Source organism: Actinomadura decatromicini, from assembly GCF_008121305.1.
GTDB lineage: Bacteria > Actinomycetota > Actinomycetes > Streptosporangiales > Streptosporangiaceae > Spirillospora > Spirillospora syzygii.
The window spans coordinates 56,829-172,171 of record NZ_VSRQ01000011.1; the positions used below are offsets into that span (position 1 = coordinate 56,829).

The window sequence follows — 115,343 nt, forward strand, 5'->3', positions numbered from 1 at the left end:
GTGGCGCTGCTCGACGAGCCCGCCGCCGGCCAGTCCGCCGCCGAGTCGATCGCGCTCGGCGCGCGGCTGCGGGCCGTGCCCGCGACGTTCGGGGTGTCGATCCTGCTCGTCGAGCACGACATGGAGCTCGTCCAGGCGACGTGCGAGGAGGTCACCGTCCTGGACTTCGGCCATGTCATCGCGTCCGGGCCCACCGGCGAGGTCCTGGAGGACCCCGCCGTCCGGGCCGCCTACCTCGGCGCCGCGGACGTCCCGGCGTCGTGACCGCAGCGAAGCGAGGATCACGGCGCCGCCCCTTCGGGGGTCTGGGGGGCGCCCCCCAGAAAGGCAGGGCGTCGTGACCCGTCCCGGCGGTCCCGGTGTCGCCGTAACAAATGTCGTAAGAAAACACGTGGTACCACGCCCCGTCGTAACAAGTCCTGTTCCATACCCCCAACCCCATCTCTTCGTGAAGCAAGGGCCTCTGCGATGAAACGCACACACGCGCGCTCATACTCACTGGCGGCCGCGGCCGCGCTCGTCATCTCCTTCACCGGCGCCGGCTGTCAGTCGTCCGGCGGCTCGGACGGGCCGATCAAGGTCGGCGCGATCAACGGCATCACCGGGCTGTTCCAGACCCCCGAGGTCCCGAAGGCCGTCAAGGCGGTCTTCGAGGAGGTCAACGCGGCGGGCGGGATCAACGGCCGCAAGCTGGAGCTGATCAGCAAGGACGACGCGATGGACCCGGCCCGCGCCAGCCAGGCCGCCCGCGAGCTGATCAAGTCCGAGAACGTGGTCGCGTTCGCGGGCTCCTCCAGCGCGGTGGACTGCGGGCTGAACCGCGCCACCTACACCAAGGAGAAGATCGTCTCCGTCCCGGCGGTCGGCGTCGACCCGACCTGCTTCACGAGCCCGAACATCGCGCCCGTGAACCCGGGTCCGTTCACGCTCACGACGGCGATGCTCTACTACGCCTCGGAGACGCTCAAGCGCAGCAAGGTCTGTATCGACTACACCATCCTGCCCGGCAGCGGCGGCGGCATCGAGAAGGCCATCAAGGACTGGACGGACCTGACCGGCAAGACCCTGGCGCACAAGAACCTCGCCGTCGGCCAGGGCGACCCGACCCGCTACCTCGTCGCCGACAAGAACGCGGGCTGCGAGGCCGTCCTCTACAACGCGACCGTCGGGCCGTGGTTCCAGCAGGCCAAGACGCAGGGCATGCAGAAGGTCGACTTCATCGTCGCGGCGAACAGCTACACCGACGCCAACGCCAAGGTGATCCCGGCGGACATGAACGCCTACGCCGCCACCGAGTGGCAGCCCTACACCGACCCGACCCTGCCGGGCAACGACCGGTGGGCGAAGCTCGTCGAGAAGAACGGCATCCAGAAGACGGCGTTCAGCCAGGGCGCGGTCATGTCGGCGGACATCTTCGTGCAGGTCCTCAAGACCATCAAGGGCGACATCACCCGCGAGTCGGTCACCAAGGCCTTCAAGGAGATGAAGCCGATCAGCTACCCGATGGCGGGCACCCCGTACGTGTTCGGGCCCGGCAACGACCACAACCCGATCAAGGGCAGCCAGTTCGTGAAGGCCGACAAGGGCGGCTGGAAGGTGCTGCCCGGCGGCTTCACCGTCCCGGCCCCCACGAAGTAGCGGCCTGTCGCCGGGTGCGCGGGACCCGTCCCGCGCACCCGGCCCCACCCGGAGGTACCCGATGGTGAACTCTGTGATCGCCGGGCTGTCCAGCGGCGGCGCGTACGCGCTGCTCGGCCTGTGCGTGGTGCTGACCTACCGGCTCGTCGCCGTGGTCAACTTCGCGATGACGGCGGTCGGCGCGATGGGCGCGTTCGTGATGGTGTCGCTCACCGACAGGGGAGTGAACGTCTGGCTCGCGCTGCTGATCGGCGCCGCTGCGGCCGCGCTGCTGTCCGGCCTGTTCGGCGCGGCGCTCGTCCGCTGGTTCGCCGGGCACCGGGAACGGACGAAGGCGGCCGTGACCGTCGCGCTGTACGTGGCGCTGACCGCGATCGGGTTGCGGCTGTTCGGCGGCAACTCGACCGGCGCGCACCGCTTCCCGAACCCGTTCGGCGACCCCGTCTTCACGGTGGGCAGCGTCGTCGTCCCGCAGTCGGTGCCGGTGGCGATCGGGTTCGCGCTGCTCATCACCGTCGCCGTCGGGCTGCTGCTGACCCGCACCCGGCTCGGGCTGAAGCTGCAGGCGCTGTCGGAGCGGCCGGGCACCGCCGAGGTCGTCGGCATCCCCGCGCCGCGGCTCGCGGTCGGCGTCTGGGCCGGCGTCGGCGCCATCACGATGCTGGTGATCGTGCTGGTCGCGCCGCGCCTCGGCGGCGACTTCGGGACGCTGTCCGGCCTGATCAGCACCGCGCTGGCGGTCGCGATGGTCGGCGCGTTCCGCAGCCTGCCGCTGACGCTGCTCGGCGGGCTGATCCTGGGCTGCCTGGAGGGCGTGTCGTCCTCCATGGACTCGATCCAGAAGTACCAGGGCGTCGTGCCCTTCCTGGTGATCCTCGTCCTGCTGTGGTGGCGGAGCCGCCGCGAGGTCTGGGACACCGCGCACAGCCGGTAGGCGTGCGGAGAAGAGAGAGAAACGAGGCAAGATGGGTCACCCGACCGCTACCAGGGCCGCGGTGCTCCGCGAGCACGGCGCCGAGCTCAGCCTGGAGGAGCTTCCGCTGCCTCCCGAGTGCGAGCCGGGCGCGGCGCTCGTCAGGGTCGACTGCGCGACGCTCTGCGCGACGGACGTCCACCTCTGGTCCGGCGCGATGTCGTTCCCGGAGATGCTGCCGATCGTCCTCGGGCACGAGACGATGGGCACCGTCCAGGCCGTCGGCCCGGGGACGCGCGACGCGCTCGGCCGCGAGGTCAAGGTGGGCGACCGCATCGGCTGGTCGGAGTCGGTGTGCGGGCACTGCTACGGGTGCACCGTGCTGCGCAACCCGGTCGCGTGCGCCGAGCGGGGCTACGGCTTCCTGCTGCGCGCCGACCGGTTCCCCTACGCCACGGGCGGGCTCGCCGAGTACAACTACGTGACGCCGGGCGCGCTGAAGCTCGTCCTGCCGGACGACGTGAAGGACACCTGGGCGGCGTCCGCCGGGTGCGCGGTCAAGACCGTCCTGCACGCCTTCGACCGGGCCGGGGGAGTCCGGCCGGGGTCGGCGGTCGCGGTGCAGGGCGCGGGTGCGCTCGGGCTCGTCGCGACGGCCGTGGCGAGCGTCTCGGGCGCCGGCACGGTGATCACCATCGGCGCCCCGGACGACAGGCTTGAGCTGGCCCGCCGGTACGGCGCGGACGTGACCATCGGGCTGGACGGCGACGCCGACTCCCGGGTCGCCGCCGTCATGGACGCTACGCAGGGACGCGGGGCCGACCTCGTCCTCGACGTCGCGGGCGCGCCGGGCGTCGGCGGCGAGGCGATCGGCATGGCCGCGTTCGGCGCGTCGTTCGTCATCGTGGGCAGCACCGGGCCGCAGCCGGAGCAGCTCGCGCTCGGCGCGATCATGGGCAAGGAGCTGAACGTGCGCGGCTCCCTCAACGGCGACGTCGGCGACCTCCACCGCGCCGTCGAGTTCCTGCGGACGTTCCAGGACCGCTTCGCCTGGGACGACCTGTTCGGCGCCCCGGACGGCCTCGGCGCGGCGTCCGGGGCGCTCGGCTCCATGTCGCGGCTTGAGCAGGTCAAGGCCGTCATCCACCCCAACCGGTAAGGAACAGCTCGCACCGTGTCTGCAGATCGGAAGATCCCCCACCGCCGTCTCGGCTCCGCCGGGCCCGAGGCGTCCGTCCTGTCGCTCGGCTCCTGGCACACCTACGACCGGATGGACTTCGGCGACGCCGTGAAGATGATCCGGCACGCCGTCGACTCCGGGCTCAACATGTTCGACGTCGCCGTCTACGGGATCCCCGGCGTCCACCCGCCGGTGTTCACCGACGTGCTGTTCTCCGCGATCGTCCGGGCCGCCGGGATCGCGCGGGACGACTACCTCCTGTCCACCAAGCTGTGGCTGGAGGGGTACCCCGAGCACTCGCTGCGCGACCAGCTCGCGAACGCCCTGTTCCGGGTGGGCGCCGACCACGCCGACGTGGCCGTCCTCGGCGACATCCGCAGCGACGACCTCGACCTGAAGGCGCTCGCCGAGGACCTCGCCGCGCTGGAGAGGGAGGGCCTGCTCGGCTGCTGGGGCGTGAACAACTGGTCGGCCACCGCCGTCCGGACGATCCGCGAGCACGCCCTCGCCGCCGGGTCGCCGGGCCCGCAGCTCGCCCAGCTGAAGTACAGCCCGTGCCGCCGCTCCATCCCGGACGGCGAGCCGTTCGCGGCCGTCTTCGCCGAGGGCGTGTCGCTGCAGGCGTCGGACGTCCTCGAAGGCGGCATCCTCGCCGGCAAGTCGGGGGAGTCCCGGCAGGTCGGCCGCGACCCCGGCGACATCCGGCCGAAGATCCACGAGGCGGCGCGCGGGATCGCCGAGCTCGCGGCGAACCTCGACGCGACGGCCGCGCAGCTCTGCATCGCGTTCACGCTGACGCACCCGTCCACGAGCACGGTGCTGTTCGGCTCGACGAGCATGCAGCAGCTGACGGACAACATCGCGGCGCTGGACGTCCTGGAGCGCGTCGGCGCGTCCGAGCTCAGGACGCTGATGGACCCGTTCTGGGTCGACCGCGACATCGTCGACCCGGAAGGCCCGTGACGGCCGTCCGCTGAACCCTCGCCTGAACGCTCGCCGATCGAAGGGGAGGCGCCGCGGTCAGGACCCCGTCAGGGCCGCGAGCGCCTCCTCCTGCGTCGGGTGCGAGATGAGGTGGCGGTCCAGGCCGCTGCGCTCGATGATCGTCCGGAGCCGCTGCCGCGGCCGGGCGAGGACCAGCTCCCCGCCCGCCCTGCGCGCCGCCTTCCACAGGACGATCATGGCGTTCAGCCCCGAGGAGTCGCAGAACCCCACGTCGCCGATGTCGAGGACGACCCGCGGGGGGCCGTCCAGCTCCCGCATGTCCGCGAGGACGTGCTCGCGGAGCCGGTCGGCCGTGAGGATCGTCAGCTCGCCCTCCGCCTCGACGAGCAGGCAGGGGCCGCGGGTCATGGTGCGGACCCGCAGCTGGTCGACGGGCCGCGGCCCGTCCGCGCCGAGAGACATGCCGGTCACCTTCCGTCGTCGCGGGCATCTCGGTACCCGCGAACGGCCAGGTCATGCGGCCGTCTCCCGGCACGGGGCGGGTCAGGCGACGTCGCGGCGGCGCAGGGCGAGCAGCCCGGCCGCCGTCACGGCCGCCGCGACCGCCGTCAGGACGATCAGCGGCGTCGCGGAGAAGCCGCCGCCGGGCAGCTTCGGCGTGTGGGTGAACGGCGAGACGTCGAGGACGGCCCGGGGCAGGTCCAGCAGCGGACCCACCTGCCCGAGGAACAGGCAGGCCGCCAGCACGCCCCACCCGGCGGACGTCGCCCGGGGCAGCGCGGCGAACAGCAGGAACGCCACGGCGGCGATCACCCACACGGACGGGAGCTGGGCCAGCGCTGCGCCGAGCTGGCGGACGAGCCGCCCGTCCACGTCGCCGGTCCGCGCGCCGTGGACGAGCCCGGCGGTGGACCCCGTCAGCAGGAGCAGCACGGCCGTCCCCGCCGCGGTGACCGCGAGGTTCGCGAGCGCCCACCGGGCCCGGCCGACGGCGGTGGCGAGGAGCGGTTCGAGGCGTCCGGCGCTCTCCTCCGCCCGCATCCGCATGACGGCCTGCACCGCGTACGCGGCGGTGAAGAGGGCCATGAGGCTCATCGCGGTGGCGAGGAACGCGTCCGCGAGGTCCCCGCTCCCGCCGAGCTTGCGGATGTCGTCCAGCACGGCCTCGCTGCCGTTGACCAGGTCGCCGACGCCGTCCGCGACGCCGCCGATGGCGAACCCGTAGATGCCGAACGCGGCCGCCCAGCCGACCAGCGCGCCGCGCTGCAGCCGCCACGCCAGCGCGAGCGGGCTCCGCAGCGACGGCGCGGCCGTCGCCGGGCCGAGCGACGGGGCGAGGACGCCCGCGCCGAGGTCGCGCCGCTCCGTCAGCGCGTAGGCGACGGCGACGAGCGCGGCGGCCGCGGCGAGCGGCAGCAGCAGGACGGCCCACTGCTCGCCCGCGCAGGGACGCACCCGCTGCGCCCACCCGATCGGCGACAGCCACGAGACCCAGTGCGCGGACCCGGCGTCCGCGACGCCCCTGACCAGGTACGCCGTGCCGAGCGCGCCGAACGCCAGCCCGTTCGCCAGCCGGGACGTCTCGGCGAGCTGCGCGGTGACGGCCGCGACCCCGGCGAACACGGCGCCCGCGCCGAACCACGACAGGCCGAGCGCGACCGAGCCCGCCACGGGCATCCCGAACAGGATCATGACGGCGGCGACGACCGCCGCGAGGACGGCGGCGGCCGTCCCGGCGGTGAGCAGCGCGGCGGTCAGCGGGGCGCGGCGCCCGACGGCGGCGGCGCCGACCAGCTCAAGCCGCCCGGACTCCTCCTCCGCCCGGGTGTGCCGGACGACGAGCAGCACGCACATCACGGCCGTGAACGCCGCGCCGACCGCGCCGACCCGCCAGGCGCTCAGCCCGCCGACCGTCCCGGAGTCCAGCACGGGCCCGTACATCGCCCGCGTCGACGGGTTCCCGTTGATCCCGCGCGCGAAGTTCGCGAGCGCCTCCGGCGTGTCGTACTCGTTCTTGAAGCTGTAGACGGTGCTCGCCACGAGCGCGGTCAGCCCGTAGATCCAGCACGGCACCATGACGCGGTCGCGGCGCAGCCACAGCTTGAGCAGCCGTCCGGTCCCGGTGAGCCCGCCCTCCCGCCGGGCGGCCCGCAGGGCCGCCGTGGTCATGACGCCCTGCCTTTCTGGGGGGCGACCCCCAGGCCCCCGGAGGGTCGGCGCCATGATCCTCGCTCCGCTGCGGTCATGACGTTCTGCCTTTCTGGGGGGCAACCCCCCAGGCCCCCGCAGTGGAGGCGCCATGATCCTCGCTCCGCTGCGGTCATGACGCCTCCTGAACCAAGTCGTCCTCGTAGTGGCGGAGGAACAGTTCCTCCAGGGTGGGCGGGCGGCTGGTCAGGCTTCGCACGCCCGCCGTCGTGAGCTGCTTCAGGGCGGCGTCCAGCTCGGACGTCTCGACCTCGAACCGGATCGTGTTGCCCTCGATCCGGACGTCGTGCGCGCCGGGGAGGGGCAGGCCGTCCGGCGGGGCGGCCAGCTCCGCCTTGATGGACGTGCGGGTCAGGTGCCGCAGCTCGTCCAGCGTGCCGGTCTCGACCGTCCGGCCCTTGCGGATGATGGTGACGCGGTCGCAGAGCGCCTCGACCTCGGACAGGATGTGGCTGGACAGCAGAACCGTCCGGCCGCGCCGCCGCTCCTCGCGGACGCACTCCTGGAAGACCTCCTCCATGAGCGGGTCGAGCCCGGACGTCGGCTCGTCCAGGACGAGCAGCTCCGCGTCCGACGCGAACGCCGCGACGAGCGCGACCTTCTGCCGGTTGCCCTTGGAGTAGGCGCGGCCCTTCTTGCGCGGGTCGAGCTCGAACCGGTCGAGCAGCTCCGCGCGGCGGGCCTGGTCGAGGCCGCCGCGCAGCCGCCCGAGCAGGTCGATCACCTCCCCGCCGGACAGGTTCGGCCACAGCGTGACGTCGCCGGGCACGTAGGCGAGCCTGCGGTGCAGCGCGGTCGCGTCCCGCCACGGGTCGCCGCCGAGGAGCCGGGCGGTCCCGGAGCCGGCGCGCATCAGGCCGAGCAGGATCCTGATCGTGGTCGACTTCCCGGCGCCGTTCGGGCCGAGGAACCCGTGCACCTCGCCGGGGGCGACCCGCAGGTCGAGCCCGTCGAGGGCGCGCGTGCGCCCGAACGTCTTGACCAGGCCCTCCGCTCGGACCGGGTCAGCTCGGACCGGGTCAGCCTGGACCGGGTCGGTCATCGTCGTCTCCCTTGATGTCTCTCGGCTCGGTGGCGTTCGCCTCGAAGTCGTCCATCGCGGCGCGGACGCGCTCGACGAGCTCCCGGCTGAGCAGCCGGTCGTCGAACACCTCGAAGACGGCGCGCCGCAGCCGCAGCGAGCCCTCCGGAGTGAACGTGTCGGCGCCGAGCACCCGCGTCAGGTGCTCGTGCAGCACCTCGACGCCGATGGTCATCGCGACCGTCGCCGCCGCGTAGGCCAGCGGGTCGCGGGTGGTGGGCCGGTTGATCCCGGGCGGGGGGGCGTCGAAGTAGCGCTCCGTCGTCTCGACCAGGTCGTCGAACAGCCGGGCCGCCGCGTCCGAGCCGTCGACCAGCGCGCGCGCGAGGTAGCGGCGTACCGGCAGGTCGGCGCGCATCGTCGCGGCGAGGAAGCCGGGGTCGGAGATGCCCCCGGCGGCCGACGCGGCGCTGAGCTGCCGGACCGTGTCGAGCGCGTAGGCGTCGCACGCCGCGCGCAGCTCCTCCTTGGAGCCGAAGTGGTGCTGGACGAGCCCGACCGACACCCCGGCCGCCTCCGCGATGCCGCGGAACGTCGCGCCCTTCACGCCGTGCTCGGCGAGCTGGAGCAGCGCCGCCTCGCGGATGCGGGCGCGGGCGGTCAGGTCCTCCGGTGGCGGTCGCTCGTCCCGGTCGGCCGTCGCCATGTCCCGTCCCCCAATGCAAGCGCTCAATTTCCAATATGCATGTATACCATACGCTCATATTGTCGCTGGGTGCGAGCGGGGAGCGAGTGTGGATTGAGGGGATCTGGCACGGATCGCCCTTCACTGGGCGAGTTAGCTTAGGCTAGCCTTAGCGCGTGCTTCCCCTCGCGAGCCGACGTCCGAAGCCCCCCGCCGGGGCGGACGGCGCGCGCGGCGCCGGGGCCCTCAGGTCCGGGCGGCGGGCGCGGCTCGGCTGGATCGCGCTCCTCACCGTCCTGCTCCTGCTCACCGTGGTCGCGAGCCTCGCGATCGGCGCGGAGCACGTCGCATTCGGACGGGTCCTGCCCGGCGTGCTCTCCCCGGACCCCGGCTCCCGGGACGAGCTGATCGTCCACGAGCTGCGGCTGCCGCGCACGCTGCTCGGCGTCGCCGTCGGGGCGGCGCTCGGCCTCGCGGGCGGGGTCATGCAGGCGCTCACCCGCAACCCGCTCGCCGAGCCCGGCCTGCTCGGCGTGAACGGCGGCGCGGCGCTCGCCGTGGTCGTCGTCATCGGGACGGTCCGCGCCGACGACGCGCTCGTCTACGTCTGGGCCGCGTTCCTCGGCGCGGCGGGCGCGGCCGCGCTCGTCTACGCGATCGGCGCGCGCGGACGCGGCGGCGCCTCGCCCGCCCGGCTGGTCCTCGCCGGAGCCGCGGTCAACGCCGTGTTCAGCGCGCTGACCGCCGGGCTGATGCTGCTCAGCCCGCGCAGCTTCAACGGCTTCCGGTTCTGGCAGGTGGGCAGCCTCGGCGGGCGCGAGATGTCGATCCTCCCGCGCGTCCTGCCGTTCGTCCTCGCCGGGACGGTCCTCGCGCTGCTGCTCGCCCGCCCGCTGAACGCCCTCGCGATGGGGGACGAGGCGGGCCGCGCGCTCGGCTCGCGCCCCGGCCGGACGCGGGCGCTCGGCGCGGTCGCGGTCGTCGTGCTGTGCGGGTCCGCGACGGCGGCGGCCGGGCCGATCGCGTTCCTCGGGCTGGCGGTGCCGTTCATCGTCCGGACGCTCGCCGGGCCCGACCAGCGCCTCGTCCTGCCGTACTCGCTGCTGCTCGCGCCCGTCCTGCTGCTCGGCGCGGACATCGTCGGCCGCGTCGTCGCCCCCGGCGAGCTGGAGACCGGGATCGTCACCGCGTTCCTCGGGGCGCCGCTGTTCGCCGTGATGGTGCGGCGGGGAAGGACGCGCGACCTATGAGGGTGCTGCGCGCGGGCGCGGTGTCGCTGCGCTGGGAGCCGCGGACGGCGGCGGTCTGCGGGACGCTGGCGCTGGTCGCGGCGGGCGCGGCCGTCCTCGTCGTCGGCTCCGGGGAGTTCCCGATCCCGCCGCCGGACGTCGTCCGCGCCGTCGTCGGGCAGGGCGACCGGGCCACCGAGTTCATCGTCACGACGCTGCGGCTGCCGCGCGCCCTGACCGGCCTGCTCGCCGGGCTCGCGCTCGGGCTGAGCGGCGCGATCTTCCAGAGCGTCTCCCGGAACCCGCTCGGCAGCCCGGACCTCATCGGCTTCACCACCGGCTCGGCGACCGGGGCGCTGCTGCAGATCCTCGTGTTCGGCGGCGGCGCGGTCGCGATCACGGTCAGCTCGGTCGCGGGCGCGGTGCTCACCGCCCTCGCCGTCTACGCCGTCGCCTACCGGCGAGGGAGCGGCGTGCAGGGCGTCCGGCTGGTGCTGATCGGCGTCGCGGCGGCGGCGATGCTGGAGGCGCTGAACTCCTACCTGATCACGCGGGCCGAGCTGCGCGAGGCGTACGAGGCGGCGTTCTGGCTGACCGGCAGCCTCAACGGGCGGGACTGGAGCCAGGCCGTCCCGCTCGCGATCGCGCTCGCGGTGCTCGTCCCGGCCGCGCTCGCGCTCGCCCGGCCGCTCGGCATGGGCGAGCTCGGCGACGACGCGGCGCGGGCGCTCGGCGTGCCCGTCCAGCGGACCCGCGCGCTGCTCACCGTCGCCGGGGTCGGGCTCGTCGCGGCGGCGACGGCGGCGGCCGGGCCCGTCCCGTTCGTCGCGCTCGCCGCGCCGCAGCTCGCCCGGCGGCTGACCCGGCGTCCCGGCGCGCAGCTCCTGCCCGCCGCGCTGACCGGCGCGGCGCTGCTCGTGCCGGCAGATCTCATTTCGCTGCACCTGCCGGTCGCGATGCCGGTGGGCGTCGTCACCGGCGTCCTCGGCGGCGCCTACCTGGCGTGGCTGCTGTCGACCACCGGACGGAAGGGGACGGCATGACACAGCTCCACGCCGACGACCTCACGCTCGCCTACGAGCGGCGCGTCGTCGCCGAGGACCTGTCCGTGGAGATCCCGGACGAGTCGTTCACCGTCATCGTCGGCCCGAACGCGTGCGGGAAGTCGACGCTGCTGCGCGCCCTCGCCCGGCTGCTCCGCCCGCGCGCCGGGACCGTGTACCTCGACGGCGCGCCGATCTCCGCGCTGCCGCCGAAGCGGCTCGCGCGGCGGCTCGGGCTGCTGCCGCAGTCGCCGCTCACCCCGGAGGGCATCACGGTCGCCGACCTCGTCGCGCGCGGCCGCTACCCGCACCAGGGCCTGCTGCGCCAGTGGTCGCGCGAGGACGAGACCGCCGTCGCGGACGCGCTCGCCGCCGTCGGCGTCGCCGACCTCGCCGACCGGGTCGTGGACGAGCTGTCCGGCGGCCAGCGGCAGCGGGTGTGGCTGGCGCTCGTCCTCGCCCAGGAGACGGGCGTCCTGCTGCTGGACGAGCCGACCACCTACCTCGACATCGCGCACCAGATCGAGGTGCTCGACCTGTGCGCGCGGCTCCACGAGGAGGGGCGGACGCTCGTCGCCGTCCTGCACGACCTCAACCACGCCTGCCGGTACGCGACGCATCTGATCGCGATGCGCGGCGGCGAGGTGCTGGCCGCCGGGCCGCCCACGGAGATCGTCACCGCCGACCTGGTGGAGCGCGTCTTCGGGCTGCCGTGCCGGGTCGTCCCGTGCCCGGAGACGGCGACGCCGATGGTCGTCCCGGCCGACCGGCGGCGGGCGCGGACGTTGACGGCCGACACCCTCTAAATTAGGTTAGCCTTACCTAACTTGAGGGGAGTGCCGGTGTCGACCGTGCTGACCTGGGACGAGCTGCACGACGCCCTGGCCGAGGTGCTGGGCGAGCCCGCGAAGCCCGACGACAACCTCATCGGCCTGGGGATGGACTCGATCCGGCTGATGCAGCTCACCGGACGGCTGCGCCGCCGCGGCGTCGAGGTCCGGTTCGCCGAGCTGGCCGAGCGCCCGACGCTCGCCGAATGGTGGGCGCTGCTCGCGGAGAAGGGCCAGGCCGGGGGCCCCGCCCCGGCGGACGCCGGGTCGCAGGACGAGGTCGCCGTCCCGCGCGAGGAGATCGAGCCCGCCGACCCGTTCCCGCTCGCGCTCATGCAGCACGCGTACTGGATCGGCCGCGACTCCGGCCAGTCGCTCGGCTCCGTCGCCGCGCACCTTTACGTCGAGCTGGACGGCCGCGCGATCGACCCCGTCCAGTTCGAGGGGGCCGTGCGCGCCCTGGCGGAGCGGCACCCGATGCTGCGCGCCGCCGTGTCCGACGACGGGACGCAGCGGATCCTGCCGGAGCGTCCCGGGCCCGCGGTGACCGTCCACGACCTGCGCGGGTCCGCCGACGCGGACGGCGAGCTGGCGGCGATCCGGGCGGAGATGTCCGAGCAGCGGCTTCCCATCGAGGACGGCCGCGTCTTCGACGCCCGCCTCAGCCTCCTGCCGTCCGGCGAGTCCCGCCTGCATCTGGACGTCGACATGGTCGCCGCCGACGCGATGAGCTACCGCGTCATGCTCGCCGACCTCGCCGCGCTGTACGAGGGCGGGACGCTCGCGCCGATCCGCTACGGCTACGCCCGCTACCTCGCCGACGACCCGCGCGCCGAGGCCCGCGCGCGGGACCGCGAGTGGTGGGCCGGACGCCTCGCCGACCTGCCCGGACCGCCCGAACTGCCGGTCGTCCCCGAGCCCGGCGACCGGGTCGAGCGCATGCACCACTGGCTCGCGCCCGACGAGCGGCGGCGTCTCGTCGCCCGCGCCCACGCCGAGGGGGTCACCCCCGCCATGGCGCTCGCGGCGGTGTTCGCCGAGGTGATCGGCGCGTGGTCGGCCGCGCCCCGGTTCCTGCTCAACCTGCCGCTGTTCCACCGCGAGCCCGTCCACCCGGACGTGGACAAGGTCGTCGGCGACTTCACCGGCTCCGTCCTGCTGGAGATCGACCTCACCGCGGAACTCCCGTTCGTCGAGCGGGCGCGGGCCGTCCAGGCGAACCTGCACACGGCGGGCGCGCACAGCGACTACTCCGGCCTGGAGGTGCTGCGCGACCTGTCCCGGCTGCGCGGCGAGCAGGTCCTCGCGCCGATCGTCTACACGAGCGCGCTCAACCTCGGCGAGCTGTTCGGGGACGCCGTCCGGGAGCGCTTCGGCGACCCCGGCTGGATCATCTCGCAGGGCCCGCAGGTGCTGCTGGACGCGCAGGTCACCGAGGTGTCCGGCGGGCTGCTGCTGAACTGGGACGTGCGCCGTCCCGCGTTCCGGGACGGCGTCGCCGAGGCGATGTTCGCCGCCTACACGGCCGCGATCGCCCGGCTCGGCGCGCCCGGCGCCGACTGGGACGCGCCGCTCGGCGTCGCCGCGCCGCCAGCGCAGCTCCGCGTCCGGCACCGGCTGAACGCGACCCCGGCGCCGCCGCCGCGCACGCTGACCGAGGGGTTCTTCGCGCACGCGCGCCGCCGTCCGGACGCGCCCGCGCTGCACTGGGGCGACACCGGGACGCTCACCTACGGCGAGCTGGCCGAGCGGGCGCTGCGCGTCGCGTCCGGCCTGGTCGCGGACGGCGTGCGCCCCGGCGACCGGGTCTCGGTCGAGCTGCCGAAGGGGCCGGAGCAGGCCGCCGCCGTGCTCGGCGTCCTCGCCGCCGGGGCCGCCTACGTGCCGATCGGGCCGGAGCAGCCGGAGGCCCGCCGCGCCCGGATCCGCGCGTCCGCCCGCGTCGCCGCGTCGCTCACTCCGGACGTCGCCGCGCACGTCGAGCCGCTGCGCGAGCCGGTGGCGGCGCGTCCGGACCAGGTGGCGTACGTGCTGTTCACGTCCGGTTCGACGGGCGAGCCGAAGGGCGTCGAGGTGCCGCACGGCGCGGCGATGAACACGATCGGCGACCTGGTCGAGCGGTTCGCGATCGGCGCGGACGACGTCACCTTCGGCGTCTCCGCGCTCGACTTCGACCTGTCGGTGTTCGACCTGTTCGCGGCCTGGCACGCGGGCGGCGCGGTCGTCCTGCCCGGCGAGGACGAGCGCCGCGACGCCGCGCGCTGGGCCGAGCTGGTCCGCCGCCGGTCGGTGACGGTGCTGAACTGCGTCCCGTCCGTGCTGGAGATGCTGCTGCGCGCCGGGCGCGCGGACACCCTGCGGCTCGTGCTGCTCGGCGGCGACTGGGTCGGCGTCCACCTGCCCGCGCTGCTGGCCGAGCGCGCCCCCGGCTGCCGGTTCGCCGCCCTCGGCGGGACGACGGAGACCGCGATCCACTCCACCGTGCAGGAGGTCGCGGCCCGCGTCCCGGACGACTGGCACGCCGTCCCGTACGGGGCGCCGCTGCGCGGCGTCGCCTGCCGGGTCGTGGACGAGCTTGGCCGCGACCGTCCCGACTGGGCGGCGGGCGAGCTGTGGATCGGCGGCTCCGGCGTCGCCGACGGCTACGCCGGGGACCCGGAGCGCACCGCCGACCGGTTCGTCGTCCACGAGGGCACCCGCTGGTACCGGACGGGCGACCTCGCCCGCTACCGTCCCGACGGCACCCTGGAGTTCCTCGGCCGCCGCGACCACCAGGTGAAGGTGCGCGGCTTCCGGATCGAGCTGGGCGAGGTCGAGGCGGCGCTGCGCGACCACCCCGCCGTGGGGCGCGCCGTCGCGCTCCTCGCGGACGGGCGCCTCGCCGCCGCCGTCGAGTCCCCGGACGGCCTCGACCGGGACGCCGTGCTCGCCCGCGCCCGGGAGCTGCTGCCCCCGCACATGGTGCCCGAGCTGCTCGTCCGGGTCGCCGAGCTGCCGCTCACCGCGAACGGGAAGGTCGACCGCAAGGCGCTCACCGCCCTCGCCGCCGCCGAGGCGGGCGAGGCCCCGGACGCCTACGTCGAGCCGGAGACGCCGCTGGAGAAGGTGCTCGCCCGGATCGTCGCGCAGGTGCTGGACGTGGAGCGCGTCGGCGCGGACGCCGACTTCTTCGCGCTCGGCGGCGACTCCGTCCTCGCGACGACCGTCGTCGCGCGGCTGCGAGAGGCGCTCGACACGACGGCGCTGCCCGTCCGGGTGCTGTTCGCGGAGCGGACCGTGGCGCGCGTCTGCCGCCGCCTCGCCGAGCGGGAGGAGACGCCCGGACGCCTGGCGGCCGTCGCCGCCATCTGGCTGGAGGTCGAGGCCATGACCGAGGACGAGCTGACCGCCCGCCTGAGCTGATCAGCCCGGTTCCGGCTCCGGGCGCAGCGTCGCCGTGCGGAGCCCGGTGAGCGTCAGCGCCAGGGCGAGGGCGAGGACGGCGCTGGCCGTCCCGAAGAGGACGATCACCGCGCCCGGCGCGAGGTAGCGGCCGAGCGCGCCCGCGCCGAGCGACCCGACGGCGCCGCCGCCGGTCTCCTGCGCGGCCCACAGGGCGTTGACGCGGCCGAGATGGGAGTCGGGCGTGTGCGACTGGATCAGCCCGTACCGCAGGATCTCCTCGACCGACTGCGCGAACCCGTAGGCGAACAGGATCGCGACGGCGAGCGCCGCGTGGCGGGCGAGGCCGAGGCAGGCGAGCAGGGCGAAGCCGGTGACGGACGCGGCGAGCAGCGCCAGGCCGGGCGCGCGGAACGTCCCGGCCCAGCCGCTCGTCAGGGACGCGAGCACCGCCCCGCACGCCGGGGCGGCGAACAGCAGCCCGACCGTGGTGGGGCCGCCGTCCAGCGCGCGGGCCGCGAACGCGGGCATCAGCACCGGGATGCCGCCCGCCACCATGAACAGCAGGCCGAGCAGCATGAGCGAGCCGACGACCCGGTGGGACGCGACGAACCGGAACCCGTCCCCGATGGCCCGCAGCGGGTGCGCGGGCTCCTCGCCGGCGGCCTCCGGCCTGAGGACGGGAAGGCGGGTCAGCAGGCCGATGGTGCCGAGCGTCCCGGCGGCCGCGGCCGCGTAGTTCCAGCCGACGCCGAACGCGGACACGACGACGCCGCCGAGCGCGGGCGACGCCATCGACCCGAGCCGGACGGTCAGCGCGTTCAGCGCCCCGGCCGCGACCAGCTTGTCCGGCGCGACGAGGGCGGGCGTCGCGGCCAGCAGCGCGGTGACGCTGACGCCGGTCGCGAGGCCGTCCCACGCCGCGAGCACGTAGACCGCCGCGACCGACGGGGACGGCAGGAACGCGTTCAGCGCCAGCAGGACGAAGCCGATCCCGGCGGCCGTCCGGGCGCGCAGCATCAGCCGCCGCCGGTCGCGCCGGTCGGCGAGGACGCCGCCCCACAGGAACCCGGCGAGGAGCGCGAACCCCTCGGCGGCGGACACCGCGCCGACGTGCGCCGTCGAGCCGGTCAGCGCGTACACCTGGACGGGGACGGCGACCGCGAGCATGCCGATCCCGAACACCGAGACGGTGCGGGCTATGAACACGTCGCGGAAGGGGCCGCTGTCGCGCAGCGGTGTGACGTCCATCGTGAGCCGCCGAAGCAGCCGTCGTGGCAGTCGCTCAGGCAGTTGCTCAGGCAGTTGCTCAGGCGGTCGCTGGGGCATCGCGGGGTTCTCCTCAGCCGGGGGAGTAGCTAAGGTAAGCCTAGCCTTAGTTGGTCTTGAGGAAGAGGACGCACAGGTGCAGCGCTCGCTGATGAACGGAAAGATCCACCGTGCCACCGTCACGCAGGCGGACCTGCACTATGTGGGCTCCCTGACGATCGACGCCGACCTGATGGAGGCCGCCGACATCGTGGAGGGCGAACAGGTCCACGTCGTCGACATCACGAACGGGGCCCGGCTCGTCACCTACGCCATCACCGGGGAGGCGGGCAGCGGCGTCATCGGGATCAACGGCGCGGCGGCCCGGCTTGTCCAGCCGGGCGATCTCGTCATCATCATCACCTACGCCTCGGTGGACGAGGCCGAGCGCGCCCGGCACGAGCCCCGCGTCGTCCACGTGGACGGGGCGAACCGGATCGTCGCGCTCGGCTCCGACCCGGCCGCGCCGGTCCCCGGCGCCCCCGCCCAGCTCGCGGGACGGTGACCGGCATGGACGGCGTCACCCCCTGGCCGGCCGACCTCGCCGCCCGCTACGAGGCGGAGGGGTACTGGAGCGACCGCGTCCTCGGCGGCGTCCTGCGCGGCGCGCCCGGCAAGACCGCCCTGGTCGCGGGCGCCGACCGCCTCACCTACGCCGAGCTGTACCTCCGCGCCGCCCGCACGGCCGCCGGGTTCCTCGACCTCGGCGTCCGCAAGGGCGACCGCGTCGTCGTCCAGCTCCCCAACACCGCGGCGTTCGTGGTGACGTTCCTCGCGCTCGTCCGCATCGGCGCCGCGCCCGTCCTCGCGCTGCCCGCGCACCGCGAGAGCGAGATCCGCTACCTGTGCGAGCTGGCGGAGGCCCGCGCCTACGTCTGCGCGGACCGCGACGGCGACTTCGACTACCGCGCCATGGCCCGCACCCTCCCCGTCGAACACGTGGTCGTGGACGGCGACGCGGAGGAGTTCACCCCCCTTGCCAAGGTCGACGGCGACCCGGTGACCGAGCCGGAGCCGCCCGCGCCGTCCGACGTCGGCGTGTTCCTGCTGTCCGGCGGGACGACGGGCCTGCCGAAGCTCATCCCGCGCACGCACCGCGACTACGTCTACAACCTGGAGGCCAGCGCCGAGGTGTGCGGCTTCACCTCGTCGACCGTCTACCTGGTCGTGCTCCCGGCCGCGCACAACTTCGCGCTCGCCTGCCCCGGCATCCTCGGCGTGTTCGCCACGGGCGGGACGGTCGTCCTCGCCCCGTCCGGCTCGCCCGACGAGGCGTTCCCCCTCATCGAGCGCGAGCGCGCCACGGTCTGCGCGGTCGTCCCGCCGATCGCCCTCCTGTGGCTGGACGCGGTGACCTGGCAGGACGAGGATCTCTCGTCCCTCCGGCTCCTCCAGGTCGGCGGCGCCAAGTTCGCCGCCGAGCGCGCCGCCGAGGTCCCGGACGTCCTCGGCTGCCAGGTCCAGCAGGTCTTCGGCATGGCGGAGGGCCTGCTCAACTACACCCGCCTGGACGACCCCCGCGACCTGGTCGAACGGACGCAGGGCCGCCCCCTCTCACCGGCCGACGAGATCCGGGTCGTGGACGCCGACGGCGCGCAGGTCGCGCCCGGCGAGGTAGGCGAGCTGCTCACGCGCGGCCCGTACACGCTCCGCGGCTACTACCGCGCGCCCGAGCACAACGCCCGCTCGTTCACCCCGGACGGCTTCTACCGGACGGGCGACCTCGTCCGGCGGCTGCCGTCCGGCCACCTGATCGTCGAGGGGCGCGAGAAGGACCAGATCAACCGGGGCGGCGACAAGATCTCGGCGGAGGAGCTCGAAGGCCACCTGCTCGCGCACCCCGCGATCCACGACGCGGCCGTGGTCGGCGTCCCCGACCCGATGATGGGGGAGCGCACCTGCGCGTTCCTCATCCTCCGGGACGGCGAGAAGGCCCCCGATCTCCGCGACATCAAGGACTTCCTGCGAACGCGAGGCGTGGCCGCCTACAAATTCCCCGACCGCCTCGAAACCACGGACACGTTCCCCCGCACCCCCGTGGGCAAAGTCAGCAAAAAGGCCCTGACCGCCCGAATTACGGCATAAGGCTTTTGATCAACCCTGCGAAGATGTCCACTCGTTGTCGCTCCTCTGGAGTGAGCGGGCTAGGACGAAAGTGCGCCACTTGGTTGCGGATGCCCCGCACATCGTCCAGTTTTCCGACGAACCCGCTGTGGGGCAACCCCCAATTGAGCCGTTCCCAGCGGTCCGGCTTCTTGAAGACTTGAACGATCTGCCCGAACATGAGGTCTTCGGGGGAATTAGCCCGGTTGTAACCGGACGCCTGACGGAGGTCCATCGTTGTAGGGCACATTAATTCGACGCACCGGCGTAGTCGCCGCTCGATTTCTCCTAGTTGGAGGAAAGGACCGGTGAGGTTACCGAACTCCAAGCTCAGGTCCGCGGCCGTTACCAGCCCGGTTACCTTCTGGTCGGTGTCACGAACGAACACGCAGCCGTGGCGAGCGATGTCGTGGATCGTGATCAACAGCTCGGCCTTGATACCGACTTCCGGGGCGGGTTCGGTGGCGTCGGTGAGCGTCTCGCACCTGCCGCGCAGGTGGGCCAGGGCGATCGATTGCCAGCTCACCACGCCGTGCAGCATGTATGGCCCGGACATCACAGGCAGTTGCGAGAAGAAGTTCTCCAACATCACGAAGCGAGCGTGCTCCAGGCTGTCACTGGGGGCGAGGCAAACGAGGCCACCTTCGGGCAGTCGCGCGGTCGGCAGATCTCCGACACAGAGCGCGGCGGGGGGTGCCTGCTCTGGAGCGTCGGCAGCCGGCTCCTCCTCGGCGTCGAGGGTACGGACGACCACCGGCGAGTGCAGGTGACCGTTCAGCAGCGCGGGGACGCAGACAAGCTCGGACTCCCGCAACTCGGCCTCGATCCGGCCGACGATCTCCGGGTCCCGGTTCCGTTCGCTAAACAGCCCGAGCAGCTCCCGCACCGTCAGCTCGACGGGGTTGGCCGCCGCATCCTTCAGTTCGGGAGGAAGTGTCATGCCACCAGCTCCGGGTCGGATTCGTAGTCCTCGGCGGACTCGGGCGCCTGCGCGGCGGGGATCGCGGCCTTGCCCATCGCTGCCTCGATCAGCTTCCGCAACTGTGCGGCCCTTCCCTTGTAGAACCGGTCGAATTCCTCGTCTCGCAGAGCGGACGGATCGATCAGGTGCGTAGCGATGATGTCGTCCAGCCAGTTTGCGGGCAGTCCGGTGTCGGTCTCCAGCAAACGCAAGTAGGACTTGGGTGCGCGCTGCCCGACGAGCTGCCCGGTCCGATGCGCCAGGAGCGTCTTGTTGACGATGCTCTCGTACCGCTCTCTGGGGATCTTGGCCTTCGCGCACCAGCTCTTAGGGAAGATTAGGTAGAGGCCGATCTGGTGGTCGAACATGATCTTCTCGTCGATCGGGTCGCGATTGTGCGTCCAGTCCTTGGCGCCTTGCTGCATGAGCAGCGCGTACATGCCCTTGTAGGCGGCGCTGTTCCGGCTGCGCATGGTGTCCAGGCGCGCTTCTCGGAAGATGGCCTCACCGACGGAGGCGGGCTCCTCGCCGCCCCGCACCCAGTCGACGACCTGCTCCAGGTCCCGGGGCAGCCGCGTCTCGGGAGACCCGCCGTACTGCTCGCCGAACACACCGCACCAGAACCAGCGGGTGACCTTCGCGTACGCTTCCTCCGAATCGGTCTCCTCACCGAGAACGGCCCGGATCGCCGCCAGCGCGACGAGCTGCGTCATGTACGGGATGTCGGAGACGTCGAAGACGCACTGCCGCCGCAGGAACTGCGCGGTCCAGTGATAGGCACCGAGCACACGGGGCGACCACTCCTGGTATTCGGACAGCGGCAGCTCAAGGATGTCTTTGCGCTTGCACGCCGCACGCCCCCTCCGCTTGAAGTAGGTAGAGACGAGAGTGATGGTCTGCAGGAAGTCGGTGTTGCCCAGCCCCGCTCGCGGAGCGACCAGCATAGTGTCGCTCTCCAACTCGTTCCAGATCCGGTCCCAATCCTCGTGGAGCTGGAAGTCGTCCACTGCATAGGAGGCAGTCATCAGCTCGAACACGGTCAGCGGAACACCTCCCGTGTTGACTTTCTCGAAGACCGTGCAGACGGCCTCCTTCGGAGTATCCTGGGTAAGCTTGATTACGGGGACCATGTACTGGCGGGCGTTGTTCACCACCTTCGACGTGAACAGGTCCCACACATCCCAGTTGCGGCCGGTGATGTTCACGTATTCACGCATCCATTGCTGGGTACCGGACGAGTCCAGTATCAGCCGCAACGGGAACATACCGGCCATCGCCTCGTTCTCCGATGTGCTGAGGTCGTAGGTGACGCCCCTGCCGAAGTCCTCGCGGAGAATGCGGTCTTCGGGGACGGAGAGGATCGCATCCTCGCGGTCCACGTCGTCGTCGATGGCCTTCGCGATGTCGATGTAGTACCAGCGCTTTAGCTTCTTCTTCCGCGGGTCCATCGTCTCCACCGGCGCATCCGAATGAAGCGCCTGGTAGAGGGACGTGAGGCGCTGCTGCCCATCCATGAGCAGAAGCGTCGGCTCAACATGACCGGCAGGCGCACCGGCCAGCGGGCGCGGCTTGAACCGCGTGCCAGGCCCCCCAGTCTCCAATGCCATCATGACGCCCATCGGATAGTGCCTGGTGATGGTGGCTAGCAGCGCCATGATCCGCTCGTCGTCCCACTTCCAGGGGCGCTGGAAGTCGGGCAGCTGGATCCGCCCGTCATCGACCATCGCGACGAGCTCGCTGAGCAGGTATGGGGGTGTTTCGAAGGGCACGCCGCCACTCCTCCGGGTGCTGTGTCGAGTTATGCGGGGAGAGTAACCCTGTCAACACGGCCCTGACGGGTGAACGGCCAGTAACGGGCCGCATGTGGCAAGGTTTTCCGCTTTGTGATCCTGACCGGGCTGCGGACCGTCGGCGCCTCCTCCTATCCTGTCCACGCAGAACGTGAACGGGGGATAGCAGCTGATGGCGACGGGTGGTAACCGCTGGTGGGGGTCGCGCTCCGAGTTTCCATGGGAGCAGGACGCACTCGACTTCCTTAGGCAGCGCATGCCGTCCACCGAGCCCTACCGTGCCTGGACGACGTTCAGCTTCACCGCCAAGTCCGGCCACGTCCGCGAGGTCGACCTGCTGATGGTCACCCCGTCCGGGCTCTGCCTAGTAGAGATCAAGAGCCATCAGGGCCGCCTGGTGAACTCTGGCGCCACGTGGATGTTCCACCACCACGGCCGCGTCAGCACGATTGAAAACCCGCTCCACCTGGCCAATCGCAAAGCCGTGGAGTTGAAGGAACAGCTTCAGTGGGCACTGCGCAGGAACCCTGCCCGCGGCTTGCGCGTTCCGTACATCAAAGCGGCGGTCTTCCTCTCAGACCCGACGTTGATGTCGGAGTTGGACGAGGCCCAGCTCCCCGGCGTCTATGCACGCGGCCACGACAACGGGCTCCCCGCCATCTGGGAGGACCTTCTCGAGAGCAGCTACTCCGCCGGGTCATCCCGAACCGAGGTGACGTTCTCCCGCAAGATGCCCGAGCTGATGGACGCCATCGGCATCCAGGGCTATCGCAAGCACCGGACGGTCGGCACTTGGCGGCTAGAGCCAAAGGCCATGGACGCGGGCCCCACCTGGGAGGACTATCTCGCCGAGAACACCGCCCTCGAAGGCGACCACAGGCGCGTCCGGCTGTACCTGTCGGAGCTGCGCGCGTCCCGCGAGGCGCAGGAGTCGACGCGCCGCGCCGCCCGCCGCGAGTACCTGGTGCTCCAGGGCATCGACCATCCGGGGATCGTCAAGGCGGAGCAGTTCAGCGACGACCACGACGCGGGCCCCGCGATCGTGTTCCCGCACCGCCCCGAATGGCTGCGGCTCGACCACTACATGGCCCAATACGGCGACGGCCTGGACGTCGAGACCCGCCTCGCCATGATCCGCCAGCTCGCCGAGGCAGTCGCGCACGCGCACCGCCGCCACCTGTACCACCGCGCTCTCGCCGCGCGCAGCGTCTACGTCGCGTTCCGCGGCGCTGGCTACCGCCCGACCCTGAAGATCGTCGACTGGCAGGCCGCAGCTCGCCCCGGCGGCGGCTCTGTCGACGCGCCCCCCGGACGCACCTCCACTCTCGCTGGAGACGTCGCCACCGCCGCCGGGCACATCGAACGATCCGCCGAGGCATACCTGGCACCGGAGTTCGGACGCGCCGAGGCAGAGAGCGTCCCGCTCGACATCTTCGGGCTCGGCGCCCTCGCCTATCTGATCATGACGGGCGCCGCGCCAGCCGACGGACGCGGCGCGCTCGCCCGCCGCCTCACCGAGGAGCACTGCCTCACACCATCCGCGGTCGACGAGTCCATCACCCCGCAGATGGACGACGTCGTCCAGAACGCCACCCAACTCGAAGTCTTCAAGCGGTTCGACTCGGTGAAGGACTTCCTGGAGTACCTCGACCTGATCGAGGAGGACCTCACCGCGCCCGACGTCGAACCCGACCAGGACCCCCTCGACGCTGTCCGCGGCACCGTCGTCAACGGTTGGACGGTCCAGCGCAACCTCGGCCAGGGCTCCACGTCCCGCACCTTCCTCGCTGAACGCGAAACGCCCGAGGGTACGCAGACCGGCGTCCTGAAGGTCGCGCTCACCGAGGCCGCCGCCGACCGCCTCCACGCCGAGGCCGCGCTGCTCGGAGGGCTCCGCAGCCCACGCATCGTCGGGCTGATCGAGGGCCCGTTCGACGTCGCGGACCGGACGGTCGTCGTCCTCGAACAGGCCGGGCAGGCCACCCTCGCCGAGCACATCAAGCGTCAGGGGCGGCTGTCGCCGGACGAGCTGGAGAAGTTCGGCGACGAGCTGTTCGACGCCGTCGACTACCTGGAGGACGAAGGCGTCCGGCACCGCGACATCAAGCCGGACAACCTCGCTATCCGCCGCCTCGCCAACAACACCAGCCGCCTCGTCCTGCTGGACTTCTCCATGGCTGGCACCCCCGACACCGCCGTGCGGGCCGGGACCCCTGACTACCGCGACCCGTTCGTCGGCACTGACCGCCGTCCCCGCTATGACGACCACGCCGAGCGGTACTCCATCGCAGTCACCCTCCATGAGATGGCGGCCGCCGAACGCCCGTCCTGGGGTGACGGCATGGCCGAGGCCGAATTCATCGACAAGGCCGAGTCCACCCCGCAGATCTCCGAAGACCGTTTTGACGCCGGCCTCCGCGACGCCCTCGCCGCGTTCTTCCGCAAGGCGCTGCACCGCGACGCCGACCAGCGGTTCGCGTCGCTGAAGCAGATGCGGGACGCCTGGCGCGGCATGTTCCTCGACCTCGACGAGACCGCCCCGCCCACCACACCCAGCAGCACCGACGACGACACCGAGGACGTCAAACAGGCCCGCAAGGCTCGTGCCGACACCGCCGTCCCTACGACACAGCTCGTCGAGGCGGGGCTGTCACCCCGCGCTCTGTCCGCCGCGATCGACGGTCTCGGCGTCTCCACCGTCGGGGAACTGATGGCGGTTCCGGGCGCCCGCGTCCACCGGCTGCGGCACCTAGGGATCGGCTCCGGTCCCCGCAACGAGCTGCTGAGCCTGGCCAGCGGCTGGCGGACGAAGTTCAACTCCAAGGAGTCGGTCGCCGCCGTCGCCAAGGACCAGCGGAAGGCCGCCGAGGACGTCTCCGTCGCCGGCACCGACGCCAAGGAGAGGCTGAAGCGCCTCAGCCTCGACGAGATCGCCGAACGCCTCGTCCCGAAGTCCGAAGGCCAGGACGCCGAGCTCGTCACCCTCGCCCTGGCCGTCCCCGGCCCGGACGGATCAAAGCCACCGCTCGACCCCTGGGCGTCCCAGCGAGAGATCGCCGACCACAAGGGCGTCAAACCCACAGACGTTTCGCAGGCGCTCGCCGCCGCCCGCCGCCGCTGGACGGCCGACAGTGCCATCAAGCCGCTCCGCGAGGACGTCATCACGATCCTTACGGAGAAGGGACGCATCCTCGAAGGAGACCAGCTCGCGGCGGAACTGCTCGCCCGCCGGGGCAGCGGCCTCACCGACCCCACCGCCCGCCGCGCCGTCGCCGGCGCCACCCTCCGCGTCGCCATCGAGACCGAGGAACGCCTGGACGGGCCGCGCCTCGCCAAACGCCGCACCGGCCCCGGCGGCAAGACCGTGCTGGTCGCCCTGCGCGCCCCCGAAGGCTCGGACCTTCCGGACGCCGCCGACCTCTTCGACTACGCCGAGGAGCTGGGGGAGCGAGCCGACGAACTGGCCGGACTGAACCCGCTGCCCAGCGCCGTCACCGTCCGGGGAAGGCTGCGCGAGGTGGTCTCCGGGACGCAGCTGCTCCCGGACACGGCCCTCGTCGCCCTCGCCGCCGCCGCGTCCACCAACGCGGCCGTCACCGCCCGCCTGGAGCTGTACCCGATCGACTTGGACCCGGTCCGCGCGCTCGAACTCGCCCAGGTCGCCGGATACCTCGGCGGCAAGGGCATCACACCGAACGATCTGCGCCGCCGCGTCCTGGCCCGCTTCCCCCGCATGACCAAGCTCCCCGAGAGCCCGACCGCGCTTTTCAAGGCGCTGCGCAAGGCGGGATACGAGGCCGAGTGGAGCAAGGACGGCAAACACCTCGTCGACAGGCGATTCGACGTGGCCGTCCGCTCCTACAGCGGCGGATACGGCCGCACGTCCACCACCGGCCGCACCTCCACCGACCAGATCACCCAGCGGCTCCTGGCCAGCGTCGACAGCGGTGGTTTCCTCGCCCTCAAGACCCGCATCCGCTACACCGAATTCGCGCTCCCCGTCCTGTCCACATTCGAGGACGTCACCCCGATCAACGTGACCGCCGAGTTCACACGCGCCCTCCGCCAGATCGTCGCGGCCCGTGGCAAGCCCACCTGGACGACCATGCTCGACGCCGACCCGTCGACCGCCCCGCCCGTCTTCCACCAGCTCATCGCCGAAGCATTCGCCGAAGTGGAAAAGACCATCCACACCACCCACGTGGCCCTCCTTTACGACGCAACCCCCTTGGCCCGCTACAAGGACGGCCCCGAACTCCTGGCCCGCCTCGCCGACGCCGCCCGCGACCCGCATGAGGCACCGCACGGCCTGTGGCTGCTGTGCCCGATGGCGGACCCGAAGAAGCTCCCCCTCCTGGACGACACGGTCGTCCCGACGAACACCAGCAATGAACGCCTCGTGCTGCCCCGCCAGTTCGCGGAGCAGGAAGAGCCCGGGAGAGCCTCATGATCGACCGCAAGTCGCTGCTCACCGACCTCAAAAAGCAGGTCGGCGCCCTCGAAAAGGACTTGCGGGAGCACGAGGTCGACGACAAGGAAACCCACGCCCGTCTCTACAGCGAATGGCAGAAGGCCCGCACGGCGAGCCGCATCGCCGCCACCTACGAATCGTGGCTGGACGACCGCGTCACACAGTCCGCTGTCGCCTGGATCCTCGGGACGGTGTTCTTGCGTTTCTGCGAGGACAACGGCCTGATCGAGATGCCCTTCCTCGCCGGCCCCGACGACAGGCTGAACCTCGCCCAAGAACGCCAGGCGGACTACATCCGCCAGAACCCCCACGACACCGACCGCGACTGGATCCTCGCAGGATTCAAGGAAATGTCGCGCTCCCCAGTAGCCGCAGGGCTTTTTGATAAGGCCCATAACCCCATGTGGCAGATCGAAATCCCCCACCACGCGGCCAAGGCCCTCCTCGCCTTCTGGCGCCGCCGGGACGAGAACGGCGAAACCGTCCACGACTTCACCGACCCCGACTGGGACACCCGCTTCCTGGGCGACCTCTACCAGGACCTCTCCGAGCACGCCAAGAAGACGTACGCGCTACTCCAGACCCCAGAGTTCGTCGAAGAATTCATCCTCGACTACACGCTCACACCGGCCATCGACGAATTCGGCCTGGACGGCCTACGCCTGATCGACCCCACCTGCGGCTCCGGACACTTCCTCCTAGGCGCCTTCCACCGCATCCTCAACAAATGGCGAGACGCTGAACCCGCCATAGCGTCCACCAACATCTGGGAACTAATCCGACGCACCCTCCTCTCTGTCCACGGCGTCGACAAGAACCCCTTCGCCACCAACATCGCCCGCTTCCGGCTCCTAGCAGCCACAATGAAGGCTGGCGAAGTCTCCACCCTCGCAAGCGCCCCCGATTTCCCCATCATCGTCGCCACAGGCGACTCCCTCCTCCACGGCCGCGGCGCCCCCGGCATCCAGCAAGACCTACTCTCCGAAGCTGAGCCGCACACGTACGCGACCGAAGACATTTACGAGTTCATCAGCAGCGAAAACGATGTTCGCAAGAATGTCGTCGATCTCCTTGGAGCTGGAAGCTATCACGTTGTAGTCGGAAATCCTCCGTACATTACAGTGAAGGACAAACAAGAGAACGAAAATTATCGAGTTGCTTACGGATCATGCTCTGGGAAATATGCACTCTCTGTGCCATTCGTAGAGCGTTTCTTTCAATTGACCTGTCGCGGTCGGGGTGGTAACTCAAGCTCGGGATTCGTTGGCCAGCTCACAGCAAACTCCTTCATGAAGCGCGAATTTGGTCGAAAGCTCGTCGAGGAGTATCTTCCAACTGTTGAACTCACGTATCTGGTCGATACGTCTGGTGCGTATATACCCGGCCACGGAACTCCGACCGTAATCCTAATTGGTCGACGTCAGTGGGGGCGATCGGCAGCTGTAGTTCGTGCGGTCCTTGGGATTCGCGGTGAACCTTCACAACCGGAAGATCCAAGCAACTCCTTCGTGTGGCGGGCTATAGTTGAACAGGTCGCTATTCCTGGAAGCGAGAGCGAATGGGTGAGTGTTGAGGATCTACCTCGAGAAAAACTGGCACGGCACCCATGGAGTTTGAGTGGCGGGGGCGCCAGTCAGTTGATGGCGAACTTGGAATCTCGGCCGCATAAGCTTAAGAACATGAAGGCTGACATCGGCATGTCGGTGCTGACGCTCGAAGATGACGTCTATGTGCTCTCGGCCAGCGCCGCCTTGAGAAAGAACTTCCTTGAAGAATGCACTCAGATCGTGGTCGGCGATAATGTTCGTGATTATCGCATAGGGGGTCTCGATTGCTCGATCATGCCTTATCGCGAGTCTGGAGAACGAAGGCATGTATCCAAAAAAGTGATGCGCCATTTCTGGCCATGGAGAACAAAGCTTAAGAATCGTATATATTTTGGAAACACTCCCGAGCAGCGTGGTCTGCGTTGGTTCGACCTGGGTATGTACTTCCCTGCAAGGCACAAGTCGGCACTATCGATCGTCTTTGCATTTGTTGCAACACATAATCATTTTGCATTGGATTTTGGCGGGAAAGTCTTTAATCGAACTGCGCCGGTGATCAAACTTCCGTCGGGCTCCACGGAGGATGAGCACGCTGAAGTTATTGGAGTTCTCAATAGCTCAACCGCCTGTTTCTGGTTGAAGCAGGTAGCTCACGATAGAGGGAATGGCGGCTACGGGGGCGGAATCGCGAGTGAGGAGTGGGAGCGATTCTATGAGTTTACTGCCACCAAGCTGTTTGAGTTTCCATTGCCGGAACAACTTCCGCTGCAACGTGGGCGTGAGTTGGCCAAGCTGGCGCGATCTTTGGAAAGTGCGAGTCTATGGCGACGCTTCGATGAACCACCGTCCCGAGAAATCCTGGAGGACTTGGCCAAGCGTTGGCATTCCATTCGCGGGCGCATGATCGCAGAGCAGGAAGAATTGGATTGGCAGGTGTATTCACTTTACGGACTTCTTGAGGAAGAGTTGACTGCACCTCCCGATAGAGTTCCTGAGATACGCTTTGGTGAGCGCGCCTTCGAGATTGCCATAGCCAGAGGATTTCGCGATGGTCGAGCCACTACTCAGTGGTTTAATCGCCATGAGGCTATGTCAGTAGCTGAACTCCCGGATGAATGGCCTGAAGAATACAAGCGGGTCGTCGAGCGTCGTATAGAGATCATCGAAAATCGACGTGATATTGCATTGATCGAGCGGCCAGAGTTCAAGCGGCGATGGGCGGCGGAGCCCTGGGAGAGGCAGAAGAAGTCTGCTCTTCGAAATTGGCTGCTAGATCGGAGCGAGAGGCGTTCTCTTTGGCTTGTGGACGATGACCAAGGTGTCGAACAACCGCGTGTGATGACGGCACATCAGCTTGCTGACCAGCTTCGGCGAGATGAGGACTTCGTTTCGGTCGCTCGTCTGTACGAGGGCGAGGATGTAGAGCTAGCCGAGGTTGTCACGGGATTGATCCAGGATGAGCATGTGCCACACCTAGCCGTGCTGCGCTATAAGGACCCTGCTGGCTTGCGCAAGCGAGCACAGTGGGACAACGTCTGGAAGCAGCAGCGTGAAGAGGACAGAACTGGCAAGAAGCTCGACATTTCACTGCCTCCAAAGTACACGCAGGCTGATTTTCTAAAAGCGTCGTACTGGCGTAATCGTGGGAAGTTGGATGTGCCCAAGGAGCGGTTCATTTCCTACCCGGGGAGTGGGCCGGATGGGGACTCTTCGATACTTCTTGGGTGGGCTGGATGGGACCATCGGGAGCAGGCTCAGGCGCTCATGATGTTGATTGAGGAGCGGGCCACTCAGGACGGGTGGGATGCGGCTCGGTTGACTCCGCTGCTTGCAGGCCTGGCTGAGGTGCTGCCGTGGGTGCGGCAGTGGCATGGTGAGGTTGATCCGGCGTTCGGGCAGAGTCCTGCCGATGCGTACACCGTCTACCTGGAGGACAAACAGCGCGAGTACGGGATCTCGGACGAGGACCTCAAGAATTGGCGTCCCGAGAAGCCCAAGCGCGGCGGCGGGAGAAAAGCGAGCAGCTAGCGGTCGGGAACGTCCTCGCGACTTGCCTGTACAGAGTGGATGAATGATGCCCATTCGGCGCGTGTTAACTCTGGGGTTGGGCCTGTGCCATTGACCTTGGTGCCGCGGACGCCGATCGTCCCGTCTTTAGCCAGCCCCATCTGCACGCACGAACCGTTTGGCTCATTGTGTCGCGAATCGCGCCAGGGCGTGTACCTCGTTGTTATTGGATTGTCTTCCTATTATGTCGGCCGTTCGTCGCCTTGGGTGTTGGGGCAAAAGGTCGGTATGGCGTAACCGCTACAGATTGCCGCAAGGTCTGTAGCGGTGCTACGCCTCCGGGTTGATAGCGGTCGGTCTGAGCGGCTAGGCGTTCAAGGACGTCCTAGGAACTCGACTGGACGGACTTGAGGAGTGCAGTCCATTCCCCATGTGTGAACTCCAGGATCGGGCCAAGACCCAACTCCTTGGAGTCGCGGACGCCTACGGTACGACCATCTGAGGCCAACGCTACTTCGACGCATTCGGCGCCTGCTTCGCTACGCCTTGCTTTGCGCCAGGGGGGTACTTCTATATGCCCTGACAAACGGCCGACCTTGCCTCATGCTCTGCGCTGGCCTGGGTCAGTTCGTCCGGCCCCGAACCTCCGAACCAGGCGTGCCCGCCGTCCGCCGGACCGGGACGCGCGTTTGACCGCCAAGGGGCGCTGGTCCGGTGCGACCGGCGGTGTGTTGTGGTGAGAGGTAGGGGGCGAGGCACCGCGCCGCAATCCGGCGGCGGAACTTCGGCCTTTGCATCGTGATCGGCGTCCCGTTCGGGGCGTGGGCGGCGCTGCCTGGCTCAACCTGATTGCCCTCGTCGCAACCTGACCTGCTTGCTGACGAACTCGGCTTTTGCGGCTGGGGCCGGCAACGAGGTGGGGGAGGGGCGGCCCCGTCCAGGCCCTGGCGGCACCGGTCGTCGGGGGCTGGAACGTGGCCTCTAGCCTGGACCGTCGAGCTCGGGTCCGTCCCCGTGCCGGATTCAGTGTGCCATTGGCGAGATCTTCGCATCGGGGAGCAGGGTGCAGAGAGCAAGCACATCGTGTGCGAAACCGACCTCATTCCTGCTGCTTTTCGAGTGATGAAAGGCGGCGATATCAGCTGGTCGCGCCGACGCGGGTCGCCATTTCGCGGAGGCCGCGGGGCGTTGGTCCGGGGGCCAGGAGCAACGAGCCGACCAGGGCCCGGACGGACGGCCTGCGGAGCTCCTCGGGTGTGCTCCGCTCGGCCACTTTCAACGCCTCGAACGCCCGCGCGGGCTTCCCCTGCCCCTCCCAGGCGCGGGCGGGGTCGATGCAGAAGCGGGCATGCCGTTCGGGAGTGCCCAGTTTATGCTGCTGGACGCGTCCGGCATAGGTCAGCGCCGTCCCGTCCTCGCCGAGCGCGTGATGGACGCCGATCCGGTAGACGGTGACGTTCGCCGCCGAGAATCGCTGCCTCCCGCCATTTTGGAGAACTGCCCCGTTCAGGCGCCGTGCCGCGCTCTCCGCCTCCTCGATCAGGTCGACGGCCTGGTGACGGTCACCATGCTGAGCCGCGGCGTAGGCGGCGGTGCAGAGCAGCGACCCGTAGGACGCGAGCGCCTGGGACGACGCAGTGCCCTTGTCCGCGCCGAGACCCAGCGCGGTATGGACGAGCAGGTCGGTCGCGGCCGTGTAGTGCCCCATGCGGCGCATCGCCATGCCCGCCGACTGGGTCGCCGCGGCGATCGAGGGAGCCATGCCGGTCTCGCGGGCCGCCTGCAGCGCCCGGTCGCCGTACACCCAGGCCAGACCGTCCTGCCCCTGCTTGACGGAAAGCTCGCAGGCCATGGCGTAGACGTCCGCCAGAAACGCCGTGTACTTCACGCGGCCGAGCCCGGCCGACGCGTCGCGTCCGGCGGTGGCCGAACTGATCATGCCCGGCACATGCTCGCTCACGGCCGTGTAGCGCGCTGCGGTGAACGCCTTCCACGCCCCGCTGAGCCGTCTCTGCAATTCGGGCAGCGGAAGCGGCGGCGCGCCGGTGTCCCCGGCCAGCCCCGCCTCCAAACGCGTCCTCACCCCGTCGGGACTGAGGGCGGTTCCCGCGATCGCCAGACCGCTCAGCCCGCCCATGCTCACCAGCATTTCGCGTCTGCGCACGTCGCCGTCACCGTCCTCGTTATCGACATCAATGAGGCGCACCACATTAGTCACACTGGACGCGGACGACCCGTATGACAAGCCAATCGGCGCGGGCGGGGCGAGACCGAACAAGCCCGGCGGTATGTCGAGCGCTCTCGCGAGGGCTCGCAACGTCGACGTATCGGTCAGGCGCCGCCGTCCGGTTTCGAATCGTGAGATGGTCGCCGCGGAATAGCCGCATTTCCGGGCGAGCTCCGCCTGGGTCAGCCGATGAGCCTGCCGCGCGAGGCGCAGCACGGCCGCGTGATCCCCGGACGCGGCGGCACGCCGCAGTCTCGCGAGCACGGATGCATCGTCCATCATGATCCCCTGTGACTGCACGATATCGCACCCACGGTAAATGACGGCCGCGTCGGGTGAAAAGGCGAGAAAGATCGACTTGCGCAGGACGCAAGGCCGCTTACCGGGCGCGCACATTCGCTGTCCCTCCGATCGCTCTCCGCGGCTCACTGGGGAGACCGCGAAAGGAGAACAAGGATGAACCGCTCGTCCCTTGTCGGACCACGGGAACGGATCACCGGCAATGCCGCCGAACGGATACGGATCATGGAGCGCCTCACCGCGTCGCGCGGGCCGGGCGTCCAGGCCGAGTACCCTGACCTGGTCTTCGCCGCGCTCCCCGCGGTCCTCCGGATGCCCTGGGTCGACGCGGACGTCTTCAGGACCGGCCTGGACGTCCTCACCGACCGTTACGGAGACCAGGGATCACCAGGCTCCTGCCGCCCGGCAGGGTGCTGGTCGGCGTCCACGCGGTCACGGGCCCCCGATGGGGCGGCTTCCACCCGCCGAGGCAGGGCTACCGCCACCTCCAGATGATCGCGATCGCCACGGCATACGGCGATCTGACGGGTGCCACCAGCCACCCGCCGCTCTGGTGGCGCTCGACCTGCTGCGCGCCTACGCGCACGACAGCCTGCGTTTCGCCACGTTCCGCCGGTACCGGCTCGCCGGTGCGGACATCGCCCGCGTCCAGTAGGGCATCAACGTCCGCGGCCCCGATGGCGAGCCCCGCTCGGCCCGGGACGAGCCCACCGCCCGGTCGACCCGCAACCTCGGCATCATCATGGAGGGGGCGACGGACCGGGAGGCCACCGCGGTGGCGCGGTCGACCGCCGAGCGTTGCGGCATCACCCGTCCAGACCGCGGCATCGACCGGCTGGCCTTCGGGGACGTCACCGGGAGGCCGGACCCCTGTCCCGCCGGCCCGGCCGCTGGAACCGGCCGTGACGACTACATCGCGGCCCTCCAGGACTTCCACCGCACGATCAGCGTGCGCTACGCGGCCACCCTCAGGGAACTGGGCGGCGACGAGCACGCCGAACTCCACCGGGCCATCGTCTCCGCCAATCACGGGCGACGCCGGGGGCATCGCCGCGCGGCTGGAGAACCGGCGTGCCCGCAGCGGCGTGCCCGGTGCCGTCCGGAATACGCCCGGGGGACGCTGCGGACGAACCCCGCGCGGATAACCAGGACGCCCGGATTTTGCGGGTTGGAGGTGATATCTAGGTCGCTTGGCATCGTCGGATCAGGAACATTCGCCGCATCTTGCCCGCCATTCCCGAGCGTTCCGTTTCTGAACGTTCACGGCGTGGTCGTGCGAATCCCGGCCGGCCGTCTGAATTTCCGCTCACGAGCCGGTACCCGCTGTGACGATGAATGCCGAGACCGACAGCCGATCGACCCTTCTGGTGAGGTACGCGATGTTCCCCGCTATGCCGCTGATGTCGGCGGCCCCCGATGCGCAGCGCTGGCTGCGCGCCTTTCCCGGCGAACCCGTCCAGGCCAGCGCCGCCCGCCGCTTCACCGCGACGCTCCTGGCCGGCTGCCCGCATCTCGACGAGGTGCTCCTCGCCGTCGACGAACTCGTTGTCAACGCGCTCCGGCACACCAAGTCGGGACAGCCCGGTGGCACGTTCACCGTGGAGATCACCCGGTGGGACGGCGCTGTCGCCGTCGCCGTCACCGACGAGGGCGCCCTGTCCGAGCCCGTCGTCACCGAGGTCCCTGACGACGCCGAGTGCGGGCGCGGGCTGCGGACCGTTTCCCTCATGGCCTCGGGCTGGGGCTGGTTCGGCAACGACCGGGCCCGCACTGTGACCGCCCTTTTCGGCACGGCCCTGGGTGCGGCGGCGTGAGCGCCGACCTGCGCTCGTGGACCGTCGCCCGGGTGCGGTCCGCCATGACCGCCGCCATGCGGACCGACCCGTACGCCCTCGACCAGCTCGTCGAGGCAGGCACCGGCGCCCTCGACCCGTCGAGCGCGTCGTTCGTGCGTGCCGCGCGGACGCTGACGCTGGGAACGTCCGCGGCGCTCACCGCCGTCCTGAACGTCCACCGCTACAAGCCGGACGCCCGCGACAACCTCGCCTGCGCGGCCTGCGGCATCGGCGGCTGCCGGACGGTCCGCGGCATCTCCGACGTCCTCGCCGCCTACGGGCTGAGGGACGACCCGGTCGACCGTCCCGAAGCCTGGCGCCGCGCCGACGCCTGGTACACCAGGACGTCCGGCCGCACCGTCCTGCTCGACGTCGAGCCGTTCGACGACGGCTTCATCGCCCGCCCCGCCGCCCGCGCGGGCGTCCCCGACGGTGTCCTCATCATCGACCGCGACACCGGCGCGCTCACCTTGTGGCCCGCCTACGACACCGACACCCTTACCGCCGAGTACCACACCTACAAACGCGCCACCCGCTGAAGGCGCCGGTCGGCCGGACACCGCCTCGGGCCCGGCGGCCGGCCCCGCTCTCGACCGTCGTCGAGCGGGACCGGGCCATGGCGCGGCTAGGGCACGAGCGTGCCGTTCCACAGCTCGGGGAGCCGCGTGACGACGATGGAGATGATCAGGATCAGCACGACGCGCACGCGAACGCGCCGCAGGCGGCCATTGACCGTGTTGAGCGCGTCGATGACGCCGGGCATCCGCCGCAGCACCGACTCGCAGTGGTCGAGCAGCGGATGCGGACCGCCGGGCGAAGCGAGCCGCGGCAGCGGAAGCATCGCCATGATCAGCGCCATGGCGATGGCTACGTGAGGCATGAAGTCTCCAGGTGTCCAGAGGAGTGGTTGCGGGGGATGGCGTGTAAAACGGTAGCGGAGGCTCGATACACGGGCAAGGCATTGCTACTACACGGGAAGGATATTTTTCGGGATGGAGGTCCCCCGGGGCCGTGCGGGCGCCGGAGAGCCGCTAACTTGCGTACGGAGGTCGCCCGGCTGGGGCGGCGGCACGCCCCATGAACCCGCAGGAGACGTCACCGTGAGCATGCTTCCGTCGCTCCTGGCCGAGGCTCGCGGGCTCGTGCGGCTGCTGGAAGACGATCTGCAGGCGGCCCGAGATCGCGCGGACCTTACGGAAGAAAGAAGTGCGTGGGAGCGGGCGCGGGCGATCGGACGTACCGCCATGCCCTACGAGACGTGGCTGGACGCCCGGATCGCAGACACGGCCATGGCCTGGGTCGTGGGATCCGTCTTGCTGCGCTACTGCGAGGACAACGACCTGATCGAGCAGCCGTACATCACAGGCTGGGACGGGCGGGCCGACCAGGCAGAGCGGCGGCAAGCCGATTTCTTCAGTACTCGACCGGAATCGACGCACCGGGACTGGCTGCTGGCCGGATTCAAGGAACTGGAGGAGGCGTCCGGTGGCGTGCTGGCCGTCCGCGACCACCTGCTCCCGTTCGGCCCCTCTCATGACGCGGCGAAGTCGCTCATCGGACACTGGCGCAGGCGAGACCGGGAAGGGGAGCTGGTCTTCGACTTCTCCGGCCCGGACCGCGACCTGACCTTCGTCACGGCCCTTTACCAGGACGTATCGGAGCACGCCAAGAAGACCTACGCGCTCATGCTCACGGCGCCCTACGTCGTGGACCTGATCCTCGACCTGACGCTGAAGCCGGCCCTCGAGACGTTCGGGCTGGACGAGCTGCGAATGATCGACCCTGTCTGCGGGCAGGGGAGCTTCCTCGCGGAGGCGTTCCAGCGGATCTTCGAGGCGCGGCGCCTGAAGGAGCCCGGCGCGCCGGTCGGCGAGAGCGTCCGGGCCGCCCTCGCGTCGGTGCACGGCGTGGACGTCAGCCCCGTGGCCGTGTTGCTCAGCCGGTTCCGGCTGCTGATCGCGGCGATGCGCGCGGGCGGCCTCGACCGGCTGGCCGAGGTGCGTGCGCGGAAGTGGCCTTTCCACATCGTGGTCGGCGACTCCCTACTCGATGGCTCCTTCGGTGGCGGCGTCCTGCCACCGGCCGGGAGCTACCACGTCGTCGTCGGGCAGCCGCCCTACCTGACGGTCAAGGACCGGGCCCTCAGCGACCTCTACCGACGGCGCTACACCTCCTGCACCGGGAGCTATTCGCTCACGGTTCCGTTCTCGGAACGGTTCTTCGAGCTGGCGCGCACACCTAAGGCTAAGGACGGGCCAGGCTACGTCGGATACCTCTCTGCCAATGCCTTCATGAAGCGGGAGTTCGGGCGGCGGCTCATCGAGGATTTCTTCGCGCGACGAGTGACGTTGTCACATGTCATTGATTCGTCGGGCGCCTACATTCCCGGACATGGCGTTCCCACCGTGATCCTGGTGGGCCGCCCTGGACGTGTCTCGGACAGTGCGCCAGTACGGGCCGTCGTGGGGCTGCGGTCCGAGCCCGAAACGCCCGCCGGGTCGGACGCGGGCAGGGTGTGGCGGTCGATCGTCGAGCTGATCGAGCATCCGGGCAAGAGGAACGCCTGGGTCGAGACCATCGACCTGCCGAGAGCACGGCTGACCACCCACCCGTGGCAGCTGTCAGGTGGCCGGACGGCCGAATTGCTGGCGTCCATCGAGGCGGCGGCCACCAGGCTCAAAGACCTGGTCGACCGGATCGGCTATGTGGCGGTGACCGGCGCCGATGACGTCTTCGTCGTTCCTCACTGGGAGTTCACGGCGACAGGGAGGGAACCCGGGGGAGCGACGCCGGTGATCACGGGCTCCGGTGTCCGGGACTGGCGCGCCGAACGGGAGGGCTGGGCACTGCCGCGCGCGGACGCGGCGGACGAGCGCCTGCCCATGGAGACGAGACCACCGGTCTGGCGCCGGCTCTGGCCCTACCGGACGATGCTCGGACGGCGTACCGCCTTTGGCGCGACCTTCTTCCAGCGCGGACGGCCGTGGTTCGAATGGAACCATCGTGCCGATGACAGGGGTGCTCACCCCTGGTCTATCGTCTTTTCATGGGTGGCCACTCACAATCACTTTGCGCTGCTTCGTGAGAATGAGCTGCCCCTGCATTCTGCTCCGGTCGTGAAACTGCCTAAGTCGGCCACGGAGTATGATCATTTCGAGCTGCTCGCATTGCTCAACAGCTCCGCCGTTTGTTTCTGGCTTAAGCAGTATTCTACGAGCAAGGGTGCCACGCGGACCAGCAACAAGGCGGTCGGTGAATCGTGGGCCGATGCCTACGAGTTCACGTCCACCCAGCTACGAGGGCTCCCTGTGCCGGAAATGCTCCACCTGGAGCATTTCGCTGAATTGGCGGATAGTGCCGCATACCTCGAAGAGCTAGAGCCGGATCGCATACTGGCCAGAGGATTTCTGTACGCGGAAACCTTGGCTGACGCACGGGATCAATGGGAGTCCATGCGGCATCGCATGGTCGCGCTGCAGGAAGAACTCGACTGGACCGTCTACGCGCGCTACGGCCTGGTGAGCGAACGGGACGGCCTGACTTCGGTGGACGGAGACATTCCGGAGATCCGGCCGGGGGAGCGCGCCTTCGAGATAGTGCTGGCCAGGAAGATGGACGAGAACCGGGAAGAGACGTCTTGGTTCGGGCAGGACGGAATGGCATCTACCGTTGAGATACCGAGCCATTGGCCGACGACATACCGCCGTGTTGTGGAAAGGCGCATACAGGCGATCGAGGCGCGCGGAGATCTTGCCGTCCTGGAGCGCCCGGAGTACAAACGCCGATGGGTGACGCCCGCATGGGAGGCGCGTCAGCGCAACGCCCTCCGAGAATGGCTCCTCGACCGCTGTGCTCGCCGCGAGCTCTGGACCGGCGTCGACGACCTGGGTATGGAGCAGCCCGTTCCGCAAACGGTTCACCGCCTCGTGGACCGCCTGCGTCAAGACCCGGATGTGCTGGCTGTCGCATCCTTGTACGCACCGGACGCGGACCTCGACGAGGTCGTGAGCGTACTCGTCGCGGACACCAGCGTGCCGTTCCTGGCGCAAATGCGCTTGAAGGGATCCGGGCTGCGAAAGTTCGCCGAGTGGCAGCAGGTATGGGCAATGCAGGACCGCGAGGACATGGCGAGGGCAGCGGGAGACACCGCCCGCGCCGAGAAGCTCCGCGATGAGATCCCGCTGCCGCCCAAATACACGTCGGCTGATTTCGTCCGCCCCGCCTATTGGCGGCAGCGCGGGAAATCCGACATACCGAAGGAGCGCTTCATCTCCTATCCGGCGGTGAGCCCCGAAGGCGATCCATCGCTGCTGCTCGGCTGGGCCGGATGGAGCCACAAGGACAGAGCCCAAGCCCTGGTCCTCCTGATCGAGGAACGCGGTGTGCGGGACGGGTGGGGCGCCGAGCGGCTGGTGCCTCTGCTCGCCGGTTTGGCAGAGTTGCTGCCCTGGGTTCGCCGCTGGTCCGGTGAGGTGGACCCGACTTTCGGTATGAGCCCGGCAGACGCCTACACCGCATACCTTGAGGACGTCCTGACGGTGCATGGCGTGTCCATGGCGGACCTTCAGGACTGGCGGCCGGAGCCGCCAAGAAGAGGGCGGCCGCGGAAGGTGCGTTAGGCGGGATACTTGAGCGGGGTCGAGTTCTGTGGTGGGAAGGGCCGATGACGAAGCTGCTGCGCGATCTGATCGACATCCCGGAGCGGGTGCACGCCGGGCACCTGGTGCTGAAGCTGACCGCCGGGATCGCCGATCACCATACGGTGACGGAGTATGTCGTCACGCCGCAGCTCGCCGACTCGTTCGACCGGGCGCTGGGGATCGTGCAGTCCGCCGTGGAGACGGGGACGTCGCACGCCGCGTACATCGACGGGTCGTTCGGCTCCGGTAAGAGCCACTTCATGGCGATGCTGCACGCGCTGATCAAGCGGGATCCGGACGCGCGCAGCAAAGAGCTGCTGCGGCCGGTCGTCGACAAGCACGACACGTGGCTCGAGGGGCGCAAGATCCTTCTCGTGCCCTACCACCTGAGCGGATCGACGACACTGGCGTCGGCCGTGCTCGGCGACTACGTCAAGCGGGTGGCCGAGCTGCACCCGGACGCGTCGCCCGCGCCGGTGTACCGCGACGACCTGCTGCTGGAGAACGCCCGCCGATTGCGGGACTCGATGGGCGACGAGGCGTTCCTCGCCGGGCTGCCGGCCACCGAGGACGAGAAATGGGGCAGCTCCGCCTGGACGGCGGAAGCGCTGGACGCCGCGCTGAACGCCCCGCACGGCGACCTGAAGCGGCAGAACCTGGTCGCCGACCTGCTGGCCACGCATCTCGCCGCCTACCGGCAGGCCGTGAGCGGCGACGCCGGCGCCTTCGTCCCACTGGACGAAGGACTGGCGATCATCAGCCGGCACGCCAAGGACGTCCTCGGCTACGACGCACTCATCCTGCTGCTGGACGAGCTGGTCCTGTGGCTGAACACCCATCTTGCCAAGCCCGCGTTCGTCGCGGAGCAGGCCAGCATGGTCGCCAAACTCGTCGAGTCCGCCGACTGGCGGCGGCCGGCGCCGATCATCAGTTTCGTGCCGCGCCAGCGTGACCTGCGCGAGCTGGTCGGGCGGGACGTCGTCGGCGCGCAGCAGACCTCGCTGTTCGACACGCTGAAGCACTGGGACGGACGCTTCGACTTCATCCGGCTCGCCGACGCCAACCTGCCCGAGGTCGTCCGGCAGCGGCTGCTGCGGCCGAAGGACGAGCAGGCCAGGGCAGAGATCAACGACGGGTTCGAGCGGATCACCCGGACGCAGGCACAGGTGTGGGAGGCGCTGCTCGACTCCCAGGGCGGCGGCGCCGACCAGGCCGCGTTCCGGTCGGTGTACCCGTTCAGCCCGGCGTTCCTGCACACGATGGTCGACATCTCCAGCGCCCTCCAGCGGGAACGGACGGCGCTGAAGCTGATGCTGCAGTTGCTCGTCGACCACCGCGACACCCTTCCCGCAGGTCAGCTCGTCCCGCTGGGCGCGATCTTCGACGTGCTGCTGACCGGCGGCGTCGACCCGTTCAGCGACAAGCTGCGCTCGGAGTTCGACCAGGCGAAGAACTTCTATCTGGAGCGGCTGCGGCCGTGGCTGCTGGCCCGGCACCGGCTGGACGAGGAGCAGGCCGCCAAGCTGCCGCCGATGCACGCGTTCCGCGGGGACGACCTCGTCGTCAAAACGCTGATGCTGAAGGCGCTGGTCCCGAACGTCCCGGCGCTGAAGACGCTCAACCCAGGACGGCTCGCGGCGCTCAACCACGGCTCGATCCCGTCGATGCTGCCGGGACGGCAGGGCGAGGTCGTGCACAAGACGCTGCGCGACCTGGCCAGCGAGTTCGGCGAGATCCGGCTGCACGGCGAAGGCAACCCCACCGTGGACGTCGCGCTGATCGGCGTCGACACCAAGAGCATTCTGGACAAGGTGCGCAACGTTGACGACGACGCGGCGCGCCGGCGGCTGCTCAAGGAGATCCTCTGGGCGGAGCTGAAGGCGGGCGATCCCGATGCGTTCACCGGCCGCCGGACGGTCACGTGGCGCGGCACGTCCCGCGTCGTCGAGCTGGTGTTCGCCAACGTCGCCGACCCGAAGACGTCCGCCGAGGTATTCGCCCCCGAGGAGCCCGGCGCGCTCCGCGTCATCGTCGACTACCCCTTCGACGACGTGTTCGGACCCGCGGAGGACCGCAACCGCGTCGAGGAGCTGCGCGCCGAGCCGAACCGCGCCAACCTGTCGACGCTGTGCTGGCTGCCGTCGTTCCTGTCCACCGACCGGCTCTCCGACCTTGGGGAACTGGTCGTCATCCGGCACATCCTCGAACGCGACCGGCTGCGCGAGAACACCCCGCTGCTGACCGAGGAGGACCGCTACCACGCCCGCACCCAGCTGGAGAGCCGCCGCAACGCGCTCGACACCCGGCTGCGGGACGTGCTGAAGAAGGCGTACGGGCTCGCCGCCCACGACGACGCCGACATCGGGCAGCAGATCGACCAGCACATCATGGGCATGGACGCCGCCGTCGACATCCGCCCCCCCGCCGCCCTCGGGTTCGACGCGGCGCTGGAGTACGTCTGCGGCAAGCTCCTCGACCACAGCTACCCCAAGCACCCCAACTTCTCCCCGCACGGCAAGCAGGTCCCCTACCGGCTGAGGGACCTCCAGATTGCGCTCGGTGCCGTCGAGCAAGCGGTGGAGAACGACGTCCGGCGGTACGAGCCGCCGCGCGCCGACATCCCGACCATCAGGCGCATCGTCAACCCGTTGGACCTCGGCGTCATGGGGGAGGCCGCGCTCGTCCTGAACGACAACTGGCCGATGGCGCTGGATCGGCGGGCCGCGGCGGCAGGTGCCCTGTCTGGGGACGTCACAGTGACGCAGGTCCGCGAATGGATCCAGGAGGAGCAGCCCGGCCTGCCGACGGACGTGGCCAACGTCGTCGTCTGCGCGTACGCGCTGATGCGGGCGCGGGCGTGGGTACGGGGTGGGCAGATAGTTTCGCAGCCCGACTTGAAGAACATCCCCGGCACCTTTCTGCTGCGTCCTCAGGAGCTGCCCGCACCGGAAGAGTTCGAGGTGGCTGGTCGGCGCGCGAACGAGCTGTTCCGGCTGGCGCGCCAGCCGGTGCGCAGCCCGCGGTCGGTACATGCCCAGGCCGACCAGTTGCGCCGCGTCGTCGGCCTGTATCTTCCGCACACCGAGGCCCTCGTCACCGAGCTGGAACGGCACGCCGACCTCCTCGGCCTCGCCGAGGGTGACCGGCTGCGCCTGGCGCGCACCGCGCACCGCCTTATTGAGGTTCTGGTCGGCCAAGAAGACACGCCGCTGCTGCGCGCTCTCGCCCGGTTCGACATGGGCGACGTCCAGCCCGTGGCGCTGGGAGTCACGCTGCGGGAGGCGCAACCGGTTTCCGAGGCGCTAGCAAGGGCCGACTGGCAACTGCTGAACCGGCTGCCGGACCTGGCTGCCGTGGGCGGTGACCGAGCCGAACGCGCCCAGCTGATCATGGACCGGCTCCGCGTCGTTGCCCGCCGTGACGAGCAGGCCGCTCGCCTCGCCCCCGCGCTCGCCGACGCGAAGCAGGCCACCGTCGCCCTGTTCGTGGACGCCCCAACCCCGCCTCCGCCGCCCCCGCCGGACGACCCGGGCCGCATCGCGGGTGAGGCGCGCATCCTTCCCGAAGGGCTAGACCAGGTCGCGGCCCGCATCAGGGAGGACATGGCGAAGCGCCCCGGTGCCGAGTTCGAGATCATCTGGCGGAGCCTGGCATGACCGAGTCCTCTGTGCCGGGGATCGCCGGGGCGGCGGCCCCCGGGCGGCGCGCCGTGCCGGTCGCCACCTCCGGGATCCTGATCGCCGAGGTCCGACGGGCCCGGCGCCGCTCCCCGGAGGGCGGGACGCTATTCCTGCGCGCCGCTGCGGAATGGCGCGGCGGGGACGTCCTTGACCTCGACGGGGCGACCGTCCAGGTGGCACCGTGCACCACCCTCCTCGGTGTCCTTGACGCCGTGTCCGCCAAACGCACCGACTTTCTCGTCGTGCTCTCTGCGTTTGAACGGCGCGAGCTCGGTGAATCCCTGCTCGCCCACGCAATCGGCCATGACATCGTCGCGGTCAACCGCTGGGACCTGGTGCGGCACGCGTTTGGTGCCAAACGCCTGGACCCGCGCCTCACCGCCGCAGAGAATGCGTGGCTGTCGGACGCGCTGCTGGAGGCACAGCCGGACGGCGGATGGCCCAAAATCAAGGGCGCGATGCTCGACTATGACACCGCGCTCGCCGCGGTGACCTCGGCTCGGCTAGGCGCCGATGAGCGCCCCGGCCACCCCCTGGATGTTGCTGGCCTGCTGGACTGGGCCGAGGACATCGCGGCGGTGTCGCGCTTCACCGGCCTCGCCGAGCGGGAGCAGCAGGGCATCGCCGCCTGGCTCGCCCGCAGCGTCGGCCCTGTGGCGGACGTCCTGTTCCGGCTCGTCCGCGCCGGGCACGCGAGCGACGCCGTCGCGGCCGGCCTCGTGGCCGGCGTCCTGTTCGGCCGCAGGGAGCGGCGGCAGGCGGTGGTCGCCGCGCGGGTCCGTGCCGAGCGGCTGTTCGGTGGCGCGCCGCTTGAGGAACCGCTCCTGACCGCCTACGCCGAGGCGTGCGAGTCGTTGCTCCTGCGCCGTATGGACGGCGACGCGATGCGGGCACGCATCGATCTCCAGCGCGCACAGGACCTCCTCGATGAACTGCAGGTGGGGAACCTGGCCGGCGCGAGCCGCATTCTGGGAGCCGGCTACCAGCTGCGTCTGCGGACCCTGGTCGAGACCGTCTCCTCGGCCGTGCCCGATCCGCTGCGCGCCGAGGTGAGGGAGGTCGACGCGGCGCTCGGCGATCTCATGGACCATCGGTTGCACAGGTCCCGTCCCGAGACCCGGGTCGCGGAGATGGCGGCGCGACTCGTCCGGTGGCTGGCTCGCGACCCTGAGCCCGCCGAATCGCTGCGCGAGCACGTTGACCGGTACGTGCGCGACGGGTCGTGGGTAGACCGTGCCGTGACCGAGGTCCGGGACTCCGGAGAGGAGCGCTACGCCGGGCTGCTCGCCGCTGTCCGGGCACGCCGTGATGTCGCGGACGAGGAGTTCGCCGAGCGGCTCGCCGCCTGGAGCAGCGTCTCCGGCACAGCTAGCGAGCTCGTCCTGGTGGAGAACCTCATGGACGTGATCGCGCGGCCGGTCGCGGCCCGCGCCGCCCCCCTGATCATCGTCGTGGACGGGATGACGACCGCGATCGCGGGTGCCGTCACCACCGAGATCACCGAAGGCGGCCGGTGGACGGAGACCGGTCGGCATGCGCAGGGGCGCGAGGGCGCGCTCGCCACCGTCCCGTCCATCACCGCCTTCTCCCGCACCAGCCTCCTCTGCGGTGAACTGCGGGCCGGGCAGCAGGTCGAGGAGCAGCGCGGATTCCGGGATTTCTGGGGCACCCGTCCGACGGCGCTGTTCCACAAGGCTGATGTCAGGGATGGCCTCAGCGAAGAGGTCACCGCCGCTGTCGCTGACCGGGGAACCGTCGTCGGCGTCGTCCTCAACGCCGTGGACGACAGCCTTGACAAGGGCCGCGCCGACGGCCGCGCCGACTGGCACGCTGGCGGCATCGCGGGGCTCGACCGGCTGCTGGACGCTGCCTGGCGGGCCGGCCGCCCCGTCGTCCTCACCTCTGACCACGGGCATGTCCTCGACCGTGGTGACGCGTCCATCACCGTCAGGGCTGAGGCCGCCCGCCATCGGACCGGCGAACCTCAGGAGGGAGAGGTCGCCGTCACGGGATCCCGCGTGCTCGCGCCCGGTGGTGCCGTCGTCGTTCCGTGGAACGAGCGCGTCCGGTACAACTCCCGCAAGGGGGGCTATCACGGCGGTGTTTCCCTCGCGGAGATGGTCGTGCCGGTCGCGGTGCTCGTCCCATCCGAACGGCTCATCCCCGAAGGGTGGGAAATCTATGGCCCGGCCATGCACGAGCCTGTGTGGTGGACGCGGTTCACCACCACCCCCGACCGGGAGGCCGGTACCGCGGGGGCGGCAGCCAGGGAACGAGCCGAGGAACCGCTGTTTGAGATGCCCTCCTCGGACGGCCTGCCCGGCCGTGGAAAGGCGGAGGGCATCGGAACGCGCGTCGTCGCCTCTGGGCTGTTTCGCGCCCAGCGTGAGCAGTTCGCCCGCGTTCCCGTCGACGACAGAGGCCTCATCGCCTTGATCGACGCCCTGGCCGCGGCAGGCGGGAAACTCCCGCTTCCGGTCGCAGCCCAGCGTGCAGGGCAGCTTCCCGCCCGCATGCACGGATACGTTTCGACGGTGGCCAAGCTCCTCAACGTCGACGGGTACCAGGTCCTCGCTGTCACTGACGGCGGCCGCACTGTGGCTCTGGATGTTCCGCTCCTGCGTGAGCAGTTCCTTGGAGGCGGTCGCTGATGGCCCCGGTCAGCGCCGCCCGCCGCCGCGAGGTGGTGGACGCGCTGCGGCGTGGCACCGTCCCGCAGGCGGGCCTCGACCTGTTCGCCGTGGGCCTCGGCCGCTTCGAGACCGCGATCGACGACGAGTTGGCAACCGTCGTGTCTGGCGGGGCGGTGTTCAAGGCGATCCGGGGCGAGTACGGGTCGGGCAAGACGTTCTTCGCTCGGTGGCTCGCGGAGCGCGCCAAGCGCCGCGGCATGGCAACCACAGAGGTCCAGATCTCCGAGACCGAGACCCCGTTGCACCGGCTGGAGACCGTTTACCGGCGGGCCGTCGAACGGCTGTCCACGGCGTCCTACCGGCCCAGCGCGCTCCGCGATGTCGTAGAGGCGTGGTTCTTCACTCTGGAGGAGGAGATCCTCGCTGGGGTCGGTGTCCCGCTCGGTTCGGATGGCCAGCCCGACCAGACGGCCCTCGCCGCCGGGGTCGACGACCTGATGGAGCGGCGGCTCGCCGATGTCGCCCGCACCACCCCGGCCTTCGCCGCGGCGCTGCGCGGTTATCGGCGGGCGCGTCTCACTGACGACTATGCCACCGCCGAGTCGCTGCTCGCCTGGGTCGGTGGGCAACCAAACGTCGCCGCGACCGCCAAACGCGCCGCTGGCATCCGCGGTGACCTCGACCATTTCGGCGCGCTCGGCTTCCTGCAGGGGCTGCTGACCGTTCTGCGCGACTGCGGCCATCCAGGGCTACTGGTGGTCCTGGACGAGATCGAGACGCTCCAGCGGGTGCGGTCCGATGTCCGGGAGAAGGCGCTCAACGCGCTGCGCCAGCTCATCGACGAGGTTGACGGCGGACGCTTTCCCGGCCTGTTCCTCGTTATCACCGGAACGCCCGCGTTCTTCGACGGACAGCAGGGCGCCCAGCGGTTGCCTCCGCTCACCCAGCGGCTCGTCACCGACTTCTCAAGCGATCCTCGTCTGGACTCGCCGCGCGCGGTGCAGCTCCGCCTCACGGGATTCGACCTGCCGAAACTCGTCGAGCTCGGGGGCACGGTCCGCGACCTGTTCGGTTCGGGTGCCCGCCGCCCCGACCGCGTCGCCGCCCTTGTCGACGACGCCTATCTCGCCGACCTCGCCCAGGCCGTCACCGGCGGACTCGGCGGCCAGGTCGGCGTTGCCCCCCGCGTCTTCCTGCGGAAACTGGTCGCCGATGTCCTCGACCGCGTCGACTATCTGGACGACTTCGACCCGCGCCGCGACTATCGTCTCACGCTGACCCCATCCGAATTGAACGAGACCGAACGCAACGCTGCGGCTTCCGCGGCAGGCACCGGGAGCGCGGACGAGGTGGAGCTCGACCTGTGAGGGACGGCATGCACCCGTCTCTGTGGCACTACGTCATCAACGCGCTCGGCTGGTCTTCGCTTCGGCTCCTGCGAGAATCCGTGATAGGGCCAGTGCTGGACGGAGAGGACGCGTTGCTTCTCGCGCCGACCTCCGGCGGCAAGTCGAGGCAGCGGTGTCCCCTGCTGCCGGTGAAGGCTGCGCAGCACTAGACGGGACTCTTCGTTCTCTGCGTGTGCCCGCTCAAGGATCTCCTGCCCCGGCCGAAACCTATGCCGCCTGGCTTGGGCGGCGCGTGGCGCTCTGGCCTGGCTCCCAACCCGGCGGTGGCGCATCATTGAAGACCCCTCCTGACGTGCTGCTGACCACACCGTGGTCAGTGGAGTCGGTGCTGGTCAGCGGAGTTCGGCGTGTAGGTCGGCCCATCCGGCGTCCGGGAGTCTCCATTCGCGGATTCGGCCGAGTAGTCCTCGGCATCCGTCAGCGTTCCCTCGAATGACGGCATGCCCTTTGCCTACCGTCCGGCGGCATGCGGCGGGATACGGGTGGCCACTTTGGGATCGGCGTCGGCCACATATGGCGTCAGGCGGGCTGGCAGCGGGGGCACCAGACCGTGCGGCGGCCGGAGAGGCGGCGGCTCGTCAGGTGCGTGCCGCAGCGCGGGCAGACCGGGTCGGGGTCGTCGCGGGCGCCGGTGAGCCAGGTGGCGCGCGGCGGGACGCGCTCGGCCTCGACCGACGCGCGCAGCACCCGGCGCATCGCCCGGTGCAGGGCGGCCTGCTCGGGCGGGTCCAGGTCCCCGGCGGTGCGGAGCGGGTTGATCCGGGCGCGCCAGCAGATCTCGTCGGCGAGCAGGTTGCCGAGGCCCGCGATCACCGACTGGTCCGTGAGCGTGGTCTTGAGGCGCCCGCGGCGGCCGGCCAGCAGTCCGGCGAGCCGGTCGCGGGAGACGTCGAGCGCGTCCGGGCCGAGGTCGCCGAGCACGCGCGGCGCGTCGGCGGCGTCGGCGGCGAGGTGGATCCCCTTCAGCTTGCGCATGTCGCCGTAGCGCAGCTCGCCGTCGCGGAGCCGCCACACGACGCGGACGAACCGGTCCCGCGGCTCGTCCGCCGGGTGCCAGGACAGCGAGCCGGTCATGCCGAAGTGGATCAGCACGACCGGCCCCTCGGCCGGGGCGATCAGCCACTTCCCGCGCCGCCGCGCCGCCTCGAACCGGTGCCCGCGCAGCGCCGCGCGGAGCCGCCGGGGGGTGACGCCGCGCAGCACGCCCGCGTCGTACACGGACACGGACTCGATCGGCTCGCCGGTGTGCTCGTCCAGCACCCGGCGGAACCCTTCGACGTCGGGCAGTTCGGGCATGCGCCCCTCTTACCCGCAGGGACGCCGGGCAAGGGTCAGGGGAGCGGGACGACGTGCGGCGCGATGCTGGAGAGCTTCTCGCACGTCTCCTCGTACTCCCGGTCGGGCGTGGACGCGCCGACGATCCCGGCTCCGGCGCGCAGCCACGCGCGGCCGTCCTCGTTGTAGAGGGCGCGCAGGACGAGCGCCGAGTCGAGCGACCCGTCGTGCGAGACGGTGACGACCGCGCCCGAGTAGAGGCCCCGGCGCTCCTCCAGGCGGGTGATCGCCTCGATCGCCTCGGGCTTCGGGATGCCGGACGCGGTGACGCCCGGGAAGAGCGCGTCCAGGGCGTCCCAGGACGTGCGGCCTGGCGCGAGGACGCCGCTGACGCTGGACCCGAGGTGCTGGACGCTGCCCCGCTCCTTCACCGTCATGAACCCGGTGACCTGGACGGACTCCGGCTCGCACACCCGGCCCAGCTCGTCCTGCGAGGTGCGGACCGACACCGCGTGCTCGTAGATCTCCTTCGGGTCGGTCTCCAGGTCGCGCCGGGTGCGGGCGTCGGCGGCGGCGCCCGCGCCGAACGCGCGGGTCCCGGCGAGCGGCTGGGTCATGACGCGGCCGGCGGCGTCGACGCTGACGAGCACCTCGGGGCTGAACCCGGTCGCCTGGAACCCGCCGAGGTCGAGCAGGAACGAGCGCGCCGGGGTGTTCGCGCGGCGGCCCCGGACGAACGTCGACACGACGTCCACCGGATACGGCACGTCGACCCGCCGCGACACGATGACCTTCTGGTAGCGGCCCGCGCCGATCTCGGCGACGGCGTCCGCGACGAGGCCGCGGTAGGCGTCGCCGCCGGTCCGGACGCCGACCGGCGACGCCGCGCCGACGACCGGCGCGGCGGGCTCGCGGAGCAGCTTGGCGACCTGCTCGACCTCGGCGGCGTCGACGCCGGTGACGCGGGCGCGCCCGGCCTCGACCGTGACCTCGGTGCGCGGTACGACCAGGTGCGCGAGCCGCCCGCGCGGCTCCGGCGAGGCGAACTCGAACGCGATCCAGCCGTAGGCGTTCCAGGCGGGCAGCGGGACGTCGGTGAACGTGTCGCGGAGCGCGTCGGCGGGGCGCCCGGTCCAGGCGCGGGCGGCGGGCGCGCGGTCCGGCCACCGGGCGTGGACGCGGTCGGCGTCGAGGACGACCTCGCCGAGCAGGCCGCCCGCGAACGTCCACGAGCCGGGGCGCTCGTAGACGACGTAGTCGTCGAACATTCCCGACGCGGCGAGCCGGGCCGCCAGCGCGAGGGGTTCCGATTCGTGTTCGACGAGCAGGACGGCGGGTTTCGCATCAGTGCTCAGACCGAAGGACAAGGCTTCGACTTCCTTTCGCGGGCCGGGGGGTCCCGAACTTAGGTAAGGCTAACCTTGTGCGATTTTCGTAGGCAAGGCTAACCTAACCCGCATTGGTCCAGCCGGCGACGAAAGAGTTGAGCGTGCAGGAGCAGACGGCGGTAAGTGAGGTCCGGGCACGGCGGCGCGAACTGATGCGCCGGATGATGGCGGAGGCGGGCCTCGGCCCCGACGCCGCCCGGCTCGGTCCACGCGACGGCGACGGGCCGGCCCCGCTGTCGTACGCGCAGCAGAGCATGTGGCTCCATCACCGCGCCTTCCCGGACAGCCCCGCCTACAACGTCTGCCTGCTCGTCCGCATGTCGGGGCCGCTCGACACCGGCGCCCTCCGGGACGCGCTGCGCGCCCTCATCCGGCGGCACGCGATCCTCCGCACGACCTACGCGGAGGACGGCGACGGCCGCGCCGTCCAGACCGTCACGGGCGACGACTCCCTCGACCTCGCCCCGGTCGGCTGCGCCGACGCGGACGCGCGGGCCGCCGAGCTCGCCGCGCGGCCCTTCGACCTGCGGAACGAGCGGCCGATCCGGCTCGAACTGCTGCGGACGGGCGACGACGAGCACGGCCTCGTCCTGGTCGTCCACCACATCGCGTGGGACGGCATGACGTGGGGCTCGCTGTCCCGCGACCTGTCCGCGCTGTACCGGGCCGCCGTGACCGGCGAGCCGGACGGGCTGCCCGCCCTGCCCGTCCAGTACGCCGACTTCGCCGACTGGGAGCAGCGGCGGCCCGTCCCGGAGGCGGACCTCGCGTACTGGCGGGAGCGCCTCGACCCGCCGCCCCCTCCGCTCGACCTGCCCGCCGACCGGCCGCGCGGCGCCGCGCCGTCCGAGCGCGGCGGACGGCGGGCGCGGCGCTTCGGCGACGACGTGACCGGCGGGATGCGGAAGCTCGCCGCCGAGGAGGACGCCACCCCGTACACGGTGATGCTCGCCGCGTACGCCGTCCTGCTGCACCGCTACACCGGCGCGGACGACGTCGCGGTCGGCTCGGCGGTCATGAACCGCGAGCACGCCGAGGTCGAGCGGCTCGTCGGGAACTTCGGGAACACGCTGGTGATGCGGGTCGGGCTGGCGGGCGCGCCGACGTTCCGCGAGGCGGTGCGCCGCGCGGGCCGGACGGTCGCGGAGGGCTTCGCGCACCAGTCCGCGCCCTACGACCGGCTCGTCCGGGAGCTGCGTCCGGCGCGCGGGCGAGGGCGGTCGGCCTTCTTCGACACGATGCTGCTGTTCCTCGCCCAGGAGATCGGCGAACTGGACCTGCCCGGCGTCACGTCGACGTGGACGCACGTCCACAACGGCACCACGCACTTCGACCTGTCGCTGGAGGCGTTCGTCCGGCCGGGCGGGATGACGGTCGAGGCGACCTTCCGCCGCGAGCTGTTCGACGACGAGCGCGTCGACGCGCTGCTCGGCCACCTGGAGACCCTGCTCCGGGACGCGCTGGCCGACCCCGACCGTCCGATCGGCGCGCTCCAGGTCATGGACGACGCCGAGCGCGCCCTCATCGACGCCGCCAACGACACCGGCCGCGACCTCCCCCAGACGGACGTGGTCGCCCTGTTCGAGGAGCAGGCCGCCCGAACCCCGGACGCGACGGCGATCGAGGCCGGGCCCCTGTCCCTCACCTACGCGGAGCTGGACGAACGCTCGTCCGCCCTCGCCGCCGAACTCCGCGCCCGCGGCGCCGCCCCCGAGCGGACCGTGGCGCTCGCGCTGCCGCGCACGCCGGACCTCGTGGTCGCGCTGCTCGGCGTCCTGAAGTCGGGCGCCGCGTACCTGCCGCTCGACCTCGACCATCCCGCCGACCGGCTCGCCTACATGCTGGACGACGCCGCGCCGCTCTGCGCGATCGTCACCCGCGACACCGCGAACCTCCTCCCGGACACGACCGGCCTGCTGGTCATCGACGGCCCCCGGCACGAGGTCCCGGCCGGGCCGTCCCATCGGGCGCGCGCCGACGATCTCGCCTACGTCATCTACACGTCCGGTTCGACAGGGCGTCCCAAGGGCGTCGCCGTTCCGCACGGCGCGCTGGCGAACTTCCTGCTCGCGACGCGGTCGCGGCTCGGGCTCGGGACGGGCGACCGGCTCGTCGCGGTGACGACGATCGCGTTCGACATCGCCGCGCTGGAGCTGTTCGTCCCGCTGACCAGCGGCGCGACGGTCGTGCTGGCCGACCGCGCGACCGTCCGCGACCCTGCCGCGCTCGGCGCGCTGCTGGCGGACGCGACCGTCGTGCAAGGCACGCCGTCCCTGCTCGGCACGCTCGACCAGGACGCGCTCAAGGGCAAGCGGGTCCTGGTCGGCGGCGAGGCACTGCCCGCAGCGCTCGCGGAGACCCTCGCCGGGGCCGCGTCGCTCGCGACCAACCTGTACGGGCCGACCGAGGCGACGATCTGGGCGACGGCGGCGGACCTGCCCTCGTCCGGCATCGGCACGCCGTTCTGGAACACCCGCGCCCACGTGCTCGACGCGGCGCTGCGTCCCGTCCCGCCGGGCGTGCCGGGCGAGCTGTACCTCGCGGGAGCGCAGCTCGCACGCGGGTACGTCGGCCGCCCCGACCTGACTTCGGAGCGGTTCGTGGCCGACCCGTACGGGCCGCCCGGGTCGCGCATGTACCGGACGGGCGACCTGGCCCGCCGCGCCCGCGACGGGTCGCTCGAGTACCTCGGCCGCACCGACGACCAGGTGAAGATCCGCGGGTTCCGGATCGAGCCCGCCGAGGCGGAGGCCGTGCTCGCCGCGCGGCCGGGCGTCGCGCGGGCGGCCGTCGTCGTCCGCGAGGACCGCCCCGGGGAGCCGAGGCTCGTCGGCTACTACGTGCCCGACGGCGCGGCTCCCGACGAGGCCGCGCTGCGGGACGCGCTCGGCCGGGCGCTGCCCGAGTACATGGTGCCGTCCGCGCTGGTCGCGCTGGACGCGCTGCCCCGGACGGTCAACGGCAAGCTCGACCGCGCCGCGCTGCCCGCCCCCGAGGCCGGGGTGTCCGGACGCGCCCCGCGCGACGCCCGCGAGGCCGCGCTCTGCGCGATCTTCGCCGAACTGCTCGGCGTCGAGGGCGTCGGGATCGACGACGACTTCTTCGCGCTCGGCGGGCACTCGCTGCTCGCCACCCGCGTGGCCGCCAAGGCGCGGGCGGTGCTCGGCGGGACGCTGTCCATCGCGGACGTCTTCGAGGCCCCGACCGTCGCCGCCCTCGCGCCCCGGCTGGTCGCGTCGGAGGTGGCTCGCGTCCGCGACGTCGCGCGGCCGGACGTCGTCCCGGCGTCGGCGGCGCAGCGCGGGCTGTGGCTGGAGGAGCGGCTGCGCGGCCCGTCCGCGTCGTACTCGCTGCCGCTCGGCCTGCGGCTGCGCGGCCCGGTCGACGAGGCCGCGCTGGACGCCGCGTTCGCCGACGTCGGCGCCCGCCACGAGGCCCTGCGCACGCTGCTCGTCGAAGGACCGGACGGGCTGCCGGTGCAGCGCGTCCTGGACGCGGACGTCCGTCTCGTGGTCATCGACGCCCGCGGCGAGACGCCGGAGCGGCGGGCGGGCCGGGAGCGTGAGGCCGCCGCGCACGTCTTCGACGTCGGCCGCGACCTGCCCGTCCGCGGCACCCTGATCCGGACCGGCGACGACGAGTGGTCGCTGGTCCTGCTGCTGCACCACGCCGCCGCCGACGAGTGGTCGTTCACGCCGCTGCTCGCCGACCTGGCCCGCGCCTACGCGGCCCGGCGGGACGGCCGCGCGCCCGGCTGGGAGCCGCTGCCCGTCCAGTACGCCGACTACGCGGCCTGGCAGCGGGAGGCCGCCCCCGACACGTCCGAGGGGCTCGGCTTCTGGGCGGACGCGCTCGCCGGGCTGCCGGAGGAGACCGTCCTGCCGTTCGACCGGCCGCGTCCGGCGGAGGCGGGGCACCGGGGCGGCCTCGTCCCGTTCCGGCTCCCGGCCGCCGGGGCGCGGCGGCTCGCCCGCGACACCGGGACCAGCGTGTTCATGGTCCTGCACGCCGCCGTCGCCGCGCTGCTCCAGCGGTTCGGCGCGGGCGACGACGTGGCGCTCGGCTCGCCCATCGCGGGACGCCCCGACGAGGACCTCGCCGGGCTCGTCGGCGTGTTCGTGAACCCGCTCGTGCTGCGGACCGACCTGTCCGGCGACCCGACGTTCGCGGAGCTGCTCGACCGGGTGCGCGCCGCCGACCTCGCCGCGTTCTCGCACGCCGACGTGCCGTTCGAGCGGGTGGTGGACCGGCTCGCGCCGGAGCGGTCGCTCGCCCGGAGCCCGCTGTTCCAGGTGATGATCGTCCACCAGCGGCTGGACGACGTGCGGCTCGCGCTGCCCGGCGTGCGCGCTGAGCCGTTCCTGCCGGAGACCGGCGGCGTCAAGTTCGACCTGGACCTGTACTTCGCCGAAGGCGACGCGGACGTCGAGGGGTTCGCCGCGTTCGACGCCGACCTGTTCGACGCGCCGACCGTCGAGCGGCTGCTCGACGCCCTGGACGACCTTCTCTCCCAGGTCGCGGACGATCCGGGGCGGCGGCTCTCGGCGCTCGGGCCGCGCGTCGAGCATCCCGGCACGTCCCGCGCGTGGCCGGTGCGGACGGTCGCCGCGCTCATCGAGGAGCAGGCCGCCCGCACGCCCACCTCGACCGCCGTCGTGTTCGGCGACACCGTCCTCACCTACGCCGAGCTGGACGCGCGCGCCGAGGCGCTCGCCGACCGGCTCGCCGCCGCGGGCGCCGCGCCGGAGCGGGTCGTCGCGATCGCGCTCCCGCGCTCGGCCGAGTTCGCCGTCGCGCTGCTCGCCGTGCTGAAGACGGGCGCGGCCTACCTGCCGGTCGACCTGTCGTATCCGCCCGCCCGCGTGCGGATGATGCTCGACGCTGTGCGTCCGGTGCTCGTGGTCGGGCGCGACGAGTTGCCGATGGACGCGCCGCGCCGGTCGCGGCCCGACGTGCGGCCCGAGCACGCGTCGTACGTCGTGTTCACGTCCGGGTCGACCGGGACGCCGAAGGCCGTCGTCGGCACGCAGCGCGGTCTGGCCAACAGGCTCGCCTGGGGCGCGGACCTCGCCGCGCCGGGCGTCCGCGTCGCGAAGAGCTCGCCCGCCTTCATCGACGGGACGACCGAGCTGCTCGGCGGCCTCGTCGCCGGGGACGCCGTCGCCATCGCCGACGACGCGACCGCCACCGACGCGGTCGCGCTCGCCGCGTTCGCCGAACGGCACGGGGCCGGGCTGGTCACGCTCGTCCCGAGCCTCCTCGCCGCGCTCGTGGAGAACGGGCTCCCGCCGTCCGTCACGACGTGGATCAGCAGCGGGGAGGCGCTGCCGCCCGCGCTCGCCGCGAAGGTCCCGGCGCGGCTGATCGACCTCTACGGCTGCTCGGAGGCGGCGGGCGACAGCCTGATCAGCCTGGTCGCCGAGGGCGGGGGGCTGCGGCCGATCGCGAACACGCGCGCCCACGTCCTGGACGGCGCGCTCCGCGAGGTCCCCGTCGGGGAGCTGTACCTCGCGGGCGACGGCCTCGCCCGCGGCTACCTCGGCGACCCCGCCCGCACCGCCGAGCGGTTCGTCGCGAACCCGTTCGGGCCGCCGGGCTCGCGCCTCTACCGGACCGGCGACCGGGTCCGCCGCCGCGCGGACGGCGGGCTCGACTTCCTCGGCCGCGCCGACGCGCAGCTCGCGCTCCGCGGCTTCCGGATCGAGCCGGGCGAGGTCGAGGCCGCGCTCGCCGCGCAGCCGGGGGTGCGGCGGGCCGCCGTGACCGCCCACGGGTCCCGGCTCGTCGGCTATGTCGTCGGCGACGCCGACGAACTGCGCGAACGTCTCGCTGCGCTGCTTCCCGGATACCTCGTCCCGGACGACCTGGTCGTGCTGGACGCCTTGCCGCTCACCCCCAACGGGAAGGTCGACCGGCGCGCCCTGCCGGAGCCGGGACGCCCGGCCGCCGGGCGGGCGCCCGCGACCGAGCCGGAACGCGTCCTCGCCGCGCTGGCCGCCGCCGTCCTCGGACGCGACGGCGTCGGCGCCGACGACGACTTCTTCCGCGCGGGCGGCGACAGCATCGGCGCGGCGCTGTTCGTCGCGCGCGCCCGCCGGGCCGGGTTGTCGTTCACCGTCCGGGACGTGTTCCGGCTGCGCACCGTCGAGGCCCTCGCCCGCGCCGCCGCTCCCGCCGTCGCCGCGCCGGTCCGGGAGGCGGAGCAGAGTGGGGAGCTGCCGCTGTCGCCGCTCCAGGAAGGGCTGCTGTTCCACCTGATGATGGCCGGTGAGGGCCGCGACATCTACGTGCAGCAGGCCGTGGTGACGCTGTCCGGGCCGGTCGACCCGGGGCGGATGGCGGACGCGGCCCGCGCCGTCCTGGAGAAGTTCCCCAACCTGCGCGCGGGCTTCCGCACGGACGGCGACCGCGCCGTCCAGTTCGTCCCCGAGGAGTTCGAGACCCCCTGGACGCACGCCGACATCGCCCCCGACGACCTCGACGCCTTCGTCGACGCGCAGCGCGCCGCGCCGTTCGACCCGGCCGCGCCGCCGCTGATCCGGTTCGCCCTCGCGAGCCTCGCGCCGGACGACCACCGCCTGATCCTGACGTCTGAACTGATCCTGCTGGACGGCTGGTCGGGCGGCCTGCTCGTCACCTCGCTGCTCGACTCCTACACCGACGCGGAGGCGGAGGCGGCGCGCCCCGTCCGGCCGTTCCGCGCGTTCCTCGACTGGGTCAACGGCCGCGACCGGGACGCCGCCGTGGACGCCTGGCGCCGCGCCCTCGACGGGTTCGACGAGCCCGCGCTCGTCCGTCCCGGCCTGGTGGACCGGCCCGCCGACCTCGCCGCGGCGGGGGAGCTGCACCGCGCGCTGCCGCCCGGCCTCGCCGCGCGCCTGGACGCCGTCGCCCGCGACCGGGGCGTCACGCCCGGCACGCTGTTCGAGACCGCGTGGGGCATGGTCCTGATGGGCCTCACCGGACGCGACGACGTGGTGTTCGGCGCGTCGGTGTCCGGACGCCACCCGGACGTGGACGGCGTCGAGTCGATGGTCGGCCTGCTGTTCAACACGATCCCTGTCCGCGTGCGGGCCGGGGCGGCGGAGCCGCTCGCGGCCGTGCTCGACCGCGTCCAGGCCGCCCGGTCCGAGCTGTTCGACCACGGGTTCGTCGCGCTCGCGGACGTCCAGCGCGCCACCGGGCTCGGCACGCTCTTCGACACGCTGTTCGTCTTCCAGAACTTCCCGGGCATGCCGACCGACCGGGGCTTCGGCCCGGACGGCGCGCTCCGCGTCCGGGGCCGCGAGGTCCGCGACGCCACCCACTACCCGATCACCATGGTCGTCGAGCCGGGCAGGGCGCTCCGCGTCATGTACCGGGGGGACGCGTTCACGCGGGACGAGGCGGAGCGCGTCACCGACCGGTACGTCCGCGTCCTGGAGACGCTCGCCGACTCGCCGGACGCGCCGTGCCACCGCCTCGACCTGCTCACCGGGGAGGAGCGCGAGGGCCTCCGCCGCGACTGGGACGAGGCGGTCCGCCCCGTCCCCGAGCTGACGGTCGCCGAACTGCTCGCCGACCGCGCCGCCCGCCAGCCCGACGATCTCGCGCTCGTCTCGCTGCCCGACGTCCGGCTCGCCTACGGGGAGCTGAACGCCGAGGTCAACCGGCTCGCCCGGCTGCTGATCGCGCACGGCGCGGGCCCGGAGCGGGTCGTCGCGCTGGCGCTGCCGCGCTCGGCGGAGATGGTCGTCGCGCTGTTCGCGGTGCTCCGCACCGGTGCCGCCTACCTGCCGCTCGAACTCGACTATCCGGCGGACCGGCTCGACTACATGCTCCAGGACGCGGCCCCCGTCTGCCTCGTCTCGCACCGCGACATCGCCGCGCGCCTCGCCACCCCCGGCGCCGTCCTCGCCTTGGACGACCCCGACACGGCACAGGCCCTCGCCGACCTCCCCGGCACCGACCTGGCCCCCGGCGAGACGCCCGGCTTCGCCCCAGGTACCCCCGGCCGTCTCGACCACCCGGCCTACGTCATCTACACATCCGGCTCCACGGGACGTCCCAAGGGCGTGGTCACCCCCTACCGGGGTCTTACGAACATGCAGTACAACCACCGGGCCAACATCTTCGACCCGGTGGTCGCGTCGGCCGGGCGGCGGCTGCGCATCGCGCACACCGTCTCGTTCTCCTTCGACATGTCGTGGGAGGAACTGCTCTGGCTCGTCGAGGGCCACGAGGTGCACGTCTGCGACGAGGACCTGCGCCGCGACGCCGAGGCCCTGACCGCCTACCTGCGCGAACACCGCGTCGACGTCATCAACGTCACGCCCACCTACGCCCAGCAGCTCCTCGACGAGGGCCTCCTCGGCGGGGAGCACCGGCCGCCGCTCGTCCTGCTCGGCGGGGAGGCCGTCCCGACCTCGGTGTGGGACCGTCTCGCCCAGGCCGACGGCGTCCTCGGCTACAACCTGTACGGGCCGACCGAGTACACGATCAACACCCTCGGCGGCGGCACCGAGGACAGCGCCACCCCGACCGTCGGCAAGCCGATCTGGAACACGCGCGGCTACGTGCTGGACGGGTGGCTGCGTCCCGTCCCGCCGGGCGCGCCAGGCGAGCTGTACATCGCGGGCGCCGGGCTCGCCCGCGGCTACCTGGGGCGTCCCGACCTGACCGCCGAGCGGTTCGTCGCCGACCCGTTCGGCCCGCCCGGATCGCGCATGTACCGGACGGGCGACCTCGTCCGCGTCCGCGGCGACGGCAACATCGACTTCCTCGGCCGCACCGACGACCAGGTGAAGATCCGCGGCTACCGGGTCGAGCTGGAGGAGATCGAGACGGCGCTCGCCGCCGAGCCCGGCGTCGGGCAGGCCGCCGTGGTCGCCGCGGACACCGGGGTGCCCGGCGTGAAGCGCCTCGTCGGGTACGTCGTCCCGGACGGGACGCGCGCGGGCGCCGCCGACGAGCAGCTCGCCGAATGGCGGCAGCTCTACGACGCCGAGTACACCGAGGTCGGCACCGTCGTCCACGCCGAGGAGTTCGCGGGCTGGGACAGCAGCTACGACGGCGCCCCCATCCCCCTGGACGACATGCGCGAATGGCGGGCGGCGACCGTCGACCGCGTCCGCGCGCTGCGCCCGCGCCGCGTCCTGGAGATCGGCGTCGGCGCGGGGCTGATCCTCACCCGCCTGGCACCGGAGACCTACGAGTACTGGGGCACCGACTTCTCCGAACCCGTCATCGCGAAACTGGAGCACGACCTCGGCCCGGACTCATCGGTACGGCTGAGCTGCCGGCCCGCGCACGACGTCAGCGGCCTCCCCGAAGGCCACTTCGACACGATCGTCGTCAACTCGGTCGCGCAGTACTTTCCCGGCGCCGCCTACCTCCAGGACGTCATCGCCAAGGCGATGCGGCTGCTCGCGCCCGGCGGGGCGCTGTTCCTCGGGGACGTCCGCGACCTGCGGACCGTCCGCTGCCTGCACGCCGCGATCCAGCTCGGCCGCGGCGGGGGAGACCTGGACGCGGTGGAGCGGGCCGTCCGGATGGAGAAGGAACTCCTGCTCGACCCCGCGTTCTTCACCGCCCTGGACGGCCCCGCCCGCGTGGACGTCCTGACCAAGCGCGGCACGCACCACAACGAGCTGACCCGGCACCGGTACGACGTCGTCCTATGGAAGGACGTCCCGCCCGCCCCGGACACCCCGGTCGTCGACTGGACCGGGCTCGACGACCTGCACGCCAAGCCCGGGGGCCCGCTGCGCGTCCGCCGGATCCCGGACCGGAGGCTGTCCGGCGAGGTCGCCGCCCTGGAGGCCCTCCGCGACGGCGCGCCGCCCGACCGGGCCCGTGAACTGCTCACCGCGCCCCCGGACGGGGTCGAACCCGAGACCCTCCACGCCCTGTACCCGGACGTCGTGCTCACGCCGTCCGACCGGATCGGGCACTACGACGCCGTGTTCGGCGGGGGAGCGGCCGCGCTCCCCGCCGAGCCGGGACGCCCGCCCGCCGCCTACGCGAACGACCCGGTCGCCGCCCGCGACCACGGCGTGCTGGCGGCCTGCGTCCGCCAGAGCCTCAAGGGACGCCTCCCCGGCTACATGGTGCCGAGCGCGATCATGACCCTGGACGCGCTGCCGCTGACCGTCAACGGCAAGCTCGACCGCCGCGCCCTCCCCGACCCGGGGCGGGACGGCCCGCGCCGCCGGGGACGCGCCCCGCGCACGCCCGTCGAACGCGTCCTGTGCACGCTGTTCGCCGAGATCCTGGACGCCCCCGGCGCCGGGATCGACGACGGCTTCTTCGACCTCGGCGGCCACTCGCTGCTCGCCACCCGCCTCGTCGGCCGGGCCCGCGCCGCGCTCGGCGCGGACCTCGCGATCCGCGACCTGTTCGAGGCGCCGACCGTCGCCGAGCTGGCCGGGCGCGTCCACCGTTCCGCGGCCGCCGGGGCGCGGCCCGCGCTGGAGCCGAGGGAGCGGCCCGAGCGGATCCCGCTGTCGTCGGCGCAGCGGCGGCTCTGGATGCTCGACCAGCTCCTCCGCGAGGACGACGGCCCGCGCGGCGCGTACCATCTGCCGCTCGCCGTCCGGCTCCGCGGCGACCTCGACCTCGCCGCCCTCGAAGCCGCGATAGCCGACGTCACCGCCCGGCACGAGAGCCTGCGGACGGTCTTCGTCGAGCACGACGGCGTCCCCTACCAGCGGATCCTGCCGCCGGACGAGGCGCGGCCCGTCCTGGAGGTCGCGACGTGCCCGCCGGAGGACGTCATCGCCCGCCCGTTCGACCTCGCCAAGGACCTCCCGCTGCGCGTCGCCGTGTTCCCGGAGGGCGAGCGGGAGCACCTGCTGCTCGCCGTCTTCCACCACATCGCGTTCGACGAGTGGTCGTTCGGCCCATTCGCGCGGGACGTCGCCGAGGCGTACACGGCCCGCCTCGCCGGGCGCGCCCCGGCCTGGGAGCCGCCGCCCGTCCAGTACGCCGACCACGCGCTGTGGCAGCGGGAACTGCTCGGCGACCCGCTCGACCCGGGCAGCGTCCACGGCCGCCAGCTCGACCACTGGGCTCGGACGCTCGCCGGGCTGCCGGAGGAGATCCCGCTGCCGGTGGACCGGTCGCGCCCCGGCACGGTCGGGCAGCGCGGCGGGACGCTCACCGCCGACCTGCCGCCCGGCCTGGCCCGGCGGCTCCGGCAGATCGCACGCGACGCGAACGCCAGCACGTTCATGGTCTGCCAGGCGGCCGTCGCCGCGCTGCTTCACCGCACGGGCGCGGGCGACGACATCCCGATCGGCAGCCCGGTCGCCGGACGCACCGAGGAGGCGGCCCGCGACCTCGTCGGGTTCTTCGTGAACACGCTGGTGCTGCGCGCCGACGTATCCGGCGACCCGTCTTTCGCGGAGCTGCTCGGACGCGTCCGCGAGGCCGACCTCGCCGGGCTCGCCAACCAGGACCTGCCGTTCGAGGCGGTCGTCGAGGCGCTGCGCCCGCGCCGCGTGCCGGGCCGCAACCCGCTGTTCCAGGTGATGGTCGGCTACGAGAACCAGGGCGTCGGCGACGTCCGGTTCCCCGGCCTGGAGCAGCGGGAGGCGCTGTTCGGGCCGGGCGCGGCGAAGTTCGACCTCGACTTCATCTTCCGCGAGGGCCCGGACGCGGGCGACCTCCGGCTGATCGTCGACTACTCCGCCGACCTGTTCGACCGGGGCACGGTCGCCGCCCTCGCGGACGGCCTGGTCGCGCTCCTGGAGGTCGTCGCCGCCGACCCGTCCGTCCGGGTGGGCGCGCTGCCCGCGGGCCCGGCCGCCCGCGCCGTCACCGCCGCGCCGGGCGCGGACGCGGACCGTCCGGCCGCGCGCCGCGGCGGCGACGACCGGGAGGCGGCCCTGTGCCGGATCTTCGCCGCGGAGCTCGGCGTCGCCGAGGTCGGCCCGGACGACGACTTCTTCGACCTCGGCGGGCACTCGCTGCTCGCCATGAAGCTGGTCCGCCGGATCAGGAGGGAGCCCGGATGCGAGTCCCTGAAGATCGCGACCCTGATGACCGCGCCCACCGTCGCGGGCCTGCTGGCGAGGCTCCGGTGAGCCGCCCCGTACCCCCGCACCCATTGCAAAGTTAGGTGAGCCTAACCTAAGATCACGACCGTCCACCCCCTGGAAGATCTGGAAGGACACCGGTCCCCTATGCGCACCATGATGCGGCGCGCGGCCGCCACCGCCGCGCTCGTCCTCAGCCTCGGCACGGCCGCCGCGTGCGGCGGCGACGAGCCGGCGGACGACGCCTCCGGCGGCTCGGCCGGCGGGGCGTACCCCGTCACCATCGCCCACAAGCTCGGCACCGCGAAGATCGAGTCCGAACCGAAGCGGATCGTCGCGCTCGGCGAGGTCGACCAGGACGCGCTGCTCGCCCTCGGCGTCACCCCGGTCGGGATGGCCGAGCTGAGCGGCGTCCAGCCCGACGGCCTCGCCCCGTGGACCGCGCCGAAGCTGACCGGCGAGAAGCCCAAGCTGCTGAAGGCGGGGGAGGCCGGGTTCAACCTGGAGGAGATCGCGGCGCTGCGCCCCGACCTGATCCTCGCCGCCGGGGACTTCTACATCGACAAGGAGTACGGCAAGCTCTCCAAGCTCGCCCCGACCGTCGCCTACCAGACGGGGCCCGCCGAGGACGCCTGGCAGGCGATCACCCTCCAGGTCGCCAAGGCGGTCGGCAAGTCCGCCGAAGGGGCGAAGGTCGTCGGCGACGTCGACCGCAGGATCGCCGCCGTGAAGACCGAGAACCCCCAGCTGGACGGCAAGACGTTCGCGTTCACCAGCGTCATGCCGAACGGGAACATCGGCGTCATGAAGTCCGAGCAGGACACCAGCGTCAAGATGCTGACCCAGTTCGGCATGAAGCTGCCCGAGCCGCTCAAGAAGCTGCCCGGCGACGGGTTCGCGGCCGAGCTGAGCATGGAGAAGGTGTCCGTCCTGGACGAGGACGTCCTGCTCAGCCACTACAACGACGACCCCGCCACGCAGAAGAAGATCGAGGGGAACAAGCTGTTCGCCGACCTCGGCGCCGTGAAGCGCGGCTCCTACGTGGCGCTCGACCTCAAGTCGTTCTGGCCGCTGCGCACCCCGACGCCGCTCGCCGTGCCCTACGTGATCGACCAGGTCGTCCCGAAGATCGCCAAGGCCGCGGACGCGGCCAAGCCCGCCTGATGCCGGAGGAGCGCATGCAGACCCCCGTCCACGACGTGGTCGGCATCGGGTTCGGCCCGTCCAACCTGGCCCTCGCCGTCGCGCTCGACGAAGCGCGCGGCGGCGGCGACGGAGGCGGCGCGGACGCGGTGTTCTTCGAGAAGCAGCCCGCGTTCGGCTGGCACCGGGGCATGCTCATCGACGGCGCCACCATGCAGGTCCACTTCCTCAAGGACCTCGTGACGATGCGGAACCCGGCCAGCCCGTACTCGTTCCTCGCCTACCTGCACGCCCGCGGACGCCTCGTCGACTTCGTCAACCACAAGACGATGTTCCCGACCCGGCTCGAATTCCACGACTACCTCGAATGGACGGCCGCCGCGTTCGAGGACAGGGTCCGCTACCGCTCCGAGGTGGTCGCGCTGCGCCCGCATGACGACGACCTCCTCGAAGTCGTCGTCCGGCGCGACGACGAGCTGGAGACGCACCTGACCCGCAACGCCGTCATCGGCGCGGGCCTGGAGCCCGTCCTCCCGGAGGGGATCCGGCCGGGCGAGCGGATCTGGCACACCGAGGACCTGCTCACCCGGCTCGGCGAGCGGCCGGGCGAGCGCCCGCGCCGGTTCGTCGTGGTCGGCGCCGGGCAGAGCGCCGCCGAGGCCGTCGAGTACCTGCACCGGACGTTCGCCGACGCCGAGGTGTGCGCCGTCTTCGCTCGCTACGGCTACTCGCCCGCCGACGACAGCCCGTTCGCCAACCGCGTCTTCGACCCGGACGCCGTCGACCACTACTACGACGCCCCCGCCGACGTGAAGCGGATGCTGTTCGACTACTCGCGCAACACCAACTACTCGGTGGTCGACCTCGACCTCATCGACGAGCTGTACCGGCGCTCGTACGCCGAGAGGGTCGCGGGCGCGGAACGGCTCCGCATCCTCAACGCCTCGCGCGTGACGGACGTCCTGGAACGGCCGGACGGCGTCCGCGCCCGGGTCGTGTTCCTGCCGACCGGCGAGGCCGCCGAGCTGGACGCCGACGTCCTCGTGTACGCCACCGGCTACCGCGAGCGCGACCCGTTCGACCTGCTCGGCGAGGCCGGCGCGCACTGCCGCGCGGGCGAGGACGGGCGTCCCGTCGTCGAGCGCGACTACCGCATCGCGACCGAGCCCGGCCCGCGCTGGGGCGTCTACCTGCAGGGCGCCACCGAGCACAGCCACGGCATCGCGTCGTCGCTGCTGTCCATGACCGCCGTGCGCACGGGCGAGATCGTCCGCTCGATCACCCACCGCGCCGCCCGCGTAGCCCAGGAGGCGTGATGACCGCAGCGAAGCGAGGATCTTCGGGGCTCCGCCCCGGGGGCCTGGGGGGCGTCCCCCAGAAAGGCAGGGCCTGATGAGTAATCCGTTCGACGACGCTGACGGGGTCTTCCTCGTGCTGGTCAACGACGAGGGGCAGCACTCGCTGTGGCCGTCGTTCGCGGACGTCCCCGCCGGGTGGACGGTCGCGTTCGGTCCCGCGCCGCGCTCCGAGTGCCTCGACCACGTCACCGCGAACTGGACCGACCTCCGGCCCCGGAGCCTGAGCACCTGAGCGCGGGCGGCGGCGCTGGTCCGGCGGAACCGGCTCCGGGACGTCTCCGCAGGTGGACCACGGGGTCGCGCCGAAGTGTGACATTGCGCGGCGCGCCGACGCTGTCAGGGGTGAGAGCCGGATCGTTGCGACGGCGCACCGGTGGGAGGGGAGCCCGCGCCGCTCGCGACCGCTCCGGCCCCCGCCGGAGGGCGGGACGGGTCACGCAGGCGCCGGGGCGGACGCCGCGGAGCCGTCCCGCTCCCCGGCTCAGTTCTCCGGGCCGCCGGGGACGCGCAGGCCGTTCAGGAACAGGTCGACGTAGTGCTCGCTGATCGCGGCCGTCTTCAGGCCGCCGCCCGGCCGGTACCAGACGCCGATCTGGTGGACGGTCCCGAAGAAGAAGTGGACGGCGATGTCGGCGGGCGTCGCGGTGCGGAACGTCCCCTCGCGCTGGCCCTCCTCGACCAGGGCGCGGAACCGCTCATGGTAGCGCCGCCGCTCGGCGCGGACGGCGGCGCGGCGATCACGGGCCAGCAGGTGCGTCGAGCGGAAGAAGACCGTGAAGTCGTCCAGGTGGAGGAACGAGGTGTTCAGGACGTCGACGGCGGCGGCGCGCAGCCGCTCCTCGGCGGTGCCGGGGCCGTCGGCGATCTGCTCCAGCCGGGCCATCTGCAGGGCGAGCAGCCGGTGGTAGATCTCGTAGAGGAGATCGTCCTTTGAGCCGAAGTAGTGGTACATCGCGCCCTTGGTGACGCCCGCCGCGTCGACGATCTCCTGCACGGAGGTGTTCTCGAAGCCCTTCTCGGCGAACATGCGGGTCGCGACGGCCAGCAGCCGGTCGGGGAGGGGCAGGTTGCCGGGGAGCCGGCTCACGGGCGCCTGCGTCATCGTTCCCACCTCCGTCCGGGGATCCCCCGGGCGTCGCACCGTCCCGGCGCGGCCGCCCGCGGAACGCGGAACAGCCTACCGGGCCGGGGCTCCGGGCATCCGCGCCTCGACCGGAGCCCGGCTCGGCGCGGCCGCTCGGCCCCCTGTATGTCCGTTTCGAGCCTGGGGGAGGGGCGACGTGACGGCAACGCAATAAAGCCGGGGGTGGTCTTGCTATGGATCGCGGGGAGGATGATCCGTGGGCGGCGTGTGGGGGACGAGGCGGGAGGGCGTGGTGATCCGTTCCGAAGCTGTCGCGTCCGGCGCCGACGACGCCGTGGCGGTGACGCGCGCCGCCGTCGTGCTCGGCGCGGGTGGCGGCGGCCGGGGTGGAACGATCTGATGGCCCTGTCGGCGGGGTTCAGCCTGCTCGCCGCGTTCCTGTTCGCGGGGGCCGCCGCCCTGCAGTACCGGGCGGCGCGGCGCGCGGTGCGCGGCGGGTCGGACGCCTCGGCCGCGCACGGGCTGATCCGGCGGCTGGTCCGCGACCCGGTGTGGCTGACTGGCTGGGGCGTGAACCTCGCCGGGTTCTGCGCGCAGGCCGTCGCGCTGCACTTCGGTTCGACGGCGATCGTCCAGCCGCTGCTGGTCACCCAGCTCGTCTTCACGATCGTGCTCGGGACGGTCGGCACCGGCCGCCGCCCCGCCCGGATGGACCTGCTCGGCGGCGTCGCCGTGTCGGCGGGGCTCGCCGTCCTGTTCACGGTGCCGGGCGCGATCCCGCCGGAGGGCGAGCCGTCCCGGCCCCGGCTGTTCCTCGCCGGGCTGATCGCCGCACCGGTGATCATCGTGCTGTCCCGGGCGGCGTGGCTGCGCCGGGGGCCGGTGCGGGCCGCGCTGCTCGGCGTCTGCGCGGGCCTGTTCTTCGCCGCGACCGCCGTGCTGATCAAGCTGACCACCGCCGACCTCGTCGAGCGGGGCGTCGCCGCGACCGCCGCCGACTGGCCCGGCTACGCCCTCGCGGGCAGTACGCTGCTCGGGCTGATCCTGGAGCAGCGGGCGTTCGCCGCCGGCTCGCTGCCCGCCGCGATGACCGCGATGACGATGACGAACCCGATCGCGTCCTACCTGGTGGCGGCGCTCGCGTTCCGGACGCTGCCGCCCCGCACGGCGTCCGCGTTCGTCGCCGTGTCGGTCAGCGCGGCCCTCCTCACCGCCGGTGTGGCGATGCTGTCCAGGTCCGCGGCCGTCGAGCGCGAGGCGGCGGCCTGACCCCCGGAGAAGGGACCCGCGATGATCACGAGACGCGCGCTCCTGCTCGGCGGAATCGGCGCCGCGGGCGCGGCCGTCGCGACCGGCGGCACCGCCTACGCGCTGGTGGAGAAGGACGTGCTGCCCGGCAGGGTCCCGCTCGACCGCGCGCTCGGCCGGTGCGGGAGCCCGCCCGCGCCGCCCGCCGCGTCCGTCGCGGTCGAGCGGATGGCGTGGCGGTCCGCGCACCGCCGCACCGGCGTCACCGCGACCATCGTGCCGCCCGGCGGCCGTTCCCTGCGCGGCCTGCCGGTCGTGGTGGCGCTGCACGGCAGCGGCGACAGCGCGGCGTCGGCCGTCCGGAACCTGGCGCTCGACCGGTACCTGCCGGACGCGGTCACGCGCGGCGGCGTCCCGCCGTTCGCGCTCGTCGCCGTCGACGGCGGGCCCGACTCGTACTGGCACCCACGCGCGGACGGCGACGACCCCATCGGGATGATCACCGACGAGCTGCTCCCGCGCCTGCGCGAGCGCGGGGCCAGGACCGACCGGATCGGCGCCATCGGCTGGTCGATGGGCGGGTTCGGCGCGCTCGTCCTGACCCGGCGGCTCGGCGCGGCGCGGATGGCCGCCGTCGTCGCCACCTCCCCCGCCCTGTTCGCCTCCTACGGCGACGCGCGTTCCGCGAACGCGCGGGCGTTCGACGGCCCGGCCGACTTCCGCCGACACGACGTGTTCACCGCGCTGGACGAGCTCCGGGGCGTCCCGCTCCGCGTCGACTGCGGGACGAGCGACCCGTTCGCGGCGATGGCACGCCGGTTCCGCGACCGGGTCCGCCCGGAGGGCGCGATGGCGGGCGGCTGCCACGACGGGGCGTTCTGGCGGCGCCGCCTGCCCGCGCAGCTCGCCTTCCTCGGCCACCACCTGAACGCCCGGTAGGGCGCGGATCGGCCTCGCTCTAGGCGGGGACGCGCACGCCGTCGTCGGCCGTGCGGCGCCGCGCGGTGAGCCGCCGTCCGAACCGCTGTGCCGGACGCTCGACATACCGGTGCGCCAGCGCCGCCGACGCGAGCACCGTCGTCCACAGCACCACGCCCCACAGCAGCCGGACGGACCCCGGAAGGTGCCCCGTGTGGCGCCCTCCGACGACCCAGATCGCCTGGATGACCAGCGGGTGCAGCAGGTACACCGAGTAGCTGACGAGCCCCGACCACACCAGCACGCGCGGCATCGGACGGCGCCGCAGCGCGAGCCCCGCGAGGAACGTCAGCCAGGCGGCGGCGACGGCGGCGGACCAGTCCAGGCCGAGCGGGTTCGGGTTGGCGTTGACGGCCCACGCGGTCGGCGTGCGCAGGCCCGCGACCACCGAGAACGCGGGGACGACCGCGACCATCGCGGCGGCGGGCCAGGGGCGCAGGCGGCCGTCCTGGATGCCGCGGACGGCGGTCCCGGCGAACATCGTGGCGATGATGCAGAGGCTCTCGATGGCGCCGATGCGGCTGTCCAGGACGAGCAGCCCCAGCGCCAGCGCCACCACGACCGCGACCCCGGCGCGGCGGACCCGGCGCCGTCCGCTGACCATGGCGGCGAGCCCGACCGCGAGGAGCAGCGCGGCGGCGAAAATCGTCGCGCCCGGCCACCGGGACGCGAGCAGCACCGACGGCAGCGCCACCCCGAGGATCGCCGCGCCCACCCCGAACCCGAGCGCCACCCGCGCGCTCGAACGGTGCACCCCGGCGACGAACATCGCGGTCACCAGCAGGTAGAAGACCATCTCGTAGGAGAGCGTCCAGAACACGTTGACGGCGTTCGGCACGCCCAGCAGGTCCTGGAGCATGGTCGCGTGGGCCAGCGCGGAGGCCCACGGCCGGTCGCCGAGCGCGGCGGGCAGCCCGTACGACAGCCCGGCCGAGCCGAGCACGAGCGCGAGCGCCACCGACACGAACCAGGCGGGGTAGAGGCGGAAGAACCGCCCCACCCAGAACTCCCGGACGCTCCCGCGCCGCTCCAGCGAGAACGGCACGACGTACCCGCTGACGAGGAAGAAGACGAACACCCCGTACCGCCCGAAGTCGAACCACGGGCTCGCGCCCTCGCGGACCTCGGGGAGCAGCACGTCCAGGGAATGCTCGAACACCACCACCAGCGCCGCGAGGCCGCGCAGCGCGTCGAGCCAGCCCATCCGGGCGGCCGCCGCCGGACGGGAGCCGATCTGCGTTTCAGGTGGGGTCAGGGTGTTCGTCGGCATTCGGGCCACCATAGGGGCGGTGTCTGGGCGTTCTCCAGCCGGAAGATGAGAATTGCCTTAACGGAACGCTCCGGCGGCTGACGCAGTGTGATCGTCCCGGGCGCGTCAGGACCGGCGGGAACGGCGTTCCGGCGGCCTCGCGCGCGGCGCGCGGCGGGGCCCGCGACTGTGATCAACCCCACAGTGCGGGCGGCGCGCCGGGGACGGTCAGCGCACCCCGACGACCCCGTACATGATCGGCTCGCGGCCGGGCCGGGTCGTCCCGCCGAACGGCGCGCCGCCGAGCGGCACGAGCCCCGGCGGCACCGCCCGGAACGGCCCGAGGATCTCCGCCATCCCGGCGGCGTCGCGCGGGACCAGCGGGACGCCGCTCGCGTCCTCGTACCGCCACGCGGCCTCGGCGAACGCGCCGGGCGCGAAGTCGGCGGTGGCGTGCGAGACGACCAGCCCGCTGCCCGGCGCGGTCGGCGCGGCGAGCGCGGCGACGAGGTCCGCCGCGTCCGGCAGGAAGTGCAGGACGGACGAGAACACCAGCGCCACCGGCTCCGCCGGGTCGATGAGGCGGCGCACCTCCGGGCTGCCGAGGATCGCGCCGGGGTCGCGGACGTCCGCCCGCAGCGCCGCGACGTTGCCGCCGTCGATCAGCAGCGCGCGGGCGTGGGCGATGACGAGCGGGTCGTCGTCCACGTAGACGACGCGGACGCCGGCGGCGTGCCGCGCGGCGATCCGGTGCAGGGACTCCGAGGTCGGCAGCCCGCAGCCGAGGTCGAGGTACTGCCGGACGCCGCGCGCGGCGAGCACCCGGACGGCGCGGGCGAGGAACTCGCGGGCGGCGCGGGCCGCGTCCCCCGCCTGCGGCAGGACGGCGAGGACCTCGTGCGCGAGGTCGCGGTCGGCGGCGTAGTTGTCCTTGCCGCCGAGGAGGTAGTCGTGGACGCGCGCGGTCCCCGGCCTGTCCAGGGCGAGCCGCGTCCCCGGCGCCCGTGTCGCGGGCGCCCGCGCGCCGGCCGTCGTCATTGCGTCACCTGTCGCCTTCGCCAGAGGGAGCGTGCTCGGCTCACCCTCGACGGTAGGCCGCCGAGCCGGGCGCGCGGGCGGCGCGGTCGGCGGACGGCCCGGGAGCCGCGCCTCCGGTGGCCGCATGGGGACAGCCGCGTTTGACGGCGTCCGGCGCCCTCCGGGGGAAAGCGGGACGGGCATCAGGAGCGCGGCGCGCGGACGCGCCGATCCCAGACCGGCGGGCCGCCCGCAGGCGCTATTGGACAAATGGCCATTTCTGGTCATGACTCCGGCTTAACCGCCGGACCGGTACCCCTGTCGGAAGGCTCAGGAACCGCCTCCGGGATCCCGCCACATCAGCCAGACGGACGGCGCGCCCCGCCCCGGCAGCGGCAGCTCTTTCGTCACACGGAACCCGAACCGCTCGTAGTAGGCGATGTTGCGCTCCTTCGAGCTCTCCAGGTAGGCGGGGACGCCCTCGGCGTCGCACCGCTCCAGCCGCGACCGCAGCAGCGCGCTGCCGAGCCCGTTGCCCTGCGCCGGGGGATCGGTGCCGAGCATCGCCAGGTACCAGTGCGGCTCGCGCGGGTGGTGGCGCTCGATCTCGTTCAGCGTCCGCAGCGTGACCGGAACCCGCGCGCCGAAAGCGCGCAGCAGCGGGAGCGTCTGCGTCACCTGCACGCGCAGCGGGACGCGCCACCGCCCGGGCGGGTCCCACAGCGCCGCCGCCTCCGGCCGCTCGCCCCGCCCGGTCGACTCGCTGCCGCCGTGCCGGAGGTGCACCCGGCGCAGCGTGAGCGCGTAGAGGCCGGTCAGGCGGCGGATCCGGGACGCCTCGTCCGGCACCAGCCAGCTCCAGACCGGGTCGTCGTCGAAGGCGCGGGCGAGGAGGGCGGCGAGCTCGTCGACGTCCGGGGCCGTGGCCGCGCGGACGACCGGGGACGGAACGGGGTTCGTGGTCATGGCGCGGCCTCCTCGGGGGACGCGCCGATCGTCACCGCCGCCGCGTCCGCGCGTCAAGGAGCGCGGGCGCGGGCGGCGCACGCGGGATCGCGTGCGAGAGCGCGTCGCGGACGGGAGCCTGTCAGACGGGAGTGTGCCACAGACGGGCCCGCCGTACGCGCGCTGGAGGGCGTTATCGGCGGTCCTCCCCGGCCCGGAGGATCTCCTCCAGGACGAGCGCGGAGCCGATCCCGACGAGCCAGGTGTCCTTGGCGAGCGGGATGCCCTCCGGGGTGGGCCGCACCCCGCCGGGCTCCCGCATGCCGGGCAGCCGCCAGTACAGGCCGGTCAGCCCGCCCGCGAACGCGGTGAGCGCGGCGCCCGCGATCAGCGACGGGACCAGGGGCACGGCCAGCGCGGCGCCGAGCGCGACCTCGGCGGCGCCGAGCCGGCGGGTGAAGGTCCGCGCGTCCTGCGACTCCAGGAACGGGTAGGCGGTCTTCGCCATGCCGTGGTACTGGTCGGCCGTCTCGTCCGTGTGCTTGAGCTTGGAGATGCCCGAGTTCATGACGAACGCCCCCACGAGCAGCCGGACGGGCATCTGGTGAGCGCGAGCGAGGAGCCGCATGGTTCCCCTAACCGTGGGTGGGACAGGGCGCTCGGTTTCATTCCCGCCGACCGGCCGTTACACCTGGCCAGAGGGTCAAGACTCGGCATCCGGGCGGTCCGGCGAGGTAGCGTTCCCCCTCGTGACGACGCCAGCGGACGGCCCGCCGCCGTCGCCCGAGTGGGCGCCGGAACGCGAGGTCACCGCCGCGACGGCCGCCGCGCTGATCGCGGACCGGTTCCCCGAACTGCGCGGCGCGGCGGTGGAGCGGCTCGCGACCGGCTGGGACAACACGGTCTTCCGGGTCGGCGGCGCGTGGGCGTTCCGGTTCCCGCGCCGCCGGATCGCGGTGCCGGGGGTGGAGCGCGAGATCGCGGCGCTGCCCGTCCTCGCGCCGCGGCTGCCGCTGCCGGTGCCCGTGCCGCGCTTCGCCGCCGGGCCGTCCGCCGGCTTCCCCTGGCCGTTCTGGGGCGGCCGGCTGATCGAGGGCCGGGAGTTCGCGGACGTCCGCCCGCCGGACGCGGAGCGCGGCGCGCTCGCCGCCGAGATCGGGGCCTTCCTGCGCGCGCTGCACGACCCGGCGCTCGTCCGCGAGGCGGGGCAGGGGCTGCCGCTCGACCCGATGCGCCGTGCCGACCCGGCCCTGCGCGCGGAGCGGACGTTCCCCTGCCTGGACGCCCTCGCCGCGCTCGGCGCCTGGGACCGCGACCCGGCCGTGGAGGCGTTCCTCGCCGCCGCGCGCGACCGGCGCCCGCCGGACGGCGGGCCGGTGGTCGTCCACGGGGACCTGCACGTCCGGCACCTGCTGCTCGGGCCGGACGGCCGTGCCGCCGGGATCATCGACTGGGGCGACGTGTGCCTGGCCGACCCGGCCGTCGACCTGTCCCTCGCCTACGCCGGGTTCGGCGGCGACGCGCGGGCCGCGTTCCTCGCCGCGTACGGGCCGGTGCCGGCGGACCGGGAGGCCGCCGCGCGGGCGCTGGCGCTCAACCTGAGCGCGACGCTCGCCGAGTACGCGGCGTCGACCGGCCGGGACGTGCTGCTCGCCGAGTCGCTCGCCGGGATCGCCCGCGCCGTCGCGCGTCCCTAGCGGGCGGCCAGGTAGACGCGGACGGTGGTGCAGTCCGGCCCGGTGTGCATCCGGACGAGGTCGGCGAGGTGGTTGACCATCAGGACGCCCCGTCCGCCGTCCGGGCTCATGTTCGCCGGGCGCCGCCCGACCAGCGGGTCGGTGATCGTGCCCGCGTCCCGGACCTCGCAGACGACCTGGCCGTCCTCCGCCCACAGCCGCGCCGTGCCCGCGCCGCCGCCGTGCAGGCACGAGTTCGCGGCCAGCTCGTTCACCGCCAGCTCCAGGTCGCCCGTCGCCACCTCGCCGAGGCCGAGCCGCGGCCCCCACCGGGTGACGAACTCGCGGACGAGCGGCAGCGTGTCGAGGTCGAAGCCCATCGCGACCGCGCCCGGCGGCGGCTCCGGAAACGGCAGGTTGTAGTCGCTGATCACGCGGTCCGGCGCGTAGTCGTCGCTCACCCGTTCGCCGTACCGGTCGATCACGACGGGGTGGGTGGCGCGGGCGTCGGCGATCACAGCGGGGTCGAGGCCGGCCGTGTCGTAGGGGCACAGGATCGACACGCCGCGCCCCGCGAACGCCAGGTTGATCAGCGCCTCGTGCTGCGCGCAGGCCGGGTACTCGGTGGCGGACCGGCCGGGCCAGATCGGCTCCCCGATGATCCGCACCCGGCCCACCGGATGCCGGTCGGCGAAGTCGCGGAGGACGCCGGGGATGATGCGGCCCGGATTGCGCCCAGCCTCGGTCATGTCCAGCCAGGTCACCTCGTCGGCGACGGGGCCGAGCGCGTCCCGCAGCACGTCGAGCCGGGGGCCGGGGACGGCGACCGCGACGGGCTCGTCCGCGTACCGGCCCTCGCGGATGAAGGGCACCGTCCCCGCGAGGTACTCCGCGTCGTCGTCGTAGAAGAGCGCCGGGTGGACGAACGGGTCCTGCGGCGGCGCGCCTCGCCCCGGGGGCCGCGGGCTCGCCGCGCGGTCTCCCTCGTTCGGATATGGCGTCACGTGCACGTGCATCGTAAGTGGAGGGTAGGCGAGGGGCGGCGTGCCCGCGAACCGGTCGCGACCGCGTCCCCCGAGGTCGGCAGGGCGTCTTCGAATGGTAACCGGACTTACGGATACCCCTTACGGACCCCAAAAAAACAAAGGAAGTCGGTAAAAATCCCGCTGGGAGGTCAGCGGTCGGGCAGCAGGAGGGCGTCCACCACGTCGGTCAGCCTGCCGCGCCGCCGGTACGCGGCGCGCTGCCGCTCGGCGCCCGTCCCGCCCGCGAGCAGCCGCCGGACGCCGTCCGCGACCGCGCGGAGGTCGCCGCTCGCCTCCAGCGCGGGGCGCACGTGGGCCATCAGGGCGCCGGTCTGCTCGCGGAATCCGGCGGGGCGGCCGGTCCGCACGTCCACGCCGGTCCCGCCGAGGCCGTCGCGCGCGGCGAGCCAGTACGCGGCGCGCAGCATCTCGGGGGACGGGTCGGGTGGCGGCTCGCCCGCGTCCACGGCCGCCGACGAGACCTCCACCAGCGCGCGGATCAGCGCGGCGAACACGACGGCGTCGGCGGCGGACGGGGCGACGTCCGCGAGCCGGACCTCCACGGTCGGCAGCCGGGCGGACGGCCGCACGTCCCAGAAGATCGTGCCCGCGTCCATCAGCGCGCCGCAGCCGAGCAGCGTGCCGACGAGGTCCTCGTAGTGGGCGGACGACTCGAAGAACGGCGGCGGCCCGGCCACCGGCCAGCGCGCCCACGTCATCACCCGCCAGCAGGCGTGCCCGGTGTCGCGCCCGGCCCAGTACGGCGAGTTCGCGGCGAGCGCCAGCAGCGTCGGCAGCCAGGGCCGCAGATGGTTGCTGACCTGGACGGCGCGCTCCCGGTCGGGCATCTCGACGTGGACGTGGCAGGAGCAGATGCTCTGCTCGTCGTCCAGCGCCCGGTAGGTGGCGCGGCTCTCGGCGTAGCGCGCGCCCGCGCCGATCGGGGCGGGGAACAGGTCGCCGAGGATCGGGGTGCCGGACGCGGCGAGCCGGACGCCCTCGGCCGCCGCCGCTGCCGCCATCGCCGCCCGCATCGACCGGACCTGCTCGCCCAGCTTGTCGAGGTCGTAGCACGGCGCGGTCTTCGCCTCGGCCAGGAACGCGACGAGCTCGGTGGAGGCCCGCTCGCCGAGCGTGGCGGACGCCCGCCGCACCACGGCGGGAGCGCGCGGGACGACCTCCCGGGTACCGGGATCGACGACGAAGTACTCTTCCTCGATACCGAAACGCGGGGCCATCCCACCACCTCGGGGCCGGGAGCGACGGAGGGGGCGACTCCCTTCGACCGTACGTGGCCGCCGCCGCGTTCGCACCTGCCGGACGGCCCGAAACGGGCACCGGGGAGCGCCTTGATCCATCCTTGGCGCGCCGCCTGGTTCGTACCCTGCCGTCCGGTTCGAGGCTTGATCAGGGGTTGGTCAGGGACCCGGATCGAAGAAGTACATCGAGAGCGCGATCAGGTGCGTGACCACGACCACGCCGATGCCGAAGAAGAACAGCATCTTGGCGGGGGCGTGCGGGAACACCTTCCCCGGCTTGAGCGGGCCGCGCTCGCGCTGCCGCGCGGCGATCCGCTCCTCGATCGGGGGCCGCCCGAACATGCCGCCTCCGCCGTCAGTGCCGGGGCTCGTCGACGACGACGTCCGTCATGATGTCGACCGCCAGGGCGATGATCGCGCCGGCCGCGGCGATCGCCGCGCCCACCCCGAACACGACCCAGTCGGGGCCCAGGACGATGCCGAAGCCGCCGACGACGAAACCGACGAAGATGATGGCCACGGCTACCCAGGACTTCGGGCGCCCGGCGTGGCTGCCAGTCGACATGCGTGCGTCTTCCCTTTGCGAGGATCGGGTGGAGGGGGCCCGCCAGGTGCTGGGGGGCTGCCTGCCGAACTCTAGCAACGCCCCACGCCACCGGGCGTTCCGGGGTACCGTGAGCGCCCCGCCGGAGGGTCCCGCCGGACATGCCGGACCGAAGGCCGTTCGGTTCCGCGCCACCCCGGCTTCAGGCCGGTTTCAGGCGGTTGCCTACGATCCAGAGCATGACGGTGCCGCCTGAGGAACTCGAACTGGCCGCCGCCTTCCCCCCGGCCGAGCGCGACCGGTGGCGGGAGATGGTGAAGGGGGTGCTGCGCAGATCCGGCGCGGCGACGGAGGACACCCCGCTCGACGCGGTCGAGGGGCTGCTGACCCGCGAGTCCTACGACGGGGTTCCGATCGCCCCGCTCTACGCGCGCGAGGACGCGCCGCCGGGACGCCCCGGGCTCGCCCCCTACGTCCGCGCGGTGCGGCCGGACGGCGAGGGCCTCGCGGGCTGGGACGTCCGCCAGCGCCACGCCCACCCCGACCCGGCCGCGACCCGCGAGGCGATCCTGGCCGACCTGGAGAACGGCGCCACGTCCGTCTGGCTGCGGCTGGGCGCGGGCGGGCTGCCGGTGGCGGCGCTGCCCGAGGCGCTGCGCGGCGTCCTGCTCGACCTCGCGCCCGTCGCGCTGGACGCGGGGGCCGAGACCGGCGCGGCGGCGGACGCCTTCCTCGCCCTGGTCACCGAGCGCGGGAACGCGGCGGACGCGTCCGGCGCGCTCGGCGCCGACCCGCTCGGCCTGGCCGCCCGCACCGGGACTCCCGGCTCCCTCGACGAGGCGGCGGCGCTGGGCGTCCGCTGCGCCCGCGAGTTCCCGAAGCTGCGCGCGATCGTCGCCGACGGGACCCCGTACCACGACGCGGGCGGCGCCGACGCCGAGGAACTGGGCGCCGTCGCCGCCGCCGGGGTCGCCTACCTGCGGGCCCTGACCGGCGCGGGCCTGACCGTGGACGAGGCGTTCGGCCAGATCGAGTTCCGCGTCGCCGTCAACGCCGACCAGTTCTCGTCGATCGCCAAGCTCCGGGCCCTGCGGCGGCTGTGGGCGCGGGTCGCCGAGGTCAGCGGCGCGACCGAGGGGGCGGACGCGCGGATCCACGCGGTCACGTCGGCCGCGATGATGACGCGCCGCGACCCGTGGGTGAACATGCTCCGCACCACCGTCGCCGCGTTCGCGGCCGGGGTCGGCGGCGCGGACGCGGTGACCGTCCTGCCGTTCGACGCCCGCCTCGGCCTCCCGGACGGCTTCGCCCGCCGCATCGCCCGCAACACCCAGACCCTCCTGCTGGAGGAGTCGAGCCTCGCCCGCGTCGTCGACCCGGCGGGCGGCTCCTGGTACGCCGAGAGCCTCACCGAGGGCGTCGCGCAGGCCGCCTGGACGTGGTTCACCGAGATCGAGAGGGCCGGGGGACTCGCCGCCGCGCTCGACTCGGGCCTGGTCGCGGACCGGATCGCCGCGACGTGGGCGCGCCGCCGCAAGGACATCGCCCGGCGCAAGGCCCCGCTCACCGGCGTCAGCGAGTTCCCGAACCTGGCCGAGACCCTCCCCGAACGGGAACCGGCCCCGGCCGAGTCCGGCGGCGGGCTGCCCGTCGTCGCCTACGCGCAGGACTTCGAGGCCCTGCGCGACCGCGCCGACGCCCACGCCGCCGCGGCCGGCGCGCGGCCGCGGGTGTTCCTCGCGACGCTCGGGCCGGTCGCCGCCCACACGGCGCGGGCGTCCTTCGCCGCCAACCTGTTCCAGGCGGGCGGGATCGAGACCGTCGCCGGGGCGCCGGAGGAGTTCGCCGCGTCCGGGGCGTCCGTCGCCTGCCTCTGCTCCAGCGACGACGTGTACGCCGAGGAGGCCGCCGCCGCGGCCCGGATCCTGCGCGACGCGGGGGCCGTGAAGATCTGGCTCGCGGGTAAGGGAACCTACGAGGGGGTCGACGGGCACGTCCACGCGGGCTGCGACGCGGTCGAGGCGCTGGCGGCCACCCTCCGTGATCTGGGAGTGAGCGAATGATCCCCGACTTCAGCGAGATCGACCTCGGGACGGCGCCGCCCGCCGACGAGGCCGCCAAGCGCTGGCGCGCCGCCGTCGCCGACACCACCGGCGCCGAGCCCGAGGCCCACCTCTGGGAGACCCCGGAGGGCATCGGCGTCAAGCCCCTCTACACCGGCGACGACCTCGCCGGGCTCGACTTCCTCGGCACCTATCCGGGCATCGCGCCGTTCCTGCGCGGCCCCTACCCGGCCATGTACGCGACCCAGCCGTGGACGATCCGGCAGTACGCCGGGTTCTCCACCGCCGAGGAGTCCAACGCGTTCTACCGGCGCAACCTCGCGGCCGGGCAGAAGGGCCTGTCCGTCGCGTTCGACCTCGCGACCCACCGCGGCTACGACTCCGACCACCCGCGCGTGTCCGGGGACGTCGGCATGGCGGGCGTCGCGATCGACTCCATCTACGACATGCGGCAGCTCTTCGACGGCATCCCGCTGGACCGGATGAGCGTGTCGATGACCATGAACGGCGCGGTGCTGCCCGTCCTCGCGCTCTACATCGCGGCGGCCGAGGAGCAGGGGGTGAAGCCGGAGGCCCTCGCGGGGACGATCCAGAACGACATCCTCAAGGAGTTCATGGTCCGCAACACCTACATCTACCCGCCGCAGCCGTCCATGCGGATCATCTCCGACATCTTCGCGTTCACCTCGCGGCGGATGCCGAAGTACAACTCCATCTCGATCTCCGGCTACCACATCCAGGAGGCGGGGGCGACCGCCGACCTGGAGCTGGCCTACACGCTCGCCGACGGCGTCGAGTACATCCGCGCCGGCCGCGACGCGGGCCTGGACGTCGACGCGTTCGCCCCCCGCCTGTCGTTCTTCTGGGCCATCGGCATGAACTTCTTCATGGAGGTCGCGAAGCTCCGCGCGGCCCGCCTGCTCTGGGCGAAGCTCGTGAAGACGTTCGACCCGCAGAACCCGAAGTCGCTGTCGCTGCGGACGCACTCGCAGACGTCCGGCTGGTCCCTCACCGCGCAGGACGTCTACAACAACGTCGCCCGCACCTGCGTCGAGGCCATGGCCGCCACGCAGGGGCACACGCAGTCTCTGCACACCAACGCGCTGGACGAGGCCCTCGCCCTCCCGACCGACTTCTCCGCCCGCATCGCCCGCAACACCCAGCTGCTCCTCCAGCAGGAGTCCGGGACGACCCGCGCCATCGACCCGTGGGGCGGCAGCGCCTACGTCGAGCGGCTCACCTACGACCTCGCCCGCCGCGCCTGGGGCCACATCACCGAGGTGGAGCGCGCGGGCGGGATGGCGAAGGCGATCGACGAGGGGCTGCCGAAGCTCCGCATCGAGGAGGCGGCGGCCCGCACCCAGGCCCGCATCGACTCCGGACGGCAGCCGGTCATCGGCGTCAACAAGTACCGTCCGGACGCCGAGCAGGAGATCGACGTCCTGAAGGTGGACAACGCGTCCGTCCGCGCGCAGCAGATCGACAAGCTGCGCCGCCTGCGGGACGAGCGCGACGAGCCCGCGACACAGGCCGCGCTGGAGGCGCTCACCCGCGCCGCCGAGGCCGCCGAGAACGGCGACCGCGCGCCCGGCCTGGAGAAGAACCTCCTCGCCCTCGCCATCGACGCCGCCCGCGCCATGGCCACCGTCGGCGAGATCTCCGGCGCGCTGGAGAAGGCGTACGGGCGGCACGCCGCGCAGATCCGTACGATCTCCGGTGTGTACCGGGAGGAAGCCGGTCAGGTGACCGACATCGAGAAGGCCCGCGCCGCGACCGCCGCGTTCGAGGAGGCGGAGGGGCGCCGGCCGCGCATCCTCGTCGCGAAGATGGGGCAGGACGGCCACGACCGGGGCCAGAAGGTCATCGCGACCGGGTTCGCCGACCTCGGCTTCGACGTCGACGTGGGCCCGCTGTTCCAGACCCCCGCCGAGGTCGCCCGCCAGGCCGTCGAGGCCGACGTGCACGTCGTCGGGGTCAACTCGCTCGCCGCCGGGCACCTCACGCTGGTGCCCGCGCTGCGGGCGGAACTGGCCGCGCTCGGCCGGGAGGACATCATGATCGTCGTCGGCGGGGTCATCCCGCCCGGGGACTTCGCCGAGCTGCGCGCCGCCGGCGCCGCCGCGATCTTCGGGCCCGGCACCGTCCTCGCGGACGCCGCGCTCGGCCTGCTCGCCGAGCTGGCCGCGCGGCTGGGGCACGCGGAGCGGTGAACCCCGGCCTGGACGAGTACGCGGCCGGGGTCCTGGACGGGTCCCGGGCCTGGATCGCGCGCGCGATCACGCTCGTCGAGTCGACCAGGACCGACCACCGGGAGCTGGCGCAGAAGCTGCTCGTCGAGCTGACCCCGCACGCCGGGGACGCGCGCCGCGTCGGCGTCACCGGAGTCCCCGGCGTCGGCAAGTCGACGTTCATCGACGCGCTCGGCACCCGACTCACCGGGAACGGACACAGGGTCGCGGTGCTCGCCGTCGACCCGTCCTCGACCCGGACGGGCGGCAGCATCCTCGGCGACAAGACCCGGATGCAGCGGCTCGCGGCCGACCCGGACGCGTTCATCCGCCCCTCGCCCACGGCGGGGACGCTCGGCGGCGTCGCGAAGGCCACCCGCGAGGCGATGGTCGTCATGGAGGCGGCCGGGTACGACGTCGTCCTCGTCGAGACGGTCGGCGTCGGCCAGTCCGAGACGGCGGTCGCCGAGATGGTCGACACGTTCCTGTTCCTCACCCTCGCCCGCACCGGCGACCAGCTCCAGGGCATCAAGAAGGGCGTGCTGGAGCTGGCCGACGTCATCGCCGTGAACAAGGCGGACGGCGAGCACAAGCTGGAGGCCAAGCGGGCGGCGCGCGAGCTGTCCGGGGCGCTGCGGCTGCTGCGCGGCGACGCGCGCGGCCGGGAGGTGCCCGTCCTCACGTGCAGCGCCCTGGAGGGCAGCGGGCTGGACGAGGTGTGGCGCCGGATCGCCGCGCACCACGACCGGCTCCGCGGCTCCGGCGAGCTGGACGCCCGGCGCCGCCGCCAGCAGGTCGGCTGGACGTGGGCGATGGTCCGCGAGCGGCTCCTCGCCGACCTGGGCGCCGACCCCAGTGTCCGGGAGCTCGCCCCCGAACTGGAGTCGGCGGTCGCGGACGGGACGCTGACCCCGGCGCTCGCCGCCGAGCGCATCCTGGCGGCGTTCGCGCGGCGCCGCTGAGCCGTGTCCCGCCGGGCGGAACCCCGGTCGAAACGGCGGCCGAAACCGGCCCGGCGGGCCGCCCGCTAAGGGGGGTTGTCCGGGGTCCCGGCGGCGCCGCGCCGGGATCAGGTACAACAGTCGGATGGACGTCATCGCGCTCGATGATCCAACGGACGCGCAGATCCGGGAGTGGCACGGCGTGCTCGCGGCCGTCCACGCCGCCGACCCGGGCGCCCAGCCCGCGCCCGACCCCGACCTCACGACCCGGCTCCTGCTCGGCGCGGAGCCGGGGTCGCGGCAGCGGTTGTGGGGGGTGGCGGACGGGGCCCGGCTGGCCGCGGTGGCCCTGCTGCGGCTGCCCGGCGAGCCCGGCCCGGAACGGCCCGGCGAGATCGACGTCCAGGTCCGTCCCGAGCTCCGCCGCCGCGGGCTCGGCGGGCGGCTGCTCGCCGCCGCCGCCGAGGGGCTGCGCGCCGACGGCCGCACCAGCGTGATCACGCAGGTCCTCGCGGGCACCCCGGCCGTCCCGTTCCTGGAGGCGCACGGCTTCGAGTGCGTCCTCACGCTGCGCGGCATGCTGCTGCGGCTGGACGACCTGCCCGCCGGGCGCGTCGCGCGGCTCCTCGCGGCCGGGCCCGCCGGGTACCGGCTCGTCCGCTGGCACGGCGTCGTCCCGGACGAGCACGCCGCCGCCCTCGCCCGCGCCAAGCACGCCATGGCCGACTTCGCCGAGTACGAGGGCACGCCGTGGGACGCGCACCGCGTCCGCGAGACGGCGGAGATCGTCGCCAAGCGCGGCGACGACCTGTACACGGTCGCCGCGCTCGACGGCCCGGTGATCGCCGGGTTCACCGAGGTCGTCGTCCCGCACGACGCGACGGGGCGGGCCGCGCAGTACGACACCGCCGTCGTCCCCGAGCACCGGGGCCGCCGCATCGGCATCTGGGTGAAGGCCGCGATGCTGGGCTGGCTGGCGGAGGCGCGCCCCGAGGTCCGCGAGATCGAGACCGACAACGTCAGCGACAACGTCCACATGCTCGCCGTCAACGCCGAACTCGGCTTCCGGGTGGAGCGCGAGTCCGTCGAATACCAGGCGGCCGTCGCCGACCTCCTCGCCCTCCGCTGACCCTCCGGCGGCCGCTCCGCCGATTACGTCCGCCTGAAAATGCGGTTGCCCGCCGTACCGCCGCGTCGGCACTCTTATGGAGGCTTCCGGGAAATGCCCGGAAGCCGGATAATTGCCGAAGCATTTCCCTGTAGTTCAACGGTTGAGCGCCGCATCGTTATTGCGGATATCCAGGTTCGAATCCTGGCGGGGGAGCCGCGGGACGGAGGTGAAGCGGTGAACGTGCTCGTCCTGAACGCGTCGTACGAGCCCCTGCAGCGGGTCGACCTGCGGCACGCCATCCGCATGCTGGTCCGCGAGGTCGCGGTCGTGGAGGAGGCGGAGGAGGGCCGCACCTTCGGCCGCTTCCCGGTGCCGCGGGTCCTGCGCCTCGTCCGCTATGTCGCGATGCGCTGGCGGCACGGGCGGCGCCCGCCCTGGAGCAAGCGCGGCGTGTACCTGCGCGACCGGGGCCTCTGCTGCTACTGCGGACGGCGCGGGAACACCATCGACCACGTCCACCCGCAGTCCCGCGGCGGCCTCGACACCTGGGAGAACACCGTCCTGGCGTGCGGGAGGTGCAACAACCGCAAGGGCGACCGGACGATCGCCGAGGCCGGTCTGAGGCTGCTGTCGGAGCCGCGCGTCCCGCGCTGGGACGAACTCGTCCGCTGACGCGGGGGCCTGCGCGACGGGGGCCCGGGGGCCGTGCCGCGACATGCGGCGCGGCCCCCTCGGCGTCCGGTGACCTTCTGGTAACTCTATGTGTTTTTCGAAGCATCTGAGGCGAAATGGGCGATTGTGGTAGCGTGCCGCCAATCTTGAGCTTTGTTATCTAGGAGAGATCTGTGGCGGCGCTCGATCCCCTCGGCAGGCCGACCCGCTCCGGCGGGCGCAGGACGGCGCGGCGGCTCGCGGCGCTCGTCCTCGTGGCGGGCGTCTCGGCGGCGCTGCCGCCGGCGGCCGGCAGCGCCGCGGGCCTCCCGCAGAAACCGAAGGACCTCAAGAAGGAGTACGCCGAACTCCAGAAGCGCGCGGACAGGCTGTCGAAGGAGTACCGGGGCGAGCTGATCACGCTCGACGAGGCGAAGAAGGCGGCCGAGCGCGCCGGCCTCGACGCCGCCCGCGCCGGACGCGACTACGACGCCGCCCGCGCCGACGTGGCCCGGCTCGCGGCCGGCACGTACATGAACGGGCGGCTCGACGTCGTCCCGATGATCTCCGCCGCCGAGCCGGGCGCCGCCGTCCACGACGCCGCCGTCATCGAGCACATCAGCCTCAACAACGGGCGGCGCGTCCAGAACCTGCGGGCCATGCAGACGAAGGCGACGCAGTCCCAGGAGACGGCCCGCAAGAAGATCGACGCGGTGAAGAAGGAGATCGACGACCTGGAGGGCCAGCGCGCCCGGGTCAAGAAGCTCCTCGCCAAGTACAAGCCCGAGGCGACGCAGGGCCCCGCCGGAGGCGGGCGCCCGGACGGCGTCAGCGGCACCAAGTCGCCCATCGTCGGCAACTCGATGACCGCGCGGATGCGGACCGCCCTGCTGGAGATCGACGGCAAGTTCGGGCCGTTCCCGACGATCGGCTGCTCGCGTCCCGGCGACCCGCAGGACCACGGGTCCGGCACGGCCTGCGACTTCATGGAGAGCACCGGCGGCAGGATGCCGAGCGCCTCCGCCCAGGCCCACGGCGACCGCGTCGCCCAGTTCGTGATCGACAACGCGTCCCGGCTCGGCATCAAGTATGTCATCTGGAAGCAGCGCATCTACGACATGCGCGGCAGCGGCGGCTGGCGCGCCATGGAGGACCGCGGCAGCGTCACCCAGAACCACTTCGACCACGTCCACGTCTCCGTCCTCTGAGACCCGGCCGGGGCGTCACGGGGTGTCGAGCGGGACGACGGTGTGTTCTTCGGCGGAGCGGGTGGCGGCGTCGATGATCTCTAGGCCGATGATCGCGTCAGCGAGGGTGACCGGTGGCGGCGCGGACTCGGTGAGGGTGCGGGCCACGGCCGCGTAGAACTCCTGGTAGGCGCCCGGCACGGTGGGCTCGGGGCGCTCGTCGCCGGGCGTTCCGACGACACCGGCGGCGTCCGGGGGTGCGAATCCGTAGCCCGGTTCCTTCGGGGTCAGGCCCGCGCGGAGTTGCTCCTCCTGCACGTCCATGCCGGACACCGAGTACGCCGCGCGGCTTCCGAGCACCCGGAACCTCGGGCCGAGCCGCGCGGCGGTCGCGCTCATCCACAGGTGCGAGCGGACGCCGTCCGGGTGCGTCAGGGCGAGGAAGACGTCGTCGGGGGTCGCCGCGCCCGGGCGCCGCGCGTCGATCTCCGCGTAGACCTCCGCCGGACGTCCGAACAGCGCGACGGCCTGGTCGATCAGGTGGGAGCCGAGGTCGAACAGGATCCCGCCCGCCTCGCGCGGGTCGGTGCTCTCCTTCCAGCCCGGCCGCACCTCCGGCCGCCACCGCTCGAACCGCGACTCGAACCGCCGGACGTCCCCGAGCGCGCCCGCGTCGATCAGCCGCCGCGCCGTCTGGAAGTCGCCGTCGAAGCGCCGGTTGTGGAACGGGAACACCGGCAGCCCGCGGACGGCGCTCAGCGCGGCGAGCGAGCGGGCGTCCGCGGCCGAGGCCGCGACCGGCTTGTCCACGACGACCGGGACGCCGGACGTCAGCGCCGCCCGCGCGAGCGGCACGTGCTGCCGGTTCGGCGCGCTGACCACCACCAGGTCGTAGCCGCCGGGAGCGCTCCACAGCCGGTCGGCGCTCTCCACGACCTCCGCGTCCGGGTACCGCTCCCGCACGGCGCGCCGCCGCTCCGGCGCGCCGGTGACGACCGCCGCGAGCCGCATCCCGGCGACGGACGAGATCAGCGGCGCGTGGAACACCGAGCCGCCGGTGCCGTAGCCGATCAGTGCGACGCGCAGGTCCATGTGACGATCATGTCCGATGGCGGGACGGCGGCCGGGAGGCGGGGTCCCGTCCGCGACCGGCCGGGCCGGAGTGACCGTCACCCGCGCGGCATATTCTTCGGAGGGAGATCGCGGAAAGAGGGGGAGCCGGTGCCGAAGCCAGTGCTGCTGACCGTCGACGACGACCCGGGCGTGTCCCGGGCCGTGGCGCGGGACCTGCGCCGCCGGTACGCCGAGTCGTACCGGGTGGTGCGCGCCGAGTCCGGCCCCCAGGCCCTGGACGCGCTGCGCGAGCTGCGGCTGCGCGGCGAGGACACCGCCGTCATGGTCGCCGACCACCGGATGCCCGAGATGACCGGCGTGGAGTTCCTCGAACGGGCGATGGACCTGTTCCCGTACGCGCGGCGCGTCCTGCTCACCGCCTACGCCGACACCGACGCCGCGATCCGCGCGATCAACGACGTCGACCTCGACCACTACCTGCTGAAGCCGTGGGACCCGCCGGAGGAGAAGTTCTACCCGGTGATCGACGAGCAGCTCGACGCGTGGGCGCGCACCGAGCGGCACGAGCAGGGGGAGGCGCTGCGGGTCGTCGGGCACCGCTGGTCGGCGCGCTGCTACGAGGTCCGCGACTTCCTCGCCCGCCACCAGGTCCCCTACACGTGGCTGATGGACGACGACCCCGAGGGCGCGGAGTTGATCGAGGCGGCGGACCGTCCGGAGCTGCCGCTGATCGTCCGGTCTGACGGGACGACCCTGTCCGCGCCGTCCGACGCCGTGCTGGCGTCCGCGATCGGGCTGCCGAGCACCCCGTCGACCGGGTTCTACGACCTGATCGTCGTGGGCGGCGGGCCGTCCGGGCTGGGCGCGGCCGTGTACGGGGCGTCGGAGGGGCTGCGGACGGTCGTCGTGGAGCGGCGCGCCCTCGGCGGCCAGGCCGGGCAGAGCTCCCGGATCGAGAACTACCTCGGCTTCCCGGACGGCGTGTCCGGCGCGCAGCTCGCCGACCGGGCCCGCCGCCAGGCCGACCGGTTCGGCGCCGAGCTGCTCCAGGCCGGTGAGGTCACGGCGCTGGAGGCGCGCGGCACGGCCCGCGTCGCCCGGCTGTCGGACGGCACGGAGATCGCCGCGCACGCCGTGATCCTCGCGACCGGCGTGTCCTACCGGCGTCTCAACGCCGAGGGCGTGGACGACTTCGTCGGCCGCGGCGTCTTCTACGGCGCGGCGCTCACCGAGGCCCCGTCCTGCGCGGACGAGGAGGTCGCGGTCGTCGGCGGCGCGAACTCGGCGGGGCAGGCCGCCGTCCACCTCGCCAGGTACGCGAAGACGGTGCACCTGATCGTCCGGGCGGACGGCCTGGAGCGCTCGATGTCGCACTACCTGATCGAGCAGATCGCCGCGACGCCGAACATCGAGGTCCACACCGGCAAGACGGTGTGCGCGGCGGAGGGCGCCGACCGGCTGGAGCGGCTCACGTTCGCGTGGGCGGGCGGCAAGAAGACGATCGACGCGCACTGGCTGTTCGTGTTCATCGGCGCGGAGCCGGGCACCGGCTGGCTGGACGGCCTCGTCGAGCGCGACGCGCTCGGCTACGTGGTGACGGGCCCGGACCTCGTCGCCGGGGGCCGCCGCCCGGCGGGCTGGCCGCTCGCCCGCCAGCCGTACCACCTGGAGACGAGCGTCCCAGGGGTGTTCGCGGCGGGCGACGTCCGGGCCCAGTCGATGAAGCGCGTCGCGTCCGCGGTGGGCGACGGCGCGATGGCGGTGGCCCTGGTTCACCGCTACTTGGAGCAGGCATGAGCGAAGCGAACCGGGGGGTGTGGGGGGTCGACCCTCCACAGGAGGCAGGCATGAGGGGGCGGGTATGAGCACGGCGACACCCGAGGAGCTGCGTCGGCTCTTCCTGTTCGAGGATCTCGACGACGAGAAGCTCGGCTGGCTGTCGGCGTACGGGACGGTCGAGACCTTCCCGGCGGACGGCGTGATCTGCGGCCAGGGCGACGCGGCCGAGTTCCTGTACGTGCTGCTGGACGGCGAGATGGCGATGTCGCAGAACGTCCGCGGCCACATCGTCGAGGTGACGCGGACGGCGCGTCCCGGCACCTACGGCGGGGCTGTCCAGGCGTACCTCGGCGACCAGATCGAGCAGCGGTACCAGCACACGCTGCGCGCGGTGCGCGAGTGCCGCATGTTCGTGCTGCCCGCCCGCAAGTTCGGCAAGGCCGTCCGCCAGTGGTTCCCGATGGCGACGCACCTGCTCGCCGGGATCTTCTTCGGCATGACGAACCTGCGCCGCGCCGTCGACCAGCGGGAGCGGCTGACCGCGCTCGGCACGATCACCGCCGGGCTGACGCACGAGCTGAACAACCCGGCGGCGGCCGCGGCGCGGGCGAGCGCCGAGCTGGGGGAGCGCCTCACCGGCGCGCAGCGCAGCCTCGCGGACCTCGCCGCGCAGGGCGTCGACTGCACGCGGCTGGGCGCGCTCGTCTCGATGCGGCCGCGGCCGGCGCCGCCGGGGGCGCGGCGGAGCCCGCTGGAGGTCAGCGACGCCGAGGACGAGCTGGGCGACTGGCTGGAGGAGCACGGCGTCCCGGACGCCTGGGGCGTCGCGCCCGGCCTCGTCGCGGCGGGCATCGGCCCCGAGCAGGCGGAGGAGGTCGCCCGGATCGCCGACGACCACCTGCCCGCCGCGATCCGCTGGCTGGCGGAGGTCATGGAGGTCGCCCAGCTGCAGGCGGAGATCTCCGAGGCGACGGGCCGCATCACCGCCCTGCTCGACTCGGCCCGCCAGTACTCCCAGCTCGACCGCGCCCCGTACGTGCGCGCCGACCTGCGCGAGCTGCTCGACAGCACGCTCACCATGCTGAAGCGCAAGATCGGCGCGGACGTGACGGTGAAGACCGACTACGACCCGGCGCTGCCGGAGGTCCCGGTCTACGCGGCCGAGCTGAACCAGGTCTGGACGAACCTGATCGTCAACGCCCTGTACGCGATGCAGGGCTCCGGGACGCTCACGATCCGCACCGGCCGCGAGAACGACCACGCGGTCGTGGAGATCGGCGACACGGGCGTGGGCATCCCCGAGGACGACCTCGACCGGATCTTCACGCCGTTCTTCACCACGAAACCGGTCGGGCAGGGGACGGGCCTCGGCCTCGACATCTCCTGGCGCATCGTCGCCGACCGGCACGGCGGCGACATCCGCGTCGAGTCGCTGCCGGGCGACACCCGCTTCAAGGTCTTCCTGCCGCTCACCGAGTCCGCCGCCCCCGAACGGGCGGACTCGGCGGACGATCAGTAGGACTGGAGCTCCAGCAGGTTCCCGGCCGGGTCGCGCAGGTGCGCGGTGCGCAGCCCCGGCCCCCACTCGGGGCGGTCCCGCGCCCCGGCGACCAGCGTGGCGCCGAGCCCGCCGAGGGTCTTCGCGGCGGCGTCGACGTCGTCCACGCGGAACACGAGCATGGCCGCGTCCTGTCCGGACGGGCCCGTCGAGCCGATCGCCTCCGCGATGCGCGCGCGGCCCATGACGACGAGGGCGCCCTCGCCGCCGAGGTCCCAGTTCGCGTACTCGGCGGCGGGCAGCAGCTTGACCGGCTCGATCCCGAGCAGTTCGCGCAGCGCCGCCGCGTAGAAGCGGGCGGCGGGCTCGAAGTCGTCCACCAGCAGGCGCGGGTACAGCGCGTCCATGCGTTCCCCAAATCGTGGGTGTCCACCAATGATGGGTGGAACCCTACAATAACCGCATGGACGAGACCGCGGGACCGCTGCCGCCACGGCTGCTCGGCGTCACCACGTTCGCGCTGGCCCAGGTCGCCCGCGCGGGCCGGACGGCGATGGGCCGCATGATGGACGAGCACGGGCTCGGCCTCTGGCACTTCGCCGTCCTCGCCTCGCTGGACGACGCGGCCCCCGCCTCGCAGCGGGAGCTCGGCAGGCGGCTGCGCATCGACCCGAGCGACCTGGTCGAGGTCGTCGGGCGGCTGGCGGACGCGGGGCTCGTCCGGCGCGAGCGCGACCCGTCCGACCGCCGCCGCTACGTCGTGGAGCTCACCGCGGAGGGCCGCGCCGAACTGGACGAGGTGACCCGCCGCGCCGCCGCGCTCGACGACCGCCTCCTCGAACCCCTCGACGCGGACGACCGGGCGGCGTTCGAGCGGATCGTCCGCGTGCTGCTCGTCCACCACGACCCGCGGGCGCGTCCCGGGGACGCCCCGGAGCCCGGCGGGACGCCGGCTACTCGAACAGGTCGGGCTGCTCGCGGGTGATCTGGTCGTAGAGGGGCTGGTAGTTGATCCAGCCGACCAGGTCGTTGCCGATCTGCTCGTGCGTCAGGACGGCGTTGTCGTGCTCGATCGGGACGACCGGCCCCGCCGCCTGGGCGAGGAGCTGCACCTGGCACGACCGCTCCATCGTGATGAACCACCAGGCGGCCGCGTCGACCGTGTCGCCGACCGTGAGAAGGCCGTGGTTGCGCAGGATGACCGCCTTGTGGTCGCCGAGCGCGGCGGCGATGCGCTTGCCCTCCTCCAGGTCGGTGACGACGCCGGTGTAGTCGTCGAAGAGGCCGTGGTCCTGGTAGAACGCGCAGACGTCCTGCGTGATCGGCTCCAGCCTCCGGCCGAGCGCGGACATCGCCCGCCCGTACGTGGAGTGGCTGTGCGCGGCGGCGACGACGCCCGGCCGCGCCTGGTGGATCTGCGAGTGGATCGCGAACGCGGCCTCGTTGACCGGGTAGCGCCCCTCGACGACCTTGCCCTCGTGGTTCACGAGGATCAGGTCGCTGACCCTGATGTGCTTGAACGACATGCCGAACGGGTTGACCCAGAAGTGGTCCGTGCGCTCGGGGTCGCGGGCGGTGATGTGCCCGGCGACGCCCTCCTCGAACCCGAGCCTGCCGAACAGGCGCAGCGCCGCGGTGAGCCGCTCCTTGCGGTGCCTGCGCTCGTCCGCGACGTCGTCGAACGACGGCGGCAGCCGGAAGATCAGGTCGGTCGGCAGCTTCTCCAGGAACTCGTCGTCGTCGGGCATGGCGCACTCCTCGGCTCGTCTACCGCCCACGGAACACCATGCCGGCGCGCCGCGGCTAGACCGGGGCGATCCAAGTGTCCCGCACCCGGTTGTCCAAGACGGACAAATCCGGGCGCACAATGGGGTGATGGAGCAGGTGGCCGGCGACCGGTTCCTGCGGTTGCTGATCGAGAACGGCGCCGACGCGGCGCTGCTGGAGTCGGCCGTCCGGGCCGCCCGCGGCCGGTCGGAGCTGGTCGCCGCGCTGCCCGAGGAGGAGACCAGGCGGCACACCCGCGCGCTGGTCCAGGGGGTGCTCGGCGCGCTGGCGGACGGCGGGCCCGGCCCGGACGTCCTCGCGGCGGCGGAGCGGCTCGGCTCGGACCGGGCCCGGCAGGGCGTCCCGGTCGCCGCGTTCCTGGACGGCTTCCAGGCGGGCCGCGCCCACCTCGTCCGGACGATCGTCGCCGAGGGGCGCCGCGCGGGCGTCCCGGACGGAGTCCTCCTCGACGGCGTCACCCGCATCGACGAGATCACCACGGCGCTCGTCCACCGGATGGTGCACGCGCACCGGGTCGCGGAGTTGGAGATGGCCCGGACGGTCCGTGAGGGGCGCGTGCAGATGCTGCGGCAGCTCCTGCACGGCGAGCCCGTCCCGGTCCGCGCGCCGCTGGACGCGTCGGCCGCGTACCGGTGCGTGGTGTCCGACGTCAGCGACCCGGCGGTGGCTGCGCGGCTGGAGGCCGAGCTCACCGCCGCGGGCACCGCGCTCTGCGGCCTGGTCGACGGGCGGTTCGCGGCCCTCGCCGCCCGCCTCCCCGACGCGCTCGGCGCGGACGGCGGCGGGGCGCTGCTCGTGGCCGCGCCGCCCGCCCGTCCCGCCGAGGTCGCGCCGCTGTACGAGCTGGCGCGGCGCGCGCTCCGGGCGGGCGCCGCCGCCGGGCTCACCGGCCCGCGCGACCTCACCGGCCTCGCGCTCCTCACCGTCACCGAGGCGGAGCCGGAGCTCGGCCGCCTGCTCGCGGACGCGCTGCTCGCGGGCCTCGACCCGGGCGACCCGTTCCACGTCGAGCTGGCCGCGACCGGGCTCGCCTACCTCGACCACGGCGGCCGGGTCGAGCCGACGGCGGCGGCGCTGCACGTCCACGCCAACACGGTCAAGTACCGGATCGGGCGGCTGCGGGAGCTGACCGGCCGCCCCCTGCCCGGCCCGGCGGGCGGGGCGGCGGTGGCGGAGGCCGCGACCCTGTGGTGGGCCCTGCGCCGGTGGCTGGCCGGGGCCGCGCCATGATCTATTGGCCGTCATCGAACGGCCGTGAGCCATCGGGGGGCGCCCCGTCCGGGGGCGTCCGCGAGCGAAGCGAAGGGGGACCGGTGACCGCACCGCGCATCGGCGCCGTGATCTGGCCCATGCAGTCCTGGCCGGAGGCGGGGGAGACGTGGCGGCGGGCCGAGGAGCTCGGCTTCCGCCACGCCTGGGTCTACGACCACATCGCCTGGCGGGGCACGACGCCCTGGTACGACGCCTACACGACCCTGGCCGCCGCGGCGGCGGTCACCTCCCGGATCCGCCTCGGCACGCTGGTGACCTCGCCGAACTTCCGGCACCCCGTCCCGGCCGCGCACGCGGTGAAGACGATCGACCACGTCTCCGGCGGGCGGCTGGACCTCGGGATCGGGGCGGGCGGGACGCGGCGCGCGTCAGACGCCGGGATCCTCGGCGGGGACGACTGGACCCCGCGCGAGCGCGCCGACCGCTTCGCCGACTGGGTCGGGCTGCTCGACCGGCTGCTGCGGCAGCCGGAGACGACGTTCGAGGGGACGCACTACACGGCGCGGGAGGTCGTCCAGGAGCCGGGGTGCGTGCAGCGGCCCCGCGTCCCGTTCGTGATCGCCGGGGACGGCCCGCGCGGCATGCGGCTCGCCGCCCGGCACGGCGCGGGCTGGGTGACCAGCCCGCACGGCGGCGGGCGGGAGGCGTGGGACACCGTCCGCGCCCGGATGGACGCCTTCGACGCCGCCTGCGAGGCGGAGGGCCGCGAGGTGGCCGAGCGCGTCCTGCTGACCGGGTTCAGCGAGGAGCCGTGGCTCGACTCGACCGCCGCGTTCGACGATCTCGCGGGACGCTACGCCGAACTCGGCGTCACCGAGATCGTGCTGCACTGGCCGCGCCCCGGGTCCGCGTTCGACGCCGACATGAAGGTGTTCGAGGCGGTCGCCGCCGAGCACGGCGAGCACACCCGGCGCCCCGGGCACACGGGGGGCCGCTGATGCCGTTCGTGCTGCTCGCCTTCGCGATCGCCTTCGAGGTCACGGCCACGCTCGCGATGCGCGGCTCGGACGGGTTCACCAGGCTGGGCCCGTCGCTGATCGTCGTGGTGGGGTACCTGACCTCGTTCGTGTTCATGGCGAAGGCGCTGACGTCGCTGAACGTCGGCCCGGTGTACGCGATCTGGTCCGCGCTCGGGACGATCGGCGCGTTCGTCGGCGGCGTCCTGCTGTACGACGAGCAGGTGAAGCCGCTGACGATCATCGGCGCGGCGATCATCGTGCTGGGCGTGATCGTGATGAACCTCGGCGGCGGCGTCCACCAGGGCTGACCGCGCCCGGACTCAGCCGAGGGGCTCGGCGAGGCTGGTGGTGCGCTGCTGTTCGAGCTGCCCGCCGATCAGCTCGGACGGCGTGCACCCCGACAGCGCGCGGAACTCGCGGTTGAGGTGCGCCTGGTCGTAGTAGCCGCAGGCGGCCGCGGCCTCGGCGAACCCGGCGCCGCCGGCGAGCCGCCCGACCGCGCGCTGGAACCGCAGCACCCGCGCCATCACCTTCGGCGGCAGCCCGGCCTGCTCCCGGAACCGGTCGGTCAGGTGCCTCCGGCTCCAGCCGACGTCGGCGGCGATCCGGGCGACCGGCACCGCCGGGTCGGCGTCCAGCATCCGCCACGCCCGGCCGACCTCCGGGTCGGGGGCGGGGCCGACCTCCAGGCGGCGGAGCAGGAACTCGTCGAGGACGTCGAACCGCGCGCCCCAGGACGGCGTGTCGCCGAGCCGCTCCACCAGCGTGCTCGCGGCGCGTCCGAGCAGGTCGGGCAGTTCGACCGCGGCGTTCGTCAGCCGCGCCATCGGCAGGCCGAGCAGGGTGTACGCGCCGAGCGGCGTCACGTCGAGCTGGATGCCGCGCTGCCCGCCGGGGCTGAGGTACATGCCGTGCCCGTCGTGCATCCCGGCGACGAACGACGTGTACGCGCGGTCGCGGACGCCCGGGTCGGGCACCGCCAGGTACAGCGGCGGCCCCAGGTTGATGATCATCACGGTGGTGCGGGTGGGCAGGGTCCGCATCCGCGTCGGGACGGCCTCGGTCTCCCGGTAGCCGTCGTAGGAGCGCAGGAACGGGCGCAGCGCCGGATGCGGGCGGCCCCGCGCGAGCAGCCACCCGCCCCGGTCGCTGACCTCGACGTTCCTGTCGCTCATACGCCCAGTCCTACCACGCGGGCAGGACAGTGCCGCACAGTCTGGGGGTTACTCGTAGACCTGGCCGCACACAGCGATGCGGGACAGGTCGTCCCAGGTCATGCTGGTGATCGTGCGGACGTAGGAGCGGGCGGGCGGCTCGCCGGGGCCGGTGGGCAGCGGGACGCGGGCGCCGTCCGCCGCGTCCCAGCCGCCGAGGCTGCCCGCGACCGCGCACTCCAGGTACGTCGCCGGGTCGAAGTTGTACCAGCGGGCCGGGGTGGCGCGGGCGCCGGAGCCGGGCGGGCGCGGGGCGTCCACGCCGAACCGGGCCTGCGGGCCCGGCGGGGCGGCGATGAAGTCCTCCAGGTCGGCGACCTGGGAGAGCAGGACGCGCTCCCAGTCGGCGTAGCCGTCCGGCTCGTCGCCGGGGAGGGAGAGGTCCTTGCCGCTCCACGCCGGGTCGAAGTCGGCGGGCGGGGTCGTGGACGCGGCGGCGAACATGGCCGCGACGTCGTCCGGCTCCAGCTTCGGCTGGTCGCTCAGCGGGGCGCTGACCTTCCACAGCGACCGCAGGAACGCCGACAGCGACCACGACGCGGCCCGCGCCTCCTGGCCGAGTTGCAGGAACACGAGGTACAGGTCGCGGTTGGTGCGGACGGCGGGCCCGGGCGGCCCCTCCACCCAGTACGTCTGCTTGTGCCGGGGGCCGCTCTCGATGACCAGGACCTGGGCGAGCGCGGAGATCCGTGAATCGTGCGTGGACATGTGGACCTTGTTGCCGTTGTCGTCCTGGCGAATGACGTCCCAGGTCTGCATCCGGCTCCTCCACGGTCGGCAGTGCGGTCCACGGCCCCCCGCCCAGAAAGTGTCCCATTCCAACGGCCGCTCACCAGTAGTGGCCATGTCACTTTCCGGCCTCGAACTCGTGACCCTCTGTACAGGGCCTTTATGATCATCTCCCGCCCGGCGCCTTGACGCGAGCCCGCGCGGGGAGATGATCGCCTCATGCGATCACGTATCCCGGCGGCGCTGGCGCTCACCCTCGCGCTCGCCGCGTCCGGCGGGGCCACGGCCGCCGCCGCGCCCCGGCCCCCGGCGTCCCCTCCGGGCCCGTCTGCTCCCGGGTTAGCCGACCCGCACGCGTGCCCGGGGCAGCCCGGGTTCACCTGCTCGTTCCTGACCGTCCCGCTCGACCACCGCCGTCCCGGCGGCGCGGACACCCTCCGCCTCCAGGTGGCGACGGCCGACAACGCGGACGCGCCGAAGGGCGTCCTGCTGTTCCTGACCGGCGGCCCTGGGCAGCCGGGCGTCCCGTTCATCGGCCGGATCTCCGGGCGGATGCCCGAGGTGGCGAAGCGGTACCGGCTCGTCATGATCGACCAGCGCGGGACGGGCGCGTCCGGCGCCGTCGACTGCCCGAAGCTCCAGGCCCAGGTGGACGGCAGCGACATCAAGCCGCCCGCGCGGGACGCCGTGGCGGAGTGCGCCGGGATCCTCGGGAACCGGCGGCACTACTTCACGACCGAGCAGACCGTCGGCGACCTCGACCTGCTGCGGAAGGCGCTCGGCGTCCGGGCGATGACCGTCGACGGCGTCTCCTACGGCACCATGACCGGCGCCTCGTACGCCGCCCGGCATCCCCGGAACGTGAGCAGGCTCGTCCTCGACTCGGTGCTGCCGCACGTCGACCCGCAGCGCGACGACATGCTGTACCTGACGGGGCTGCGTGCCACCGCGCGCGTCCTGCGGGACGCCTGCGCCACCGCGCCCGCGTGCGGCTTCGACCCGGCGGACGACCTCGCCTGGCTCGCCCGCCACCGCACCGACGCCGTCCTCGTCTGGGACGCGCTGGTCACCTACGAGTTCTTCGACCCGACCTACCGGAACCCGGACGCGCTGCCGGACGGCGCGGGCGACATCGTCGCGGCGATCCACCAGGCGCGGCACGGGGACCCGGCGCGGCTCGACCGGCTGCTGCGGCTTCTCGACTCCACCGGCGGCGACGTCGCCGAGTACAGCTCGGGCCTGCACATCGCCACGATCTGCGGCGACGGGCACTTCCCCTGGGGGACGTCGGAGACGCGGCCGTCCGTGCGCGCGGCGGCGCTGGAGCGCGTCCGGCGGCACCTGCCCGCCCGCGCCACCTGGCCGTTCACCGCGGACACGGCGGTCGGCGGCGGGTTCGTCCAGGGGTGCCTGCACTGGCCGTGGGCGCGGCACACCGCCGAGCCGCGGCACGCGAGGCTGTCCGTCCCGGTGCTGCTGCTGAACGGCGACCGCGACCTGTCGACGCCGCTCGAATGGGCGCGGGAGGAACTCGGCCGCGCGCCGCTCGGCAGGCTCGTCGTCGTGAAGGGCGCCGCGCACTCGATCCAGAACCGCGAACGCGGCACGGCGGGACGCGAGGCCGTCGCCAAGTTCCTCCTGGGATGACCCCGTGCCACGTCAGCTCTTCGGCTTCACCAGGCAGACCAGCTTGTCGACGCGGTGCTCGTCCCGGAACCCGGCCTCGCGCAGCAGCGCGCGGCCCCGGTGGTCGCGGCGGTACGCGCACGCCACGTCCACGCCGGTGCGGTCGAGCGCCGCGCGGACCTCGGCCGCGTCCGGCTTCGGGCCCCACCGGCGGCGGACGGCCTCGGTCAGCAGCCGCCGGTCCTCGATGAACCGCGGCGGGACCGGCAGCATGCCCAGGTAGTGGTCGTTCGGGTCGACCGCGTGCGTGCGGGTGGTGAGCAGCGGCACCACCCGCATGTACGTGGACGGCATCAGCACGAGGCCGCCGTCGCCCGCGAGCGCGATCGCGCGCCGCGCGGGGCCGACCGTCCCCTCCGGCACCTTCCAGGACGGGCGCGACTCCACGACGGAACGGCTCTCCTCCGACCACAGCGGCGTCCCGCCGACGATCAGCGCGGTCGCGAGCGCCGCCGCCGGGACGCCCGCCGCGAGGACGCGCGCGGACCCCGGCACCCCGGCGGGCACGGCGGCCCCGGGCAGCCGCACCGACGCGAGCAGGCCGACCAGCGCGGGCGCGGGGACGAGCCACATCGTCCGCCACAGCACCTGCCCGGCGCCGGACGCGTCCGCCGCCGCCTCCAGCAGCCCCGGGACGATCAGCACCGACAGGCCCGCCGCCGTCCCGGCGCAGACCAGCGCGGGGACGCCGCGCCGGGCCGTCCACGGCGACAGCCACAGCGCGCACCCGCCGAGCACCCCGAGCGTGGCCTCCAGCAGGACCCAGCGGTAGCTGTCGGGGGCGTCGTGGACCGCCCCGACGACCGTCGTCTCGCCGTGCAGGAACTTCACCGCGAGCCCGGATCCGACCGGGTACGCCAGCGCGACGCAGGCGGCGAGGCCGGTCCGGACGCGCCCGGAGGCGACGAGCGGGACGGCCGCCGCGAGCACCACCAGCGGGGTGATGAACGCGGCCGAGGAGGTGAGCCCGACCGCCGCGATCCCGGCGGCGGCGAGGAGCGCGAGGTCGCCGCGGGACCGCCGCTCGGCCCACCGGGTCAGGTAGCAGAACGTCAGCGGGATCAGCGCGGACACCAGCACGCCCTTGCCCTGCCACATGCGCAGCAGGTGGAACGACCCGAGCGACGCGGCGCTCGTCCCGCTCCAGAGCAGGTAGACGGCGCCGATCGCGAAGCAGAGGGTGGCGCGGCGCGGCGCCCACGTCCGGACGAGCCGCCACAGCGCCCACACCGCGCCGAACGTCACGGCGGGCAGCAGCACGTACCACACGAACGACGAGGCGGGGACGCCGAGCAGCCGCGCGAGCGCCCCGGCGAGCACCTCGATCGACGCGACCGGCGGCTCGCCCGCGATCTCGTCCGCCGTGCCGGGGGTGAAGATGACGTCCCGGAGCGGGATCTCGCCGGTCGCGGCGGCGGCCACCGAGCGGGAGACGAAGTAGGCGTCGTCGCCGTCGGTGTTCACGATGAACAGGGACGCGATGGCGAACCCGGCGCCGGTGAGGAGCGCGAGCGGCGTCCCCCAGCGGGTCTCGTCGGCCTCCGGCCCGGCGGACTCCGGCTCGTCGGACTCCGGCTCGTCAGGGCCGTCCGCGTCGCCGGGGTCCGGCACCCCGGGGCGGCGGAGGAGCAGGTAGGCGGCGGACGCGGCGGCGCTGACGAGCCCGGTCGTCCACGCGCACCACCACGGGACGCCGGACGGGTGCAGGCCCGCGCACGTCCCCGCCGCGATCCCCGCCGCCACGGCTACCGCGGCGAGGACGCGCGGGGGAGGGACGAGCCGGGAGCGCCACGCGCGGGGACGGTCCGGCCGGTCCGGCCACAGGACGGCGGCCCACCAGCCGCGCCGCGTGCCGTACACCGCCGCGACGGCGGCCGCGCCCACCGCCCATATGAGGAGCAGCACCGACGTGGACGGCTTGAACACCAGTCCGAGGTGGTAGACGACGGTCCACGCGGCGAACAGCAGCACCGCCGCGTCGACGGCCCCGTCCACGAACCGTGTGGTCCGCGTGTCCCCGGCCCGGCCGGGCCCGCTCCTGCCCGTGGTGCGCTCCAGCAACTGGATCACCTGGTCCCCCTGCGCATGACTGTGCCCGCGGTGTACGAACACCGCATTTATGTGCGCGCTGCCGACAACTCTGCCCGGCGGGGGTGACCGAGAGTGCTCGGACGGCGATTTGCCCTTATTGATCTTGTTATCTGTACGACGCCGGGACCGCGTCCCGAGTTGACATCCTCCCGCCACCTAAGGAGTGGCGTGGCACGGGCCCCCGTTACCGGACGATCGTCGATCGTCCGCGATCGCAACGGATTTGCTGCGGTTTGCCCGATGTGCATGTTCTGATTGAGGCGCCACGGAACCACGCGCCCCCGCGCGGCGGGCGCGCTCGATGGGATGTGATGCGCGGTGCGCCATGCGATCGGCTTCGTCCTCGGCGTCCTGCTGACCCCCGGGATCCTGTACGGCGCGGCCTGGGGCTACGTCCAGGCGGGGCAGTCCTTCGACGGCACCGGGCAGGAGATCACCGACCGCACCCGGATCTACGGGGCGTTCGCCCTGCTGGCGGCCGTCGGCCTGGTGATGGGCGTGATCATCGTCGCGCGCTGGGCGTCGCCGCTGGTGTCGCTCGTCCCGGCGCTGGCCCTGCTCGGCCTCAGCGCCTGGTTCCTGATCGACCCGGACAGCGCGCTCGACCTGCCGGGCAGGGTCCCGCCGTCCGGCGACATGGACTTCGGGCTCCGCATGCTGCTCGGCTCCGGCGTGTACGGGATGATGGGGCTCGCGCTGCTCATGCCGGCGTGGGCGCCCCGCCGCTGGGGCTCGGGACACGGCGAGGACGCCGCCGACATGGACTTCTACTCGGCGGCCAGCCGCTGACGGCGAGCCGCCGGGCAGGCGGTGACCGCCGGCTACTTCGCGCCGGTCGCGAACCGCGTCGTGTAGGTCCGGGACAGGTCGATCTCGTCCTTCTTCTCGCCCACCTCGGGGGAGAACTGCGCCAGCACGTTCAGGACGTTCTGCGCCGCCTCCGGCTTCATCACGCCGTCCCCGTTGAACATGCTGATCGAGTCGCCGACCGCCTTCTCGTACAGCTTCGGGTCGCCGCCCGCGTAGTCCGCGGGCATCTTCGCCGCGATCTCGGCCGGCTTGTGCTGCTTGATCCAACGCAGCGTCCTCACGAAGGCGTTGGCGAGCTTCTGCACCACCGCCCCGTGGGACTCCACGTAGGCGCAGTCCATGTAGAGGGAGCTGGACGGGTACAGCCCGCCGAGCGCCTTCCGCGTCCCCTCCTCGGTGCGCATCTCGACCAGGACCTTGGCCTTGCCGGTGCCGACCAGCTTCGCGATCGTCGGGTCGGTCGTCATCCCGGCGTCGATGCCGCCGTTGTCCATGGTGGAGATGAACGTCTGGCCCGCGCCCGCCTTGACCGTCGTGTAGTCCGACGTCTTCACGCCGTTCCGCACGGCGAGCGCCCGCGTCAGGAAGTCGGTGGACGATCCCGGGCTCGTGACGCCGAGCTTCCTCCCCTTGAACGCGGCGGGCGACGTCAGCGAACCCGCCTTCTTCGCGGAGACCATCTCGGCCTCGCCGGGGACGTCCGCCATCTGCACGACGCTCTGCACGCACTTGCCCTTGGTCTGGAGGTGGATGGCGTGGTCGTAGAACCCGACGACGCCCTGCACGTCCCCGGAGATGAGGACGTTCTCCGCCTGCGCCCCTGCGGGCTCGGTGAGCAACTGGACGTCGAGCCCCTGCTCCTTGAAGTATCCGAGCCGCTCGGTGAGCTTGGCGGGCAGGTAGATGACCTTGTCGATCCCGCCGACCATGATCTTGACGCGCCCGGACGTCCCACCGCCCCCGCCGCCCGACCGGGAGTCCCGGCAGGACGCGAGCGGCGGCGCCAGGGCGGTGACGGCGGCGAGCGCGGCGGCCCCCGCCCGGACGGAGGTTCTCGGCATGGCTCTGTTCGGCATCGAGGGTGCTCCTTCGGTGACGGGCGTCAGATCTGGACGTCGTGGCCGGCCGCCGCGGGGCGCCAGCGCAGCAGCCGCCCCTCCAGCAGCGTGAGCAGCCATTCGGCGAGCAGCGCCAGCACCGTGATGATGATCATCCCGGCGTAGATCCCGGCCGCGTCGAAGGTGCCCTGGGAGTGGTTGATGAGCAGGCCGAGGCCCTTGTCGGCGCCGGTGTACTCGCCGACGATCGCGCCGATGATCGCGAACCCGAACGCCGAGTGCAGCGAGGCGAGGATCCAGGACGTGGCGGACGGCACGACGATCGTCCAGAGGACCTGGAACCGTCCCGCGCCGAGGATCCGCGCGTTGTTCACGAGGTTCCGGTCCACCTCGCGGGCGCCCTGGAAGGCGTTGAAGAACACCGCGAAGAACACCAGCACGAACGCCGTCGCGATCTTGGACTGCATGCCGAGCCCGAACCAGATGATGAACAGCGACGCCAGGATGATGCGCGGGATCGCGTTGACGGCCTTGATGAACGGGGCGCACACGTCCGACAGGAAGCGGCCGCGGCCGAGCGCGACGCCGAGCACGACGCCGCCCGCCGCGCCGAGCGCGAACCCGGCGACCGCCTCCTGGAGGGTGTAGGAGATCTGCTCCCAGATCGAGCCCTGCGAGGTGCCGTCGGTGAACCACCCGGCCAGCCGGTCCCAGATCTTGGACGGCATCGAGTAGTAGAACGGGTCGATCCAGTGCCGGGCGGACACCTCCCATGACACGAGCCACGCCGCGACCAGCGCGGCCCGCACGCCATGCACGCCGAGCGTCCGGCGCAGCGCGCTGTCACGCCGCATCTCCGGCCCCCCTCTCGCGGGTGATCTGGACCTCGTCGCGCAGCGAGTCCCACACCTCGCGGTAGACGTCGAGGAACTCGCCGGTCAGCCGGATCTCCTCGGCGTCCCGCGGCCGGTCGAGCGGCACCGCGAACACGCTCTTGACCGTCGCGGGCCCGGCCGTCATGACCACGACCCGGTCGGCGAGGACGAGCGCCTCCTCCAGGTCGTGCGTGACGAACACGACGGCCGCGCCGGACCCGGACCACAGGCGGAGCAGCTCGTCCTGCATGAGGCCGCGGGTCTGGACGTCGAGCGCGGAGAACGGCTCGTCCATGAGCATCACGGACGGCTCGTTGACGAGCGTCTGCGCGAGCGCCACGCGTTTGCGCATGCCGCCCGACAACTGGTGCGGGTAGTAGCCCTCGAACCCGGTGAGGCCGACCCGCGCGACCCAGCCGCGGGCGCGCTCGCGGGCGTCGCGCCGGGACGCGCCCCGGTAGCGGGGACCGGCGGCCACGTTGTCCAGGACGGTCCGCCACGGCATCACGGCGTCGTTCTGGAACATGTAGCCGACGCCGTCGGGGATGCCGTCCACCTCGCGGCCGTGGACGAGGACCCGCCCCTCGGACGCGGGCTCCAGCCCGGAGACGAGGGACAGCGTCGTCGACTTGCCGCACCCGGTGGGCCCGACCAGGCCGACGAACTCGCCGGGGCCGACGCTCAGGCGCAGGTCCCGGACGGCGGTGCGGACGCCGCCCGCCGACCGGAAGCGCTTGGTGGCGCCGTCCAGCTCGATGACGGGCCCGGCGCCCGGCTCGGCGGGCGGCGGCTGGGAGGGAGGTCGCTTGGTCACGGCGGCACCGTACGAACGCGGCCCGGACGGCCGGAACCCTTGCCCGCGATGTGCTCGCAAGCCGCGAATCCCCACGTTGCGCGCGTTCTCCGGACTTCTGCGCGTTCTGCTCACCGGGGTCTGGGCGGCCGGGTCGCCATGGTCTACGGTGGCTCGTCATGGCGGTCCGGCCCCGCATCCCGTTCGCCCGGCAAGTCCTGATCATGCAGGTGGGCGTGGTCGTCGTGGTGGCCTGCCTCGGCTACGGGCTGGTCGCGTGGATGCTCGACGGGCGGCTCCGCGACCAGTACGGCCAGCGGGCGCTGACCGTCGCGCGCTCGGTGGCCGCCGATCCCGCCGTCGCCGACGCGGTCGCGGCGGGCGATCCGGAGGGCGTCGTCCAGCCGCGCGCCGAACGGGTCCGCGCCCGCACCGGGGCGCTGTTCGTGGTGGTGACCGACGACCGGGGCATCCGGCTCTCGCACCCGAACCCCGACCGGCTCGGACGGCGGGTGAGCACCGACCCGTCCGACGCGCTCGCCGGCCGGGAGGTCGTCCGGGTGGAGCGCGGCACGCTCGGGCTGTCCGCGCGCGGCAAGGTCCCGCTCTACGGGCGGGACGGCCGGATCCTCGGCGAGGTCAGCGTCGGGTTCGACGCCCGCGCCGTCGACGCCGAGCTCGGCCGCGTGCTGCGCGAGATGACGGTGTTCGTCGCCGGGGCCGTGCTGCTCGGCGTGCTGGCGTCGGTCGCGATCGGCCGCAGGCTGAAGCGGCAGACGCTCGGCCTCGAACCGTACGAGCTGGTCGAGCTCGTCCACGAGCGGGAGGCGGTGCTGCACGGCGTCGGGGAGGGCGTCGTCGCCGTCGACACGCGCGGGCGGACGGCGGTGTGCAACGACGAGGCGTCCCGGCTGCTCGGCGTCGCGCCGGAGCGCGGCGCGCCCGCGGGCGACCTCGCCCCGGCGGGGACGCTCCGGGACGTCCTGACCGGCGCGCGGGAGGCGTCCAACCTGTTCGTCACCGCGGGCGAGCGGGTCCTCGTGGTGAACCGGCGCGAGGTCCGCCGGGACCGCCGCGACCTCGGCGCGGTCGTCACCCTGCGCGACCGCACCGACCTGGAGACGCTCGCCCGCGAGCTGGACTCGGTCAGGATCCTGTTCGACGCGCTCCGCGCGCAGCGGCACGAGTACGCCAACCGGCTGCACACCCTGTCCGGGCTGCTCCAGCTCGGGCACGGCGAGGAGGCCGCCGAGTACATCGGCACTCTGATGGAGGACGCGTCGCGTCGCGCGCCCGCCCCGGAGAACCTCCCCGACCCGGTGTCCGACCCGTACCTGCGCGCGTTCCTGTCCGCGAAGGCGGCGGTCGCGGCGGAGAAGGGCGTCCGGCTGGACGTCGGCGCGGGCAGCTACGTCCCCGGCCGCGTCGCCGACCCGCTGGACGTGACGACCGTCGTCGGCAACCTCGTCGACAACGCCGTGGAGGCCGCGCGGCTCGGCCGCCGCCGTCCCGCCCTGGTCGAGGTCGAGCTGCTCGGCGACGGCCGCGACCTGCACGTCACCGTCGCCGACTCCGGCGACGGCCTCCCCGATGGCCTGCGCGACGCCGCGTTCGACGACGGCGTCTCGACCCGCGACTCCGCCCCCGGACTGTCCCGCGGCCTCGGGCTCGGCATCGCCCGCCGCACCGCCCGCGCCCGCGGCGGCGACGTCGCCTTCGTCGACGCGGACCGCCCGGGCGCCAGCGGCGCGGTGGCGGTGGCCCGGCTGCCGGACGTCCTCGGCGCGGAGGCGGCCCGGTGACCGGAGCGAAGCGAGGATCTTCGCGCCCCCGCCCCGGGGTTCTGGGGGGCGTCCGCCAGACGGGCGGGGCCCTGTGATCGAGGTGCTGGTGGTGGACGACGACTTTCGCGTCGCGCAGGTGCACGCCGGGTTCGTCGCGGCGCTGCGCGGCTTCGCCGTCGCGGGGCTCGCGCACACCGCCGCGCGGGCCAGGGCGATGGCCGCCGAGCTGCGGCCCGCGCTCGTCCTGCTGGACGTCTACCTGCCGGACGAGTCCGGCCTCGCCCTGCTGCCCGACCTCGACGCGGACGTGATCATGGCGACGGCGGCGGCCGACCCGGGCGCCGTCCGGGCCGCGCTGCGGGGCGGCGCGCTGCACTACCTGATCAAGCCGTTCACCGCCGCCGCGCTGGGCGAGCGGCTCGCCGCCTACGCCCGCTACCGGGACGCGCTGACCGGTGAATCCGAGCTGTCCCAGGCCGCGCTGGACGGCGCCGTCCGGGCCCTGTACGCGCCGCTGCGCGGCCAGCCGCCCCCGCCGAAGGGCCAGTCGCCGGTGACGGCCCGGCTCGTCGGGGACGCGCTGCGGCGCGCGGACGCGCCCCGCTCCGCCGCCGAGATCGCCGACCAGGTCGGCGTGTCGCGCGCCACCGCGCAGCGCTACCTCGCCGCGCTCGCCCAGGCGGGGCGCGTCGTGGTGACGCTCCGCTACGGCGCGACGGGACGTCCCGAGCACCAGTACTCGTGGTCGCCCCGGTAGAGCCCGGCGAGCACGTCCTCGATGCCGGGTTCGCGCAGCGAGAAGTCGCGGACGTCGTGGCCGCGCGCCAGCTCCGCCACGACCGCCGCCGCGTTCGCCGAGCGCGGCAGCCGCAGCCACTGCCGGGGGCCCTCGACCCGGACGTTCTCGATGCCGTCCAGGGTGATCGGCGCGGCCGGGCTGGCGAGCTCGACGACCAGCAGCCGGTCGGCGGACACGGTGCGGCGCAGCTCGTCCAGGCCGCCGTCGTAGGCGAGCCGGCCGCGGTCGATGATCATGACCCGGCGGCAGAGCCGCTCGATGTCGCCGAGGTCGTGCGTGGTCAGCAGGATCGTCGTGCCGCGCTCGGCGTTGACGCGGGCCAGGAAGTCGCGGACGGTCGCCTTGCTGACCACGTCGAGGCCGATCGTCGGCTCGTCCAGGACGAGCAGCTCCGGGTCGTGCAGCAGCGCGGCGGCGAGGTCGCCGCGCATCCGCTGGCCGAGGCTGAGCTGCCGGACCGGCGTGTCGAGGAACGGCTCCAGCTCCAGCAGCGCGGTCAGCTCGGCGAGCCGCGCCCGGTGCGCGCCCGACTCGACCCGGTACAGCCGCCGGACGAGCGTCAGGCTGTCGCGCAGCGGCAGGTCCCACCACAGCGTGGTGCGCTGCCCGAACACCACGCCGATCCGGCGGGCGAGGGACGTCCGCCGCCGGGACGGGTCGAGCCCGCACACCCGCAGCGTCCCGGCCGTCGCGGTGAGGATCCCGGTCAGCATCTTGATCGTGGTCGACTTCCCGGCCCCGTTCGGGCCGAGGTACCCGACGAACTCGCCCGGCTCGACGGCGAACGACACGCCGTCCACCGCGCGGAGCGGCGTGCGTGCCCGCCGCAGGAGGCCGGACCGCGTCCGGACGGTGAACGCCTTGACCACGTCCACGGCCTCGATCATCGCCACCGGCATCAGCTCCCCGTCGATCGGTAGTGCCGCAGCCCCGCCCGCCACGCCAGCGCCGCCGCCGCGCACAGCACGGCGGCGACCAGCGGGGACGCGAACCGCGCCGCGTCCGGCAGCCCGAGCGGGTCGGGCCGGTCCAGGACGTACAGGGCGGGCTGCCAGTTCACGAACGCGAGCGGCACGACGAACGTGACCCCGCGGACGAGGTCGCGCCCGAACACCGTCATCGGGTACTGGCTGAGGAACGCCCCGCCGTAGGTCAGCGACTTCGCGGCCCCGTGGAACTCCAGCAGGACGAACTGCACCGCGGCCGTCAGCACCCAGAACCCGGCGAAGATCGCCGTCCCGGACGCCACCATGACGGGGATCATCGCGACGCGGCCCGGCGTCCACGCCACGTCCACCCGGGTCAGGGCGAACGCCAGCACCAGGACCGCCGGGACGAGCTTGCCGATCCGGCGCGGCGAGAACTCCTCCGTCGCGAGCTGGACGAGCGGGCTCACCGGCCGCACCAGGATCGCGTCGAGGGACCCCTCCCGGACGTGGAACCCGAGCCGCTCCGTCGTGCCGAGGGCGACGTCGGAGATCCCGAACGACAGCGCGGACGTCCCGTACAGGAACAGGACCTCCGAGGCGTCGAACCCGCCGATCCGCGGCGCGCGGGAGAACAGCAGCGCGATGGCGGCGGCGTCCAGCCCGGTGACGACGGCGGTGGCGAGGCTGAGCAGCACCATCGACACCGGGTACTGGGCGGCGGCGCGGACCCACGTCCAGACGAGCAGCCCGTACATGCGCAGGGCGTCGACGAGGGCGCGGGGCACCGAGGCGGCGCCCTGCGCATGGACCGGCTCAGCCACCGTGCACCACCAGCTTCCGCCGCGCCGCCCGCGTCGCGAGCGCGCCCGCGCCGAGCAGCGCCGCCGCCCACCCGGCCTGGAAGCCGAGCGCCCCGGCGAGGCCGAGGCCGGTGTGGCGGCCGAGGAACACATCCGCCGGGACCTGGATCTGCGCCGCCCACGGCAGCGACCGCGCGACCGTGCCGAGCGCGCCGGGGAACACGACGAGCGGCAGGATCATCCCCGAGAAGAACAGCGACATGACCAGCGTGACGGCGTTCAGGCCCCGGTCGTCGTGCAGCCAGAACATGCCCATCGCCACGAGGTAGCGCATCCCGAAGCCGACCGCGACGGCGAGCGGCACGGCGACCGCGAACGCGGCGAGGTTCAGCGCCCCCGGCCAGCGGAACGGGAAGAACAGCGACCCGGCGACCAGCGGCGGGCCCGCGCGCAGCAGCAGCGACGCGGACGCGCGGCCGAGGTCCTCGGCGAGCCACCAGCCCTGCATGCCGACGGGGCGGTACAGGTCGATGGCCACGTCGCCGTTGCGGATGCGCTCGGCGAGGTCGAGGCCGCCGAAGATCTGCACGGGCCCGATCAGCGCCTGGGTGATGAAGCAGAAGGTGACCGCGTCGGCGACGGCGTACCCGCCGAGCGACGGGCGCACCTCCCACAGCGCGATCAACACGTACGCGCGCATGAACCCGAAGACGGTGTTGGTGCCCGCCTCGGTGAGGGAGCCCAGGGGATACGAGGAGTGACGGCGTAAGCCGTACCACCACACCCAGGGAAGGACGCCCACTTGCCGGGACCCTAAAGAACGGGGCCGTGATCCACCAGGTAATTTCACACATACGCGACACCGTCCCGCCGCGGCGCGCGATTCCCCGGCATGGAAACGGGCCCCGGACGGTGTCCGGGACCCGATTCACTGTCGTGCTAGTCGTCGGCCGCTAGGAGATCGCGGGCTTGATGGGGGAGTACAGCCAGTCCTTGAAGAACCCGCTGAGGTCCTGCCCGGAGACCTTCTGGGCCAGCGCCGTGAACTGCGCCGTCTCGGCGTTGCCGTACTTGTGCTGCGCGTACCAGGTGCGCAGGAGGTTGAGGAACTTCTCGTCCCCGATCCGCTCGCGCAGGAACTGCAGCGCCATGGCGCCGCCGCTGTAGACGCGGTCGTTGAACATGGTGTCGCGCTGCGGGTCGGCGGTCAGCACCGACCAGTACGGGCGGCCCGCCGCGTCCGGGAAGGGCCGGGCGGCGTAGGTGGCGCGGGCCGCGTCGGCGGCGGACCGGCCGCCGTGGGTCTCGGTCCAGTACCAGGCGGCCCAGCTCGCGAAGCTCTCGTTCAGCCAGACGTCCTTCCACTGCCGCGGCGAGACGGCGTCGCCGAACCACTGGTGCGCCAGCTCGTGGACGATCGTCCCGGTGCTGCGCACCGCGGAGTACACCGGCTTGCTCTGCGTCTCCAGGGAGAAGCCGAGCGGCTGCCCGTTGAAGCGGGCGTCGTCGGCGATCGCCCCGGTGCTCGCGAAGGCGTACTTGCCGAACGTCTTCGACCAGGTGTCGGTGACGTCGCTGGTGGTGTTGTAGAAGAAGTCCACGGCGTCCGGCTGGTTGGCGAGCAGGACGGGGTCGACGGCGGTGTAGTTGGGCACGCCGCCCGGCGTGCGGCCGCTCTTCACGTCCCACTTGCCGATGTCGATGGTGGTGAGGTAGCTCGCCATGGGGCTGTCCTCGTGCCACCGGAAGACCTCGGCGCCGATCTTCGCGGAGCGGCGGCTGAACGCGGCGGTCGCGGCGCGATGCTCGGACAGCCGTCCGTTGGCCACGGCCGTCAGGCCCTTCGGGACCGTCAGGGTGTAGTCGTAGGTCGCCTTGTCGCTCGGGTGGTCGTTGACCGGGAACCACGTGCTCGCGCCGTTGGGCTCGCCGCCGACGAACGCGCCGTCCGGCGTGTGCAGGAACCCGTACGGGGAGCCGAACACGATGGGGGAGCCGACGATGGTCTGAGGCACGCCGCCGTACTTCACGACGGTCGTGAACGTCGAGCCCTTCTTCAGGCCCTTGCGCGGCGTGATGATCAGTTCCTGGCCGCGGCGCGTGTGGTCGGCGCGGCGGTGGTTGACCGAGACGCTCTCGACGTCCATCCCGGAGAGGTCCAGGTCGAACCGCGACAGGTTCTGCGTCGCCCGCGCGGTGATGGTCACCGTGCCGTCGAGCTGGTCGTAGTCCGGGTCGTACTGGAGGTCGAGCGAGTAGTGCCGGGTGTCGTAGCCGCCGTTGCCCTCCAGCGGGAAATAGGGGTCGCCGACACCGGCGGCGCCAGGGGTGAAGCGCCCGTTGTCCCCGTGCCCTGCGGCGGACGCGGGGACCGCGAGCGCGACGACGCTCACGGCGGCGACGGCGAGTGGCAGCATCCGGCCGGGGGTCGCCCGGGACCGAATGAACCGAGGGTGACGCGCCATCTCGGAGATCCTCTCCCTTGAAAGATCACTAGCGCGCTCACGATGCGCCCGCGCGTCTCATGCTGTCGAGATCACGGCCGGATGTGGCCGAAACCCGGAATCCGGCCGTGCTCGGGCGGCGGTACGGCGACGCCAGAAGGCCCCCGCGGGTGTAGGAACGCGGAGGCCTTCTGCGTCGGGACGAGCCGGGGGAGGTCGCTCGGCGGAGCGGGACCGTCCCTGACGGCTCAGGGAACTCGTGGATCAGTGGTACCGGTGGAGCTGGAACCGGCGGATCAGTGGAACTGGCCCTCCTCGGTGGAGCCCTTCAGCGCCGTGGTGGACGAGTCCGGGCTGATCGCGGTGCTGACCAGGTCGAAGTAGCCGGTGCCGGCCTCGCGCTGGTGCTTGACCGCGGTGAAGCCCTTCTCGGCCGCCGCGAACTCGCGCTCCTGCAGGTCGACGTAGGCGGTCATGCCCTCGCGGGCGTAGCCGTGGGCCAGGTCGAACATGCCGTAGTTGAGCGCGTGGAACCCGGCCAGCGTGATGAACTGGAACTTGTAGCCCATGTGGCCGAGCTCGCGCTGGAACTTCGCGATGGTCGCGTCGTCCAGGTGCGCCTTCCAGTTGAAGGACGGCGAGCAGTTGTAGGCGAGCATCTGGTCCGGGTACTCGGCCTTGACCGCCTCGGCGAACCTGCGGGCCTGCTCCAGGTCCGGGGTGCCGGTCTCCATCCAGATGAGGTCGGAGTAGGGCGCGTACGCCTTGGCGCGGGCGATGCAGGGCTCGATGCCGTTCTGGACGCGGTAGAAGCCCTCCGCGGTGCGCTCGCCGGTGGTGAACTCGCGGTCGCGCTCGTCGACGTCCGTCGTGATCAGGGTCGCGGCCTCGGCGTCGGTCCGCGCGATGATCAGGGACGGCACGCCGGCGACGTCGGCGGCGAGGCGGGCGGTGTTCAGCGTCTTGACGTGCTGCGAGGTCGGGATGAGGACCTTGCCGCCGAGGTGGCCGCACTTCTTCTCGGACGCGAGCTGGTCCTCCCAGTGCACGCCCGCGGCGCCCGCGGCGATCATGCCCTTCATCAGCTCGAAGGCGTTCAGCACGCCGCCGAACCCGGCCTCGGCGTCGGCCACGATGGGGGCGAGGAAGTGCGTGTCGCCCTCGCCCTCGGCCCACTGCACCTGGTCGGCGCGCAGCAGCGCGTTGTTGATGCGGCGGACCACGGCCGGGACCGAGTTCGCCGGGTAGATGCTCTGGTCGGGATAGGTCTGGCCCGCGAGGTTGGCGTCCGCCGCGACCTGCCAGCCGGAGAGGTAGATGGCCTTGAGCCCGGCCTTCACCTGCTGGACGGCCTGGAGTCCGGTGAGCGCGCCGAGCGCGTGGACGTAGTCCTCCTCGTGCAGCAGCGTCCAGAGCCGCTCGGCGCCGAGGCGCGCGAGCGTGTGCTCCTCCTGGACGGACCCGCGGATCCGCACGACGTCCTCCGCCGTGTAGGTCCGCTCGATGCCCTTCCAGCGGGAGTCTGCCTCCCATTGCCGCCGCAGCTCGTCGGCTGCGCCCTTGAGGCGACTGTCAGTCATGGTGTTGCCCTTCCGTGTCGTCCCCTGGGTGCTTGGCCTTGACTATGCCCCGGATGCGACCCCCTGATGAACCGGCGAGTAACAGAAGAACTGCGAAATTTCCGCTACCATGAAGCCGTGACGACCTTGCGGACAGAAGAACCCCTCAACTTGACGAGTGACGTAGATCTCGTCACCTTCGGGCAGCGGCTTCGCCACCTCCGGCGCGGCCGCGGGCTGACGCTGTCGGAGCTCGGCGAGCGGGTCGGGCGGGCGCCGTCCCAGCTCTCCCTGCTGGAGAACGGCCGCCGCGAGCCGAAGCTGTCGCTGCTGCAGGCCCTCGCCACCGCGCTGGAGTGCCCGATCGAGGAGCTGCTGCGCCGCCAGCCGCCGAGCCGCCGCGCCCAACTGGAGATCCAGTTGGAGGAGGCGCAGCGCGACCCGCTCTACCGCACGCTCGGCCTCTCCCACCTCAAGGTCGGCAAGCGGATGCCGAACGAGGTCATCGAGCACATCCTCGCCCTCTACGGCGAGCTGAAACGCAGCCGCACGAAGCCGACCGCGAGCCCCGAGGAGGCCCGCAAGGCCAACGCGGAGCTGCGCCGCCAGATGCACGAGCGCGGCAACCACTTCCCGGAGATCGAGCGGATCGCGTCCCAGACCCTCGACTCGGTCGGGTACCGGCGCGGCGCCGTCTCGCAGGGGCTGCTGATGACGCTGGTCGGGCACTTCGGGTTCAGCCTCCAGTACGTCCAGGACCTGCCGCGCTCCGTCCGGTCCGTGACGGATCTGCGCAACCGGCGCATCTACCTGGAGCGCGAGCAGCTCGGCATGCACACCCCGCGGACGATCCTGCTGCAGACCCTCGGGCACATCGCGCTCGACCACGACCAGCCCCGCGACTTCGCCGACTTCCTGCGGCAGCGCGTCGAGGCGAACTACTTCGGCGCCGCGATCCTGCTGCCGGAGCGGAGCGTCGTCCCGTACCTGGAGGAGGCGAAGGCCGCACGCGAGCTGTCCGTCGAGGACCTCGCGGACGTCTTCTCCGTTTCCTACGAGATGGCCGCGCACCGCTTCACCAACATGGCGACGCACCACCTCGGCCTGCAGCTCCACTTCACCAAGAACGACGAGAACGGCACCATCTACAAGGCGTACGCCAACGACGGCCTGAACTTCCCGCAGGACGAGGACGGCGCGATCGAGGGCCAGCGGATGTGCCGCGAATGGGCCGGGCGCCACGTCTTCGGCGCCGCCGACCGCTTCTCCGTCTACTACCAGTACACCGACACCCCGCAGGGGACGTACTGGTGCCTCTCCCACATCGACCCCAGCCACGAGCGCGACTTCGCGATCACCCTCGGCGTCCGGTTCGAGGACTCGCGCTGGTTCCGCGGCCGGGAGACGACCCGGCGGCGCCGGTCGTCCTGCCCGGACGGCGACTGCTGCCAGCGCCCCCCGAAGGAGCTGTCGGACCGCTGGGAGGGCATGGCCTGGCCGTCCGCCCGCGCGCACTCGCACGTGCTGTCCGTCCTGCCGCCGGGGGCGTTCCCGGGCGTGGACGAGTCGGACGTCTACGAGTTCCTCGACCGGCACGCCGCCGAGTGACCCGACCCGCCGGGCCGCCGCGCGGGGTTTCCGCCCGTGGGTGAATGATCTGGAAGTGTCCGGTGTTCCACTACATGGGGCCGCCGGGACATCCGGCCCGGACGCCCGCCCGGAAGCTCGCAGGGACGCTCGCACGGAGGGAGAGCGCGTGCTGCCTGAGGTCGCCGCATGGTCGGCCCGCCGCACCAGCACGGCGGAGGACTGGCCGCCGCGGCCGCTGCTCGCCGCCAAGGGCGACGCCCGAATCAGCGTCGTCCTGCCCGCGCGGGACGAGGAGGCCACGGTCGGCGCGATCGTCGCCGCGATCCGGACCGACCTGGTCGAGCGGATCCCGCTGGTGGACGAGATCGTCGTGGTCGACTCCCGCTCCGCCGACCGGACCGCCGCCGTGGCCGCCGCCGCGGGCGCCGACGTGGTCGCGCAGGACGCCGTCCTGCCCGGCCGGGGCCGCATGTCCGGCAAGGGCGAGGCGCTGTGGAAGTCGCTCGCCGCGACGTCCGGCGACCTCATCGTCTTCATCGACGCCGACCTGCGCGAGTTCAGCTCGTCCTACGTGACGGGGCTACTCGGGCCGCTGCTGACCGACCCGTCCGTCGGGTACGTCAAGGGCTGCTACGACCGTCCGCTGGTGGACGGCGAACGGCGCGTCGAGGGCGGCGGCGGGCGCGTCACCGAGCTCGTCGCCCGCCCCCTGATCAACCTGCACTGGCCGCGGCTCGCCGGGGTGATGCAGCCGCTCGGCGGCGAGTACGCCGGGCGCCGCACCCTGCTGGAGCGGCTCCCGTTCGTCACCGGCTACGGCGTCGAACTGGGCCTGCTCCTGGACGTCTACCAGGACTCCGGCCTCGACGCGATCGCCCAGGTCGACCTCGGCCGCCGCGTCCACGCGCACCAGTCGACGGAGGCGCTCGGCGCGATGTCCGGGCAGATCATGCTGACCGCCTGGTCGCGGCTGGAGCGGCACGGCCGGATGATGCCCCTGGAGGCCCCCGCCACGGCGCTCACCCGCTTCCGCCGGGGCCCGGACGGGTACGACGCCGCGACGACCGACGTCGCCGTGGGGGAGCGCCCGCCGATGATCGAGGTCCCGGAGTACGCCGCCGCGCGCTCGATCTCGCCCGGCCGCCGCTAGCGCCGCTGTGTCACCACCGGTGACCGAGATCGGTGCTACCGTTGGTAACACGGATATTGGAGGAAGGGTCGAATAGCCATGACGAGCGCCGAGCCGACGCCGCCGTTCTCGCTCGAGCCGAGCGAGGACGTCCGCGAGGTCAGGGACTGGGTCCACGAGTTCGCCAGGGACGTCATCCGCCCCGCCGCGCAGGAGTGGGACGAACGCGAGGAGACCCCCTGGCCGCTGATCCAGGAGGCGTCCAAGGTCGGCATCTACTCCCTCGACTTCTTCGCCACCCAGTGGCTGGAGCCGACCGGGCTCGGCATCCCCGTGGCGTTCGAGGAGCTGTTCTGGGGCGACGCGGGGATCGGGCTGTCCATCGTCGGGACCGGGCTCGCCGCCGCGTCCGTCGCCGCCGTCGGGACCGACGAGCAGATCGCCGAGTGGGTGCCGCAGATGTTCGGCACCCCCGACGACGTCCGCCTCGGCGCGTTCTGCGCCTCCGAGCCCGACGCGGGCAGCGACGTCGGCGCCATCCGCACCCGCGCCGTCTACGACGAGGCCAAGGACGAGTGGGTCCTGAACGGCGCCAAGACCTGGGCGACGAACGGGGGGATCGCGGCCGTCCACATCGTCGTCGCGTCCGTCCACCCCGACCTCGGGAGCCGCGGGCAGGCGAGCTTCATCGTCCCGCCGAACACGCCGGGCCTGCGGCAGGGCCAGAAGTTCAAGAAGCACGGGATCCGCGCGTCCCACACGGCCGAGGTCGTCCTGGACGACGTGCGCGTCCCCGGCGGCAACATCATCGGCGGCAAGGACAGGTTCGACGAGCGGATCGCGCGGGCCCGCGAGGGCAAGAGCTCCAAGGGCCAGGCCGCCCTGAAGACGTTCGAGACGACCCGCCCGTCCGTCGGCGCGATGGCCCTCGGCATCGGCCGCGCCGCCTACGACTACGCCCTCCAGTACGCCCGGGAGCGAGAGCAGTTCGGGCGCAAGATCGGCGACTTCCAGGCCGTCGCGTTCAAGCTGGCGGACATGAAGTGCCGCCTGGACGCCGCCCGCCTCATGGTCTGGCGCGCCGCCTGGATGGCCCGCACCGGCAAGGACTTCGCCAACGCCGAGGGCTCCATGGCCAAGCTCATGGCGAGCGAGATGGCCGTCAACGTGACCGAGGAGGCCATCCAGATCCTCGGCGGCAACGGCTACACCCGCGACTACCCGGTAGAACGCATGCACCGGGACGCCAAGATCTTCACCATCTTCGAGGGCACCTCAGAGATCCAACGCCTGGTCATCGGCCGCACCTTGACCGGCCTCCCCGTCCGATAACAGGTGGCCAGGGCGAATACCGGATCGGTCGGTCGATCATCCGGCGGCGTCACGGGCGCAGGGGCCTCCCTCTCGGGCATCCGGGGGTCGATCGGGAGCCGATCATGGACGGTTCTCAGGCTGCCCGCGCGGTGAGCAACTCGTCCAGAATCCGCCCCGGAGCCGCGGCGAGAGGGCGAGCCGCTCGTGGGTCAGCACGGCCGGGGTGCCGAGATCGTCCAGCCACACCCGGTGGGAGTGGCGGAGCTTGTGCGGGGTGCGTTCCCTAGTTCGGAAATCGTTGCAAAACCCTACGTCAGCGGACATGTGCGCATGGAACGCGTCGGATGGGGCACATGGTCGCCCGGACGCTGCGGAAGAGGGAGCGGAATATGGAACTGCTGCAACGTTTCCGGCGACGGCGAACGAGACAGCGGGCCGCGAAGCGGCCGGCACGAGCGCGGCACCGTGTGCCGACCTTCCGCGAGATGCACGCGAGGATGCGGACCGAGCGCGCCGAAGCCAGGCTCATGGCGACCGAGGCGAAGATTCATCATGAAGCGGAGCGGTACCGACGCGGCGGCCGCCCCATCCAATGAGGGATGCGCCCAAGTCGATCAAGAGGCGGGCCGGCCTTTCGGGCTTGTCGGCTAGGAAGCCGCGGATTTCAGGCATAAGGAGGAACCCATGGGTCTCTTCAAGAAGCTGAAGAACAGTACGCAACGTGCCAAGGGCCGCGCCAAGGAGAGGGCGGGCCGCGAGTCACGCGATCCATACTTGGAGGCCGAGGGCAGCAAGGATCGTGTCGCAGGCGGGGCCAAGCAGGTCGGCGAGAAGGCCAAGGACACGGCCCGAGAGATCCGGCGCACCAGCTAGCGGTGGCGTCCCGTCATGGGCGTCGGTGGGGAATTCTCTCGTCTGAGCGCTTCGGGTGGGACGGCTGTAGGGCCCGTCTCCGATCGTGATGGATGATCGGAGGCGGGCCCGGTGCTCAGTTGGGGCAGAAGTTGCTCTGGTAACCGTCGGCGCGGCGGCCTTCGCCGTCGAAGACCGTGACTGCGACGTAGGCGTTTCGACCGCGGCCGCACTTGCCGGAGATGAAGACGTAGTTCTCGTCGTAGTTGTTGACCCGGCGCGATGTCAGGGCGTCCGAGCTGACCTGCACGGTGTCGGGATCGGTGCCGCCCTCCCAGTACAGAACGCAGTCGAACGAGGCGTAGGGGATGCCATCGGGGTCGGGGCCGCCGAACGCGTCACACGCGAACGTGGTGATGGTCAAGGGCGGGGGCACGGGGCGTGAATCGGCGAACAGAAGCCGGACGTCGAGGCCGAGTTGGGTGGCGTTGATGGGTTGGTAGGTAGTGGTGAACCCGACGCCGGTGCAGGTGGTGGAGACCGTGTGGCCCTGTGCCTGACCGGTGCCCGGGGTGATGACCGGGCCGCCGGAGTCGCCGGGCAGGCTGCAGAAGCGCGCCGAGTTCAGGCCGAGGACCGTCACCTGGCCCAGGCTGCGGGTCCCGTCCGTGTACTCGACGAGGAGGTTCTCGTTGATGGCGACCACCGGGCCGCAGCGGAACCCGCTGGACCTGCCGAAGGAGCAGACCGTGTCACCCTGCCTGGCCGCCTGGGATCCCAGGACCGGGATGGTGCTGATGAACGACGACCGCACCGCCGGTAGCGCCCGCACGCCCGGATCGGAATTGAACCGCACGTAGGCCCGGTCGAACGTCCGGGTGCTCGGCGTAACCGGGGGAGGGAGTGGGAAGGACGACTTGACAGTGCGCCCGGCCCCGCCCCCACCGCCGATGACGGTGTCGAAGTCGACGAAGTTTCCCACCTCCACGCAGTGCCCCGCTGTGACGAAACCGGTCGAGCCGTCCGTCAGCGATCTGACTCCGAAGCCGGCGGTGCACAGGTTCTTGGACAGCAGGTTGATGTATCCGTCACCGGCGACCACGTCGGCGGTCGCCTTCTGCGGGCCCTGGCTCTGCTCGAAGGTCACTAGGCCGGCGGGCACTCCGGCGGCGGTGACCCATTTGGCTGCGGCGCTCTGCCGACCGGGCGCGGTCAAGACCACCAGGCGGTTGCGGCGCGGGTCAACGTGCCATCCATGCACGGCTTTGTCGGGATGCTTGCCGGCGTGGGCTTGCAGCGTGAGTCGCGCCATTTCCAGTTCGGCGAGGCGGTGGGTCACCACGGCGGGTGTGGCGCCGGCGGCGCGGACGGCGGGGGCGGCGCGCTGGTCGGAGACCGCGATCATCAGCGCCGAGCCGTCCTCGTTCAGCCAGGATCCGGCGAAATGCCGGCCCGCGGCACGGCGGGCCCGCCCTTCGACGGCCGCTGCGGCGTGCTGGCGGCCGAGCCGGGTGATCGCCTCAGCGCGGGTCAGGTGCATGTCCCGCTGCATCGCCTCGATCATCTTCGGCGACGACCGCGCCGTTTCCTCGCCCACTCCGGGCGTCGGCGCCAGCAAGACCGGACCCGACCCTGCGACAGGGTTTGGACCGGCGGCTGCGGCACGGGGCGGCGCCCCGGCGGCGACCAGCGCGACGAGCAGCATGCATCCCGCCGTGAGCACGGCGAACAACGGCGAACGGGCCAACGATCTTCGCATCGGGCACCTCGGCAATCGAGCGACATACAGAACATCCGGTATTCGCCGCTCAACTCCGCTCGGATGAAAGCCCGTCGGCCCGCCGCCGGAGATCGACGTAGTCCGGTCCCAGTTCTGGGCTCACGAGCGTGCTGTGTCCCCAGGAATCACGCTCACCCGCCAACCGAAGCGCTCAGCCACAGGTCTTCGCATGTCGGCACTGACCCGGGCATGGCCCGGCACCCGGCTCAGGTTCCGGGGAGGATACGGCGGGTTTCGTAGGCCCACATCGCGATCTCGACCCGGTTGCGGGCGCCGAGTTTGGCCATCAGGCTGGCCAGGTGCGTCTTCACCGTGCTGAGGCTGATGTGCAGCGCATCGGCGATCTCGGTATTGGTCAGCCCGCGA

Annotated in this window: 84 protein-coding genes and 1 tRNA gene (2 of these 85 cut by a window edge); 47 read left to right on the forward strand and 38 right to left on the reverse strand. The window is 72.6% G+C overall.

From position 1 onward, the window contains the following. The 5 genes from FXF68_RS37895 to FXF68_RS37915 all read left to right on the forward strand — a co-directional run. On the forward strand, positions 1–264 hold the end of the coding sequence (locus FXF68_RS37895) for a branched-chain amino acid ABC transporter ATP-binding protein/permease (protein ID WP_148767647.1). 1,497 nt of this gene lie to the left of the window's left edge; the window shows 264 of its 1,761 coding nt (coding positions 1,498–1,761); its start codon lies off the left edge, out of view; it ends in the stop codon at positions 262–264. Between the two features lie 204 nt (positions 265–468). After that, positions 469–1,638, forward strand: coding sequence for an ABC transporter substrate-binding protein (locus FXF68_RS37900; protein ID WP_148767648.1), 1,170 nt, complete (start codon positions 469–471; stop codon positions 1,636–1,638). A 61-nt stretch (positions 1,639–1,699) separates the two neighbouring features. After that, a complete protein-coding gene (locus FXF68_RS37905; RefSeq protein WP_148767649.1) occupies positions 1,700–2,572 on the forward strand; it encodes an ABC transporter permease subunit in 873 nt (290 codons plus the stop codon). A 31-nt stretch (positions 2,573–2,603) separates the two neighbouring features. Continuing rightward, the gene (locus FXF68_RS37910; RefSeq protein ID WP_148767650.1) at positions 2,604–3,710 is read left to right on the forward strand and encodes a zinc-binding dehydrogenase; all 1,107 of its coding nucleotides are present in this window, start codon (positions 2,604–2,606) and stop codon (positions 3,708–3,710) included. A 15-nt stretch (positions 3,711–3,725) separates the two neighbouring features. Further along, positions 3,726–4,694 carry an aldo/keto reductase gene (locus FXF68_RS37915; RefSeq protein ID WP_148767651.1) on the forward strand — a complete coding sequence of 323 codons (969 nt, stop codon included), beginning with the start codon at positions 3,726–3,728 and terminating at the stop codon, positions 4,692–4,694. Positions 4,695–4,751: 57 nt separating this feature from the next. Here the strand turns inward: FXF68_RS37915 and FXF68_RS37920 are convergent, their stop codons facing one another. The 4 genes from FXF68_RS37920 to FXF68_RS37935 all read right to left on the reverse strand — a co-directional run bounded on the left by FXF68_RS37920 (position 4,752) and on the right by FXF68_RS37935 (position 8,611). Continuing rightward, positions 4,752–5,138 (reverse strand): STAS domain-containing protein, encoded by a 387-nt coding sequence (locus FXF68_RS37920; RefSeq protein ID WP_148767652.1) that lies wholly within the window; start codon positions 5,136–5,138, stop codon positions 4,752–4,754. Positions 5,139–5,219: 81 nt separating this feature from the next. Beyond that, the gene (locus tag FXF68_RS37925) at positions 5,220–6,845 is read right to left on the reverse strand and encodes an ABC transporter permease (protein WP_148767653.1); all 1,626 of its coding nucleotides are present in this window, start codon (positions 6,843–6,845) and stop codon (positions 5,220–5,222) included. A gap of 151 nt (positions 6,846–6,996) precedes the next feature. Next, positions 6,997–7,926 (reverse strand): ABC transporter ATP-binding protein, encoded by a 930-nt coding sequence (locus tag FXF68_RS37930; protein ID WP_148767654.1) that lies wholly within the window; start codon positions 7,924–7,926, stop codon positions 6,997–6,999. Then, entirely contained in the window at positions 7,904–8,611 is a 708-nt protein-coding gene (locus FXF68_RS37935) for a TetR/AcrR family transcriptional regulator (protein ID WP_246179164.1), read from the reverse strand. The genes FXF68_RS37930 and FXF68_RS37935 overlap by 23 nt, the downstream gene beginning before the upstream one ends. Positions 8,612–8,766: 155 nt before the next feature. Here FXF68_RS37935 and FXF68_RS37940 point away from each other — a divergent pair, with 155 nt between their 5' ends. From FXF68_RS37940 to FXF68_RS37955, 4 genes are read left to right on the forward strand one after another with little or no spacing between them, the layout of a single operon-like run. Beyond that, positions 8,767–9,840 (forward strand): FecCD family ABC transporter permease, encoded by a 1,074-nt coding sequence (locus tag FXF68_RS37940; RefSeq protein WP_148767655.1) that lies wholly within the window; start codon positions 8,767–8,769, stop codon positions 9,838–9,840. Beyond that, the gene (locus FXF68_RS37945; protein ID WP_148767656.1) at positions 9,837–10,862 is read left to right on the forward strand and encodes a FecCD family ABC transporter permease; all 1,026 of its coding nucleotides are present in this window, start codon (positions 9,837–9,839) and stop codon (positions 10,860–10,862) included. The genes FXF68_RS37940 and FXF68_RS37945 overlap by 4 nt, the downstream gene beginning before the upstream one ends. Beyond that, the gene (locus FXF68_RS37950; RefSeq protein ID WP_148767657.1) at positions 10,859–11,668 is read left to right on the forward strand and encodes an ABC transporter ATP-binding protein; all 810 of its coding nucleotides are present in this window, start codon (positions 10,859–10,861) and stop codon (positions 11,666–11,668) included. Before FXF68_RS37945 ends, FXF68_RS37950 begins: the two co-directional genes overlap by 4 nt. 30 nt (positions 11,669–11,698) lie before the next feature. After that, positions 11,699–15,094, forward strand: a complete 3,396-nt coding sequence (locus tag FXF68_RS37955) for a non-ribosomal peptide synthetase (RefSeq protein WP_246179165.1) — start codon at positions 11,699–11,701, stop codon at positions 15,092–15,094. Here FXF68_RS37955 and entS read toward each other — a convergent pair whose 3' ends face one another. Next, positions 15,095–16,324, reverse strand: a complete 1,230-nt coding sequence (entS, locus tag FXF68_RS37960) for an enterobactin transporter EntS (protein WP_222870284.1) — start codon at positions 16,322–16,324, stop codon at positions 15,095–15,097. A gap of 154 nt (positions 16,325–16,478) precedes the next feature. Between entS and panD the strand changes: the two genes are divergently transcribed. Together panD and FXF68_RS37970 are read left to right on the forward strand one after the other, a co-directional pair. Beyond that, positions 16,479–16,886, forward strand: a complete 408-nt coding sequence (gene panD, locus FXF68_RS37965; RefSeq protein ID WP_148767659.1) for an aspartate 1-decarboxylase — start codon at positions 16,479–16,481, stop codon at positions 16,884–16,886. 5 nt (positions 16,887–16,891) lie between these two features. Then, positions 16,892–18,466 carry a (2,3-dihydroxybenzoyl)adenylate synthase gene (locus tag FXF68_RS37970; RefSeq protein WP_148767660.1) on the forward strand — a complete coding sequence of 525 codons (1,575 nt, stop codon included), beginning with the start codon at positions 16,892–16,894 and terminating at the stop codon, positions 18,464–18,466. On the opposite strand, the gene FXF68_RS37975 is transcribed toward FXF68_RS37970, so the two are convergent. Next, positions 18,456–19,424, reverse strand: coding sequence for a CBS domain-containing protein (locus tag FXF68_RS37975; protein ID WP_148767661.1), 969 nt, complete (start codon positions 19,422–19,424; stop codon positions 18,456–18,458). The genes FXF68_RS37970 and FXF68_RS37975 overlap by 11 nt on opposite strands. Further along, positions 19,421–21,214, reverse strand: a complete 1,794-nt coding sequence (locus FXF68_RS37980; RefSeq protein ID WP_222870285.1) for a GmrSD restriction endonuclease domain-containing protein — start codon at positions 21,212–21,214, stop codon at positions 19,421–19,423. Before FXF68_RS37980 ends, FXF68_RS37975 begins: the two co-directional genes overlap by 4 nt. A gap of 193 nt (positions 21,215–21,407) precedes the next feature. On the opposite strand from FXF68_RS37980, the gene pglW reads away from it, so the two are divergent. Together pglW and pglX (FXF68_RS37990) are read left to right on the forward strand one after the other, a co-directional pair. Beyond that, a complete protein-coding gene (gene pglW, locus FXF68_RS37985) occupies positions 21,408–25,685 on the forward strand; it encodes a BREX system serine/threonine kinase PglW (protein ID WP_148767662.1) in 4,278 nt (1,425 codons plus the stop codon). Continuing rightward, positions 25,682–29,281 (forward strand): BREX-2 system adenine-specific DNA-methyltransferase PglX, encoded by a 3,600-nt coding sequence (pglX, locus tag FXF68_RS37990; RefSeq protein WP_148767663.1) that lies wholly within the window; start codon positions 25,682–25,684, stop codon positions 29,279–29,281. Before pglW ends, pglX (FXF68_RS37990) begins: the two co-directional genes overlap by 4 nt. On the opposite strand, the gene FXF68_RS37995 is transcribed toward pglX (FXF68_RS37990), so the two are convergent. From FXF68_RS37995 to FXF68_RS38005, 3 genes are all read right to left on the reverse strand, one after another. Further along, positions 29,278–29,487 carry a DUF397 domain-containing protein gene (locus FXF68_RS37995; RefSeq protein ID WP_148767801.1) on the reverse strand — a complete coding sequence of 70 codons (210 nt, stop codon included), beginning with the start codon at positions 29,485–29,487 and terminating at the stop codon, positions 29,278–29,280. The two genes, pglX (FXF68_RS37990) and FXF68_RS37995, sit on opposite strands and share 4 nt — an antisense overlap. A gap of 158 nt (positions 29,488–29,645) precedes the next feature. Next, entirely contained in the window at positions 29,646–29,846 is a 201-nt protein-coding gene (locus tag FXF68_RS44590; protein ID WP_187438319.1) for a DUF397 domain-containing protein, read from the reverse strand. A gap of 552 nt (positions 29,847–30,398) precedes the next feature. Beyond that, positions 30,399–31,883: a helix-turn-helix domain-containing protein gene (locus tag FXF68_RS38005; RefSeq protein WP_148767664.1), complete on the reverse strand. Its 1,485-nt coding sequence runs from the start codon at positions 31,881–31,883 to the stop codon at positions 30,399–30,401. A gap of 1,235 nt (positions 31,884–33,118) precedes the next feature. Here FXF68_RS38005 and FXF68_RS38010 point away from each other — a divergent pair. Further along, entirely contained in the window at positions 33,119–33,601 is a 483-nt protein-coding gene (locus FXF68_RS38010) for an ATP-binding protein (RefSeq protein WP_246179167.1), read from the forward strand. Beyond that, entirely contained in the window at positions 33,598–34,161 is a 564-nt protein-coding gene (locus FXF68_RS38015; protein WP_148767665.1) for a hypothetical protein, read from the forward strand. Before FXF68_RS38010 ends, FXF68_RS38015 begins: the two co-directional genes overlap by 4 nt. Positions 34,162–34,247: 86 nt before the next feature. Here FXF68_RS38015 and FXF68_RS38020 read toward each other — a convergent pair whose 3' ends face one another. After that, the gene (locus tag FXF68_RS38020) at positions 34,248–34,502 is read right to left on the reverse strand and encodes a hypothetical protein (protein ID WP_148767666.1); all 255 of its coding nucleotides are present in this window, start codon (positions 34,500–34,502) and stop codon (positions 34,248–34,250) included. A 226-nt stretch (positions 34,503–34,728) separates the two neighbouring features. Between FXF68_RS38020 and pglX (FXF68_RS38025) the strand changes: the two genes are divergently transcribed. The 4 genes from pglX (FXF68_RS38025) to brxD are packed head-to-tail and all read left to right on the forward strand — an operon-like array spanning position 34,729 to position 45,942. Then, a complete protein-coding gene (gene pglX, locus FXF68_RS38025; protein WP_246179180.1) occupies positions 34,729–38,241 on the forward strand; it encodes a BREX-2 system adenine-specific DNA-methyltransferase PglX in 3,513 nt (1,170 codons plus the stop codon). 44 nt (positions 38,242–38,285) lie between these two features. Next, a complete protein-coding gene (locus FXF68_RS38030) occupies positions 38,286–41,918 on the forward strand; it encodes a BREX-2 system ATPase PglY family protein (protein ID WP_148767668.1) in 3,633 nt (1,210 codons plus the stop codon). Next, positions 41,915–44,593, forward strand: coding sequence for a BREX-2 system phosphatase PglZ (pglZ, locus tag FXF68_RS38035; protein WP_148767669.1), 2,679 nt, complete (start codon positions 41,915–41,917; stop codon positions 44,591–44,593). Before FXF68_RS38030 ends, pglZ begins: the two co-directional genes overlap by 4 nt. After that, positions 44,593–45,942, forward strand: coding sequence for a BREX system ATP-binding protein BrxD (gene brxD / locus FXF68_RS38040; RefSeq protein WP_148767670.1), 1,350 nt, complete (start codon positions 44,593–44,595; stop codon positions 45,940–45,942). The genes pglZ and brxD overlap by 1 nt, the downstream gene beginning before the upstream one ends. Positions 45,943–46,503: 561 nt before the next feature. Here brxD and FXF68_RS38045 read toward each other — a convergent pair. Next, positions 46,504–47,280, reverse strand: a complete 777-nt coding sequence (locus FXF68_RS38045; RefSeq protein ID WP_148767671.1) for an Fpg/Nei family DNA glycosylase — start codon at positions 47,278–47,280, stop codon at positions 46,504–46,506. Between the two features lie 35 nt (positions 47,281–47,315). Then, positions 47,316–48,626, reverse strand: coding sequence for a salicylate synthase (locus FXF68_RS38050; RefSeq protein WP_148767672.1), 1,311 nt, complete (start codon positions 48,624–48,626; stop codon positions 47,316–47,318). A 122-nt stretch (positions 48,627–48,748) separates the two neighbouring features. Between FXF68_RS38050 and FXF68_RS38055 the strand changes: the two genes are divergently transcribed. The 4 genes from FXF68_RS38055 (at position 48,749) to FXF68_RS38070 (ending at position 63,397) form a co-directional block, all read left to right on the forward strand. After that, positions 48,749–60,712, forward strand: coding sequence for a non-ribosomal peptide synthetase (locus tag FXF68_RS38055; RefSeq protein WP_148767673.1), 11,964 nt, complete (start codon positions 48,749–48,751; stop codon positions 60,710–60,712). A 99-nt stretch (positions 60,713–60,811) separates the two neighbouring features. Continuing rightward, positions 60,812–61,828 carry an iron-siderophore ABC transporter substrate-binding protein gene (locus FXF68_RS38060; protein WP_222870286.1) on the forward strand — a complete coding sequence of 339 codons (1,017 nt, stop codon included), beginning with the start codon at positions 60,812–60,814 and terminating at the stop codon, positions 61,826–61,828. 14 nt (positions 61,829–61,842) lie between these two features. Then, the gene (locus tag FXF68_RS38065; protein ID WP_246179168.1) at positions 61,843–63,123 is read left to right on the forward strand and encodes a lysine N(6)-hydroxylase/L-ornithine N(5)-oxygenase family protein; all 1,281 of its coding nucleotides are present in this window, start codon (positions 61,843–61,845) and stop codon (positions 63,121–63,123) included. Positions 63,124–63,199: 76 nt separating this feature from the next. Then, entirely contained in the window at positions 63,200–63,397 is a 198-nt protein-coding gene (locus FXF68_RS38070) for an MbtH family protein (RefSeq protein ID WP_281292261.1), read from the forward strand. 249 nt (positions 63,398–63,646) lie between these two features. On the opposite strand, the gene FXF68_RS38075 is transcribed toward FXF68_RS38070, so the two are convergent. Beyond that, a complete protein-coding gene (locus tag FXF68_RS38075) occupies positions 63,647–64,267 on the reverse strand; it encodes a TetR/AcrR family transcriptional regulator (protein ID WP_148767676.1) in 621 nt (206 codons plus the stop codon). A gap of 381 nt (positions 64,268–64,648) precedes the next feature. Here FXF68_RS38075 and FXF68_RS38080 point away from each other — a divergent pair, with 381 nt between their 5' ends. Next, the gene (locus FXF68_RS38080) at positions 64,649–65,518 is read left to right on the forward strand and encodes a DMT family transporter (RefSeq protein ID WP_148767677.1); all 870 of its coding nucleotides are present in this window, start codon (positions 64,649–64,651) and stop codon (positions 65,516–65,518) included. Positions 65,519–65,539: 21 nt separating this feature from the next. Continuing rightward, positions 65,540–66,436: an alpha/beta hydrolase gene (locus FXF68_RS38085; RefSeq protein WP_148767678.1), complete on the forward strand. Its 897-nt coding sequence runs from the start codon at positions 65,540–65,542 to the stop codon at positions 66,434–66,436. 19 nt (positions 66,437–66,455) lie between these two features. Here FXF68_RS38085 and FXF68_RS38090 read toward each other — a convergent pair whose 3' ends face one another. The 4 genes from FXF68_RS38090 to FXF68_RS38105 form a co-directional block, all read right to left on the reverse strand. Beyond that, entirely contained in the window at positions 66,456–67,745 is a 1,290-nt protein-coding gene (locus FXF68_RS38090) for an acyltransferase family protein (protein ID WP_187438321.1), read from the reverse strand. A 207-nt stretch (positions 67,746–67,952) separates the two neighbouring features. Further along, positions 67,953–68,762: an SAM-dependent methyltransferase gene (locus FXF68_RS38095; protein WP_187438322.1), complete on the reverse strand. Its 810-nt coding sequence runs from the start codon at positions 68,760–68,762 to the stop codon at positions 67,953–67,955. A 309-nt stretch (positions 68,763–69,071) separates the two neighbouring features. Further along, entirely contained in the window at positions 69,072–69,707 is a 636-nt protein-coding gene (locus FXF68_RS38100; protein ID WP_148767681.1) for a GNAT family N-acetyltransferase, read from the reverse strand. Between the two features lie 172 nt (positions 69,708–69,879). Continuing rightward, complete coding sequence (locus FXF68_RS38105; RefSeq protein WP_148767682.1) at positions 69,880–70,314, reverse strand: MauE/DoxX family redox-associated membrane protein; 435 nt, start codon at positions 70,312–70,314, stop codon at positions 69,880–69,882. Positions 70,315–70,435: 121 nt separating this feature from the next. Here FXF68_RS38105 and FXF68_RS38110 point away from each other — a divergent pair, with 121 nt between their 5' ends. Further along, a complete protein-coding gene (locus FXF68_RS38110; protein ID WP_246179169.1) occupies positions 70,436–71,383 on the forward strand; it encodes a phosphotransferase in 948 nt (315 codons plus the stop codon). Here the strand turns inward: FXF68_RS38110 and FXF68_RS38115 are convergent. From FXF68_RS38115 to FXF68_RS38130, 4 genes are all read right to left on the reverse strand, one after another. Continuing rightward, positions 71,380–72,378: a sensor histidine kinase gene (locus FXF68_RS38115; RefSeq protein WP_148767684.1), complete on the reverse strand. Its 999-nt coding sequence runs from the start codon at positions 72,376–72,378 to the stop codon at positions 71,380–71,382. The genes FXF68_RS38110 and FXF68_RS38115 overlap by 4 nt on opposite strands. Before the next feature lie 158 nt (positions 72,379–72,536). After that, positions 72,537–73,625: a carboxylate-amine ligase gene (locus FXF68_RS38120; RefSeq protein ID WP_148767685.1), complete on the reverse strand. Its 1,089-nt coding sequence runs from the start codon at positions 73,623–73,625 to the stop codon at positions 72,537–72,539. Between the two features lie 180 nt (positions 73,626–73,805). After that, a complete protein-coding gene (locus FXF68_RS38125) occupies positions 73,806–73,988 on the reverse strand; it encodes a hypothetical protein (RefSeq protein WP_148767686.1) in 183 nt (60 codons plus the stop codon). A gap of 13 nt (positions 73,989–74,001) precedes the next feature. Next, on the reverse strand, positions 74,002–74,211 hold the full coding sequence (locus FXF68_RS38130) for an HGxxPAAW family protein (protein WP_148767687.1): 210 nt from the start codon (positions 74,209–74,211) through the stop codon (positions 74,002–74,004). A gap of 218 nt (positions 74,212–74,429) precedes the next feature. Here FXF68_RS38130 and FXF68_RS38135 point away from each other — a divergent pair, with 218 nt between their 5' ends. From FXF68_RS38135 to FXF68_RS38165, 7 genes are all read left to right on the forward strand, one after another. Further along, complete coding sequence (locus tag FXF68_RS38135; RefSeq protein ID WP_148767688.1) at positions 74,430–76,253, forward strand: methylmalonyl-CoA mutase subunit beta; 1,824 nt, start codon at positions 74,430–74,432, stop codon at positions 76,251–76,253. Then, entirely contained in the window at positions 76,250–78,463 is a 2,214-nt protein-coding gene (gene scpA, locus FXF68_RS38140; protein WP_148767689.1) for a methylmalonyl-CoA mutase, read from the forward strand. The genes FXF68_RS38135 and scpA overlap by 4 nt, the downstream gene beginning before the upstream one ends. Continuing rightward, positions 78,460–79,443 carry a methylmalonyl Co-A mutase-associated GTPase MeaB gene (gene meaB / locus FXF68_RS38145; protein ID WP_148767690.1) on the forward strand — a complete coding sequence of 328 codons (984 nt, stop codon included), beginning with the start codon at positions 78,460–78,462 and terminating at the stop codon, positions 79,441–79,443. Before scpA ends, meaB begins: the two co-directional genes overlap by 4 nt. Before the next feature lie 124 nt (positions 79,444–79,567). Further along, positions 79,568–80,551, forward strand: coding sequence for a GNAT family N-acetyltransferase (locus tag FXF68_RS38150; RefSeq protein WP_148767691.1), 984 nt, complete (start codon positions 79,568–79,570; stop codon positions 80,549–80,551). 124 nt (positions 80,552–80,675) lie between these two features. Continuing rightward, positions 80,676–80,746, forward strand: a tRNA-Asn gene (locus FXF68_RS38155). Between the two features lie 21 nt (positions 80,747–80,767). Next, a complete protein-coding gene (locus FXF68_RS38160) occupies positions 80,768–81,205 on the forward strand; it encodes an HNH endonuclease (RefSeq protein ID WP_148767692.1) in 438 nt (145 codons plus the stop codon). 173 nt (positions 81,206–81,378) lie between these two features. Then, on the forward strand, positions 81,379–82,392 hold the full coding sequence (locus FXF68_RS38165) for a coiled-coil domain-containing protein (RefSeq protein ID WP_148767693.1): 1,014 nt from the start codon (positions 81,379–81,381) through the stop codon (positions 82,390–82,392). Positions 82,393–82,407: 15 nt separating this feature from the next. On the opposite strand, the gene FXF68_RS38170 is transcribed toward FXF68_RS38165, so the two are convergent. After that, a complete protein-coding gene (locus FXF68_RS38170) occupies positions 82,408–83,463 on the reverse strand; it encodes a Gfo/Idh/MocA family oxidoreductase (protein ID WP_148767694.1) in 1,056 nt (351 codons plus the stop codon). 129 nt (positions 83,464–83,592) lie between these two features. Between FXF68_RS38170 and FXF68_RS38175 the strand changes: the two genes are divergently transcribed. Together FXF68_RS38175 and FXF68_RS38180 are read left to right on the forward strand one after the other, a co-directional pair. Then, a complete protein-coding gene (locus FXF68_RS38175; RefSeq protein WP_246179170.1) occupies positions 83,593–85,242 on the forward strand; it encodes an NAD(P)/FAD-dependent oxidoreductase in 1,650 nt (549 codons plus the stop codon). 64 nt (positions 85,243–85,306) lie between these two features. After that, complete coding sequence (locus FXF68_RS38180) at positions 85,307–86,743, forward strand: ATP-binding protein (RefSeq protein ID WP_148767696.1); 1,437 nt, start codon at positions 85,307–85,309, stop codon at positions 86,741–86,743. Here FXF68_RS38180 and FXF68_RS38185 read toward each other — a convergent pair. Further along, on the reverse strand, positions 86,737–87,129 hold the full coding sequence (locus FXF68_RS38185; protein WP_148767697.1) for a VOC family protein: 393 nt from the start codon (positions 87,127–87,129) through the stop codon (positions 86,737–86,739). The two genes, FXF68_RS38180 and FXF68_RS38185, sit on opposite strands and share 7 nt — an antisense overlap. 56 nt (positions 87,130–87,185) lie before the next feature. Here FXF68_RS38185 and FXF68_RS38190 point away from each other — a divergent pair, with 56 nt between their 5' ends. Next, entirely contained in the window at positions 87,186–87,707 is a 522-nt protein-coding gene (locus FXF68_RS38190) for a MarR family winged helix-turn-helix transcriptional regulator (RefSeq protein WP_148767698.1), read from the forward strand. Here FXF68_RS38190 and FXF68_RS38195 read toward each other — a convergent pair. Further along, complete coding sequence (locus FXF68_RS38195; protein WP_148767699.1) at positions 87,676–88,470, reverse strand: class II aldolase/adducin family protein; 795 nt, start codon at positions 88,468–88,470, stop codon at positions 87,676–87,678. The two genes, FXF68_RS38190 and FXF68_RS38195, sit on opposite strands and share 32 nt — an antisense overlap. 127 nt (positions 88,471–88,597) lie before the next feature. Between FXF68_RS38195 and FXF68_RS38200 the strand changes: the two genes are divergently transcribed. From FXF68_RS38200 to FXF68_RS38210, 3 genes are all read left to right on the forward strand, one after another. Further along, a complete protein-coding gene (locus FXF68_RS38200) occupies positions 88,598–89,740 on the forward strand; it encodes a PucR family transcriptional regulator (protein WP_148767700.1) in 1,143 nt (380 codons plus the stop codon). Positions 89,741–89,823: 83 nt separating this feature from the next. After that, positions 89,824–90,720, forward strand: coding sequence for an LLM class flavin-dependent oxidoreductase (locus tag FXF68_RS38205; RefSeq protein ID WP_222870287.1), 897 nt, complete (start codon positions 89,824–89,826; stop codon positions 90,718–90,720). Beyond that, complete coding sequence (locus FXF68_RS38210) at positions 90,720–91,049, forward strand: DMT family transporter (RefSeq protein ID WP_148767702.1); 330 nt, start codon at positions 90,720–90,722, stop codon at positions 91,047–91,049. The genes FXF68_RS38205 and FXF68_RS38210 overlap by 1 nt, the downstream gene beginning before the upstream one ends. A 12-nt stretch (positions 91,050–91,061) precedes the next feature. On the opposite strand, the gene FXF68_RS38215 is transcribed toward FXF68_RS38210, so the two are convergent. Together FXF68_RS38215 and FXF68_RS38220 are read right to left on the reverse strand one after the other, a co-directional pair. Continuing rightward, positions 91,062–91,916: a helix-turn-helix domain-containing protein gene (locus FXF68_RS38215; protein WP_148767703.1), complete on the reverse strand. Its 855-nt coding sequence runs from the start codon at positions 91,914–91,916 to the stop codon at positions 91,062–91,064. Positions 91,917–91,964: 48 nt separating this feature from the next. After that, the gene (locus tag FXF68_RS38220) at positions 91,965–92,714 is read right to left on the reverse strand and encodes a hypothetical protein (RefSeq protein WP_148767704.1); all 750 of its coding nucleotides are present in this window, start codon (positions 92,712–92,714) and stop codon (positions 91,965–91,967) included. A 189-nt stretch (positions 92,715–92,903) separates the two neighbouring features. Between FXF68_RS38220 and FXF68_RS38225 the strand changes: the two genes are divergently transcribed. Beyond that, complete coding sequence (locus FXF68_RS38225) at positions 92,904–94,331, forward strand: alpha/beta fold hydrolase (RefSeq protein ID WP_148767705.1); 1,428 nt, start codon at positions 92,904–92,906, stop codon at positions 94,329–94,331. A 12-nt stretch (positions 94,332–94,343) separates the two neighbouring features. On the opposite strand, the gene FXF68_RS38230 is transcribed toward FXF68_RS38225, so the two are convergent. Further along, positions 94,344–96,440, reverse strand: coding sequence for a DUF6077 domain-containing protein (locus FXF68_RS38230; RefSeq protein WP_148767706.1), 2,097 nt, complete (start codon positions 96,438–96,440; stop codon positions 94,344–94,346). Positions 96,441–96,779: 339 nt separating this feature from the next. Between FXF68_RS38230 and FXF68_RS38235 the strand changes: the two genes are divergently transcribed. Next, entirely contained in the window at positions 96,780–97,250 is a 471-nt protein-coding gene (locus tag FXF68_RS38235; protein WP_148767707.1) for a hypothetical protein, read from the forward strand. 32 nt (positions 97,251–97,282) lie between these two features. On the opposite strand, the gene FXF68_RS38240 is transcribed toward FXF68_RS38235, so the two are convergent. The 3 genes from FXF68_RS38240 to FXF68_RS38250 are packed head-to-tail and all read right to left on the reverse strand — an operon-like array spanning position 97,283 to position 100,018. After that, on the reverse strand, positions 97,283–98,347 hold the full coding sequence (locus tag FXF68_RS38240) for an ABC transporter substrate-binding protein (protein ID WP_222870288.1): 1,065 nt from the start codon (positions 98,345–98,347) through the stop codon (positions 97,283–97,285). A 26-nt stretch (positions 98,348–98,373) separates the two neighbouring features. Then, the gene (locus FXF68_RS38245; RefSeq protein ID WP_148767708.1) at positions 98,374–99,183 is read right to left on the reverse strand and encodes an ABC transporter permease; all 810 of its coding nucleotides are present in this window, start codon (positions 99,181–99,183) and stop codon (positions 98,374–98,376) included. Continuing rightward, a complete protein-coding gene (locus FXF68_RS38250; protein WP_222870289.1) occupies positions 99,173–100,018 on the reverse strand; it encodes an ABC transporter ATP-binding protein in 846 nt (281 codons plus the stop codon). The genes FXF68_RS38245 and FXF68_RS38250 overlap by 11 nt, the downstream gene beginning before the upstream one ends. 158 nt (positions 100,019–100,176) lie before the next feature. Here FXF68_RS38250 and FXF68_RS38255 point away from each other — a divergent pair, with 158 nt between their 5' ends. Together FXF68_RS38255 and FXF68_RS38260 are read left to right on the forward strand one after the other, a co-directional pair. Next, complete coding sequence (locus FXF68_RS38255) at positions 100,177–101,799, forward strand: sensor histidine kinase (protein ID WP_222870290.1); 1,623 nt, start codon at positions 100,177–100,179, stop codon at positions 101,797–101,799. Positions 101,800–101,872: 73 nt separating this feature from the next. Beyond that, the gene (locus FXF68_RS38260) at positions 101,873–102,538 is read left to right on the forward strand and encodes a response regulator (RefSeq protein ID WP_148767709.1); all 666 of its coding nucleotides are present in this window, start codon (positions 101,873–101,875) and stop codon (positions 102,536–102,538) included. Here FXF68_RS38260 and FXF68_RS38265 read toward each other — a convergent pair. From FXF68_RS38265 to aceA, 5 genes are all read right to left on the reverse strand, one after another. Beyond that, positions 102,487–103,467, reverse strand: a complete 981-nt coding sequence (locus FXF68_RS38265) for an ABC transporter ATP-binding protein (RefSeq protein WP_148767808.1) — start codon at positions 103,465–103,467, stop codon at positions 102,487–102,489. The genes FXF68_RS38260 and FXF68_RS38265 overlap by 52 nt on opposite strands. An 11-nt stretch (positions 103,468–103,478) precedes the next feature. Next, positions 103,479–104,264, reverse strand: coding sequence for an ABC transporter permease (locus FXF68_RS38270; protein ID WP_148767809.1), 786 nt, complete (start codon positions 104,262–104,264; stop codon positions 103,479–103,481). Positions 104,265–104,322: 58 nt separating this feature from the next. After that, positions 104,323–105,111 carry an ABC transporter permease gene (locus FXF68_RS38275; protein WP_148767710.1) on the reverse strand — a complete coding sequence of 263 codons (789 nt, stop codon included), beginning with the start codon at positions 105,109–105,111 and terminating at the stop codon, positions 104,323–104,325. A gap of 151 nt (positions 105,112–105,262) precedes the next feature. After that, entirely contained in the window at positions 105,263–106,726 is a 1,464-nt protein-coding gene (locus FXF68_RS38280; protein WP_148767711.1) for a M1 family metallopeptidase, read from the reverse strand. Positions 106,727–107,049: 323 nt separating this feature from the next. Beyond that, complete coding sequence (gene aceA, locus FXF68_RS38285) at positions 107,050–108,333, reverse strand: isocitrate lyase (protein ID WP_148767712.1); 1,284 nt, start codon at positions 108,331–108,333, stop codon at positions 107,050–107,052. Between the two features lie 150 nt (positions 108,334–108,483). On the opposite strand from aceA, the gene FXF68_RS38290 reads away from it, so the two are divergent. From FXF68_RS38290 to FXF68_RS38310, 4 genes are all read left to right on the forward strand, one after another. Further along, entirely contained in the window at positions 108,484–109,920 is a 1,437-nt protein-coding gene (locus FXF68_RS38290) for an XRE family transcriptional regulator (RefSeq protein WP_148767713.1), read from the forward strand. A 148-nt stretch (positions 109,921–110,068) separates the two neighbouring features. After that, positions 110,069–111,052: a glucosyl-3-phosphoglycerate synthase gene (locus FXF68_RS38295; RefSeq protein WP_148767714.1), complete on the forward strand. Its 984-nt coding sequence runs from the start codon at positions 110,069–110,071 to the stop codon at positions 111,050–111,052. A 78-nt stretch (positions 111,053–111,130) separates the two neighbouring features. After that, on the forward strand, positions 111,131–112,363 hold the full coding sequence (locus FXF68_RS38300; RefSeq protein WP_148767715.1) for an acyl-CoA dehydrogenase family protein: 1,233 nt from the start codon (positions 111,131–111,133) through the stop codon (positions 112,361–112,363). A 666-nt stretch (positions 112,364–113,029) separates the two neighbouring features. Next, complete coding sequence (locus FXF68_RS38310) at positions 113,030–113,218, forward strand: CsbD family protein (RefSeq protein ID WP_148767717.1); 189 nt, start codon at positions 113,030–113,032, stop codon at positions 113,216–113,218. A gap of 115 nt (positions 113,219–113,333) precedes the next feature. Here FXF68_RS38310 and FXF68_RS38315 read toward each other — a convergent pair whose 3' ends face one another. After that, positions 113,334–114,902, reverse strand: coding sequence for a S1 family peptidase (locus tag FXF68_RS38315; RefSeq protein ID WP_187438323.1), 1,569 nt, complete (start codon positions 114,900–114,902; stop codon positions 113,334–113,336). A gap of 281 nt (positions 114,903–115,183) precedes the next feature. Continuing rightward, positions 115,184–115,343: the 3' portion of a response regulator gene (locus FXF68_RS38320; RefSeq protein WP_148767719.1), read on the reverse strand. It continues 503 nt past the right edge of the window; the window shows 160 of its 663 coding nt (coding positions 504–663); its start codon lies beyond the right edge, outside the window — the gene reads right to left on this strand; the stop codon is at positions 115,184–115,186.

Excerpts from the sequence above, each read along its gene's own strand:
- FXF68_RS37900 (WP_148767648.1), top strand. The coding sequence starts at position 469 with ATGAAACGCACACACGCGCGCTCATACTCACTGGCGGCCGCGGCCGCG.
- FXF68_RS37905 (WP_148767649.1), top strand. The coding sequence starts at position 1,700 with ATGGTGAACTCTGTGATCGCCGGGCTGTCCAGCGGCGGCGCGTACGCG.
- FXF68_RS37910 (WP_148767650.1), top strand. The coding sequence starts at position 2,604 with ATGGGTCACCCGACCGCTACCAGGGCCGCGGTGCTCCGCGAGCACGGC.
- FXF68_RS37920 (WP_148767652.1), bottom strand. The coding sequence starts at position 5,138 with ATGTCTCTCGGCGCGGACGGGCCGCGGCCCGTCGACCAGCTGCGGGTC.
- FXF68_RS37925 (WP_148767653.1), bottom strand. The coding sequence starts at position 6,845 with ATGACCACGGCGGCCCTGCGGGCCGCCCGGCGGGAGGGCGGGCTCACC.
- FXF68_RS37930 (WP_148767654.1), bottom strand. The coding sequence starts at position 7,926 with ATGACCGACCCGGTCCAGGCTGACCCGGTCCGAGCTGACCCGGTCCGA.
- FXF68_RS37935 (WP_246179164.1), bottom strand. The coding sequence starts at position 8,611 with ATGGCGACGGCCGACCGGGACGAGCGACCGCCACCGGAGGACCTGACC.
- FXF68_RS37945 (WP_148767656.1), top strand. The coding sequence starts at position 9,837 with ATGAGGGTGCTGCGCGCGGGCGCGGTGTCGCTGCGCTGGGAGCCGCGG.
- FXF68_RS37950 (WP_148767657.1), top strand. The coding sequence starts at position 10,859 with ATGACACAGCTCCACGCCGACGACCTCACGCTCGCCTACGAGCGGCGC.
- entS (WP_222870284.1), bottom strand. The coding sequence starts at position 16,324 with ATGGACGTCACACCGCTGCGCGACAGCGGCCCCTTCCGCGACGTGTTC.
- FXF68_RS37970 (WP_148767660.1), top strand. The coding sequence starts at position 16,892 with ATGGACGGCGTCACCCCCTGGCCGGCCGACCTCGCCGCCCGCTACGAG.
- FXF68_RS37975 (WP_148767661.1), bottom strand. The coding sequence starts at position 19,424 with ATGACACTTCCTCCCGAACTGAAGGATGCGGCGGCCAACCCCGTCGAG.
- pglW (WP_148767662.1), top strand. The coding sequence starts at position 21,408 with ATGGCGACGGGTGGTAACCGCTGGTGGGGGTCGCGCTCCGAGTTTCCA.
- pglX (WP_148767663.1), top strand. The coding sequence starts at position 25,682 with ATGATCGACCGCAAGTCGCTGCTCACCGACCTCAAAAAGCAGGTCGGC.
- FXF68_RS38005 (WP_148767664.1), bottom strand. The coding sequence starts at position 31,883 with ATGTGCGCGCCCGGTAAGCGGCCTTGCGTCCTGCGCAAGTCGATCTTT.
- FXF68_RS38010 (WP_246179167.1), top strand. The coding sequence starts at position 33,119 with ATGAATGCCGAGACCGACAGCCGATCGACCCTTCTGGTGAGGTACGCG.
- FXF68_RS38020 (WP_148767666.1), bottom strand. The coding sequence starts at position 34,502 with ATGCCTCACGTAGCCATCGCCATGGCGCTGATCATGGCGATGCTTCCG.
- pglX (WP_246179180.1), top strand. The coding sequence starts at position 34,729 with ATGCTTCCGTCGCTCCTGGCCGAGGCTCGCGGGCTCGTGCGGCTGCTG.
- FXF68_RS38030 (WP_148767668.1), top strand. The coding sequence starts at position 38,286 with ATGACGAAGCTGCTGCGCGATCTGATCGACATCCCGGAGCGGGTGCAC.
- pglZ (WP_148767669.1), top strand. The coding sequence starts at position 41,915 with ATGACCGAGTCCTCTGTGCCGGGGATCGCCGGGGCGGCGGCCCCCGGG.
- brxD (WP_148767670.1), top strand. The coding sequence starts at position 44,593 with ATGGCCCCGGTCAGCGCCGCCCGCCGCCGCGAGGTGGTGGACGCGCTG.
- FXF68_RS38045 (WP_148767671.1), bottom strand. The coding sequence starts at position 47,280 with ATGCCCGAACTGCCCGACGTCGAAGGGTTCCGCCGGGTGCTGGACGAG.
- FXF68_RS38060 (WP_222870286.1), top strand. The coding sequence starts at position 60,812 with ATGCGCACCATGATGCGGCGCGCGGCCGCCACCGCCGCGCTCGTCCTC.
- FXF68_RS38065 (WP_246179168.1), top strand. The coding sequence starts at position 61,843 with ATGCAGACCCCCGTCCACGACGTGGTCGGCATCGGGTTCGGCCCGTCC.
- FXF68_RS38070 (WP_281292261.1), top strand. The coding sequence starts at position 63,200 with ATGAGTAATCCGTTCGACGACGCTGACGGGGTCTTCCTCGTGCTGGTC.
- FXF68_RS38075 (WP_148767676.1), bottom strand. The coding sequence starts at position 64,267 with ATGACGCAGGCGCCCGTGAGCCGGCTCCCCGGCAACCTGCCCCTCCCC.
- FXF68_RS38080 (WP_148767677.1), top strand. The coding sequence starts at position 64,649 with ATGGCCCTGTCGGCGGGGTTCAGCCTGCTCGCCGCGTTCCTGTTCGCG.
- FXF68_RS38085 (WP_148767678.1), top strand. The coding sequence starts at position 65,540 with ATGATCACGAGACGCGCGCTCCTGCTCGGCGGAATCGGCGCCGCGGGC.
- FXF68_RS38090 (WP_187438321.1), bottom strand. The coding sequence starts at position 67,745 with ATGCCGACGAACACCCTGACCCCACCTGAAACGCAGATCGGCTCCCGT.
- FXF68_RS38095 (WP_187438322.1), bottom strand. The coding sequence starts at position 68,762 with ATGACGACGGCCGGCGCGCGGGCGCCCGCGACACGGGCGCCGGGGACG.
- FXF68_RS38100 (WP_148767681.1), bottom strand. The coding sequence starts at position 69,707 with ATGACCACGAACCCCGTTCCGTCCCCGGTCGTCCGCGCGGCCACGGCC.
- FXF68_RS38105 (WP_148767682.1), bottom strand. The coding sequence starts at position 70,314 with ATGCGGCTCCTCGCTCGCGCTCACCAGATGCCCGTCCGGCTGCTCGTG.
- FXF68_RS38115 (WP_148767684.1), bottom strand. The coding sequence starts at position 72,378 with ATGCACGTGCACGTGACGCCATATCCGAACGAGGGAGACCGCGCGGCG.
- FXF68_RS38120 (WP_148767685.1), bottom strand. The coding sequence starts at position 73,625 with ATGGCCCCGCGTTTCGGTATCGAGGAAGAGTACTTCGTCGTCGATCCC.
- FXF68_RS38125 (WP_148767686.1), bottom strand. The coding sequence starts at position 73,988 with ATGTTCGGGCGGCCCCCGATCGAGGAGCGGATCGCCGCGCGGCAGCGC.
- FXF68_RS38130 (WP_148767687.1), bottom strand. The coding sequence starts at position 74,211 with ATGTCGACTGGCAGCCACGCCGGGCGCCCGAAGTCCTGGGTAGCCGTG.
- FXF68_RS38135 (WP_148767688.1), top strand. The coding sequence starts at position 74,430 with ATGACGGTGCCGCCTGAGGAACTCGAACTGGCCGCCGCCTTCCCCCCG.
- scpA (WP_148767689.1), top strand. The coding sequence starts at position 76,250 with ATGATCCCCGACTTCAGCGAGATCGACCTCGGGACGGCGCCGCCCGCC.
- FXF68_RS38150 (WP_148767691.1), top strand. The coding sequence starts at position 79,568 with ATGGACGTCATCGCGCTCGATGATCCAACGGACGCGCAGATCCGGGAG.
- FXF68_RS38170 (WP_148767694.1), bottom strand. The coding sequence starts at position 83,463 with ATGGACCTGCGCGTCGCACTGATCGGCTACGGCACCGGCGGCTCGGTG.
- FXF68_RS38180 (WP_148767696.1), top strand. The coding sequence starts at position 85,307 with ATGAGCACGGCGACACCCGAGGAGCTGCGTCGGCTCTTCCTGTTCGAG.
- FXF68_RS38185 (WP_148767697.1), bottom strand. The coding sequence starts at position 87,129 with ATGGACGCGCTGTACCCGCGCCTGCTGGTGGACGACTTCGAGCCCGCC.
- FXF68_RS38190 (WP_148767698.1), top strand. The coding sequence starts at position 87,186 with ATGGACGAGACCGCGGGACCGCTGCCGCCACGGCTGCTCGGCGTCACC.
- FXF68_RS38195 (WP_148767699.1), bottom strand. The coding sequence starts at position 88,470 with ATGCCCGACGACGACGAGTTCCTGGAGAAGCTGCCGACCGACCTGATC.
- FXF68_RS38200 (WP_148767700.1), top strand. The coding sequence starts at position 88,598 with ATGGAGCAGGTGGCCGGCGACCGGTTCCTGCGGTTGCTGATCGAGAAC.
- FXF68_RS38210 (WP_148767702.1), top strand. The coding sequence starts at position 90,720 with ATGCCGTTCGTGCTGCTCGCCTTCGCGATCGCCTTCGAGGTCACGGCC.
- FXF68_RS38215 (WP_148767703.1), bottom strand. The coding sequence starts at position 91,916 with ATGAGCGACAGGAACGTCGAGGTCAGCGACCGGGGCGGGTGGCTGCTC.
- FXF68_RS38220 (WP_148767704.1), bottom strand. The coding sequence starts at position 92,714 with ATGCAGACCTGGGACGTCATTCGCCAGGACGACAACGGCAACAAGGTC.
- FXF68_RS38225 (WP_148767705.1), top strand. The coding sequence starts at position 92,904 with ATGCGATCACGTATCCCGGCGGCGCTGGCGCTCACCCTCGCGCTCGCC.
- FXF68_RS38240 (WP_222870288.1), bottom strand. The coding sequence starts at position 98,347 with ATGCCGAACAGAGCCATGCCGAGAACCTCCGTCCGGGCGGGGGCCGCC.
- FXF68_RS38245 (WP_148767708.1), bottom strand. The coding sequence starts at position 99,183 with ATGCGGCGTGACAGCGCGCTGCGCCGGACGCTCGGCGTGCATGGCGTG.
- FXF68_RS38255 (WP_222870290.1), top strand. The coding sequence starts at position 100,177 with ATGGCGGTCCGGCCCCGCATCCCGTTCGCCCGGCAAGTCCTGATCATG.
- FXF68_RS38265 (WP_148767808.1), bottom strand. The coding sequence starts at position 103,467 with ATGATCGAGGCCGTGGACGTGGTCAAGGCGTTCACCGTCCGGACGCGG.
- FXF68_RS38270 (WP_148767809.1), bottom strand. The coding sequence starts at position 104,264 with ATGTACGGGCTGCTCGTCTGGACGTGGGTCCGCGCCGCCGCCCAGTAC.
- FXF68_RS38280 (WP_148767711.1), bottom strand. The coding sequence starts at position 106,726 with ATGCTGCCACTCGCCGTCGCCGCCGTGAGCGTCGTCGCGCTCGCGGTC.
- aceA (WP_148767712.1), bottom strand. The coding sequence starts at position 108,333 with ATGACTGACAGTCGCCTCAAGGGCGCAGCCGACGAGCTGCGGCGGCAA.
- FXF68_RS38300 (WP_148767715.1), top strand. The coding sequence starts at position 111,131 with ATGACGAGCGCCGAGCCGACGCCGCCGTTCTCGCTCGAGCCGAGCGAG.
- FXF68_RS38310 (WP_148767717.1), top strand. The coding sequence starts at position 113,030 with ATGGGTCTCTTCAAGAAGCTGAAGAACAGTACGCAACGTGCCAAGGGC.
- FXF68_RS38315 (WP_187438323.1), bottom strand. The coding sequence starts at position 114,902 with ATGCTGCTCGTCGCGCTGGTCGCCGCCGGGGCGCCGCCCCGTGCCGCA.